The following is a 92,330-nucleotide window of genomic DNA, read 5'->3' on the forward strand; positions in this document are numbered from 1 at the left end:
CCGGGGGGCCGGGGGGCCGGGGGGCCGGGTGGCCGGGTGGCTGGTCGGCTGGGCGCGGCCGGCCGCTGGAATACGGGTGAGGCGTGCAGGCGGGGGCTTGCGGGGGAGAGAGGGAGAGAGGCAGGCGCGGGCAGGGAGGGTGTCAGGCCGCAGCCACGTCCGGCGCCGGTGTGCGGCCCGTTGCGTAGGTGTAGGAGGCGCCTATGACCTTCTTGGCCACGGCCAATTCGGCCTGGTCACGCGGGGCGTAGAGCATCACGACGTTGATGCCGTGGTCGTAGAGCGGGTGCTTCTCGCCCCAGCCGGAGGACAGGAAAGCCGCATGGTGGGCCGGGTCCAGCGCCAGGTGGAGACTGCCGTCGGCGTGCACGTGCGCGAACTCCTCGTCGCCGCGCGGCGGCATCAGCACCGCACCCCGGGCACAGGTCGCGCCGTCGAGGAACAGTGCGCGGGAGCTGGGGGCGGAAACCTTGCTCCGCCCCCAGGCGGTACCGGGCAGCGCGGCGGCCATCCACTGCAACAGCTCGCCCCTGACCTGGGCGGGGCTGGTCTGGCTCAACTGGAGGTGGGGGACCTCGGGGCCCGTTTGCGGCCGGTCGCCTTCACGGGTGGGGAGTGCCGGGAACGTCATGGTGGTGCCTCCTTGGGTGTCACGGGACCGCTCGGCTGCGAGGGGCGGTCGGCGTCTGCGGCTCCGGCGTGACCGGTCCGCTGTGCACACCCCAAGGCTAGTTTCCTGGGTATAGTGGTTTCCAATAGGAAAGTGCCCTGGTCGTGATCTCGGACCAGGAAGGAGAGGAGGAGCCGCGATGGATGCCGTGGAGCAGGCGTGCCCGATCAACCCGGTGATCGACCTGGTGTTCAGCCGCTGGACCACACCGATCCTGTGGGTCCTCGATCACCACGGCCGGCTGCGCTTCAACGAGCTACAGCGGCACCTGCCGACCATCACCCCGAAGGTCCTCACCCAGCGTCTGCGCCAGCTCGAACGCGACGGCCTGGTCATCCGCACGTACCACGCCGAAATCCCCCCGCGGGTCGAGTACGAGATCAGCGACCTGGGCCGCACCCTGACGCCGCTCTTCAGTGCCATCACGGACTGGTCCGCGACAAACCTCCCGGCCGTATCCGCCGCCCGTCGCGCCTACGACGAGGCCCGCGAGGAAGAAGAGGCCTGGGCCCAGGGCTGAGCTCAGGGCTGAGCCCAGGGGTGAGCCCAGGGCTGAGCCCAGAGGTGAGTGGACCCCCGATTCGCCGGCGCACGGACAGACGGCCGCGGCCACCGGCACGCATCCCGGTGGTGATGGAGCAGGAACGGATGCCAGAAGCCCCGCCGGTGATGGCCTGGGGCTTCTGGCATCCGTGGCGGGCGGGCCTTCGCGGCCTTTTGGGGAGTACGGCGAGGACGGCGACAGCAGGGTGAAGCGCAGACCGGTGCCCGCGCCGAGGATGTGCTCGTCGACGCTGCCCGAGCGCGGCGGCACGACCTGGTGCGCCGCTCACGTCGCGCCCCCAGGGGACTGTGCAGGCAGACCCTAGGCCTCGGGTTCCTCCCCCGCGGCGCCCCCGCCCGTCAGCTGGTCCTGTGGACGTAGCACCAGTCTCGCCACCACCCGTTCGGCGAGCGCGGTGACCGTATCCGGCTCCAGTCCGCTCTCCGTGCCCAGCTCCAGAACCCGTAGGCGTACCGACTCCAACTGGTCAGGGGTCAGGGGAGGCATGACCGTGGGGGCCGCGGGCCTGCGCGAGATTCTGCGCAGCAGTGTCCTCGACCGGGTGGCCGCGCCGGTGACAGCGGTGCCGGCGACCTTTCGTGCCGCCTCGTCCAGTACGAGCCACACCACCGGGGTGACCAGAGCGGTGACCTCGTGCAGGCCGAAGCCGAGCGGTTCGCGTGACCGGCGGCGGCCCGACAGGCGGGCTACGGCGCTGTCGTCGTCGGACCGCAACAGCCCTTCGAGCAGCACCATCTCGTCCGGTGCGGTGGCGGCCACGACCACGCGGACGATGTCCCGTACCAGCACACCGGCGTCGTCGTCCGGATGCCTGCCGGACGGCTCTGACTGCGAGTCCATCTGTCCCCCTCAACGAACGGACCGTCACCTACGGATGGTAGGTGTGCGCACCCCTTCGTGAGGGGTGTTCGGCGAGACCTCATGACTGCCGCTGAGCTGTGAGGCGGGCTGATGTGCCGTGAGGCGTGCGCGAGGGGTCCGGAGGCGGCGAGTTGAGGGGGCCGGAGGCGGCGGGCCGGGATCCTGAAGGCAGCGGGCCGGAGGTCTGAAGGCAGCGGACAGGGATGCCCGGAGACAACGAACTGGGGCCCGCACCAAAGGTGCGGGCCCCAGCTGTGTACTACGCGTCAGCGTCAGGCGGGAACGATGTTCTCGGCCTGCGGGCCCTTCTGGCCCTGCGTGACGTCGAAGCTCACCTTCTGGCCTTCCTGGAGCTCGCGGAAGCCCTGGGCGTTGATGTTCGAGTAGTGGGCGAAGACGTCAGCGCCGCCGCCGTCCTGCTCGATGAAGCCGAAGCCCTTTTCCGCGTTGAACCACTTCACGGTGCCAGTAGCCATGTCATATCTCCTTCGGGGCAGTGCCCGGGGACCGCACTGTGCGGACCCCGCGTCGCCGCGATGATTGCCCGTCCGGAAATACCCCGGAAATGCAAAAGCGCTCCCGCCGCGCAAGTCGGCGAGGGCACTTGAAGTCTTTGGGAACCACAACTGCAACTGAGATCGACGGTAGCACGGCCCGGCCGACCGTGCACGAACATTCTCACCGGCGCTTTGGGCTGCAAAAAAATGCCCATGCTGCGCCCTCTATTTCTGTTGTCGCGGAACCAGATATTGTCTGCCGGTGCCCTCCGGTCTGTCCGGGGCGGCCCCCTGACCAGCCGTCGGGCGATTCGCGCCCGTCGCGACGGGCGCCGGCCGCCGGGAGTCCGGCCGGGCGTCCGAAGAAGCATATGTTCGGTGCTCGGCACAGGAATTAGCGCAGCGTGTGCGGAGAGTTTATGGGGTGGAGTGGGGAGGGGTATCACATTTGACGCCCTACTGTCCGCTCCGTGCTACGGTCTGAGATTCGCTGCCGCCTTATCCTGCGCAGCCGAAAAGGACGCCCCTGACCTTCCGGTTCGCCGGGATGTCTTTCTATTCTTCGGTGTTTCTCCGGGCCAGGTGATCATCGCGGCGACGCCGGGCCCGCACAAGGTGGGCCCCGGTCACTACCTCGTGAGGAGAGGGTGAAATGGCTACCGGAATTGTGAAGTGGTTCAGCGCTGCAAAGGGCTTCGGATTCATCGAAGGGGCGCAGGGAGGCGTCGATGTGTACGCCCACTACTCGCACATTGCGGTCCCCGAACTTGTTGCACTGCAAGCAGGTCAGCAGGTGCATTTCGATCTCGCGCAGAGCCCCAAAGGTCCGTACGCGGAGAACATTCATCTCGCCTGATCTCCGAGTGCCCCGGCCTGTCTCCTGGTGTGCTGGCCGAAGCGGGTGCCACGCCGGGTCGATGCCGCCCGGCCGGTACGCGGCAGGTCGTGTCGGCGCGGGGGCGTGACCTGACCGTTACCTGGGTACACGGGCGGTGCGGTCGAGGCTGCATGGCGCGCTTGCGTCGAGCCCCGCCATGGCACATGCGATAGAGGAGTGACACGTCGTGGACTACATCTGGGCCTACCCGGAGGACAGTGGCTACCAGGGCCAGGAGCCCTTGACGGGGTTCACGGTGCAAGCCTCCGACGGAACGATCGGAACCGTGGACCGGCAGGTGGACCAGCCCGGCAGGCAGCATCTGGTCGTCGACACCGGCGTTTGGGTCTTCGGTAAGAGCGTGCTGATTCCGGCCGGAGCCGTGACGCAGATCGACCGGCACGCGAAGAAGGTGACCGTGGGCCGTGCCAAGGACGAGATCAAGGCCGCGCCCCGGTTCGTCGTCGACAGCCAGACCACCGACCCCGCCTATCTGACCGAAGTGGGGGCGTATTACGTCACCCTGGTAGGCGCACCCACCGGCTGACGAGCGGTGCCGGGCGGCTGTTCCCGGGTGTTTGAGCGGTGTCCCCATGGGCACGCGATCTTGCGTCAGGGAAACACACCGATCCATGAGGAGTGCGACCATGACCGCCACCGACAAAAAGGCTGCGAAGGCCGAGCAGATCAAGGGTGCCGCCAAGGAAACCGTGGGCCGTGCCGTGGGCAACGAGCGGATGACCGCCGAAGGCCGCGCCGAGCGCGCCAAGGGCGATATGCGTCAGGCCGCGGCGAAGGGCAAGGACGCTTTCCACCGATGACGGCGGCACGCAGCCCTGCCGGCAGAGGTGGCCCTGCGTTCAGAGAGTGAGGCGGTGGCCCGGAGGATTTGCCCTCCGGGCCACCGCCGCGTCATGTGCGGCGCCGCGTCGGGTATGGCGGCCGTGCTGACTCCGGCATCTGCTCCACTCCGCGGCGGGCGCCGGAAGCCGGTGCGCCCGAACCTTGTATCTGTCGTGGCGAGAGTGGATTTCCTTCGAGGAGGAGTGGGGCGTGACGACGGCCGCGGCGCGGAATCTGAGGGTTGCGGGCCCGGCCGAGGTCCAGGACGCTCCGCCGGAAGGGGACTTGCCCTCGATCGAGGAGGCGCGCCGGGTCGCGTCCAAGGCGCACGCCGGGCTGTCGGCGGAGGGCTGAGGCCGCCCGTCCGGTCGTACGCGTACATGTGCGCGAACCGCAGGCCGGAGTGGCCAGGGGTGCCTGAAGTGGGGGCAGCGCGGTGGGTGCGGGTCCGCCGCGACCGCGCTGTCGCCCCGTCGAGGCCGGTCATGGCCTGGAACTCTCGTGCGTGCGGTCTCAGGAGGCCTCGTGGGGCGTGACGGGATCGGCGGCCTGGCGAAGCTCCTCGTTGATGCGCTGGGCCTCTTCCAGTTGGTCTTCCAGGATGACGATGCGGCAGGCGGCGTCGATGGGCGTGCCGCTGTCGACGAGTTCGCGGACGCGGGACGCCAGGCGTAGTTGGTAGCGGGAGTAGCGGCGGTGGCCGCCCTCGGAGCGCAGTGGGGTGATCAGACGCGCTTCGCCCAGCGCCCGGAGGAATGCCGGGGTGGTGCCGACCATCTCGGCGGCGCGGCCCATGGTGTAGGCGGGGTAGTCGTCATCATCAAGGCTGTTGGCGAGGCTCGCTGGGTATTTGGAAGTCATTGCACCTTTTCTTCACGCACGTCGAGGGTCCCTGGTGCCGTACGGCACCAGGGACCCGAGCGGATCAACACCATCTAACCGGCTGACTGTGCCGGTTTCTTCTTTCCGCGTGATCGCCTGGGAGGGCGGACATGCGGGGATCGCGGATGCGTGACCGGGGACCACCTGCCAATCCGGGGTCTGCGGTACCCGAACCGGTTACTTCACGGTCCGGGCGATCCTGATGGTGGTTGCTCCTCTCCCTTCTCTTCAGCTGATCTTGCATGGCGGCCTTGCGGGCCGCCCGGCGCGGCAGCCAGTCCAGGGACCCTCTGTTCATCCCGGCCCCTGGGCTCCGCTTTCGCGCCGTAACCTGCTGCGGTAGTTCGCCTCTGCCGCAGCTTCCTGACTTCGTCGTTACGCCAGTAATTCTAGCCATGCCGAAGTCCAATGTCTACTACAGCCGCAACAGATTTATCTTTTCTCCGGGCCCATGTAATCTCCATCCATCCACCGGCCGGGGCGTTGCCGGGCCGCAGCGCCCGTGACGGTCCGCCGTAGTCGGCGCAACACCCGACCGTCCGCCGCAATCGGCGCCACATCAGCACCCAGGATGACGGAGCGCGGAGCGACCTGCCCACCCCGGGCGGACTGCTCGTGGGCGTCGCGCCGAACGCCCGCTTCACCACGGCCACCGCCGTCAGGGAGCTCCTGGACAGCTTCGGCGACGGCCTGGACGACGACACCGCCGTCCTCGCGCTCGGCGTACCCGCCGGCCGCCCGACCGGAGAGACGGCATGAAGGTCCTGCGCTGCCGCTGACCGTCGGCCCGGCCGCGTGCGGCCGCGCGCGGCCCGAGGAGTGGGAGCCACCTTGCGGGGCACCCGCGCTGAGGGCGGCGGAGTGCGGCCCCGTTCACGGTGTCTTTCGGTCATGCGCATGACGCCCCGGCGGGAACGGAGCAGGTCTGAGATGAGTGCTGATCAGGCGCGGAATGCGGTCGGTCCCACGTATGGCGAGCAGGAGCCCGGCAAGCAGGGCTCAGGGAATCGGGGACCGGGCAAGCAGAGGTCGGGGAAGCAGGACGGGGAGACCCGCAAGACGGTGTGGGTCGCGCTCGGGGCGAATCTCGGGATTGCGGTGGCCAAGGCCGTCGGGGGCGCGATCGCCGGTTCGCCGGCGCTGCTGTCCGAAGCCGCCCACTCGGTGGCCGACAGCCTCAACGAAGTGTTCCTGCTGGCCTCCCTCAGACGCAGTGAGCGCCCGGCGGATCCGCTCCATCCCTTCGGCTACGGCAAGGAGCGGTTCTTCTGGTCCCTGCTCGCCGCCGTGGGCATCTTCGTGACGGGCGGCTGCTTCTCGTTCCTCCAGGGCATCGAGGCGTTCCGGTCCGAGGAGTCGGAGTCGCTCAGCGGCTATGTCATCGGCCTGGTCGTGCTCGTCGTCGCATTGCTGGCCGAGGGCACGTCGCTGCTGCGGGCGCTGTCCCAGGTGCGCGCGCAGGCGAAGACCCACCACCGCAGCACACTGCACGAGATCAAGGTCAACGACGACCCGACGCTGCGCACGGTCCTGGCCGAGGACAGCACGGCATGTCTGGGCGTGCTGCTTGCCATCTTCGGCATGGCACTCCATATGGCCACCGGGAACGGCGTCTACGAGGCATGGGCCTCGCTGCTGATCGGTGCGCTGCTGGTCTACGTCGCGTACATCCTCGGCAAGAGTGCCCGTGCGCAGCTGATCGGCGAGGCGGCGGCGCCGGAGATGCAGCAGGAGATCCGTGACTTCCTGGACGGCCGGCCGGAGGTCGATGCCGTCACCGCCGCCATGACCATGCGGCTCGGGCCGGACTCCGTGATGCTCGCGGCCCGCGTCGACCTGGTGGCGGGTCTCGACAGCGAAGAGGTCGAAGAGGCGATGGTGCGGACCAAGCAGGAGCTGCGCGAGCGGTGGCCGGAGCTCGACCAGCTGTTCCTCGACGTCACGGATGCGTCCGTCGACGACCGGGTGTGGGCCCGTCGCGCCCGCAAGGACCTGGACGACGTGGTCGAGGAGCGCCGCCAGACGGATGCCGTGTAGCGCGGGCACTGCTCCGGGCGGAGCGATGAGCCGGCGAGTTGGGGGCACACGGTTCAAACGATCTTCGTCGACCTCTGGAGAGTCAGCACAGTCATGGTGACCCCCATACGCCGATCAGGCCCCCCGACCACCCGGAAGGCGTTCAGCCTGCGGAAGCTTTCGGCCTCGTTCGGCGTGGTCGTGATCGGTGTCGTCGGCGTCGGCCTGACCCTGAAGAAGGCCGTCGAGGGAGCGAGCGCCCACCCGGGCTCTTCCGTCATCGTCGGCGTGGTGGTGCCGGCGGCGGTGGTGGTGGTGTTCCTGCGCTGGGGACCGCGAAGGCGCGCCGCCCGCACCGCTCTTGGCGGTCCGGCTCCGATGTCACCCGAGGCGCGTGCCGTGGAATGCCACCGACTTCACCGATCCGGCGGTGGAGTACGCCGACCGGTGCGGCATCTTGTGCTTCGGCCACCCGGCCCTCAGTGACTGGGCGGCCGGTACCGGTCCGGCACCGTGGGAACAGTGATCACGCAGCAGAGTGGCGAGGGCGAGTGCCGTCCCGTCGGTGGTACCGGGTCGGCAGGAAGGGAGAGGGCGTGTGGCCGAGGGTGACGAGCGGCGGGAGCAGCCCGTACAGCAGGGGCGGGTCCACCGGGCGGGCCAGTGGTGGCGGCGGGCGTGGGGGTCGGCGGGCTACGAGCGCGACACACTGCTGTTGATCGGCAAGAGCACGCTGGCCGCCACGGTGGCCTGGGTGATCTCGTACCACCTGCTCCAGGCGCAGTCGCCGGCGTTCGCGCCGTTCTCCGCGGTGCTGATCATGCAGGTGACCGTCTACCAGTCGCTGTTGCAGTCGCTGCGCTATGTGGGGGCCGTGGTGACCGGCGTCGCGGTGCAGGCCGCCCTGGGGTTTCTGGTCGGGCCCGGCCTGCCGGCGTTCGTCCTGGTGGCACTGGTCGCGCTGGTCATCGGGCGGTGGCCGGCCCTCGGGGCGCAGGGCTCCCAGGTCGTCACCGCGGCGTTCTTCGCCTTCTCGACCTACATCTCCGCCACCTCGGACCTGGCGAAGGTCACCGAGCTCGGGCAGATCATCCTGCTGGTCCTCATCGGCTGCGGCGTGGGTGTCATCGTGAACGTCGCGGTGGTGCCCCCCTTGCGCTACCGCAGTGCCGAGCACAGCATCCGGACCCTCGCCCACGCCCTGTGCGACCTGGTCGGTGACATGTATCCGGTGCTGCGCGAGGGCGAACTCGACGAGGAGCGCAGCAGTCACTGGCGGACCCGGGCCGGACAGACCGAAGAGCTGATCTCGCAGGCCAGGTCCGGGCTGCGCACCGCCAGGGAGAGCCTCTACTACAACCCCCGGCGGCTCCTTCGCCGCAACCAGGGGCGCACCACCTTCGAGGGGTACGGCGCGGTGCTGGAGGCGCTGGAACGCGCGCTGTACCAGATGGCGTCGCTCACCCGGAGCATCGACAAGTGGCAGGAGGAGGAGAGCCGCCCCTACCGGACCTTCCTCGGACGCTACGCCGACTTCCTGGAAGCCATCGCCGACATCACACAAGTCCTCGGCACGCTCGACGAGGACGACCTCCACGACCAGGCGCAGCAGCTGTGCCGCCTGGCGGACACCGCTCAGCAACGCTGCCGCCAGGTGACCGAGGAGGCGGAACAGGCCGCACTGCCGCTCGCCGACCCGGCCCTCCCGTACGGGGTCCTGGTCGTCGAGTCCACCCGGCTCATGGAGGAGTTCCAGCACACCTGCGACGTGCTCCAGCGCTACGTCGACCGAGGAGACCAGGGAGACCGGGAAGACCAAGGAGATCAAGGAGACCAAGGACAGGAACGGGACTGACGGGCGGGGAGCGGGACTGCCGGGCGGGGGACAGGACTTGCCGGGCGCGGGACAGAGCTGACGGGCGTCTGCGCCGCGGCGCAGACGCCCGTCGGGCGAAGGGCGGATCAGCTGGTGACAGCCATACCGTCGCGCAGCTGGGACAGGCAGCGGGTGAGCAGGCGGGAGACGTGCATCTGGGAGATGCCCAGGACTTCGCCGATCTGGGACTGTGTCATCTCCTGGCCGAAGCGCAGCTCCAGGATCTGCCGGTCGCGCTCTTCGAGCTGGTCCAGGAGGGGCGCCAGGGCGTGGAGGTCCTCGAAGAGGTCCATGTCCTGGTCGCATTCGCCCAGCAGGTCGGCGAGCGGTGCGTCGTTGCCGTCGTCGTTGAGGGGCGCGTCGATGGAAGAGGCGTTGTAGCCGTTGGCGGCGACCTGGCCCTCGATGACCTCTTCCGTGGTGATGTCCAGATGCGCGGCGAGTTCGCAGACCTTGGGGTCGCGGCCGAGTTCGTTGGCGAGGTGCTCGTTGGCGCGGGCGAGGTCGACGCGCAGTTCCTGGAGACGGCGCGGAACGCGCACGTCCCAGGTGGTGTCGCGGAAGAACCGCTTCATTTCGCCCGTGATGTAGGGGATGGCGAGAGTGGTGAACTCGACCTCACGGGAGAGCTCGTAGCGGTCGATGGCCTTGATCAGGCCGATCGTGCCGACCTGCATGATGTCGTCCATGTCATCGCCGCGGTTGCGGAACCGGCGGGCGGCGTAGCGCACGAGCGAGAGGTTCATCTCGATGAGGGTGTTGCGCGCGTACTGGTACTCGTGCGTGCCCTCTTCCAGAGTTTCGAGCCGCGCGAAGAACAGGCGGGTCAGCTCCCGGGCGTCGCGCGGAGCGAGCGTCTCCGGGGACTCGATCAGGGGGAGGGCCTCCGCCGGCGCCCGGGTCGGAGCCTGAGCGAGGGGCACGTCAGCCGTCGTCCCGCTCTCGTGCCCGGTCCTTGTTGCCGTTGTGCTGTTGACGACCACGTCTGCTCCCATCCGTACTTGTGCCGTGCCCCGTTCGAGGTGCGGATGCCCCGAGCTGTTCGGTACATGCACGTGGATCCGGTGGATCCGGAATGGTCCCGGGGGTGGGGGGGGCGGTCCGGCTGGTGGGGGGGGGGAGCCCGCGCCCTGAGACGGCCGGCGTCCGAGCGTCCGAGCGTTCGGTGCGGGAGGCCCCCGGCCGTTCAACGTGCCGCGGGCAGGGTGACGGTGAAGGTGCTGCCCTCGCCGGGCGCGGTGCGTACGGTCACCGTGCCGCCGTGGGCTTCGGCGATCGACTGGACGATGCTCAGGCCGAGGCCCGCGCCGCCGGCGGCCGGATCGCGGGACTCGTCGCCGCGGTAGAAGCGTTCGAAGATGCGGTGCGCGGTGTCGGGGGCCATGCCGGGGCCTCGGTCGGCGACCGTCAGCTCCACCGTCCCGCCGGGCAGCGGGCGCGCCGCCACGGATATCGGTGTGCCGGGCGGGGTGTGGCGCAGGGCGTTGCTGAGGAGGTTTTGCAGCACCTGCCGGAGCCGGTCCTCGTCGCCGCGGGCGAAGACTTCGCCCTGCACCTCGGCGGTGATCGGTGTGCCGGGGTCGCGGACGCGGGCGTCGGTGACGGCCTCGTCGGCGATCGTGCCGAGATCGACCGGTTCGCCGGCCAGCGGGCGGCCCAGGTCGAGACGGGCGAGCAGCAGCAGCTCCTCGACCGTGGCGTGCATGCGGGCGGCCTCGCCCTCGATGCGCTGCATCGCCCGCTCGATCAGCTCGGGATCCTGGGCCAGACCGTGCAGATGGAGTTGGGCCCAGCCGCGGATCGTGGTCAGTGGTGTGCGCAGCTCGTGCGAGGCGTTGGCCACGAACTGCCGGAGCTGTTCCTCGGACCGCTGCCGCTCGTCGAAGGCCCGGTTGAGGGCGGTGCCGACCTCTCCCACCTCGGAGCAGGGCCGGGCGACCTCGATGCGCTGGTCGACGTCGCCGTCGGCGATCGCCGTCGCGGTGGCGGCCATGTCCCGCAACGGCCGCAGGCCCACGCGCAGTACGCCGCGGCTGAGGAGCACGATGCCGCCGAGCGCGCCCAGGGTGGCGGCGGCATCGGCGCCGATCAGCCAGTACACGACGTCCTCGGCCGGCTGGAGACTCTTGGCGACCACGACCGTGCTGAACGGCTGGGGCGGGGTGCCCGGCGCGCGGCGGACCGTGGCGGGCCGGCCGATGGGGAAGCTCAGGGCGCGGTAGCGCGGTACGGGTGCTCCCCGGGCCGACACGGTGAGGGTGTGCGCGGCGAATCCGTCCGGGACCGGCGTCGGCAGGTCGGGACGGGACCGGGGCTTCCCGTTGAGGTCCCGGCTTGGGGTCCGGGCGACCACCCGGCCGTGGTCGTCGACCAGCGCGATGTAGACGCCGTCGGGAATGAAGGAGTTGAGGCTGGCCTCGTCGACCGGGGTGGTCCGGTGGCGTACCCGGTCCTGAACAATGTCGCGGGTCTTGGTGAGAGTGGTGTCGGCGCCGTCGATGAGGTTGAGGCGCAGCCCGATCAGTGACACCGCGTTGACGGCCACCATGCCCCCGGCCGCCAGCAGGACGACCCCCACCATCAGCCGGGCCCGCAAGGAGCCTCGCCAGGCGCCGGCCATCAACCGTCTCCGGGGAGCCGCAGGCTGTAGCCGAATCCGCGCATCGTGTGGATCAGGGCGGGGTCCTGCGCGTCCACCTTCGCCCGGAGCCGGGACACCAGCTTCTCGACGACGCCCTCTCCGAAGTGGTGCTGCCACACGTGGTCCATGATCTGTTCTTTCGACATCACGTGGTCGGCGTTGATGAGCAGATAACGCAGCAGTTTGTACTCGGTCGGCGACAGCGCGATCAGCCGGTCCCCGCGCCGCACCCGCCTGCTGCGCTCGTCCACGGTCAGATCGGCGAACCGCAGCATCGGGCCGGCCTCCGCCGACCGGCCGGCCCGCCGCAACAAGGCGTGCACCCTGGCCAGCAGCTCGGGCAGGCTGAAGGGCTTGGTGAGGTAGTCGTCCGCGCCCATGGCGAAGCCCGTCACCCGGTCCTCGACGGAGTCGCGCGCCGTCAGGAACAGCACCGGCAGCCGCGCCCCGTTCTCCACCAGCCGCCGGCACACGGTGAAGCCGTCCAGGTCGGGCAGCATGACGTCCAGGACCAGCAGATCCGGGGGCCGCGCCTCGTACGCGCGCAGGGCCCCGGCGCCGCACCCCGCGGTCGCCACCGTGTACCCCGCAAGGCCCAGGGTGGTCTCCAGCAGCTCCGTCATCCGCGGGTCGTCGTCCACGACAAGCAGCCGTTGCCCCTTTCCCCGGGGCAACGGTGCGTCACTCGTCGGCGAGGCGGAGGGCATAGCAGGCACCAATCACGTCATGGAGTCTGCGACGACAACGAGCCGCCCCGGGCACCAGTTCCCCCGGGCGGCGTTCGTTCCCCGGGGCCGTGCGGAGGCGGTCAGGAAACGGTCAGGTTGTCGACCGGGACGGGTCAGCGGGGCCGGTTTCTCTTGAGCCACGACATCGGCCCGAGCACCGTCCGTCGAGAAGCCTGGAGATCCCGTGGACCCTGCCGCACCTCACGAAGCCGGCGGTGCGGACGCCGTCCGGACCGCCGTGCAGAAACGGCTGCGCGGCGCCGTGGTCGACATCGCGCCCGTCTTCGGATTCACCGTGACCTTCGCCCTCACCCATCGCCTCGGCGTCGCCCTCACGCTCGCCTTCGCCGCCGGGGCCGGGGTCTTCGCCTTCCGGCTGATCCGCGGGGAGCCCGTATGGCGCGCACTCGGCGTCCTCGGCCTCGTCTGCGTCCAGGGCGCGCTGGCCGCACGTACCGGACAGGCCACCGCCTTCTTCCTCCCGCACGTGCTGCTGCACTGCGTGATGGCCGTGGTGGCGCCGGTGCTGATCCTGCTCGGATGGCCGCCGATGGGGCTGATGGTGGGGCTGCTCACGGGGGAGCGGACCGGGTGGCGCCGCTGCGCGGTGCGCCGCCGGGCCTTCGCCAAGGGCAGCCTGGTCCTCTTCGCCGGAAACGTCCTGATGCTGGCCGTCCAGCTCCCGCTGTTCCTGTCCGGCCAGGCCGTCGCCCTCGGCTCGGTCGATGTCTTCGGGCCCCTCGTCTTCGCGCTCGGCGCACTGCTGGGGTGGCGCGTCTACCGGCGCTCCGTCGGTGCGCACCGCTGCGACCCGCCCCTGCGCGAAAGCGCCGGTACCGGCGCCGACCCTGCACACCCTCTGGAAAGGACCGTTCGATGACCGACACCCGGCCCACCACCCGGACCCAGCCCGCCGCGAGGCCCCAGCCGATGGTGCGGACCTGCCCGTTCGACCCGCCGCAGGAGTACCGGACGCTGCGCGAAGAGGCCCCGATCGCGCCGGTGGCCTTCCCGGACGGTACGAACGGCTGGCTGGTCACCCGGCATGCGGACGTACGGGCGGTGCTGTCCGACCCGCGGTTCGGCGCGAACCGCCGGCCGGCGCGGGCCGCTGCCGTGCCCGCCGGTACACCGGTGCCGCCGCCTCCGCCGGGGATGTTCATCATGATGGACGCCCCGGAGCACACCCGGATCCGACGGCTGCTCACCGGCCAGTTCACGGTGCGCCGGATGCGGCAGCTGGCCCCCGCGGTGGAACGGATCGTCGCCGAGCACCTGGACGCGATGGCGTCCGCCGAGCAGCCGGTCGACCTCGTCCAGGCCTTCGCGCTGCCCATCCCCTCGCTGGTGATCTGCGAGCTGCTCGGCGTGCCGTACGAGGACCGTGCGGACTTCCAGCGGAATTCGAGCACCATGCTCAGGCTCGACGCGAGCCAGGAGGAGGTCCAGCAGGCCCACCTGGCGATGAACCGGCACATCCACGAACTGGTCCTCGCCAAGCGTGCCCGCCCCACCGACGACATCCTCAGCGGCCTGGTGCAGGAAGGCAGTCTCACCGACGAGGAAATGGCCGGTGTCGGGGCGCTGTTGCTGCTCGCCGGGCACGAGACCACGGCGAACATGATCGCGCTGGGAACCATGTGCCTGTTGGGCAACCCCGGCCAGCTGGCGGCACTGCGCGCGGACGCCTCGCTGTGGGACAACGCCGTCGAGGAGCTCCTGCGCTACTTGACGATCATTCAGTTCGGCCTGCGCCGCGTGGTACGGGAGGACCTGGAACTGGACGGCCACCACATCGAGGCCGGCACCACGGTGCTCGCCTCCCTGACGTCGGGGAACCGCGACGCGGAACAGTTCCCCGGCGACCCCGACCAGTTGGACGTGCACCGGAAGTACAGCCCGCACCTCGCGTTCGGGCACGGCGCCCACCAGTGCATCGGCCAGCAACTGGCCCGGGTGGAGATGAAGGCCGCGCTGTCCGCCCTTATCGACCGGTTCCCCACCCTGCGGCTGGCCGTACCGGCGGACCAGGTGCCGATGCGCGACGACATGCTCATCTACGGCGTCCACGCACTGCCCGTGACCTGGTAGCCGCCGCCCGCACGGCCGGCGGCACGGCTGCCACGCGACACCGCATCACCGGAGAGACAGGAGAAGGAGAATTCCGATGAAGGTCATCATCGACGAGGACAAGTGCGTCGGCGCAGGTCAGTGCGTTCTGGCCGCCGAGGAGGTCTTCGACCAGCGGGAGGATGACGGCATCGTCGTCCTCCTGGACGCCCTCCCGCCGGACGCGCTGCACTCCTCGGTGGAGGACGCCGCGGCCCGCTGCCCGGCGCTGGCCATCGAGGTGCGGAAGTAGTGCCCGCGAGGGACCGGATCGTCGTGGTGGGCGCCTCGGCCGCGGGCCTCACCACGGCAGAGGCCCTGCGGCGCGAGGGCTTCACCGGGACGCTGACCATGGTCGGCGAGGAACTGCGGCCCCCGTACGACCGGCCGCCGCTGTCCAAGCAGGTCCTGGCCGGTGAACGGGAACCGGAGGCGACCGTGCTGCGCCAGGACGCGGACCTCCGGCGCCTGGCGCTGGACCTGCGCCTGGGCTGCCGGGCGACCGGCCTGGACCCGGCGGCGCGCACCGTCACCCTCGCGGACGGGGACCGGCTGCGCTACGACGGCCTGGTCATCGCGACGGGGCTGCGGCCGCGGCGGCTGCCCTTCGGCCACGACCTGGCCGGTGTGCATGTGCTGCGCACCCTCGACGACGCCCTGACGTTGCGCACGCAGTTGCTGAGCGGCCCCCGGGTCGTGGTGATCGGCGCCGGATTCCTCGGCAGCGAGACCGCCGCCACCGCACGGGGGCTCGGCCTGGACGTCACGCTCGTCGATGTCGCGCCCACCCCGCTGGCCGGGCAAGTCGGCACCTGGGCAGGCGGGTTGGTGGCCGGTCTGCACCGGGACCACGGAGTCCGTCTGCGCATGGGACACGGGGTCGGCGGCCTGACCGGCGAGCGCGGCCGGGTCACCGAGGTGGTGCTCGACGACGGGAGCCGGCTCCCCGCCGACGTGGTCGTGGTCGCGATCGGCTCGGTACCGGCCACCGACTGGCTGGCCGGCTCCGGCATCCCGTTGGGCGACGGGGTGCGCTGCGACATCCACTGCCGGGCCGCGCCCGGGATCTACGCGGCAGGGGACGTCGCCAACTGGCCGCACCCGGCCACCGGCGGTCGCGTCCGCCTCGAACAACGCACGAACGCCACCACACAGGCCCTGGTCGTCGCCAAGAACCTCCTCGCCGGCCCCGGGGACGCGACGCCTTACGCACCGGTCCCGTTCGGCTGGACGGATCAGTACGACGCCAAGATCCAGTTTCATGGCTGGTGTCCCCCCGGTGCGCGGGCCGAATGCGTCGACGGCGACCCGGGGGCACGCAAGTTCGTCGCGCTCTACCGGGACCGCGGCCGCGTGGTGGGCGCGCTCGGCTGGAACAGCGCCCGCGCCCTGCGCGAGTACCGCAGCCACATCGGCAGCGAGGCGGCGCCGCTCGCGACGGCGGAGGGCTGAACCGGAGCGCTGAACCGGAGGGGTGGCGGGAGGCTGAACTGGAGGGGTGAAGGGGCCGGTGGGGGAAGGGTTTTGACGGGCGGGGGGAGGCCTACCGGCGTAAGTTCACCGGCATGGTGACTTCGATGACGCATGAGGATTACGAGCGGCGGATGGACCGGGCGGGCCGGGCCGCGGCCGACGCCGGGCTGGCCGGGCTGATCGTGACGCCGGGTCCTGATCTGGTGTGGCTGTGCGGCTACCGGCCGCCCGCGGCCACCGAGCGGCTGACCGCCCTGGTGATCGAGCCGGGGCGGCGCTCGCGGCTGCTGGTGCCCGTACTGGAGTACCCGGATGCGGAGCTCTCTCCGGGGGCTCGGGCGCTGGAGGTGTCGGGGTGGACCGACGGGTCGGAGCCCTATGCGGAGGTCGCCAAGTGGGTGGATCCGCAGGGGCGTTACGGGGTGTCCGACGCGACCTGGGCGCTGCATCTGCTGGGGTTCCAGCGGTCGCTGCCGGGGACCGCGTACGCCGCGCTGACGGAGGTGCTGCCGATGCTGCGCGCCGTCAAGGACGCCCATGAGGTGGAGCGGCTGGCCGCGGCCGGGGCCGCCGCGGATGCGACGTACGAGGAGATCCTGCGGGTGCGCTTCGGCGGGCGGCGGGAATCCGAGGTGGCGGCGGACCTGGCGCGGCTGCTGACCGGGCACGGGCACAGCCAGGTGGACTTCACGGTCGTCGGATCGGGCCCCAACGGCGCCAATCCGCACCACGAGGCCGGGGAGCGGGTCATCGAGGACGGCGACATGGTCGTGCTGGACTTCGGTGGTCTCAAGGACGGGTACGGGTCGGACACCTCGCGGACCGTGCATGTCGGGGAGCCGGGCGCCGAGGAGCGCAAGGTGCACGACATCGTGCGGGAGGCGCAGCAGGCGGCGTTCGAGGCGGTCCGGCCGGGCGTCGCGTGCCAGGACATCGACCGGGTGGCCAGGAAGATCATCAAGGCTGCCGGGTACGGCGAGTACTTCATCCACCGGACCGGGCACGGCATCGGGGTGACCACGCACGAGCCGCCGTATCTGGTGGAGGGCGAGCATCTGCCGTTGGTGCCCGGGATGTGCTTCTCGATCGAGCCGGGGATCTATCTGCCGGGGCGGTTCGGGGTCCGGATCGAGGACATCGTGACGTGTACGGACTCGGGCGGGCGGCGGCTGAACCTGACCGCGCGGGAGATGGCGGTGGTGCGGTAGGGCCGCCGGTCGGGCGGCCGGGCGGACGAGGGCCCGCGGCGTCCGGCACCGGCATCCGCTCCGGAAATCAGGGGTTTCCGCAGGTCGGGGCGCATTGTCAGTGGCGTGGTTCACGATGGGTTGCAGGCGTGGACAGGCACGGCGGACAGGCGCGGACGGCAGGAAGGCAGTGATCGCGTGGCAGGGCGCGGCAAGGAGACGGTGCGGGCGGTGCGGCGGCCGCAGGTGCGGTTGCCGGAGCTGGTGGCGTACGACGGCGGGGAGCTGGAGGACGAGGGGGATTACGACGGGCTGGAGTTCACCGGCGCCGACTGGGCCGGGCAGTCGGCGCGCGGCGCCCGCTTCATGGACTGCGCGCTGCGGCGGTGCACGCTCGACGAGACGGTGCTCGGCCGGGCGCGGATCATCGACAGTGTGCTGAGCGGGGTGCGCGGGGTCGGCACGGATCTCTCCCAGGCGTCACTGCGCGATGTGGAGGTGACGGAGGCCCGGCTCGGCGGGACGCAGTTGCACGGTGCGGTGCTGGAGCGGGTCGTGGTGCGCGGCGGGAAGATCGACTTCCCCAATCTGCGGAAGGCGAAGCTGCGGGATGTCGCCTTCGAGGGGTGTGTGCTGGTCGAGGCGGACTTCGCGGGGGCGGAGCTGGAGCGGGTGACGTTCGACGGCTGCACCCTGGCCCGGGCCGATTTCTCCGAGGCGCGGATGAAGGACGTCGATCTGCGGGGCGCGGCCGCGGTGGACATCGCGCGGGGCATCGACCGGCTGTCGGGCGCGGTGATCAGCGCGTCCCAACTGCTCGACCTGGCCCCGGCGTTCGCGGCGCAGATAGGCGTACGGGTGGAGTGAGGGCGCAGCCGGCGTACGGCGACGGCGCTACCGAGCCGTAGCGGCGAGTCCGCTACCGGGGACCGCGTCACCCGGGTTCGCCGCCAGGGTCCGCCACCGGGCCCGCGCCTCCGTCGCCGCATGCGGCGCGGCCGTGCGCACGCGGCCGGGGCGGCCCGTGGTCAGATGCGGGGGAAGCGGGCCTGGAGGTCCCAGATGGCCGGGTTGTCGTCGAGGCCGTCGTGCATGTCGGTGAGGTCGGCGATCAGGTCGTGCAGAAAGTCGCGGGCCTCGCGGCGCAGCGCGGAGTGGTTGAAGGTGAGCGGGTCCTCGTCGGCCGGCATCCAGTCGGCGTCCACGTCCACCCACCCGAAGCGGCGCTCGAAGAAGATCCGGTCGGCGGATTCGGTGAAGTCCAGCTCGGCGTGGACCGGGCGGGCCGAACGGTTGCCCCGGGGGTCGGTGTCGAGCTGCTCGACGATGTCGCACAGCGCCCAGGCGAAGTCGAGAACCGGCACCCAGCCCCAGGCCGTGGACAGCTCGCGGTCCGTCTTCGTGTCGGCGAGGTAGACATCGCCGCAGAAGAGGTCATGGCGCAGCGTGCGCACGTCCGCGGTCCGGTAGTCCGTCTGCGGCGGATCCGGGAAGCGGCGGGAGAGGGAGTACCCGAGGTCGATCACGTCTTGATGGTGTCACGCCGGTGTGGCGGCGGGTCGCCCGCGTCCGCCCCGCCCGTGCCTGCTCCCGCCATGCCCCGCTACACCGTGGTCAGCACCCGCGGCCCCTCGTCCGTCACCGCCACCGTGTGCTCGAAGTGGGCGGCGCGGGAGGCGTCCGTGGTGCGCAGGGTCCAGCCGTCGCCGTCCTCGTAGTAGGTGTGCTTGCCGCCGGCCAGGAACATCGGCTCGATGGCGATGAGCAGGCCGTGGCGGAGGGGGAAGCCGCGGTGGGGGCGGCCGTCGTTGGGGACCGACGGGTCCTCGTGCATCTGGCGGCCGATGCCGTGTCCGCCGAAGTCGCGCGGGATGCCGTAGCCGGCGGCGCGCCCCACGCTGCCGATCGCATGGGAGATGTCGCCGATCCGGGCGCCGACCACGGCCGCCGCGATGCCCGCCTCCAGCGCCTGCCGGGTGGTGTCCATGAGCCGCTGGTCCTCGGGGCGGGCGGTGCCGACCGTGAAGCTGACGGCCGCGTCGCCGGCCCAGCCGTCCACGAGGGCGCCGCAGTCGATGCTCACGAGGTCGCCGTCGCGCAGCCGCGTGGCGTCCGGGATGCCGTGCACGATCGCGTCATTGACGGAGGTGCAGAGGACTGCGGGGAAGGGGGTGGTGGCGAAGGAGGGCTGGTAGTTGAGGAACGGTGAGCCGGCGCCGGCCTCGCGCAGAGGCGGTATTTATTTACCGGTATTTGTTTACCGGTATTAGTATCACGGGCATGGTGCGAACTCCACTGACCCCTTGGGAACGCGAACGCGGTGAGCGGCTCGGCGCGCTGCTGCGCAGGGCGCGCGGCGAGCGGAGCATGGTCGAGGTCGCGGCGGCGGCGGGACTGTCCGCCGAGACGCTGCGGAAGATCGAGACCGGCCGGGCGCCGACACCGGCGTTCTTCACGGTTGCCGCGCTGGCCGGCACGCTCGGGCTGTCGCTCGACGAGGTGGCGGCGCTGGCCGCGCCCCCCGAAGCGGCCGGGAGCGCGGTGGCCTGAGCGAGGCCGCGGGGCGCCCGTCCGCCCGGTGGCAGTGCCCTCGGAACACGCCGAGGGCCGGCCCCCCAGGGGAACCGGCCCTCCGTTGCGCCGACCTGGCCGCGCGCCAGGATGCAGGCGTGACTCAGACGTTGACGCCGAAGTCCTGCGCGATGCCGACGAGGCCGGACGCGTAGCCCTGGCCCACCGCGCGGAACTTCCACTCCGCGCCGTTGCGGTACAGCTCGCCGAAGACCATGGCGGTCTCGGTGGCCGCGTCCTCGCTGAGGTCGTAGCGGGCGATCTCGGTGCCGCCGGCCTGGTTGAGGATGCGGATGAAGGCGTTCCGCACCTGGCCGAAGTTCTGGCTGCGGTTCTCGGCGTCGTAGATCGAGACCGGGAAGACGATCTTTTCGATGTCCGCCGGCAGCGCCGCCAGGTTGACGTTGATCTGCTCGTCGTCGCCCTCGCCCTGGCCGGTGACGTTGTCACCGGTGTGCACGATGGACTGGTCCGGCGTGGCCTTGTTGTTGAAGAAGACGAAGTGCTGGTCGGAGAAGACCTTGCCGCTCGGGTTGACCGCGATCGCGCTCGCGTCGAGGTCGAAGTCCGTGCCGGTGGTGGTCCGGACGTCCCAGCCGAGGCCGACCGTGACGGCGGTAAGGCCCGGTGCCTCCTTGGTGAGCGAGACGTTGCCGCCCTTGGACAGGCTTACAGCCATGGGATGTCCCTTTCCTTGTCGACTCGTCGAATCGTCGGGCTCCGTACTGCGGACGAAGCTACCGTCACCCACCACAACGCGATGAGGGGACCGCCAGGTTCCAGGAGTCTTTACTCTCTTTGCCGAATCCTGATGCGGACGCCCCGGCGAATGCCCCGAAAAGCGGGTGACGGGGCCCTGTGGCACGCGAGATCATAGGACTCATGTCCGGGCCCTATGTCATCCGCGGTTCGGTCGTCCTTCCAGAGGCCGAGCTCGTATGGCGTTTCTCGCGCTCCTCAGGTCCGGGCGGCCAGCACGTCAACACCAGCGACAGCCAGGTCGAGCTGCGCCTCGACCTCGGCAGGACGCAGGCGCTGCCGCCGGTGTGGAAGGAGCGCGCCCTGGAGCGGCTGGCGGGCCGGCTGGTCGACGGCGTGCTGTCGGTGCGCGCCTCCGAGCACCGCTCGCAGTGGCGCAACCGCGAGACCGCGGCCGTCCGGCTGGCCTCGCTGCTCGCCGAGGCCACCGCGCCCCCGCCCAAGCCGCGCCGCAAGTCGCGGATCCCGCGGGGCATCAATGAGCGGCGGCTGCGCGAGAAGAAGCAGCGCGGCGACACCAAGCGCGGCCGCTCGGGCCGCGACTGGGGCTGACCGCCCCCTCCGGCCGCCCCGCCCGCCGGCGCCTCCCGGCTCTCACGCCAGCTGCCTCCCGGCTCTCATCCCAACTGCCGGTACTTCCCCCGGAAATACGTCAGCGGCCCGTCGTCCTCGTTCGGAATCGACGTGGCCAGTACGCGGGCGATGACGAGCGTGTGATCGCCGGCCACGACCCGCTGCTCGGTGCGGCACTCCATGGTCGCGAGCGCTCCGCCGACGAGCGGGGCACCGGACACTTCGCCCCGTACGAAGGGAATGTCCGCGAAGAGCAGCCGGTCGCTGATGCGCCCCTTCATCGCGAACCGTCCGGCAATCTGCCGCTGATGCCCCGAGAGCACCGACACCGCCCAGAGCGGCTGGAGCTCCAGCAGGTCGTCCATCCGTGAGTCGTTGCGAACGCTCACCATCACGAGCGGCGGATCGAGGGACACGGACAGGAACGCCGTGGCGGTCATGCCGATGTCCTCGCCGTGCGGCCCCTCGTCCGGGTCGTGGGCGGTGATCAGCACCACTCCGGCGGCGAGGCGGGACAGGGCGGCGCGGAATTCTTCGTCACTCACTCCCACAGAATGCGGGATGGGCGTACCGCCCGGCACGGAGGTGAGGGCGACGGTGGGTGCGGAAGAGGCGGCGGGCCCGGAGGCTGCTGTATCGGCAGGGCTTTTCGTGAACACGCCATAAACGCTAACTTCGTCGGCCCCCTGCGCGCATCGGGCCCGGGGACCATCCGCGTCCTAGGTCTGACGACGGAAGTCCGGAACGCTCGGAAATTTGCGTTCAGGAAGTGTAGAAAGAGTGAAGGCGCGCTTCCGTGGTGGCTTTCTGGGAGATCGCCAAACGTCTTTACGGGTTTGTGACTTGAGTCACAGCAGGCGCTAATTGTTGACCCTGTGTACCGGGTGAACAGCTCACTGTGATTCAGTGAGCGTGGAATCGGACGACAAGGAATCGTGGAGTTTGCTGTCGAGGTCTCAGGGAGAGCGAGCGATGGAGACCGAGTCGGAGCCGTACGTCCGTCTTGCGACCCTGCGGCAGCTGCACCAAGTGGTCGCCGAGCTGAACACCGCACGCAGCCTCGCGGAAACCCTTCAGACGGTCGCCGACGGCGCGATCACCGGGCTCGGCTATGAGCTGGCCGCGGTCAATCTCGTCCGCCCCGACGGCGATCTCGTGGTCGCCGCGGTCGCCGGCAGCGCGGGCGCCGAGGCGCTGATGGCCGGACGGGTCGGCTCCCGCACCTCCTGGGACCGCCGGCTGTCCATGGGCGAGCGCTGGGGCGACCTGTGCTTCATCCCGCACACCGAGGGCTGGGTGCTCGATGACGACGACGTACCGCAGTGGCATACGGCCGGACCCGCACCCCGCTTCCCCGACGAGTGGCACCCCATGGACCGCCTCTTCGCGCCCATGTACACCGCGGCGAACGGCGGCGGCGAGCTGCTCGGAGTGATCTCCGTCGACCGGCCGCGCAACGGCCGGCGGCCCGGCCCCTGGGGCCAGGAAGCCCTCCAGATGTACGCCTTCCAGTCCGCCATCGCGATCAGCAACGCCCGGCTGCGGGCCAATATGCAGCGCGCCCTGGTCCGGCTGGAGCGCGAGCAGCAGGCGCTGCGCGCCAGCGAGGAGAGCTTCCGCCAGGCGTTCGAGTACGCGCCGAGCGGTATGGCCGTGGCCGAAATGGGCGGTGACCAGCACGGGCGGCTGCTACGGACCAACGATGCGCTGTGCCGGCTGCTGGGCCGCCCGGCCTCCGGGATGCGCCGCTACTCCTTCTCCGACCTGGTCCACCCCGAGGACATCGGCACGCTGCTGCGCACCTCCGCCGAGGGTGGCCGGGCCGAGCTGCGGCTGGCCCGCCGGGACGGCACCTACGTGTGGGTCTCGCTGCGCAACTCCGTCGTCGCCGACACCACCGACGGCCCCCGCTTCCTGCTCACCCACGTCGAGGACATCGAGGAGCGCAAGCGCCACGAGCTCCAGCTCGCGCACCGCGCCAGCCACGATTCGCTGACCGGGCTGCCCAACAGCGCCGAGCTGCGGACCCGGCTCGGCGCCCGGCTGTGCTCCCGCCCGCCCGGCTCGATGGCGGACGCCTACGCCTCCTCGGGTGTCATCCACACCGATCCCCGGGACGCGCACGGCTTCCGGCCGGACGGGAAGGAGCCCTTCGACGGGCTCGACGGCTTCGAGGGCGGGCTCCCGGCCCCGTTCGACCACCATGTCCATCTCGTCGCCCCCGCGGACGGGCCGGCCGACGACGGCTCGAAGGGGCTCGCGGTCCTCTTCTGCGACCTCGACGGCTTCAAGTCGATCAACGACCGCTTCGGGCACAACACCGGCGACGCGGTGCTGATAGAGGTCGCCCGCCGGCTGACCAGCGGCGTCCGGGACGGCGATACGGTCGCCCGGCTCGGCGGCGACGAATTCGTGGTGCTCGCCGACGGCCTCGGCACCGCCGACGCCGAGGACCTCGCGGTCCGGCTGCGGAACGCGATCATCCCGCCGATCCGCGTGGAGGGCCGGGCGGTCCGGGTGGGCGCCAGCTTCGGCATCGGCTGGGCGAGCTGCGGGATGACGGCCGAGGAAGTGCTGGAGTCGGCCGATCAGCGGATGTACGTCGAGAAGCGCTCCCGCTCGAAGACGAACCGGCGGGCGGCGGGCTGAGCCACGGGCGCTTCGCCGCGACGGCCGGGCCCGGTGCCGCGTATCTCACACCGGGCCCGCTCCGGCCCCCGCACCAGCAGTTCACCGATCCGTAGCGATCTTGTGGCCCTTCGGGCTCGGTATGCGGCGGCCTTCAGGGGGTAGGCTGCGCCGATGCGGCGCGGCGCCGCCGGGGGCCCGAAAGACAGTTCGCGCAGAAGAATGACTGCCGACGCGCGAAGACGCGCACGACGCGCACAGATCGCTTGGGAGTGACACGGAATGACGGCCGGCAACAACGGCGCGGACACGCCGGAGAACGACGACCCGTTCGCCTATCTCTACCGCTCGGAAGGCGGCGAGGGCGGCGCACCGGGCCCGTCGGGCGATGCTCCGGCGGCGCGGCAGCCGGGCGTCCCGCGTACCTCCTACAACCAGGTGCGGGCCGTCGGCCAGCGCCAGTACGGCCAGCAGGCTCCGCAGCAGGTGACGTACGGGCAGCAGAACGCCCACTACGCCGCGCCGGAGACGCTGCCCGGCGGCGACCGCACGCGCTCCGCCCCGGCCCCGGGCAACGGCGGCCAGGAGCCGCGCCGCGGCCGTAACGGCCTGCTGATCGGCGCCGTCGCGGTGGTCGCGGTGGTGTGCATAGGCATCGGCGTCGCGATGCTCACCAACGGCAAGAACGCCAAGGACGACACCGCGGGCAAGCCGGGCCCGACCGCCGGTGACACGGTGTCCCCCGGAGACAAGCCCAAGAAGCCCGCTCCCGGCAAGCTGCCCAAGGAGGACGCGGGCAGCCTGCGGCTGGACGGCGGGGCGACCACGGCCAAGGACGTGCCGGGCGCGCGCTCGGCCGGCGGGACGTATGTGGCGGGGATGAACACCCCTGGCGCGTCCGCCACTTGGACCGTCGATGTGCCCCGGTCCGGCGACTACACGCTCTTCGTCGGCTACGGCGTGCCGGGCAAGGACGCCGATTCCTCGCTGACCATCAACGGCCAGCCGCGCTCGACGAAGCTCAACATGGAGAACTTCGCCGGGGCGAAGGAGGGCGAGTGGGACAAGGGCTGGACCCGTACTTTCGCCTGGATCCAGCTGAACAAGGGCACGAACACGATCAAGATCTCCTGCGAGCAGGGAAACCAGTGCGACTTCAACCTGGACAAGGTCACCCTCAAGGCGGGCCAGGTCAAGCGCTGACGGCAGGGCCGGCGCCGGCCCGGTGAGCAGGAGCGGTGTGCCGCGGGGACGATCCCCGGAGCACACCGCTTTTCGCTGTGCCGGTACGGTGCGGCGTGCCGCCCCTCAGAGGTCCGGCCCGGCCGCCGTTCCCCTTCACGCCGCCGACGGATGATCCGTCACCACTACACGCGGCAGCAGCTCTTCATACGTAGCCGTATCGAACTCGCCCGCCGCCGGGGCCCGTACGGTTGCCGCGGACAGGGCCACCGCGCGGGTCAGACGGTCGGGCCAGGGCAGGTCCTCCACCAGGCCCGAGAGCAGACCGGCCACCGCGGAATCGCCGGCGCCGGTCGGGTTCCCGGCGATCTGCCGCGGCGGGGTGGCCTGCCAGGTGCCGTCGGCGGTCACCGCGAGCATGCCGGCCGGGCCGAGTGAGGCGGCCACCGCGTGGGCGCCGCGGCGGCGCGCGTCGCGGGCGGCGCGCAGCGGCTCGGTGCTGCCGGTGAGGGCGGCGAGTTCCTCGGCGTTGGGCTTGGTGAGGTCGGGGCGGGCGGCCAGGCCGCGGCGCAGCGGTTCGCCGCTGGTGTCGAGGAGGACCGGGACGCCGGCGCTGCGCGCGGCCCGGATGAGCCGGGCATAGACATCGACCGGAACGCCCGGCGGGAGGCTGCCGCACAGTGCCACCGCCCGTGCGTCGGCGAGCAGTTCGCGGTAGGTGCCGAGGAAGGTGTCCCATTCGGCGGGGGAGACGGTCGGGCCGGGCTCGTTGAGCTGGGTGGTGTCTCCGCCGGCCGCGTCGACGACGGCGACGGTGCGGCGGGTGGTGCCGCCGACCGGGACCAGGGCGTCGGTGACCCCGGTCTCCGCGAGCAGCGCGCGCAGCGCCGTGCCGGTGCCGCCGCCCGCGAAGCCGGTGGCGACCGTGCGGTGGCCGAGCGCGGCCAGCACCCGGGCGACGTTCAGGCCCTTGCCGCCGGGCCGTTCGGACACCTCGGTGACCCGGTTCGTGGCGTGCGGGTGGAGCCGGGGAACGCGGTAGGTGATGTCCAGGGCGGCGTTCAGCGTGACCGTAAGGATCATGGTCGCCCCTCCGGGCAGTCATGGCCGGGCGGCCGGGCGTCGGGCAACCGCGGGCGGCGGTGGCATACGGACAAGTGCGCGAGCGATCATGCCATCGCCGGTGGTGGTTGGCCCAGACCCGGACCGGCCGCCGCTGCCCGGGGGCCGGGCGGAGGGGCGGCCGGCCGTACGGCTGCCCGCCGCCGGTGCGGAGCGTCAGACGCCCGGCGGGCGCACCAGCCACTCGCCCCGGCGCATGACTCCCACCAGGTCGTATGCCGCGTCCAGCACCACCAGGTCGGCGTCCTTGCCGGTCTGGAGGGAGCCGGTCCGGTCGTCGATGCCCAGGAGGCGGGCCGGGGTGGCCGAAAGCGCCTGTACGGCCTGATCGACCGTCAGGCCGTCGACGGTGACGGCGCGCTGGAAGGCGCGGTCCAGGGTGAGGGTGGAGCCGGCGATCGAACCGGCCGTGGGGCCTTCGCTGATGCGCGCGACCCCGTCCTTGACCTCGACCTGCATCGGGCCGAGCGGGTACATCCCGTCGTTCATGCCGGCCGCGCCCATGGCGTCGGTGATGAACGCGACCCGTCCGGCACCGGCCTCACGCACCGCCAGCTGGAGCATCGCGGGGTGCAGATGGGTGCCGTCGTTGATGAGCTCGACGCTGATCCGCTCGTCCTCCAGGAGCGCGGCGACCGGGCCGGGCGCGCGGTGGCCCAGCGCGGGCATTGCGTTGAAGAGGTGGGTGGCGACGGTGGCGCCGGCCTCGATGGCCTGGCGGGTGGCGTCGTAGGTGGAGTCGGTGTGGCCGATGGCCGCGATCACCCCGGCGTCGGCGAGCAGCCGTACGGACTCCATGCCACCGGGCAGTTCGGGCGCGACGGTCATCATCGACGTGGTGCCGTGCGAGGCGTCGAGGAGCTTGCGGACGTCGGCCGGGTCCGGGTCGCGCAGCAGCTCCGGCTGATGGGCGCCGCAGCGTTGTGCGGAGATGAACGGGCCCTCGAAGTGGATGCCGGCCAGCTCGCCCTGCTGGACCAGCTCGGCGAGCACCGCGGCCTGCCGGGCGAGGTCGGCCAGTTCGCCGGTGACGGTGGAGGCGACCATCGAGGTGGTGCCGTGCCTGCGGTGGGTCTCGGCCACCTTCAGGCACTCTTCGGGGTCGGCGGACGAGAACGAGCCGCCGCCTCCGCCGTGGACGTGCATATCGACGAAGCCGGGGACGATGAGATGGCCCGAGAGGTCCACGGTGCGCCCGGCCGCCGCCTCGTCCAGGTCGAGGTCACGGCTGTGGACATCGCCGATCCGGCCGTCCTCGATGGCGATCCGGCCGCGCTCGACGACGCCGGACGGCCGGGCGAGGCGGGCGCCGGCCAGGACGGTGCGCCCGGGGTCCGAGGACCGCTGCGCGGACTGTTGCTGTGCCATCAGGCGGTTACCTCCGTGGAGAGAAGATCCCAGGCGAGCAGTCCTGCGCCCAGGCACCCGGCGGCGTCCCCCAGGGCCGCCGGAACGATCGAGGGGAGCCGCTGGAACGTAACGCGGCGGCGGACCGCTTCCCGCAGAGGTGTGAACAGCGTGTCGCCCGCCTCCGCGAGCCCGCCGCCGATGATCAGCGTCTGCGGGTCGAGCAGGGTGAGGCCGGTGACCAGCCCGTCGGCGAGGGCGTCCACGGCGTTCTGCCACACCGCGCGGGCCCGCTCGTCGCCGGACTCCACGGCCTTGGCCGCGTCCGCCGCGCTGGCCTGCGGATCCTTGCAGACCGCCGCCCAGTCACGGCCGACCGCGGCGGCCGAGGCCAGCGTCTCCAGACAGCCGCGCTGACCGCAGCCGCACGCGCGCCCGCCGGGCCGTACGACGATGTGGCCGATCTCTCCCGCGCTGCCGTGCGCACCGGCCTCGATCCGGCCGCCGATGCCGATGGCGCCCGCGATCCCCGTGCCCAGCGGGACGAACAGGAACCGGTCGGCGTCCCGGCCGGCGCCGATCCGGCCCTCGGCCAGCCCGCCGGTACGGACGTCGTGGCCGAGGGCGACCGGTACGCCGCCGAGCCGCTCGGACAGCAGCGCCCGCATCGGTACGTCCTGCCAGCCGAGGTTCGCGGCGTAGACGGCGGTGCCGGACCGTTCGTCGACGATGCCGGGGACGGCGACGCCGGCCGCCGCGGCGGGGGCGCCGAAGCGGTCCGTGCCGACGTCGCGCAGCTCGGCGGCGAAGCCGAGGATGGCCTCGACCACCGCGTCGGGGCCCCGCTCGCGGCCGGTGGGGCGCCGCGCCTCGTACAGCAGAACGGGGGGACCGGCAGGCGTCCCCCCGGAAGGCGCCGCGTCCACCCCTACGAGGGCGGCCTTCATTCCGGTGCCGCCCACATCAAGGGCGATGACGTGTCTCACGGGAACAGTTTTGCGCGATCCGGGCCGAAAGGTCTAGTCCACTCACCGGGCGGATCGTACGGAGGGGGTGGCCCGAAGGGCGGTACCTCCGCGAAACGGGGGGTGGTGTAGACCTTGTAAAGGTCGCAGGGGAGACTCGCTGTTCATGCTGTTCGAAGGGGCACCCCTCGGGCGGCGAGTCATACCTGGCAAGACGGAATTTCAGGACAAAGGGCGGTAACGGCAGTGCAGCGGCGGTACTTGAGCCTGGCGGCGGCAATCGCCACCACCATGACACTGACTCTTACCGGATGCGGCAGCGGCACCGGTAGCGACGACGTCACCCTCAAACTGATCGCGGCGGATTACGGCGACAGCAAGTCCAACGGCTCCCAGCACTACTGGGACGAGCTCGCCCGCGCCTTCGAGAAGAAGAACCCGGGCATCAAGGTCGATGTCGACGTCTACAGCTGGACGGACGTCGACAAGAAGGTCGAGGACCTGGTCGAGGCCGGCAAGGCCCCCGACCTCGCCCAGATCGGCGCCTACGCGGACTACGCCGCCAAGGGCCGGCTCTACAGCGCCGACAAGCTGCTCAACGTGACCACGCAGGCCGACTTCACCCCCTCCCTCGCGGAGGCCGGCGAGTACAACCGCGTCCAGTACGGCATGCCCTTCGGCGCCAGCACCCGGCGGCTCTTCTACAACAAGAAGCTGTTCGCCCAGGCCGGCATCACCTCCCCGCCGCAGACGTGGGACGACATCGCCCACGACGCCCAGCTGCTGAAGGCCCGTGGCGTCAAGATGCCCTTCGCGCTGCCGCTCGGCCCGGAGGAGACCCAGGCCGAGACGATGCAGTGGATGCTCAGCGGTGGCGGCGGCTACACCGACAGCATCGGCAAGTACACGATCGACTCGCCGGAGAACGTCAAGACCTTCGACTGGCTGAAGGAGCGCCTCGTCGGCAAGGGCCTGACCGGCACCGACCCGGCCAAGCTCAACCGGAAGGAAGCCTTCCAGGGCTTCGCCGACGGCGAGGTCGGCATGCTCAACGGCCACCCCACCCTGATGAAGCAGGCCGCAGCCAAGGGCATCGACTACGGCACCGTCGAGCTGCCCGGCACCAACGGCAAGGCCAAGGCCACCATGGGCGTCGCCGACTGGATGATGGCGTTCAAGCAAGGGGGCCACCGCGTCCAGGCCGGCAAGTTCCTCGACTTCGTCTACAGCGACAAGAACGTCGAGAAGTTCTCCGGCGACTACGGCCTGCTGCCGGTCACCACCTCCGCCTCCCAGGCGATGCAGGCCGACGACAAGTACACCAAGCTGCACGGATTCCTGGAGCAGCTCCCCAACGCCGAGTTCTACCCGGCGAACAAGACCTCCTGGCCGCTGATCTCCAAAACGCTCAAGGCGAAGATGGGCGCCGCGGTCGGGCCGCGGGGCAACCCGGCCGGGGTGCTCACCGACATCCAGAACACCGCGGCCATGGCCGACAACACCGGCGAATGACGGTGCGGGTGCGGGTGCGGGCGCGCGGGCAGCTGGGCGGGCCCGCGGCGGCCGGGGCGACGGACCGGGCCTTGTCCGACCGTGCGCTTATCGTGGAAGCGTGATGACAGGCGGTACGGAGCGTACGGGCGGCGGGCCCGAGGCCGGCGAGAGCTCCTCGGGGCTCTCCGCCCGGGACGAGGCGGTGCTCGCCGTCGAGCGCCGCTCCTGGCCGGGCCCCGGTCCCAAGGAGCGCGCCATCCGCGAGCAGCTCGGCATCTCCCCGACCCGCTACTACCAACTCCTCAACGCCCTGCTGGACGATCCCCGGGCGCTCGCCCACGACCCCGTCACGGTCAACCGCCTGCGCCGCGTCCGGGACGCCCGCCGCGCCCGCCGCTGACCCGGGTGCTCCGGCCCGGCGCCCCGGTGCGCCTCCGGCTGCCACCGTGAGGTACCCCCGGCGCCCGCCCCGCGCCGGTAGGGTCGGCGCCATGGGCAGCCCCCCGAACGCCGCGCCGCACTCCCAGCCGACACCCGGACCCGTGCCGACCCCGCGCACCCCGGCCGGCCGCGACGGCCTCGCCGCGCTGCTGGCCCACCCGGAACGCGCCGTCATCGCCCTCGACTTCGACGGCACCCTCGCCGATATCGTCCCCGACCCGGAGAAGGCCCGCGCCCATGACGGCGCCGTCGCCGCCCTCGGCCGCCTGGTGCCGCGGCTGCGTGCCGCGGCGGTGATCACCGGCCGTCCGGCCACCGTCGCGGTCCGCCTCGGCGGCTTCGCGGACGTACCGGGCCTGGGCCATCTCACCGTCCTCGGCCACTACGGCGCCGAGCGCTGGGAAGCGGCCACCGGCACCGTCCACGCGCCCGCCCCGCACCCGGGCGTCGCCGCCATACAGGCCGAACTCCCCGGCGTCCTGGACGCCTCCGGCGTCTGGCACGGCACCTGGGTCGAGACCGCCATCGAGCGCAAGGGCGGCCGTGCCATCGCCGTCCACACCCGCCGCGCCGCCGACCCCCAGGGCGCCTTCGACCGGCTGCGCGGCCCGCTCACCGCACTCGCCGAACGCCATGGCCTGATCGTCGAACCGGGCCGCCTCGTCCTCGAACTCCGCCCGCCGGGCATGGACAAGGGCGTCGCCCTGGCCGACTGGGTCCGCGAGACCGGCGCCACCACCGTCCTCTACGCCGGTGACGACCTCGGCGACCTGGCAGCCTTCGCCGCCGTCGAAAAGCTCCGCTCCGAGGGCCTGGGCGGCGTCCTGGTGTGCAGCGGCAGCAACGAGGTCGCCGAACTCGCCGCCCGCGCCGATCTGGTGGTCGACGGCCCGACCGGAGTCGTCGGACTCCTCGCCGCGCTCGCCGACCGGCTGGCCGGGGGCGAACGGGGCACGTCCTAGCGGACGAGCTGCCGGCCGCCGTCGATGTCGTACGTTCCGCCGGTCCCATGGGGGCCGCCGGGGCCCGCTGATCGCCGGGGGCGCCTCTCTCAGGGCTTCAGCGCCCGCAGCTGCTTCAGGAACCACTGTGCGGGCGGCAGTGCCGTGGCGGCCGCGGCCAGCCGTGCCGTGCGCTCGCTGCGTTCCCCGGTGTCCATCGACAGCGCCTCGTGGAGTGCCCGTGCGGTGCCGCTGACGTCGTACGGATTGACGGTGAGGGCGTCCTGCCCGAGTTCCTCGTGGGCGCCCGCCTCCCGGGAGAGCACCAGTACACAGCCCTGGTCGGAGACCACCGGGATCTCCTTCGCGACCAGGTTCATCCCGTCCCGGATCGGGTTGACCAGCGCCACGTCCGCCAGGCGGTACGCGGCCAGCGAGCGCGCGAAATCGTCCTTGACGTGCAGCTCGACGGGCTGCCAATCCGCCGTCCCGTACTCGGAGTTGATCGCCTCGGCGACCCGCCCGACCTCCGCCGTGTACTCCCGGTAGACGGCCAGGTCCTGGCGTGAGGGGTAGGCGAACGCGACATGCACCACGCGCTCGCGCCACGACGGATGGTCCGCCAGGAGCTCCCGGTAGGCGAGCAGCCCCCGCACGATGTTCTTCGACAGCTCGGTCCGGTCCACCCGGACGACGGTCCTGCGCGCCGTCCCGTCGGGCCCTGTGCCGATCTGCTCCCGCAGGGCGGACAGCCGCTCGGCGACATCCTCCTGCTGCGACCGCTCGCGCAGGAAGTCGGCGTCCGCCCCGAGCCCGTACACGCCGATCCGGGTGTCGCCCGTGCCGCCGACGACCGCGGCGCAGCACGCGGCGAACGCGTCCGCCCAGCGATGGGTGAGGAACCCCAGCCGGTCGGCGCCCAGCATGCCTTCCAGCAGCTGCCGTGCGATGTCGTCCGGCAGCATCCGGAAGTACTCCGGCGGCGCCCACGGCGTGTGCGAGAAGTGCGCGATCCGTACGTCGGGCCGCAGGGTGCGCAGCATCCCCGGCACCAGGGCCAGGTGGTAGTCCTGCACCAGCACTGCCGCACCCTCGGCGGCCTCGTCGGCGAGCGCCTGGGCGAAAGCGCGGTTGTAGCTCTCGTACGACGCCCACTGCGCCCGGAACTCCGCGTCGAAGACCGGTTCCAGCGGTGTCTGGTACAGCATGTGGTGGACGAACCACAGCGCGGAGTTCGCGATGCCGTTGTAGGCGGCGGTGTACACCTCGGCCGGAATGTCCAGCATCCGGACGCGTTGTCCACCGGTGTCGCCCGGGGCCAGGGCACCACCCGTCCGCCGTACGGCCTCCCGGTCACCGTCGCCGAGCGCGGCACACACCCACACCGCATCCGTATCGGACCCGATGGCCGACAGCCCGGACACCAGCCCGCCACCGCCCCGCTTGGCGGTCAGCGTCCCGCTCTCCCCCAGGGCGTACGAGACCGGCCCGCGATTGGACGCCACAAGAACCTCGGCACCCGCGGGCACCGCATTGCCTTCGGAGACCCTCTCGGAGATCATGACGCCAGATTAACCACCCACAGATCCGCGCAAACGTACGGAACTCGCCTACGTCGGATCCCGCCGCGCGCCGCCCGCCGGGACGGGGTGCCGGCGGCGCAAGGGCCGCCGGCACCCCGTCCGGCATCGGCAGGGGATCAGTCGAGCTTGGTGCCCATGTTGTGGGCAAAGTTCTGCCACTTCTCGACGGCGAACCGCTTGTTGAGCGAGTCCGGCACGCTCGGGTGGGTGACGTAGCCCTCGACGTGGAGCTTCAGGTAACCCTTGGAGTCCGTGTAGAAGTTGAAGTAGACCTTCGAGCCCTTGCCGTCGAAGTGGCCCTTCTCCGCGGTGAAGTACCAGGCGTTCTTCATGGAGCCGATGCCGTGGTAGCGCACCGGAGCGTCCTTGCAGGCGAAGAAGGTGGCGCAGGCTTCGAGGTTGAGCCGCTGGTTCTCCTTCGGGAACTTCTTCGGCGCGCCCTTGACGGGGAACGAGCAGTTGAAGCAGTCATGCAGGGACTTCATGGCCTTGGCCGGACTCACCTTGAGCCCCGGGTAGTGCCCGTTGTTGGGCTTGACGGTGAAGCGCTCGTCGTACAGCTTGCGCAGGCCCGCCGCAGCAGCACCGTTCTTGGCGGCTGCGGGCTGGGCGACGGCAGCCTTGGTCATGGGCTGCTGCGCCGAGTGGGCCGACTGCGCCTGGGCGGGAGTGGCTGTGGCCAGCACGCCCACCGCCGCCATGGCGCCGAGGATCCGCCCCGTAGAGATACGCAAAATATTTCCCCCTGTGTCAGTCAAGAGAAGATCAACAACTCCGCCACCCTAGCCGCCGCGGCTACCGGGTAGTAACTGACCCTCTGCTGACGGAAGTACGGGGGATGCTGCCCGCGGTGGCGCGGCCCGCTCCGGGGCGCACACGTGCCGCGCCGCCGGGCCTCGCCGTACGCGCGCTCCTCGCGCACGGGGGCTCCGCCCTTCCCGCCCCGTGATCCATTGCGCAGGTCACGCCGCCCGCCGCGCCGCATACTCCGGGATTTCGGCCATCGGGGGGCGTTCCTCGGTGTCCACCTCCGTCGTGCGCGGGACGAAGCCCTGCTCGCCGCGGTCGAACTGGGTGAGCCGGGGGCGGATCAAGTGGCCGCGGGTCAGGCGCAGTTGTGCGGTCCGGTAGATCGCGGCGGCCATCCGGCCCAGGGCCTGGCCGTCCTGGTGGCGGTGTTTGCGGACGCCGACGTCCACCTGGGCGAGGGCGTCGAGGCCGACGGTGTGGAGCGCGTCGACGAGCAGGCCGAGCTCTACGCCGTAGCCGACCGGGAACGGCAGCCGTTCCAGGAGCGAGCGGCGGGCCGCGTACTCGCCGCCCAGGGGCTGGACGAAGCCGGCCAGCTGCGGCCAGTGGAGATTGAGGAGGGGGCGGGCCACCAGCTCGGTCACCCGGCCGCCCTGCCCGGCCCCGGCACCCTCGGTGCCGGTCTCCAGGGGGCGGTCGTACATCGCCTTCACGAACTGGATGTCCGGATCCGTCAGCAGCGGGCCGATGATCCCGGAGACGAAGACGGAGGAGAAGGCGCGCAGGTCGGCGTCGATGAAGCAGACGATGTCGCCGGTGGTGGCCAGGAGGGAGCGCCACAGCACCTCACCCTTGCCGGGGAGGGCGGGCAGCCGCGGCAGGACGCTGTCGCGGTGGACGACCCGGGCCCCGGCCGCCGCGGCGACCTCGGCGGTGCGGTCGGTGGAGCCGGAGTCCAGCACCACCAGCTCATCGACGAGCGGGACCGTCCCGGTCATCAGCTCGGCGCGGATCACCGACACGATCGCCCCGACGGTGGCCTCCTCGTCGAGCGCGGGCAGCACCACGCTGACCGTGCGGCCCGTCTGGCGCTTGGCCTCCAGCAGCTGCCCCAGCGGACGGTCCGCGGCGGACCAGGAGCGGCTGCTCAGCCAGCCCTCGACCTCTTCCAGCACGTCTACGACTCCTCGGTCGCCGCCGGTGGGCGGCCTCTGTGATCCATCTCGCGGTTCGGACGACTATCTCAACCGTCAGTGCCTTCGGTTACAGTCTTGAACAACGCGGATGACCGTCGCATGTCGGGGTCCGTGCCACAAACGCCTGGGTTTCGGCCCAGCGCCATACCGCTCATCCAGAGGGGCAGAGGGATACGGCCCGTTGAAGCCCCGGCAACCCTCCAGCCGGTCTTGCCGCCAGGACGCTGACGTCCCGCGCGCGCGAGGCTCCCGGCTAGGGAAGGTGCCAAATCCGTCTCGTGGCGAGATTCGTCGCGAGGAAGATGAGGAGAAAGGGCCTCGCCTCCATGGCTGTGCAAGTCACCGAAAACACCCCCACCGTCGCTCTGGGCCCCGCCGCCGCGCTGTCCTGCCGCGAGTGCGGCACGCGCTTCCCGCTCGGCCCGATCTTCGCGTGCCAGGAATGTTTCGGGCCGCTCGAAGTCGCCTACGACCTGCCGAGCGGCGACCCCGAGAGCCTGCGGAAGCAGATCGAGGCCGGTCCGGACAACATCTGGCGCTACGCCCCGCTGCTGCCGGTCCCCGCGGACGTGGCCGACAAGCCCAACCTCAACCCGGGCTTCACCAAGCTCGTCAAGGCCGACCGGCTCGCCGCCGAGCTGGGCGTCACCGGCGGTCTGTATGTGAAGGACGACTCCGGCAACCCGACGCACTCCTTCAAGGACCGCGTCGTGGCGATCGCCGTCGAGGCCGCCCGCGCCTTCGGCTTCACCACGCTCTCCTGCTCCTCCACCGGCAACCTCGCCGGTGCCGTCGGCGCCGCCGCCCGCCGTGCCGGTTTCAAGTCCTGCGTCTTCATCCCGCACGACCTGGAGGCCGGCAAGGTCGTCATGGCCGCGGTCTACGGCGGCGACCTGGTGGGCATCGAGGGCAACTACGACGACGTCAACCGCTTCTGCTCGGAGCTCATCGGCGACCCGCTGGGCGAGGGCTGGGGCTTCGTCAACGTCAATCTGCGCCCGTACTACGGCGAGGGTTCCAAGACCCTCGCGTACGAGATCTGTGAGCAGCTGGGCTGGCAGCTCCCGGACCAGATCGTCATCCCGATCGCGTCCGGCTCGCAGCTCACGAAGATCGACAAGGGGCTCAAGGAGCTGATCGCCCTCGGCCTGGTCGAGGACAAGCCGTACAAGATCTTCGGCGCCCAGGCGGAGGGCTGCTCGCCGGTGTCCACGGCCTTCAAGGCCGGGCAGGACGTCGTACGCCCGCAGAAGCCGAACACCATCGCCAAGTCGCTGGCGATCGGCAACCCGGCCGACGGTCCGTACGTGCTCGACATCGCCCGCCGTACGGGCGGCGCCGTGGAGGACGTCAACGACGAGCAGGTCGTGGACGCGATCAAGCTGCTGGCCAGGACGGAAGGGATCTTCGCGGAGACCGCGGGCGGCGTGACCGTCGGCGTGACCAAGAAGCTCATCGAGGCCGGTGTGCTCGACCCCGCCCTGACCACCGTCGTCCTGAACACCGGTGACGGTCTCAAGACGCTGGACGCGGTCGCCCCGACCACCGGGCCCACGGCGACGATCCGTCCGGATCTGGACGCGTTCCGCGCCGCCGGCCTGACAGGCTGAGGCCGTCGGCCGGTCCGCGGACACGGCCGAGCCACCGCCCCGCACTCGTACTCCGTATTTCCTGGAAGGCTGAACCATGAGCGTCAAGGTCCGCATCCCCACCATCCTCCGCACGTACACCGCCGGCCAGGCCGAGGTCCCCGCCGAGGGCGCGACCCTCTCCGAGGTGATCGCCGACCTGGAGCAGAACCACCAGGGCATCGCGGCCCGTGTGCTGGACGACGCCGGCAAGCTGCGCCGCTTCGTGAATGTGTACGTCAACGACGACGATGTGCGCTTCGAGCAGGGCCTGGAGACGCCGACCCCGGACGGCGCGGGCATCTCGATCATTCCGGCAGTGGCCGGCGGCTGCTGATTTTTAGCCATCTCTTCGCCTGCTTGACCGGAATTGCCCCGTCCGCCAGAAAGCGGACGGGGCAATTCCGTGTTGTGAAAGGGGATACCATTGGGGTGATCCCCCTCCGGATATCACCCGGCGCGTGCCGAACGCATATGTGTTCGTGATCAGTTGTGCCCAAAGTGTGTGCGGTTTTTGTCGCCTAGGTGCGCTATGCCCGGCCCGACTTGCCCTGGAGAACCGGGATTTCACCGCATATTGCCGATTCTCCGGCCCCAGAATTCTCGTCCGATTGACCTGTTGCTCTGGGCATCTGTGCAGATACATTCAGCGGCGGTCGACGCGTTCCGGCGCACACCCCACAAGCCTTTCGCGGGGTGAGGTCTGACCCGGGTCCGCGGAGTGCGGTCCTGTGCAAGGGCCAGTAATAGGGGAGTTAGGCATGGCTCAGGGCACCGTCAAGTGGTTCAACGCGGAGAAGGGGTACGGCTTCATCGCGGTCGACGGTGGTGCGGATGTTTTCGTCCACTACAGCGCGATCCAGATGGACGGCTACCGCACCCTCGAGGAAGGTCAGCGGGTCGAGTTCGAGATCTCGCAGGGCCAGAAGGGGCCGCAGGCGGACATGGTCCGGGTGGCCGGCTGAGGCGCCGACCGACTGCTGCGTAGGGAAGGCCCGTACCCCGTCGGGGGTGCGGGCCTTCTGCTGTCCGCCGTCGGCGGACAGCGGGGCGGGCGGAGGCGGGCGGGTCGCCGTGGGATGCCCGTGTCCACCCGTGTCCACCTGCGCGTACCCGTCAATCGGCCGCCACTTCCGTCGGAGGCTTCTTCGAAGCTGCCTTGCACTCAAGGGGTGCGAGTGCTAATCATTGCGTTAGCACTCTCCCAGTGAGAGTGACAAAGAAGGACCGGGTCGGTGAGGCCCGTAGGCCGCGTGGTGCAAGGAACCACACGGGTCTACAGGTCGTCCGTCGCGGGCGCCAGCGCGGTCCGGAGCAATCCACCCCAGTCCGGGAGGACCACTTCACATGGCCAAGATCATCGCGTTCGACGAGGAGGCACGGCGCGGTCTCGAGCGCGGGATGAACCAGCTCGCCGACGCCGTCAAGGTCACCCTCGGCCCCAAGGGCCGCAACGTCGTCCTCGAGAAGAAGTGGGGCGCCCCCACGATCACCAACGATGGTGTTTCCATCGCCAAGGAGATCGAGCTCGAGGACCCGTACGAGAAGATCGGCGCCGAGCTGGTCAAGGAGGTCGCGAAGAAGACGGACGACGTCGCCGGTGACGGCACGACGACCGCGACCGTCCTGGCCCAGGCTCTGGTCCGCGAGGGCCTGCGCAACGTAGCCGCCGGCGCCAACCCGATGGCCCTCAAGCGCGGTATCGAGCGTGCCGTCGAGGCCGTCTCCGCCGCCCTGCTGGAGCAGGCCAAGGACGTGGAGACCAAGGAGCAGATCGCTTCGACCGCCTCCATCTCCGCCGCTGACACCCAGATCGGCGAGCTGATCGCCGAGGCCATGGACAAGGTCGGCAAGGAAGGCGTCATCACCGTCGAGGAGTCCCAGACCTTCGGTCTGGAGCTGGAACTCACCGAGGGTATGCGCTTCGACAAGGGCTACATCTCGGCGTACTTCGCGACCGACATGGAGCGCATGGAAGCCGCGCTCGACGACCCGTACATCCTGATCGTCAACTCCAAGATCAGCAGCGTGAAGGACCTGCTGCCGCTCCTGGAGAAGGTCATGCAGTCCGGCAAGCCGCTGCTGATCATCGCCGAGGACGTCGAGGGCGAGGCCCTGTCGACCCTGGTCGTCAACAAGATCCGTGGCACCTTCAAGTCCGTCGCCGTCAAGGCCCCGGGCTTCGGTGACCGCCGCAAGGCCATGCTCGGCGACATCGCCATCCTCACCGGTGGCACCGTCATCTCCGAGGAGGTCGGCCTCAAGCTGGAGAACGCCGGTCTCGAGCTGCTCGGCCGCGCCCGCAAGGTCGTCATCACCAAGGACGAGACCACCATCGTCGACGGTGCCGGCGACAGCGAGCAGGTCCAGGGCCGGGTCAACCAGATCCGCGCCGAGATCGAGAACAGCGACTCGGACTACGACCGCGAGAAGCTCCAGGAGCGTCTGGCGAAGCTGGCCGGCGGCGTGGCCGTCATCAAGGCCGGTGCCGCCACCGAGGTCGAGCTCAAGGAGCGCAAGCACCGCATCGAGGACGCCGTTCGCAACGCGAAGGCGGCCGTCGAGGAGGGCATCGTCGCCGGCGGTGGCGTCGCCCTTCTCCAGGCCTCCCAGGTCTTCGAGAAGCTGGAGCTCGACGGCGACGAGGCCACCGGCGCCAACGCGGTGAAGCTGGCCCTGGAAGCCCCGCTCAAGCAGATCTCCGTCAACGGCGGCCTCGAGGGCGGCGTTGTGGTGGAGAAGGTGCGCAACCTGCCCATCGGCCACGGCCTCAACGCCGCGACCGGTGAGTACGTCGACATGATCGCCGAGGGCATCATCGACCCGGCGAAGGTCACGCGCTCCGCGCTCCAGAACGCCGCCTCCATCGCGGCGCTCTTCCTCACCACCGAGGCCGTCATCGCCGACAAGCCGGAGAAGGCCGGCGCGGCGGGCGCTCCGGGCGGCATGCCGGGCGGTGACATGGACTTCTGATCCCCGGATCAGAACGCTGATCCTCCCGGATCACGTCCAGACGTACGTCGGGGCGGCACCCTCCTCCCAGGGGGTGCCGCCCCGGCGGCGTTTCATGGGGGGCGGGTCCGGGCGGTGCCGTTCGCGGGCGGCACCAGCGCCACCCCGCCGGCGGCCAGCACGAGAACGGTGAATGCCACGGCCGGCCTGGCGCGCCAGGGACGGTGTCACCGGATCAGCATGGCGCCGACCCTGCTGGGGTGGCGCCGCGGGGCCGCGGGGCGTTTCACGAGTAGCGGCTCTGGCTCAACTTCCGCGGAGACAGGGCCTGAGCCTTGGACACCGCTGAGCGGTTGGCTCAATGTGACGGGATGAGCGTGCCGTTGGCTCGGTTGGTGGACGGTAGACGTAGGTCGGCTGCCAGGCCCGGGGGTCCCGTGTGAGCTGTATGCCAAAGTGTCCCCTCTGGGGAGACTCGGGTAGGGGGCGGGCGAGTGCGGCTGCGCAAGGGCAGATGGGGTAAGGCGGTCCTGGTGACCGCTGTCGCGATGGTGCTTGTCGGGCCCGGTGCCGACGGGCCCGGCAGAGTGCGCCGGGCCGGTGACAAGCCGGCCTTCACGCTCCGCCGCCATGAGCCGTACACCATCGGCCGGGAGTACCACGCCTCCATCCCGCGCCTCACACCTGCGTTCGGGAACACCGGGCACGTCCCGGCGCCCTTCGGCGTGGTCATGCGCATTACGCTCACCGGCGCTGTCTTCGACGCCATCCCATTTCACCGCAACTGCTACTACGCGAAGGACCGCCGCGAGGTCTTTTGCGAGTTCCCGCACGCCGTGCCCGCTGGAGCCGGGTACGAGACCGCCGAGCCCATGGAGGATGTCTTCGGCCCCGCCGCCGTCATGGGGGCGTACAGATACTCCGTCTGGGCGCTGGGGGATCCGCCCGCGCACACCGAGGACTACAAAGCGCACTACACACGCGGCAAGGGCCCCGCGCTCGGACTCGAACCGGTCCCCGTCAGCACGCTCAAGGGCGGCGGTGAACTGCGCTTCGTCACGGCCGGCTACACCGACAAAGCGGACTGGGCCATCACGGGCACCACGATCCGCGGCCGGATCGGGGAGTACGCCGAGGCGTCCGTCCCGCAGCCCCTTCACTCTGGTCCGGGCCCCCAGCGGGTGCGAGTGGAGGTGCCGAAGGGCACGACCTTCGCCCCGTTCTCGCCGGCGGAGAAGCGCAACTTGGTGTCCGACACGGAATTCTGCGAACGCGATGAGCGCGACGGGAACGTCTACTGCGACGGCGTCAGGGACAACCTCCTGCGGGTGCGAATCGACCGGCGGGTCGAAGGCGCCGAGGGCAGGCTCTCGGTGCCCGAACCCGTCGACGGAGACACCCACCCTGCCAACAACACGGCGCCCCTCAAACTTGAGATCACCGGCACGGCCCCAGCCGGCCATGCCGTCCCGCCCGTCCCCGCCGGTCCCGCTCCCTCATCCGCGTCATCCGCTGCCGCCAGGGACAGCCGTACCCGGGACATCGTGCTCGCCGCGGCCGCTTCACTTGCCGCTCTCGCCCTGGCGACCGCCCTTCTCCTCCACCGTCGACGCAACCGGCGGGCAACAGCACCTCGCCGGCCCGGCAATGGTGAGTGACCTTCACGCCTTCTTCGCCATTCGACTGCAACCCCTTCCACCCTTCGCAGGTCTCCTGTGATTCAACTGCCGCACAGTCACCGGGAGAAACGCCCGTCCCGGTCCGCGGCAGTCCGGACACACCATTCGGTTGTGGATGCCCCGCGCGTCCCGCAGGCAGCAGGAGAGTCCCGCATGCCCCAGCACCTCCGTACGACCCTGGCCACCGCCGCCGCCACCGCGCTGGCGGCCGGGCTGCTGACGGCCGCCACCGGCACCGCCGCGGCCGCGGACCACGCCGCGCCGGCCGCCAACGGCCGCCAGGGCGACTTCAACGGCGACGGCTACCGCGATCTCGCGGTGGCCGCGCCCTCCGCCACCGTCGACGGCAAGAAGGGCGCCGGCGCCGTCACCGTGCTCTACGGTTCGGCGCACGGCGTGGATGCCTCCCGGCGCACCACGCTCACCCAGAACTCCCCGGGCGTCCCCAGGGCCAGCGAGAAGGACGACTACTTCGGCGGCGAGGTCGTCCTCTCCGACCTCAACGGCGACAAGAAGGCCGACCTGACGGTGGGCGCCACCTACGAGGACGGCGGCAACGGCGGGCTCATCACCCTTCCCTCGGACGGCAGCAGCCTCACCGCAACGGGTTCCCGCTACATCGGCCCGTCCGACGTCGGTATCTCGACGGCGGGCGCGCCCGAGTTCGGGAGCGTCATCGCGGGGTGAGGACCGTGTAGCGCGCGGAGGCGGCCCGAGGGCGGCGCAAGCACCAGATCGGGGGCCGCGACTTGAGCAGCCGCGGCCCCCGAGTGGGTGTCAGGCGCCGTGCAAAGAGCCTGACTTGAGGCCCTCGACGAACGCCGTCCAGGTGGGAGCCCCGAACGCGAGCGCCGGACCGTGCGGGTCCTTGGAGTCACGGACGGGCACGATGCCGGGGTGGTCGTCGGAGACTTCGAGGCAGTTGCCGCCGCTGCCGTCGCTGTGGGTGGACTTGCGCCAGGTGGCGACCTCCAGGCAGTTGCCGCCACTGCCGCCGCTGTAGCTGGACTTGTACCAGTAGGCGGTGCTCAGGTCGTACTCACTACTCACGGGAATATGCCTCCGCCGCTGACTCGATCAGGGCCAGTGACGCTTCCGGTGACAATGCGCTGGCTCCCACGAGATCGTAGGCCAGTTCGTACCGCGCCACCGTTGCCGGGTCGTCCAGCAACTGCCCTGTGCCTAGGCCGTCAAGGTACGCGAGCGGGGGCGCGTCAGTGAACGCCATTAATTTCAGTGAGCCTTCCAGAGCGGCATGGGCACCCGCCGCAAACGGCAACACCTGCACGATGACCCGGTGCTTCCGGATCAGCTCGGTCACATGCCACAGCGCCTCCGCCATCACCTCCGGGCCGCCGGTCCTGCGGCGCAGCACCGCCTCGTCCAGGACCACCCACAACAACGGGGTCGTTGGATGGTCGAGAACCCGCGCGCGTTCGAGGCGGGCCGTGACCGTCTCCTCGATCACGTCCTCCGGCGCCGTCGGCTGGTACGCGCGGCAGACCGCCCACGCATACGCTTTGGTCTGCAACAGGCCCGGAATCAGCTGCGGCGCGTACTCCCTGATCGCCTTGGCGACGGCTTCCGCCTCCGCCGCCTCCGCGAAGTGGTCCGGGTACTTCGACTTCTTCGCGGCTTCGCAGTTGCGGACGAAGTAGCCGTCCGTTCTGAGGATCTCGTCCATCTTGACGGCGTATTCCATCTGCATCCGCCGTGTCCCTGCCTCCAGCTGGCCGATGAACGAGCCGCTGACGAAGAGGGGACTGCCGAGTTCCTCCTGGGTGAGGCCCGCCTCTTCACGTTTGTGTCGTAACTCGGCCCCGAGCATGGCGCGGGGTGACGAAGACGGGTCGAGGGGCTTGGGTCCGGGCATCGCAGCAACTCCCTGTTACACACGATCGGTTGTTGGGTCTGCGTCTCTATGCAGGCTAGACCTGTAGCCGCCACGCTGTGTGCACAACGGGAACACTCAGCGTGGAAGGTGATGGAGAGAAATGTTGACGGCGCGTGATCGGGTACGGCAGGCCGAAGTTGTCATGGTGGAACTACAGACCGCACTCCGAGCAGTGGGGGTCACCCTGCCCTCCCTCTGCGTCGACCCGGTGTCGTGCGCGAGCAGCGTCATGGCGCCACTGGTCGAGCTGGGGCGCTGCAATCTGGACACCGCCCAGCGCCTCGCGGACGTACTGGCGGAGTACGCCAAGACCGCCGCTCCCGGGCATGGCACGGAGGAGCGGCAGCCGTGATCCCGGCGCTCGGCAGCTATGCGGTGGACGGGCGGGACGGGCGCGTCGGGCGGGTTGTGGGCCACGAGGGACCGTGTGTGCAGCTCCGGCCGCCCGGCGGCGGCCGGTCGTGGAACTGCCCGCCGTACTTATTACGCGCCGCCCCGCCCTCCGCCGTACTGGCGGCCCGGGTCAGAGAACTGAACTGGCAGAGCCGGATGCCGTGACCGGGGATCGCCGGGCGGCACGGGCGTGGGGCCGGTCCAGCTCTTCCGTCCGGTTGACGAACCCGCGTACGTCAGCCCGGGATGTGGACGCCCTCGGGGTGGGCCGGCGTTCCGGATGTGGCCGGGGCCGGGGGTGTGCCGGCCGCTGGGGTGGTGGTGCCGGGGCTGCGAGGACTGTCGGAGTCGTGGTGGTCGTGGTTCAGTTCCGTCCGCATCTGCCTGCTGAAGCCGAAGAAATAGGTGGCGAGGAAGCCGGTGAGGTAGCCGACGGCCAGGCCCAGGGCGTAGACGACGAGGGTGGTGGTGATGCTCTGGTTGCCCTTGACCAGGGGGAAGAGGGCCCAGCCGGAGGGGCCGATGGCGGTGGAGCCGACGGTGTCGCCGAGTTGGTTGAACAGGCCGACGAAGCCGCCGCCGAACGCGCCGCCGAGGCAGGCGGTGATGAAAGGGCGGCCCAGGGGGAGCGAGACGCCGTAGATCAGGGGTTCGCCGACGCCCAGGAAGCCTGCGGGGAGGGCGGACTTGATGGTCGTACGGATCGAGCGGTTGCGGGGGAGGCGGAGGTAGACGGCGATGGCGGCGCCGACCTGGCCCGCTCCCGCCATGGCGAGGATCGGCAGCAGGACCGTATAGCCCTGCTGCTCGATGAGGGTGGTGTGGATGGGGATGAGGGCCTGGTGGAGGCCGAGCATCACGAGGGGGAGGAAGAGGCCGCCCAGGACGAAGCCGGCGAACGCGCCTCCGTGGGCCAGCAGCCAGCCGGCGAACGAGCCGATGGCGGTGGAGACCTCGCCCGCGACGAACATCAGGCCGAAGATCGTGACCAGGCCCGTGACCAGGACGGTCAGGGTGGGGGTGAGGAGCACGTCCAGTGCCTCGGGGACCCGGAGCCTTCCCCACGCTCTCGCATGCGCCCGGCCGGGGAAGACCCCGTTGCGGCACCACTTCTCCACCCGGACGGCGAGCAGCGCCGCGGCCAGTGCGCCGAGGACGCCGCCCTGGCCCGGGGCGAGCTTCTGGCCGAAGGCCGTGATCTGGGCGATGCCCGGGAAGACGATGATCGCGGCGACCGCGCCGCCCAGGATCGGGGTGCCGCCGAACTCCTTGGCGGTGTTGTAGCCGACGAAGACGGCGATGAGGGACATGAAGCCGGAGGCGATGGCGGCCAGCGCCGGGACGACGGACGGCAGCCAGCCGAGGTTGGTCAGCAGGCCGTTGATCCCGGCGACGATGCCGCAGCCGATCAGGGCCGGGATCAGCGGGACGAAGATATTGGCGATCCGGCGGAGGAACAGCTTCACCGGGGTGGCGTTCCGGGACTTCTGCCGGGCCTTGAGGGCGGCGCCCTGGGCGGCCAGTTCCTCGGCGGTGGCGGCGGGCGGGGCGGCGCCGGGCGGGGCGGTGGCGAGCGAGGCGGCGGCCTCAGGCGTGGGTTCCGGGGCGGAGGGTGGTGTGGCGGCCAGGGGGCCGGCGACCGGCGCTGCGGCCTTCGGTTCCGGGGGCGGTTCCGTGCTGCGGGCCTGTTCGGCCAGGCGCTCGAACTCGGGGGTGACCCGGGCGACCGTCCCGGGGCCCAGCACGATCTGGTACGTGTCGTCCTCGACCACGCCCAGGACGGCCGGCAGTGCCTTGAGGGCTTCGTCCTGGACCAGGGAGCGGTCCTGGATGCCGAGGCGGAGCCGGGTCATGCAGTGGGCGATGGAGGTGAGGTTCCTGGCGCCGCCGACGAGAGGGAGGATCGCGGCGGCGGTGGCGCGGTTCTTGTCTTCGGGCATATGCGGTGCCTTGCTGTGGAGACCAACCAGAGGAGGAGTGGGCGGTGCGGGACGGGCTGAGGCCCGGCCCGGGGCGGTGTGTGTGAGGTGGTGGGGTGGGGTCTTCGAGGGGCGGCAGGACGTAGCGGGTCAGAGCGTCAGAGGGCCTTGGCGGCCTGGAGGGCTTCGCGGAGATGGCCGTCGGCGGCTTCCAGGAGGCGGGCGGCGGTGGGGCCGTCGACTCCGCCGAGGAGGGTGAGGATGGCGTTCTTCACCTCGCCGTTCGTGATGCGGAGCGCCGTCTCGATCTCCAGGTCGGTGGCGCCGGTGGCGAGCGCGACGATGCGGCGCGAGCGGGCCCGCAGCTTTTCGTTGGTGGCGCGGACGTCGACCATCAGATTCCCGTAGGTCTTGCCCAGGCGGATCATGGTGATGGTCGAGAGCATGTTGAGGACCAGCTTCTGGGCGGTGCCCGCCTTGAGCCGGGTGGAGCCGGTCAGGAGTTCGGGGCCGACCACGATCTCGATGCCGTGCTCGGCGGCCTCGGCCAGTGCGGAATCGGCGTTGCAGGACAGGCCGATGGTCAGGGCGCCCAGGTCACGGGCGTATTCGACGGCCCCGATCGCGTACGGCGTGCGGCCGGAGGCGGAGATGCCGACGACGGTGTCCACGTCCGTCAGGCCGATGCCGGTCAGATCCTCGACGGCGAACTTCTTGCTGTCCTCGGCGCCCTCGACGGCGGTGACCATCGCCGAGGGGCCGCCCGCGATCAGCCCGAGCACCTCGGAGGGATCGGTGTTGAAGGTCGGCGGGCATTCGCTGGCGTCCAGCACCCCGAGACGGCCGGCCGTACCGGCGCCCGCGTAGATCAGCCGGCCGCCGCGGGCCATGCGCGCGGCGGTGGCGTCGATGGCGGCGGCGATCTCCGGGAGCCGCAGGGCGACGGCGGCGGGGACGGTGGCGTCCTCGCAGTTCATCGTGCGGGCGATGTCCAGGGTCGGGCGGCGGTCGATGTCGGCGAGCTCGGGCCGGAAGGCCTCGGTGGTGAGGGTGTCCAACTGGGCGCGCAGATGGGCGTAGCCGGCGGTGGAGGTCATGGCGTGACGGCTCTTTTCGGGTCGGGCTCGTGGGGGCCGTTGCTGTTCGGCTGCCTCGCCGCGGGGCGCCGCCGTGCCCGCCCGCGCCGTCCGGGCGGCACGGGCCCGCAGCGGCGGGTCAGCGAGGTCAGCGCTGGTTGTTGCGTGGTGAATGGCGGTGGGCGAGGGCCTCGTAGGAGGCGGAGAGCGCGGGGGCCGCGGTCTCGTACGTACGCTGCGCGACGCCTATGAACAGGCAGTCCACGACCAGCAGCTGGCTGGTCCTGGACGACATCGCGGCGGGGCGCAGCTCGCTCTCGCGGGCCGTGGACGTGGTCAGGATGTAGTCGGCGTACGAGGCGATCTCGCCGTCCGGGCGGCCGGTGATGGCGATCGTCGTGGCGCCGTGGTCGAAGGCCACCCGCAGCGGCTCTATGACATCGGTGGTCCGGCCGGAGTGTGTGATCGCCAGGGCGACGTCACCGGTCCGCATCTGCACCGCGTTCGTCACGGCCAGATGGGGGTCCGCGTGCGCATGCGCGATCAGGCCGATGCGCAGCAGCTTCTGGACGAGGTCCTGGCCGACGAGGTTGGAGGCCCCGATGCCGTACACATCGATGCGGCGGGCACCGGCGAGCGCGGCGACGGCGGCTTCGAGCTGGGTGACGTCCAGCGCCGCGGCCGTGTCGGCCAGGCACTGCTGCTCTTCCTGCGCCAGCTTTGCGACGACATCGACGAGGGAGTCGTCGACCGCTATGTCGGCGGTCACCGCGGGGGCGCCGCCGGCCGCCTGCTGCGCGGCGAGCGCGGCGAGGGCGAGGCGCAGATCGCGGTAGCCCGGGTAGCCGAGCAGCCGGGACGTCCGCACGACGGTGGCTTCGCTGGTGCCCGTGCGCTCCGCGAGGCCGGTGACGGTGAGGGCGGCGCAGCCGGCCGGGTCGCTCGCGACGGTCTCGGCGACCCGCTGCATGGAGCGGGTCATCGTCGGGGCGAGGGTGCGGACCTTGGCGGCCAGTGCGGCGGGGGCGGGTGGGGCCGGGGCCGGTCGGGTCTCGACGGCCACGTCCTTGAAAGTTTCCTTCACGCTACTGCTCACGCTTGAAAAGTAATTTCATCGACGCCCGGCGTCAATACCCTCTGTGAGTGCTGTGGACAAAGTGCATGATCCCCGCCGCCGGCTGTGGACAGCGCCGATCGCCGGTGGAGGGTCGGGGACAATGGGGGCATGGAGCTGGAACAGGCATTGCACGCCGCGCGGGCGCTGGTGCTCGCCGACCTGATGGCGGACAAGGTGGCCGACGCCGACATCGTCTCGCTCGTGGAAGATGCGGTCGTCCACCGCCGGTGGTGGGTGGAGCAATGGCCTGAAGGCGCGGCATTCGTCGCAGGACTGATAGCGCAGGACGTCCAGGACGCCCTGCTGGACCGGTACGGCCGCTGGCCGCTGTGTCCCGTGTGCACGGAGTCGGGCGATCCCCATGCGCTCGATGTCGAACCGGAGTTGGGGCCCGATCCGCATTGGGTCTGCCCCAAGACGGCGGTCGCGGTGGCGCCGGTCGGGCAGCTGCGCGCTCCCATGGAGGGCTGAGGTGGTTGATGGTGCGGCGGGCTGACGTGGCAAACGGGCCGGCGGGCTGACGTGGCGATCTACATCGATCCGCCCACGTGGCCCGGGCACGGCCGGATGTGGTCGCATCTGGTCAGCGACCGTTCCTTCGACGAACTGCACGCCTTCGCGGCCGGGATCGGCGCGCCCCGGCGGGCGTTCGAACGCGACCACTACGACCTGCCGGCCGAGCGGTACGGCGACGCGGTGCGTGCCGGGGCCGTGGAGGTCGGCAGCAAGGAGCTGCTGCGCCGGCTGACGGCCGCGGGCCTGCGCCGGCCCAAGAACCGGCCGGCGCCGCGGGGATGAGGCCGTCGGCGCGGTGGGCGTGAGGCCGTCGGCGTCGCGGGTGTGAGGCCGCCTGCGTCGGCCCGGAAGCCGTCGTCCCGCGGCACCCCGGTATCCCGTCACCCGGCGCCAGCCGTGCCCCCGTCCCCCCGTCCCCTCGTCCCCGTACGGCCCGCTGCGGCGCGTCGTAGCGGCGGCAGGATGGCGGGCCCCCGCACGATGGGCCTGACCGCGCGCCGTACCGAAAGGGGACAGCCATGTCAGCCGGCGAACCGGGCCGGGACCCGGCCACCACGCTCGACCCGGACTACAGCAGTGAGGACGCCACGGCGACCGCATGGCCCGCGGCCATCGGCGGTATGACCGAGGCGGAGATCTTCTGGCTCTCCACGGTCCGGCCCGACGGCCGTCCGCATGTCACCCCGCTGCTCGCCGTCTGGTCGGACGGCGCCCTCCACTTCTGCACCGGTCCCGGCGAACGCAAGGCCAAGAACCTCGAAGCCAACACCCACTGCGTGCTGACGACCTCGACGGCCGGTGGCAACGACCTGCATGCGGGGCTCGATGTGGTCGTCGAGGGCGACGCGGTGCAGGTCAGCGACGAGCCGACGTTGCGCCGGCTGGCCGATCTCTATGAAGAGAAGTACGGCAGCGACTGGCACTTCGACGTCCGCGACGGCGCCTTCCACGGAGAGGGCAACCGGGCCGTGGTCTTCCGGGTCGAGCCGGTCACGGCCTTCGGTTTCGGGCGGGGGGAGACGTACAGCCAGACGCGCTGGAGGTTCGACGGCGGGGAGTGACCGGGGGGAGGAGGGGGCGGCGCCGTGGCATCTTCCGAGGCGCGCCCCCGCCCTGGGCTCAGTGCTGCTGCCCCGTTGCTCCCGTTGCCCCCGTTGCCTCCGCGGCCTTGCGCAAATCCGGTGCGGGGGTGGCGGCGGCCGAGGAGGCGATCAGCCGGGAGCGGCTCGTCGTGCGGTGCAGCCGGAAGGCGAGAGCAGTCGTGCCGACGGCCCCCGCGGCCAGCGCGGCGCCGGTCCAGGCCACGGACGGGTAGCCCCAGCCCGCCCCGATGGTCAGGCCGCCGAGCCAGGGGCCGAGGGTGTTGCCGATGTTGAAGGCGGCGGTGGTGGTGGCGCCGGCCAGCGTCGGCGCGGCGTTCGCCACGTTGAACATCCGGGCGTTGAGCGCCGGGGCCGTGGTGAACGCGGTCACCCCGAGCATCAGGGAGAGCGCGACGGCGGCGAGGGGGCTGTGCGCGGTCAGCGCCAGGACGGTCAGCACGAGCGTGGACGCGATGATGCCGCCGAAGAGCGTCCCGAAGAGGTGTGCGTCGGCGATCCGGCCGCCGATGAACGTACCGATCAGCGCGCCCACGCCGAAGAGCGCCAGCACCGTCGGCACCCAGCTCTCGGCCAGGCCGGCGGTGTCGGTCAGCAGCGGCGAGAGGTACGAGAAGAGCGCGAAGACCGCGGCGCCGTTCAGGGCCGTGGCGGTCAGCGCCAGCCAGACCTGCTTGTCCTTGTAGATGGTCAGCTCGCGGCGCAGCTGCGGGCGGTCGTCGCCGGTGGGCACGGCCGTACGCGGCACCAGTGCGACCACGCCGAGCAGACCGATCGCGGCCAGTCCTGAGACGGCCCAGAAGGCGGCGCGCCAGCCGGCGTGCTGGCCGAGCAGTGCGCCCGCCGGGACGCCCGCGATGTTCGCGATGCTCAGACCGCCGACCATCACTGCCATCGCGCGGGCCCGTGCGGTCACCGGCACCAGCGAGACGGCGACCGCCGCGCCGACCGCCCAGAATCCGGCGCAGGCCAGCGCGCTCACCACGCGGGAGACGAACAGCACGCCGTAGGACGGTGCCAGGGCGCCCGCCACCTGGCCCAGGCCGAAGACGGCGAGCAGCGCGATCAGGGTCGTCCGGCGCGGGAGCCGGAGCGTCGCGGCGGCGAGCACCGGGGCGCCGACCACCATGCCGATGGCGAATGCGGAGACCAGGAGTCCGGCCTGCGGAATCGAGACCTGAAGGTCGCGGGCGAGCGGCTGGAGGATGCCGGAGAGCATGAACTCGGACGTACCGAGAGCGAAGACGGACAGGCCGAGGACGTACACGGCTATGGGCAGGCGGGCGCGGTCGGGCGGTGCTGGCATATCAGCTACTAACAGCGGTAGGACGGCTCACATTCCCGGTGGACGCGGCCCCGGGGCGGCTCCGGGGCGGCCCGGGGGACACGCCCTACGCACCCCGCAGCAGATCCAGCTCGGTGGCGAGGTTGCGGCGGGCGAGGTGTTCCCAGCGGTCGTAGCCGCGGGGGGTGCGGAACAGGCGGGGCAGCGAGAGGAGTTGGGAGAGCACGGCGGAACGGCCGGCGAGGAAGTCGGGGTCGGGGACGAAGGCGTACTCGTCGCGGACCGCGGCGGCGTAGGCGGCGTAGTCGTCGGGGGAACCGGCGAGCACGGCGAGATCGGCGTCACACAGGACCTCGCCGTCGGGGTCGTCGGGCGCCGGGTCGTGGGTGACGGTGAGCCGTACCAGGCGGGCGACCTCGGCCGTGCGGGCGGCGCCGATGCCCAGCTCGGGCAGGGCGCGTTCGGCGAGGGCCGCGCTGCGTTCCTCGTTCTCGGAACGGTCCGGGCGGTAGACGGCGTCGTGGAACCACGCCGCCAACTGGACAGCGGACAAGTCGTCGGCGTGCTCCGCCAGTTCGTCGATGCGGTAGAGGACCGCGGCCAGATGATCGACGGTGTGATAGCGGCGTTGTGGTTCGCGCCAACGGGACAGGAGGTTGTCCGCGTACGGGGCGGGGTCGGTGGTCGTGGGGTTCTTCTTGCCGCGGGCCTCGGCGACGGTCACGGCCCAGCGCTGCCGCAGCTCCGGCGCCGGGTCGGTGCTGTCTGCCGTACGGGACACGGAAGTCATGCCAGCCATTGTGCCCCGGGCCCCGGGAAACCGGGCCGGAGGGCGGTGTCCGGTCAGGTGGTGACGTGGTCAGGTGGGTGGCGTGGTCCGGCGGGGCGTCCGCCCGGTGGCCGGTCGTCGGCGGACGGTCATCCGGGTAGGTGTACGGGTGAGGCGTACGGGCGGAATCCGGTCGCGCCGGTGGTGAGGTGGCCCCGGGAAGGCCGGGTGGCCCTTACTCTGGGATATTGGACTAGACCTGTTGTGGTGGCGGTCCGTCTCGTCACGCCGTCGCCGTCGCCGTCGTCATTGCTTTCGCTATCGCCGTCGTCACCGTCATCAAAGGATTGGGTCATATGAGCAAGCGCGCGCTCCTGGAGGTGATCGCGCTCGGCCCGCAGGACGCGGTCGCCGCTCAGGCCGGCGGGGCCGACCGCCTGGAGCTGGTCACGGACATGGCGGCCGATGGGCTCACCCCGCCCCGGGCCACGTTCGCGGCGATCCGGGCGGCTGTCGACATTCCGCTCCGGGTGATGCTGCGGGCCGCCGACGGCTTCGCGGCCGGGGAGGTGGCGGCGCTGTGCGAGGAGGCCGCGGCGCTGCGGGCGGCGGGCGCCGAGGAGTTCGTCCTCGGTTTTCTGACGCCGGACGGGCGGCCGGATCTCGATGCGGTGGCGGCGCTGACCGAGGTGATCGACGGCTGCCGGTGGACCTTCCACCGGGCCATCGACCGGGCCGCCGACCGGGACGCACTGCGCAAGGAGCTGTCGGCGGCGGCCGGTGCCGCGGGGCTCGACACCTATCTGACGGCCGGTGCCGCGCAGGGCGTCGACGAGGGGCTGACGACGCTGCTGGCCGAGCAGGCGCGTACGGCGGCGGGCGAGCAAGGGTATGCGCCGCGGATCCTGGTCGGCGGCGGGCTCGGGCTCGGCCATCTGCCCGCCCTGCGGGCGGCCGGTCTCGACGCGTTCCACATCGGGGGAGCAGCCCGGCCCGCCGGCTGGTCGGCACCGGTGGATGCGGCGGCGGTGCGGGAGTGGCGCCAGGCGCTGGACCAGCCCGTCGCGCAGCGGGCCTGACCCGCCCCCAACGGGCCCCGGGCGCAGCTGCGCCGCCCCGGGCCACCGCACGCGCACCCGCGCCCTGGGGCCCGCCGCTCGCCCGCTTCCTCAACTCCCTTCGGCATGGCACTGTGTGACGGGTGTCACGGCAGCAGGACCGGGGGAGGGTGACACGGCATGACCGGCATGGGGATGAAGCCGCTCAGTGGCGACGATCCGCAGCGGCTCGGCGTCTACCGGCTGCTGGGGCAGCTCGGCTCGGGCGGCATGGGGCGGATCTATCTGGCGCGGTCCACGGTGGACGGCTCGCTCGCCGCGGTCAAGACGCTGCTCGCCGAGGGCGTCGTCAGCGACACCGACCGGCGGCGGTTCGCCCGCGAGGTGACGCTGGCCCGGCGGATCGACAGCGCCTATACGGCCCGGGTGCGGGACTCCGACCCGGACGCCGAGCGGCCCTGGATGGCCATCGAATACATACCGGCGCCCGCGCTGTCCGAGCTCGTCCGCAGCGCGGGACGGCTGCCTGGCTCGGCGGTGCGCTGGATCGCGGCGGGCACCGCGAAGGCCCTGGTGCTGCTGCACGACGCGGGCATCGTCCACCGGGACGTCAAACCCCAGAACATCCTGCTGCCGCTGGACGGGCCCCGCCTCATCGACTTCGGCATCTCGCACGCCAACGACATCACGCGTACCTCGCTGACACTGGGCACCATCGCCTTCACCTCGCCGGAGCAGGCGCGCGCCGAGCCGTCCACCACGGCGTCCGATGTGTACTCGCTCGGCGCCACGCTCTTCCACCTCGCCGTCGGCCGCCCGCCCTACCCCGACACCGTCGACACCATCCGGCTGCTGACCCTCGTGCAGCGCGGGGAACTCGACCTGACGGGGCTGCCCAAGGAACTCGCCCCGCTGATCCGTCCCTGTCTGGCCTCCGATCCGGGCGAACGGCCCGAACCGGCCGACGTACTGCGGCAGTTCCTGGAGGAACTCGACCGGGCGCCCACGTCGCAGCGCGGCGAACGCTGGCTGCCGCCGCGGTGGACCGCACTGATCGAGGCGTACGAGGCCAGGGGGCGGGCGTTACGCGAGGGCGGGGAGGGGCTCACGGTCGATGAGCGGACGCGGCCCGTGCCGCCGCCGGACCCCACCCGCCTCTACACCGCGGAGCACGCCGCGCAGGAAGAGGCGGCGCGGCGGAAGGAGGAAGAGCGAGCGGCGCACCGGAAGGACGAGGAAGAGCGGGCGGCGCGCCGAAAGCAGGAAGAGCTCGCCGCGTGCCGGAAGCAGGAGGAGCGGGCCCGCGCCGAGTGGGAGCGCGAGGCGCGCGAGGCCCAGGAGCGCAAGGCCCGCGAGGCCCGGGAGCGCAAGGCGGAGGAGAACCGCAGGCGGGCGGCGGCCGGGGCGCGGGCGACCGCGGAGAACGAGAAGAAGCAGCGCCGCGCACGCGAGGAGCGGGAGCGGAAGAAGCGCGCCGAACAGGCGCGGCAGGAGCAGCGAGTGCGGGCCTCCGGGCAGACCGGCGTGGCCTCCTCGTCCCGGTCCTCCTCGTCCTCCTCCCGGACCGCGTCCGCCCCGCAGACCGGAAAGGCCGCCACGTCCCGGCCGTCGTCCGCTGCGCAGCCCACCGCGCAGTCCGCCGACTCCTCGGCCGGCTGCTTCTGGGGGGTGATCGCGGTCATCGCTCTCGTGGTCTTCATCTGGAAGCCCTGGGACGCCGGCGACACGGCCGGCTCGACGAGCAGCGGCACGTCGAGCGGTTCGTCGAGCGGTACGTACACGAGCGGGGGGACCGGTTCGACGCCGACGACCGGTACGTACACGAGCGGTGGGCTGGGTTCCGCGCCGACCCGCGGCACCTCCACGACCGGCGGGACCACCTCGGCGCCCACCACCTCCGCGCCCACGACCGCCGTGTCCCGCACCCCCAGCGCGGCCGACCGCGCCTTCACCTCCGTACGGACCGGCGACTGCCTCGACGCCTACCAGAACGGCTACGGCAGCTGGAGCCGAACGGCACCGCAGCAGGTCGGCTGCGGTGCGGCGGACGCCTATCTGCGGGTGCTGCGGGTGACCCGGTCCGGGGGCGGCTGCCCGTCCGGCGGGGGACGCGGCAGCTGGTGGCACACCGGTGAGGACTACGCGTTCACCAACCTCTGCGTGGAGCGGCAGTTCCGCCGGGGCCAGTGCTTCCTGGCCAAGTCCGGGGCCGGCCGGCCCGGCCCGGCGAACCTCCTCACCGCGTGGAGCTGTGGCGCCGGGCGGGTGCCGTCGGAGTTCAGCTACATCATGCAGGTCACGGCCGTCCTGCCGGCCTCGGCGGGCACGAATGCGTGCCCGGGCGAGCCGGGCCGCTACCGCTACTCGTGGAATGTCTACGACGGCCGGACCATGATCTGCGCCAAGGTCGCCTGACGCCCGCCGGCGGCCGGCCGCTCAGCGGTCGGCCAGCTGTTCCGGCAGCGCCGCCGCATGCACCACCGTCAGGCCGGACACCGGCCGGGTCAGGCAGACGTACAGGCGGCGCAGGCCGGTCCGTTCGTCCGGCTCGCCGTCGACGACCGCGGCCGGCTCGTCCAGGACGACGTAGTCGTACTCCAGGCCCTTGGCGAGCGTGGCCGGCACCAGCGTCAGCCGGGCCTCGGCCGAGGTCTCCTCGCCGGGCGCCAGACAGGACACGCCCGCTGCCTCAAGGGCCGTGCGCAGCGCCGGAATACGGGCCTCCGCGGCGATCAGGCCGACCGAGCCCTCCTTCGTCAGCGCCTCGTCGCAGGCCGTGAGGGTGGCATCGGTCAGGTCCGCCGGCTCGACCGTACGGATCTCGAAGTCACCCGCCGACTCGCGGATGGAGGTGGCCTCCGTGAGATCGGGGGCGATGGCGGGCAGCAGCCGGGACGCGTAGGCGATGACCTCGCGCGGTACACGGAAGCCCTGGGTGAGCTCCTCGACGGCCGAGCCGGGCTTGCCCAGGTGGGTCAGCGCCTCCTCCCAGGTGTTGGTCGCCCAAGGGGTGGTGCCCTGGGCGATGTCGCCGAGCACGGTCGCGGAGCCCGTCGTGCAGCGGCGGCCGACCGCGCGGTACTGCATGGGGGAGAGGTCCTGCGCCTCGTCGAGGACCACATGACCCAGTGACGAGGTGCGCGCCACCAGGTCCATCGCCTCGTCGATCAACACCGCATCCGCGGCGGACCACTTGGCGCTCTTCACGCCGCGGGCCGGCTTGGTCCACAGGATGGTCTTCTGCTCCTCGGGCGTCAGGATCCCCTCGGCCTGCCCGGCCAGGAACTCCGCGTCGCCCAGCAGCCGCAGCACCAGCTTTGCCGGGTCGACCGGCGGCCAGACCGCCTTGACCGCGGCCTTCACCGCGGGGTTGCGGGCCACCGCGTCCTGCACCCGGTCGTCCGGCGCCTCGCCCGCCTGCTCCATCCGGACCAGCACGGCGTGGGCGATCCGCTGCGGCAGCGCCTCGCGGGCCGCGCCGTAGCGGATGTCACGGTCCGTCAACTCCTGTACGAGCTCTTCGAGTTCATAGGCCGGTACGCGCCAGCGGCGGGAGCCGCGGACAACCACACAGGGCTCCTGCGGCATCGCGATGTGCGAACGGACCGCCCGCCGCAGCACCTCCGCCATCCGCGCGTCGCCCTTGACCGTCGCGGCGGCCGCCTCGTCCGTGCCGCGGACGTCCACATGCCCGACCAGGTCGTCGACCGTGGCCTGCTTGACCTCCAGCTCGCCGAGGGCCGGCAGCACCTGTTCGATGTAGTGCAGGAACGAGCGGTTCGGGCCGATGACGAGGGTGCCGGACCGGGCCAGCCGCTCACGGTGCGCGTACAGCAGATACGCGACACGGTGCAGGCCGACCGCCGTCTTTCCGGTGCCCGGCGCCCCCTGCACGCAGACCGAGCCGCCGATGCCGGCCCGCACGATCTCGTCCTGCTCCGGCTGGATGGTGGCAACGATGTCCCGCATGGGGCCGACGCGCGGACGCTCGATCTCGGACTGGAGGAGGCGGCTGGTTTGTTCCGCCTCCGCGGGGTCGGTGAGGTGCTCGTCCTCGTAGGCGGTCAATTCGCCTGCCGTGTAACCGAAACGGCGGCGCAGCCCGAGGTCCATCGGGTCCTTCTTGGAGGCCCGGTAGAACGGCTGGGAGACGGGCGCGCGCCAGTCGATGACCATGGGGTCGCCGTCGGCGTCGTGGACGTGCCGCCGCCCGATGTAGAAGTTCTCTCCCGCGGCACCTTCGGCGAGGTCCATGCCGGGGGCATGGAGATAGTCGAGGCGGCCGAAGAAGAGCGGGGTGTGGGAGAGGTCGGCGAGCGCCTTGATCCGGGCGTCGATCTCGCCCTGGAGGACCTCGGCGTTGACCCAGTTCGCGGTGACGTCGGCGATGTTGAGCGCCTCGGCGTCTTCACGCATGGCCCGCAGGGCGGCCCGGGAGGCGGCCAGGTGGGACTTTTCGCGCTGGAGGGGGTCGGGGCCCGCGGCCGCTTCGGCCGGGGCGGCGGCGCCGGCCGGGGCGGCGGGCTCGCCGGGGTGGGGGCCGGGTGACGACGGGCTTTCGGCGTGCAGCGCCGTCGTCGAGGGATGGTGGGCGTGCGAGGGCACGGCGTTGCCTCCGGTGGCAGGTACTTCGGCGGGCGCGCGCCGAGGTGCGCGGGCGCGGCGGGCCGGTGTCGGTGTGCGGCGCAGGTGATTGCGCCTCGCGGGTCAGCGGCGTGAAGCGAAGGGCCGACCGGTTTCCGACCGGCAGGCGGCACTCCTCGACGGGAGGCAGGCAGACGCGCGATTGTAGTCAGCGGCTCAGCAGGGCGCCAACGGATTTCCGCGCGCCCGCGGCGGCCGTTCCGGGGGCGGACGGCCCTGAGGAGCCGTAGGTGTCCCTTAGGGGGAGGCGTGGGCCTGGAGTCTGACGTCCGGGGCCTCAGGAATGGACCTATGGACCGATGTGCTGCAATCGCGTGAAATTCATCATGGAGGCATGAGCAGCGCAGCGATTCCCCCAGGTTCTGTCCACCCCGTCTCCCTCCACCCGGTCAAGGGCGCCACGGCCCTCGGCGCGGACCCCGGGCGCGGTGCGGCGCCCGCCCACGAGCATCGCTATGTCGTGGGCAATGCGCTCCGCGCCGTCAAGGTCTTCGCCACGGCCGCCTTCAGCGTCGTCGTCATGGGCGAGTACGCGGATGACCCCTCGGACTGATTACTGAGTCCGTGGCCGACTGATGCCACGGACGACCGGCTCCGCGGGAGAAGCCGCCTCCGGGGCGCCATCCGGATGACCGAAAACCGTTACGGACAGTAGGCCCCGTTCCACTAGCGTCACCACAGAGGGTGCGCTCAGGGCAACGGGGAGGGGTCGAAGGGTGTCTGCCGCCGACGGGACGCGGACGGGGAGACCGGTCCGGGGGCAGGGCATCGCCCGTCCTCGCGTGGTGCTCGCAGCGGCGCTGCTCATGGCATCGCTGGCCGGACTGTGGATGCTGTACCAGGTCCAGCCGCTGCCGATGTCCGATATAGCGGTCTACCGCGCCGAAGGCCAGGCGGCCTCGGTCGGCGGTGATCTCTACGGCTTCACGGTCACGAAGTGGGCGCTTCCGGCCACCTACCCGCCGTTCGCCGCCGTGCTCTTCATACCGACCACCTGGCTCTCGCTCGGCACGCTCAAGATCATCGCCGTCCTCGTCAACGCGGCCCTCCTCGCGCTGCTGGTCCACCTCTCCTGCAAGGCCGCCGGCCTCGGCAAGGCCGACCGCACCGCCCCCGTCGTCCTGGCCGTCACCGCGCTCGGCCTCTGGCTGGAGCCCGTCTTCCAGACCTTCGTCTTCGGGCAGGTCAATCTCGCGCTGACCTGCCTGGTCCTGTGGGACCTCTCCCGTCCGGACGGCGCACGCCTCAAGGGGTTCGCCACCGGCATCGCGGCGGGCATCAAGCTCACCCCCGCGATCTTCGCCGTCTATCTCCTCGTCACGGGCCGGGTGAGGGCGGCCTTCACCGTCCTCGGCGGGTTCCTGGCCTCGGCGCTGCTGGGCTGGCTGGTGCTGCCCGCCGCCAGCATCGAGTTCTGGACGCAGCGGATGTTCGAGACCGGCCGGGTCGGCAAGGTCTGGATCGTCGACAACCAGTCCCTCCAGGGGCTGATCGCCCGCGTGCTGCACGACCCCGAGCCCGGCCTCCTCTGGGCGGTGCCCGCGCTGCTGACCGCCGCGGCCGGGCTCTACGCCGCCCGCCGGGTGTATCTGCGGCGCGGCCTGGACAGCTGGGGCGTGCTGTGCACGGCCGCCACGGCGCTGCTGGTCTCGCCGATCAGCTGGTCCCACCACTGGGTCTGGTGTGTGCCCCTGCTGGTCGCGCTCGCCGCCCGCACCCGCGGCCACGCCTGGCGCAGGGCGCTGCCGGCCGCCGTCACCCTCGCCTTCACCGCCCGCACGATGTGGATGATCCCGCACACCGGCGATCTCGACCTGTACTTCTCCTGGTGGCAGCAGCCGTTCGCGGCCCCGTACCCCCTGCTCGGTCTCGCCCTGCTGGCGGCCGTGTTCTGGTGGACACGGCAGCTCCCCGGCGTCTCCGGCGCACCGGGCGGCCGCCTCCCGGCGCCGCGCGTCGAGCAGCAGCTGTCCAGCGGGTCCCGGGCGGGCTGAGCGGGACGGATCGCCAGGTATCCGGGCGGGGCGCCCGCCCGGTACCAGGCCGCCGCCCCGTTCAGCCGGCGTACCGCGAGACCGCCGCCTCAGGCCTCCTCGTCCGCCGCCAGCAGCTCGTCCGCATCCACGATCCGGTACGCATAGCCCTGCTCGGCCAGGAAGCGCTGGCGGTGCGCCGCGAAGTCCTGGTCGATGGTGTCGCGCGCGACGACCGAGTAGAAGCGCGCCTCGTGCCCGTCCGCCTTGGGCCGCAGCACCCGGCCCAGCCGCTGGGCCTCCTCCTGGCGCGAGCCGAAGGTGCCGGACACCTGGATCGCGACCGTGGCCTCCGGAAGGTCGATGGAGAAGTTCGCGACCTTGGAGACGACGAGCACCGAGAGCTCGCCCTGCCGGAAGGCGTCGAAGAGCTTCTCGCGCTGGGCGTTGGTCGTCTCGCCCTTGATCACCGGCGCGTCCAGATGCTCGCCCAGCTCGTCCAGCTGGTCGATGTACTGCCCGATGACCAGCGTCTGCTCGCCCTGGTGGCGGCGGACCAGCGCCTCGGTCACGTACTGCTTGCTGGCGGTGGTCGCACAGAAGCGGTACTTCTCCTCCGTCTCGGCCGTCGCATACGCCAGCCGCTCGGATTCGGTCAGGTTGACCCGTACCTCGACACAGTCCGCGGGGGCGATGTACCCCTGCGCCTCGATCTCCTTCCAGGGGGCGTCGAAGCGCTTCGGCCCGATGAGCGAGAAGACATCCGACTCCCGGCCGTCCTCGCGCACCAGCGTCGCGGTGAGCCCCAGCCGCCGCCGCGCCTGAAGATCGGCGGTGAACTTGAAGACCGGTGCGGGCAGCAGATGCACCTCGTCATAGATGACCAGGCCCCAGTCCCGGGAGTCGAACAGCTCCAGGTGCGGGTAGACGCCCTTCCGCTTGGTCGTCAGCACCTGGTACGTGGCGATGGTGACCGGCCGGATCTCCTTCTTCGTCCCGCTGTACTCACCGATCTCCTCCTCGGTCAGCGAGGTCCGCTTCACCAGCTCGTGCTTCCACTGCCGGGCCGAGACCGTGTTCGTCACCAGGATCAGCGTGGTCGCCTTGGCCTGCGCCATCGCGCCCGCCCCGACCAGCGTCTTGCCCGCGCCGCACGGCAGCACGACCACACCCGAGCCGCCGTGCCAGAAGCCCTCGACCGCCTGCTGCTGATACGGCCGCAGCGCCCAGCCGTTCTCGTCCAGCTCGATCGGGTGCGCCTCACCGTCGACATAGCCGGCCAGGTCCTCGGCCGGCCAGCCCAGCTTGAGCAGCGTCTGCTTGATCTGCCCGCGCTCCGACGGGTGCACCACGACGGAATCCGGGTCCAGCCGCGCCCCGACCAGCGGCTGCACCTTCTTCGACCGGAGGATCTCCTCCAGCACGGGGCGGTCGGTGGTGGTCAGCACCAGCCCGTGCGTGGGGTGCTTGGTGAGCGTGAGGCGCCCGTAGCGCGACATCGTCTCGGCGATGTCGACGAGCAGCGCATGCGGCACCGGGTACCGCGAGAACTGCACCAGCGCGTCGACGACCTGCTCGGCGTCGTGCCCGGCCGCCCGCGCGTTCCAGAGCCCGAGCGGGGTCACCCGGTACGTATGGATGTGCTCCGGCGCCCGCTCCAGCTCGGCAAAGGGCGCGATGGCCCGCCGGCAGGCGTCCGCCAGCTCATGGTCCACCTCCAGCAGCAGCGTCTTGTCGCTCTGGACGATGAGGGGTCCGTTCACGCGCCTCGCCTTTCGCTTCCCGGCCGTCGACCGCTGGGACCGGCCACAGACCTCGACCGTTGATCACGACCGCAGACATCGACCGCAGATACGGCCAAACGTCCAGTGTGCCGCATCGCCGCGGCGGTCGTCAGCGATGGACGGCGGGCCCCGCGCGCGAAGGAAAGCACGGCAGGCGCCGAGGCCCGCTCAGACCGAATCGTCCGCCAGTTCCGCCACGCCCGTGATCCGGTGCAGCGGGTACGTCCGGACCTCGTCGGAGGTGTGGTCGTAGGCCGTCACGAAGCCGCCCTCGACGCGTACGGGGGCGATGACGCGCTGGCTGGCCGCACCGTCGGCGTTGACATAGCCGATCCACAGGGCGGAGTGGGTCAGGACCGCGGCCTGCATGGTGGCGAGGGTCTCGGCGGAGGTGGTGCGGGGGAGGGCGCCGGAGGCCGGAGCGGGGGCGTGGACGGGCTTGCGTTCCGCGGTGGCGGCGAGGTCGCCGGCGCGGATGGCGCGCACCGCTGCGGTCAGCAGGGTGGGGTCGGGGGACGGCGGGCCGTCGGGGACCGGGACGGGGGCGGTGCGCGGCGGGGTGCGGTGGGTGTCGGCGCGGGCGATCAGTACGTCACCGGCGGCGGACTCGGCGGCCGGGGCGTAGCCCATCGCCCGCAGGCCGTCGAGGAGCTGGTCGGGGGCGGTCTGGGCGGCGAGCACCGTCGGGGCGATCCGGCGCAGCCGCAGGGTGGCGGCGCGGCGGTCGGCGAGGATCTCGGAGAGCAGCGCGTCGTCGTCGCAGCGGACGTAGGCGGTGGCCGCGCCGACCCGCAGCCGGCCGTGCTTACGGGCCACATCGTCGATGAGGTAGGCGAGCGGCTGGGGGACCGGGGTGCGGGAGTGGGTGGTGAGGAACTCCTGCAACTCGGAGGCGGAGCGGCCGGCGTCCAGGGCACGGCGTACGGAGGCAGGGGTGAAGCGGTAGACCGTCGCGCCGCCCTTGGACTCGATGTCGGCGAGGACGCCGAGCGCGTCGGCGAGCGGGCGGTGCAGCGGGCCGGGGGCGACGGCGGTCAGGTCCGCCTGGAGGAGGACATGGTCGACGGGTTCGGGGAGGAGGGGAGAGAGGACGGCGGCGGCGCGGGTCGCGGCGGCGTGGGTGTCCGCGGGGGTGGGGTCGGCGGTGGTGTGCGACGTGGCGTCGATCAGCACGCGCCCGTGGGTGGCGAGGGCGCCACGGCCGGTCACGCCGAGCAACTCGGCCTCGGTCAGGGTCCATTGGGCGAGGCGGGAGCGGAGGTCGTCGACGGGGTCGGGCGCGGACCCGGCGGGGCCGGCCGGGCCGGTGGCGCCGTCGGCGGCGGCCGCCGCCGACGGAGTCCGGCCCGCGGCCGGTGCCGGAGCCTGGCCCGCGGCCGCGCCGCTCCGCAGCGGACGCTCCCACCGCAGCCGCGAGCGGACCGCCAGGGCCGGTACGGACGTGCCGGGCGGCAGGGTGGCGAGGAGGGAGAGGGCGCGGCGGCGGACCTCGGGGGCCGGGGACCGGTCGAGGTGCGGGCCGAGGGCGGCCAGCGCGCGGCCCTTGGCGTCGGCGGTGCCGACGACACCCGGGGTGCGGGTCGCGGCGAGCCAGCCGGCCGCCAGCACGGCCCAGCGCTCGTGGTCGGGCAGTTGCAGCCACTCCTCGGCGGCCGGGGTGGCCCCGAACCGCTCGTCGGCCTCGCCGTCGGAGGCGATCAGCCCGGCCGCGTAGGCGAGTTCGAGCCAGAAGGCCGCGAGCTGCTCGGTGGTGTCCAGGGCGGCGGCGGTCCGCTTGAGGTCGCGGACGCTCATACCGCCGGCGCGCAGCACGGCCGGTCCGCCCAGGTCCCACTCCTTGAGCAGCTCCTCGACGGTCGCCAGCGCGGTGAACGCCTGGCTCGCGGCGGCGTTGTCCACAAGCTGTGGATCGCGTTCCGTGGCGGGCGCGAGGGCGGGCGGAACCGGCTCGGCGGTGTGATGGGCGCGCCCGCCGCGCAGATGGAGCGCCGCTTCCCGCGGCAGCACGACATTGCGGGCACCCGCGGCGATCAGCAGGCCCCGGTCCAGCAGCCACTGGAGATGCGGGGCCGGACGGTCGGTGACCCCGCCGTAGGGCGGGCCCCACAGCAGCTTGTCGAGGACGGCGACGGATTCGGCGGGCGCGGTGTCGAGCAGCGCCGCCATCCGGGAACGGTCGGAGAACAGCCCGGTGAGCGCGGCGGCCGCGGTGACCGGGTCGTGGGTGGTGGGCAGCCCGGCCGCGGCGATGATCTCCTGAAGCCGCCCCGGCGACATCCCCGCCATGGCCTCGGCGACGGTCGGGCCCAGGCCGGTCGGCGACGGATGCGTGGCGCTGGGGCTGAGCAGCTCACGGGCCGTACGCACCAGCCGCAGCCGGTCGTCCGGGCCCCACACCAGCGCCTGCGCACGCAGCTCCGCGACCGCCCGGGGCAGCTCGGCGGCGACCGCAGGGTCCCCGGCGTCCCCGGCCATCAGCGCGCCCAGCGTGTCGTAGGGGCACGGGTCGGGCGCCACCGCCAGTGCCTCGGCGGTCTGGAGCGCGAAACGGTCGAGGCGCTCCACCGCGCGCACGACCGACGCCCGCGTCCCGGCCCGGGTGGCGAGCTGGGTGACATCGCCGGGAACCGGATTGAGCAGGTCGGGACGGGCCCGCAGCAGCCCGACGAGCCCGCTGTCGGTGCGGGTCCTGAGCTCCTCGGCGAGGGTGCGGGGTGTACCGGTCATTCGTCCTACGTTAGCGGGGCGGGGCCGGACGGGGGACCGTGTGGCGGCCCACTGTGCGCGCAGCGTCGCCACGGCACCCGGACGCCACCCCGTTCCGTCCCCCGCGGCCTCCGGCCCGTCGGCGGGCCGAAGCGGTACCGTCGGGGCAGCAACCAGCGGACGCCGCAGGGGATTTCGTGGGGATCGAGAGCGATCAGCTCGTCTATGACTATCTGAGCCGGGTGGGCGACCTGGCCCAGCAGCGGGGACTGCCCGCCGCCACGCGGATGCGGCTGGTCACCGGGCTGCGGGCCGAGATAGACGGCCAGCAAGCCGATTCGGTGTCCGGCGTGAAGCGGATTCTGGCGCGGCTGGGGACGCCGGAGGCGGTGGTCACGGCCGCGGGGCGCGCGGACGACCGGGTGCCCGGGGCGTCCCGCGGCGGCCCGTCGGCGCGGCCGGAGCCGACGGGCCGCCGCGCCTCGGCAGCGGGGCCCGCCGTTCCGGCCGGCCGGCCGCCCGCGGAGCCTTCGCGGCCCGCGGAGCCGCCCCGGCCGTGGACCGCCGCACGCGAGAAGCTCACCGGTCTGGCCTGGCGCAGCGGGCTGACGGGTAAACCGTCCGCGAACGGCAAGGACTCTCCGCCCGGCAAGAACTCCCCGTACGGCAACGACTCCGGGCCCGGCACGGTGCCCGCCCCGCGCGACGGGGCGAGGGCCCCCGCGCCGTCCGTTGGCCTGCCCCCGCATCTGGCCGGTGCGGACGAACTGGGCGACGACGACGCGCCCGACTGGTGGCGGGTGGAGCCGGCGCCGTTCGGGCCGGGGGAGACCGTGCCGGGGTTCGTCGGCGGCATCGAGATCCCGGAGATATGGGACCGGCCGAAGAGCGAGCGCCCGCTGTCGTTGCAGAAGGACGGCGCGGACGGGGACGAAGCGCCGGGCACGGACGCGGACGGCGCGGCGCCGGCGGAACGGACGCTGCCGGGGCTGGTGCGGCGGGTGCTCCGCCGGCGGCGCGGCGTGGCTGCCGAGGCGGCACCTGTGGCCGGAGCCCCGGACGAGGTGGTGGCGCCCGCGCGGGCGCCGCTCAGCCCGGTCCTGACGCTGGCCGTGCTCCTGCTGGTCGCCGGCGCGGCGCTGGGGTCGTGGCTCGCGCCGGCGGGTGGCTGGGGGCTCGCCTACGTATCGCGGCGCCTGAGCCGGACCGAGGCCAAGTTCGCGGCGCTCGGCGTGCCGGGGATCGTCGTCGGCGGCATGGTGGTGTGGCTGTGGGGCCGGTTCGACGGGCGGTGGGGCGAGCCCATCGCCCAGGGACAGCTCGGGCAGGAGATGGCCGAGGGGCTGCCGGGGATCGTGCGGGTGGCGGCGGTCGCCTCGGCGTTGTTCCTGGTGTGGCGGATGCGGCGGGTCCCGCGCTGAGGCCGGGCCCCGCGCTGAGGGCGGGCCCCGGCCCGGCACACCGTCGCAGGCACAATGGCAGGTATGGCTGCACACTCTCCTACGGTCGGCTTTGATCTCGACATGACGCTGATCGACTCCCGTCCGGGCATCAAGGCCGCGTATCAGGAGCTGTCGGCCAGGACCGGCACCGTCATCGACGCCGACCTCGCGGTGAGCCGGCTGGGGCCCCCGCTGGCGGAGGAGATCCGCCACTGGTTCCCCGAGGAGCAGGCGGCGCAGGCCGCCGACCTCTTCCGCGAGCTGTATCCGGAGTACGCGGTCGCGGCGTCGCCCGCCCTGCCCGGCGCCCGGGAGGCCCTCGACGCGGTGCATGCGGCGGGCGGCCGGGTGATCGTGGTGAGCGCCAAGTACGAGCCCAACGCCAAGCTGCACCTGGAGCACCTCGGCCTCGACGTGGACGCCCTCGTCGGTTCCCTGTGGGCGGCGGGCAAGGCGGAGGCGCTGCGCAAGCACGAGGCGCAGGTCTACGTCGGCGACCACATCGGTGACATCGTCGGGGCGCACACCGCCGGCGCACTGTCCGTTGCGGTCGCCACCGGCCCCTGCGACGCCACGGAACTGCGCAACACCGGCGCCGACGTGGTGCTCGGCGACCTGACGGAGTTCCCGTCCTGGCTGGGGCGCTATGTGGCGGAGGGTGCGGACGGGGGCGACGCAGCCGCCGCCCGACGGCGCTGAGCGGTGGCGGAACGGATCACTCCGGCCGCGGCGATCAGAAAACCGAGGCCCATCAGCATGCACACCCAGTAGAAGACGGACGGCAGCGGTTCGGTCCCGAGGAACAGCGGCGCCACCGTGGCGAGAGTGGCCGCTGCGCCAACTAGGAACATGATCGCGCCGATTCGGACCAGCAGATCCCCGGCCAGGGGAGTTTCGTCAGACACCTGACCAGGGTAAGTCGGGGCTTGAAGCACTGAGGATCCACCCGGCGGCGTCTTGTCACCGGCCTTGGGACCATTAGCCTTGGGTGTGGCGGGTCCTGCGGCCCGCTGCACTGCTCTCCAGCCCCTCTCCCGCTCCCGGTTCCGCACGGGCGGGGGAGCCCCACCCCGCAGTTTCCGCAGAAGACCCGGCTCCAGAATTCAACGTTTCTTTCCAACGAGTACGAGGACGAGGACAGACGTGCCTACCGGCAAGGTCAAGTGGTTCAACAGTGAGAAGGGCTTCGGCTTTCTCTCCCGCGATGACGGCGGTGACGTCTTCGTACACTCGTCGGTGCTGCCCGACGGCGTAGCCGCACTCAAGCCTGGCCAGCGCGTCGAATTCGGCGTCGTCGCCGGCCAGCGCGGCGACCAGGCGCTGACCGTGACACTCCTCGACCCCGCACCCTCGGTGGCCGCGGCGCAGCGCCGCAAGCCCGACGAACTCGCCTCGATCGTCCAGGACCTGACCACGCTCCTGGAGAACGTCACCCAGCAACTGGAGCGCGGCCGTTACCCGGACAAGGTGCACGGCGCGAAGATCGCCGGCATGCTGCGCGCCGTAGCCGACCAACTGGACGTCTGAGCAAGCAGGCGCAAGGGCAGCCGCCCCAGGCGTCACACGCGGCACAGCTCACACGCTGCTCAGCTCACACGCTGCATACCTCACACGCTGCATACCTCACACGAAGTGCAACGCATCGCGGCCGAGGGGCGGAACCAGCCCCTCGGCCGCGGCGCGGGTGAGCAGTCCGCGCACCGCGGCATAGCCGTCCTCGCCGAGGTCGGCGGTGAACTCGTTGACGTACAGCCCGATGTGCTGGTCGGCGACCTTGGGGTCCATCTCCTGGGCGTGCTCCAGGACGTACGGCCGGGAGGCCTCGGGGTCGTCCCAGGCCATCAGCACGGAGCTGCGGACCGCCGCCGCGAGCTCGCGCAACGCCCGCTCGCCCAGCGACCGCTTGGCGATGATCGCGCCGAGCGGGATCGGCAGACCGGTGGTGAGCTCCCAGTGCTCGCCCATGTCGGCCAGGCAGACCAGGCCGTAGTTCTGGTACGTGAAGCGCGCCTCGTGAATGACCAGGCCGGCATCGACCTTGCCGTCCCGCACGGCCGGCATGATCTCGTGGAACGGCAGCACCACGATCTCCCCGACACCGCCCGGCACCTCGGCCGCCGCCCACAGCCGGAACAGCAGATACGCGGTGGACCGCTCACTGGGCACCGCGACCGTCTTGCCCGCCAGATCCGCGGCCGGGCCCTGCTCCCGGGTCAGCACCAGCGGCCCGCAGCCGCGCCCCAGCGCCCCGCCGCAGGGCAGCAGCGCATAGTCGTCGAGCACCCACGGCAGCACCGCGTACGACACCTTCAGCACATCGAACTCACCGCGCTCGGCCATGCCGTTGGTGAGGTCGATATCGGCAAAGGTGACCGCCAGCTCCGGCGCGTCCGGGACGCGGCCGTGCGCCAGCGCGTCAAAGACGAAGGTGTCGTTCGGGCACGGCGAGTACGCGATGTTCAGCGGCCGGGTCACGGGGTCCTCCTCAGGGACGTGGGGGTCCCCCGCGTGAGCGAAGCCGAGCGGGGGGAGGTTCCGGAGCCGGTCCGGCAGCGGCCGACAGGGCTCCGGGAAGCGTACGGAAGGCACCGGTCAGGGCGGTGAGTGCAGGGCCGATGCGCCAGGCGGCGCGGTCGCGCGGGCCGACGGCGTTGGAGATCGTACGGACCTCCAGCACCGGCACACCGTGCGCGGCGGCCGCCTCGGCGACCCCGAAGCCCTCCATCGCCTCGGCCAGCACACCCGGGTGACGCTCCGCCAGCTCGGCGGCACGGGCCGCGCTGCCGGTGACCGTGGAGACGGTCACGACGGTGCCGGCCGCCGCACCCGCCGCCGCGGCGACGGCCTGCACCAGCGCCGGGTCGGGGAGGTGCGCCACCGTCCCGAAGCCGAGTTCGGTGACCGGGGTGAAGCCGTCGGGTGTCTCGGCGCCCAGGTCGGCCGCGACGATCGCGTCCGCGACCACCACGGAGCCCAGGGACGCGCCGGATGGCGATCCTTCAGATCGAGTACCCGGGCCCGGGGAGAAACCGCCGCCGATACCGGCCGAGACGACCAGGTCGTACGGCGCTCCGGCGAGCGTGGCGGCGGTCAGCGCGGTGGCCGTCCCGGCGGCCGCGGCGGCCGGGCCGACGCCGGCGGCGAGTACATCGCACGCCACCGGCACACCTGCCGCGCGCCGCAGCGTGTACCCGCCGGGCAGCGCCACCTCGTCGCAGGGCCCCGCCGCGGCAGCCACCGCGTCGCGCTCGGCGGCCACCGCCGTGACGACCAGGACCCTCATCGGACGGCCCTCCCGCCTCAGATGTCTCAGTCCTTCTGCTTCAGGGTGAAGTGCCACAGGGTCTTGGGACCGTTGCCGCCGCTCAGCTCGGCGACCTGGAGGGTGACGTCCTTGGAGTAGGAGGTCTGGCCGGTCTGCGGGTTCTGCTGCATGAAGAGGGTGTCCGCGTCGAAGCTGCGGTACGTCTGCTTGCTGGGCTCACGCATGACGGGGCCGGCCCCGATGACGATCCAGCCGGACTTGGCGACCTCCGGGTCGACGCCGACGCGCACCTTCTCACCGGGGTGGACGGTGATCGTCTTGCCGCCCTTCTTGGTGATGCAGGCGGTGACGTCCTTCTTGGAGAGGACCTTGCCATCGCCGTCGCAGCCGGGGGTGGCCTCGGCCTGCACCGTCGTCGAACCGACGGTCACGGTCGCGAGCGATGTCGGTTTCTCGCAGGCGGAGAGGGTGATGAGACCCAGGGACACGGCACCGATGGCGGCAGCGGCACGGCGGCCCTTGCCCCAGGAGATCAACGCAGCGGTCATACGGGCAGGCTATCTGGCGCGCCGACTCACGCCACGCCCGGGTACGGCGTGCCGCGTTGCCCGTCGACGCTCAGGCCACCCGGGGGCTCGGCGTACCGCCCCGCCGGGCCGCGCTGAGCAGTCCGCGTACGGCCAGCACCACGCCCAGCGCCACCAGTCCCGCGGCCACCGCCATCCCCACCGTGCCGACCAACGGCAGCGAGATCCCGATCGCGCCGCCCACCACCCACGACATCTGGAGCGCCGTCTCGGACCGGGCGAACGCGGAGGTGCGCACCTCCTCCGGCACATCGCGCTGGATCATCGCGTCCAGCGACAGCTTCGCCAGTGCCTGGCACAGCCCCGCGACGGCCGCCGCCGCGGGCACCACGACCACGGCCACCACCGGGTAGAAGACCGCCGCGAGCACCGTCGCGCACAGCGCCAGCCCCAGCATCGCCGCGATGATCGGCTCAGGCCCGCGGGCCTTCAGCCAGGCGCCCACCGCCGTCCCCAGCGCATTGCCGGTCCCGGCCGCCACCACCACCAGCCCCAGCGAGGCCGCCTCGCCCAGCCCGCCCAGCGGATGCTCGCGCAGCAGGAAGGCCAGGAAGAACGTCAGGAAGCCGGAGAGCGCCCGCAGACAGGCATTGGCCTGAAGGCCGTGCAGCACCGACGGGCCGACCGTACGCAGCCCCGGCTTCCGCCCGGCGCCCGCCGAGCGCGTGGAGGCCTCCCGGGACGCCAGCCGGGCCCGGCGCTCACCCTTCGCCGAGTCGACCTTGTGCGGCAGCGAGAACGACAGGACCGTACCGGCGGCGAACACCACACACGCCCCGTACAGCGGCCAGCTCGGTCCGAGCATGTGCAGCCCGGCACCCATCGGCGCCGCGACCCCGGTCGCCAGCAGCCCCGCGAGCGTCACCCGCGAATTGGCCTTGACCAGCGAAATCCGCGGTGGCAGCAGCCGCGGCACCACCGCGCTGCGGACCACCCCGTACGCCTTCGACGCCACCAGCACACCCAGCGCCGCCGGATACAGCTGTAGCCCGCCGGTCGCCACCGCGCCCGACATCGTCAGCGCCAGCAGTGCCCGCGCCAGCATCGCGCCCGCCATCGCCGCCCGGCGGCCGTGCGGCACCCGGTCCAGCAGCGGCCCGATCACCGGCGCGAGCAGGGCGAACGGCGCCATCGTCACCGCCAGATACAGCGCCACCCGGCCCCGCGCCTCATCCGTCGGCACCGAGAAGAACACCGTCGAGGCCAGCGCGATGGTGATCATCACGTCACCGGCGGAGTTCACCGCATGCAGCTCGATCAGCTTGCCCAGGCCCGACTCGCCCGCACCGTGCGCATGCGTGGCGCGCCGCACGCCCCGCGCCGCACCGGTGAACGGTCTGCGCAGCGCACGGCCGACCGCCCGGCCCGCCCGGCGGGCCCGGCGGGCCCGGTTGTCCCCATACCCGCCTCGCGTCGAGGCGCGCGACACCTGCGATGACTTCCGTGCGGTCCTGGACACCTTCGACACCTTCGACGCCCTTGCGGCAGCCACCCGGTCATAGTGCCCCAACTCGCCCAGGAGAGGGCACTTTCTTCACGCTGGCGCGCGAGGTGTACCCGCGCGCAGTCGCTGCCGCTGACATTTGCCCTCCCACCGAGGGGTCGTACACCGTTGAAGGGGTAGCGTGTGTAGCGCGCCACCGGCGGTCGTTCTTGGCCGCGTGCCTCCTCGCGATCCCGCAGAATGGGACGTAAGAGGTGCGCTCGACCGAAACGACCGGGCGCGGACGTCGACGCGGTCCCCTGGTCCGCTCCGCCCGCCCCGGTACCGCCGGTCGTCCGGACAGGACAAGGACAGCTACGGCTGGCGCACTCGTGAGACGGCGTAGAAGAGAGAATCGATTCTTGTGAGTGCTGCGATGCGAAGCCGTACCCCGGACCGCCTGTGCGCCGAGGCGGTCGACCTTGCCCGGGAGGCGGCGGAGGAAGCCGCGCTGCCCGGCACGGTCGGCGAGCACATCGATGCGGTGGCCGACGGAGACCGCGTCGTCACCCACCTCTTCGCCTGCAACGAAACCGGCTACCGCGGCTGGCGCTGGGCCGTGACGGTCGCCAGGGCCTCCCGCGCCAAGCTCGTCACGCTCGACGAGACGGTCCTGCTGCCCGGCCCCGACGCGCTGCTCGCACCGGAGTGGGTGCCCTGGAGCGAGCGGCTGCGCCCCGGCGACATGGGCCCCGGCGACCTGCTGCCCACCGAGGCCGACGACCTGCGCCTGGAGCCCGGCTTCACCGGTGAGGACGCCCCGCCGCCGAACTCCCCGGTCGCCGAGGGCATGGCCGCCGACGTGGCCGATTCCGAGGAGGCGGACGTCGTCCCGGGCTCGCCCGCGATCCAGCCCGCCCCCGAGCGCGGCAGCATCGCGGCGGTCGCCGAGGAGCTGGGCATGCGCCGCGCCCGGGTCCTGTCCCGCTACGGCCTGCACACCGCCGCCGACCGCTGGGAAGAGGCCTACGGGGCCAAGACCCCCATGGCCCTGGCGGCCCCCGCCACCTGCGTGTCCTGCGGCTTCCTCACCCCGCTCCCCGGCTCCCTGGGCCAGGCCTTCGGCGTCTGCGCCAATGAGTTCGCCCCGGCGGACGGGCGCGTGGTGTCCCTCGCATACGGGTGCGGTGCGCACTCCGAGGCCGCCGTCATGCCGAAGCCGCCGCGGCCGGCCGCGCCGGTGGTCGACGAGACGGTGGTCGAGCCGTTGTCGCTGCGTCCGGAGCGGGATGGAGGGTCGGTCGAGGAGGCCGGGCCGGCCGAGGAGCTCGGCCACAGCTAGGCGCGCCGGCGCGCTGGGCCCCGGCCCCACGTGCTTTTCTGCGGCGCCGTTTCGCGTCTCGTCTTTCGCCTCCGGCGGGGGGTGGGGTGGGTGGTGTTCGGGCGGGGCCGCGTGTCGCCTCCGGCGGGGGTGGTGGGTGTTCGGGCGGGGGCCGCTCGCTGTGCGTGGTGGTGCCGGTGGCGGGCCTCCGGGTCCTGTGTTGTGGACTGCTTCGCTTTACGTCCACAACACAGGACCCTCCGGCCCGCCACCTCCCGCCCGGTGGGGCGGCCGCCGCCCGGTGGGGGATGTTCTGAAAGAACCGGAAGCTCGGCCGCGTCGTGGCGTAGCTGAGGCTTGTGGCCTTTGGTTTTCTCCTGCTGTTCCACCGGGGTGGGGCCCACCCCGGAGGCCCCGGACCCGGCACCCACCACATACCGGGGCCCCACCCCGAACACCCCCTTCCGCCGAAGGCGGGGAAATCGACCGCCGAAGGCGGGAAACAGGCACGGCGGGGCACCCGCAGACGTGGGGCGATACCGTCGGCCCACCGACACACGCTTAGGGAGACGGACAGTGACAGCTACGTCGTGGGTGCGAGGCGCAGCCGGAGACCCGTTCGGGACGGCCCGACTGCGGCGTGGCGTGCTGGATGCCTGGGCCACCTCGCCGGCCCGGTTCCGGGAGGATGCCAACGCCGAGGAGGACCTCGCGCTCGGCGGCTACCGCGACCGGCTCGCCGTGGAGCTGGCGCAGAACGCGGCGGACGCGGCGGCTCGGGCCGGCGTCACCGGCAGGCTGCGGCTGACCCTGCATGCGGCCAATGGCGACGCGCCCGCCGTACTCGTCGCCTCCAACACCGGCGCCCCGCTGGACGCCACTGGCGTCGAGTCGCTGTCGACGCTGCGTGCCTCCGCGAAGCGTGAGGCCAGCGTGTCGGCCGGTGCGGTCGGCCGGTTCGGTGTGGGCTTCGCCGCGGTGCTGTCCGTGAGCGACGAGCCGGCGCTGGTGGGCCGTACCGGCGGGGTGCGCTGGTCGCTGGCCGAGGCACGGGGGATGTCGGAGGAGGTCGCGGCGCACAGCCCCGGCCTGGGCGGCGAGTTGCGCCGGCGCGACGGGCATGTGCCGCTGCTGCGGCTGCCGCTGCCCGCGGAGGGCACGGCGCCCGAGGGCTATGACACCGCCGTCGTGCTGCCGCTGCGGGACATCGCGGCGCAGGATCTCGCCGAGCGGCTGCTGCACGGGATCGACGCGGCGCTGCTGCTGACCCTGCCGGGGCTGTCCGAGGTCGTGGTCGAGACCCCGGAACACGTACGGGAATTGCGGCGGAGCCAGGACGGCCCCTACGTACGGATCGAGGACAGCGAGCGCGGTGCCACCCGGTGGCGGGTGGCGAGCGACGGTGGTCCGCTGGACCCGGCGCTGCTGGCGGACCGGCCCGTCGAGGAGCGGTTGCGGCCGGCCTGGTCGGTGACCTGGGCGGTGCCGGTGGACGACGAGGGCGCACCGGCGCGTCCGGGGACGGCGGCGGTGGTCCATGCGCCGACGCCGACGGACGAGCCGCTGGGGCTGCCCGCACTGCTGATCGCCTCGTTCCCGCTGGAGCCGACCCGCCGGCATGTCGCACCGGGCCCGCTGACCGACTTCCTGGTGGACCGGGCGGCCGCGACCTACGCGGGGCTGCTGGGCGACTGGCAGCCGGTGTCGGTCGGCACCCTCGACCTGGTGCCGGGGCCGCTGGGCAAGGGCGGTCTGGACGGTGAGCTGCGCCGGCAGGTGCTGGAACTGCTGCCGCGGGTGCGTTTCCTGCCGAGCGCGGGCGCGCCCGGAGGCCGGCCGGCCGAGCCCGAGGTGCCGGCGGCGGGCGAGTGGGACGAGGACGACAGCGGTGTGGACCGCTTCGTGCTGCGTCCGGTGGATGCCGAGCTGGTGGAGGGCGCGGGCGCGGCGACAGTCGGGGTGCTGGCCGAGCTCTTCCCGAGCCTGCTGCCGGCCGGTCTCGAACGCCGGCCCGAGCTGCGGGCGTTGGGCGTGGCCCGGGTGCCGCTCGGGGAGATGGTCGACCGGCTGGCCGGCGTCGAACGGTCGCCCGGCTGGTGGTGGCGGCTCTATGACGCGCTGGCCGGCACCGACCCGGACCGGCTCAGCGGGCTGCCGGTGCCGCTGGCGGGCACGGCGGGCCAGGGGCCCGGCGGGGGCGGTGGCGTACGGACCACGATCGGGCCACGGCAGGTGCTGCTGCCGTTGCCCGGCGGCGTCGACGAGGACGCCGAGGCCCGGCACCGTACGCTCGCCCGGCTCGGACTGAAGGTCGCCCACCCCGACGCGGTGCACCCGCTGCTGGAGAAGCTGGGCGCCACCCCGGCCCAGCCTCGCGCCGTACTGACCACGCCCCAGGTACGCGCGGCCGTGGCGAACTCCCTGGACGCGGACGAGGACGCCTACGACGTCTTCGCCGACGAGACCGACGGCGGGGCGGGGGCTCCGCTGGGCGCCGAGGAACTGGCGGAGACGGTGCTCGGCCTGGTCCGGGACGCCAACCTCGCGCCGGGGGACGAGCCCTGGCTCGGAGCGCTCGCGCTGCCCGACGAGGACGGCGAGCTGGCGCCCGCGGGCGAGCTGGTGTACCCGGGCAGCGCCTTCGAGCGGGTCATCCGGGAGGGTGAACTCGCGGCCTGCGAAGCGGAGTTGGCCGAGCGCTGGGGCGAGCAGCCGCTGACGTCCGTGGGCGTCATGGCCGACTTCGCGCTCGTCCGGGCCACCGATGTCGTCCTCGACCCGGACGAAATGGAGCCGCGGGACGGGGACTTCGCCGAACCCGACGACGTCGGCCTGCTGGACGCGGTGGACGTCTGGTGCGAGGACATCCTCGACGCGCTGCCGGACACCCCCGTACCGCCGGTGGTGACCGAACTGGTGGCGGTACGCGACCTCGACCTGGTCGACGACGACGCCTGGCCCGAGGTGCTGGCCATGCTCTCCCGCCCGCCCCTGCGCGACGCCCTGACCGCACCGGTGCGGGTGCTGCTCCCCGACGGCACCACCGAATCCGTCCGCCCGTACACCGCCTGGTGGCTGCGCGGGCACCCGGTGCTCGACGGCCGCCGTCCCGCCGGTCTGCGCTCGGCGGGCGGCGATCCGCTGCTGGCCGGGCTGTACGAGTCCGCGGACGCGGGCGAGGTCGATGCGCAGGTGCTGCGGGCGCTCGGCGTCCGCACGTCCGTCGCCGCGCTCCTGGACGAGCCGGGCGGCGCGGCGGAGCTGCTGACCCGCCTCGCCGACCCCGAGCTGCCCGTCGGCGCCGCACAACTGCACGCGATCTACAGCTTGCTGGCGGACCTCGACCCCGATCAGGTGACCCTTCCCGACGAGCTGCGGACCGTGCTCGACCGAGGGGTCCGGGTCGTCGACGCGGCGGAGACGGTGGTCGCCGACGCCCCGGACCTGGTGCCGCTGGCCGCCGGCCTCGCCCTGCTGCCGGTGCGCCCCGCCCGCGCCGCCGAGCTGGCGGAACTGCTCCAGGTACGGCGCCTGAGCGAGGTGCTCAACGCCGAGGTCCGCTCCGAGGGCGTACGCCACGAGGTGCCGGACGCCGTACGGGCACTGCTCGGCGCCGCCACCCCCGAGGCGTACCTGGAGCACGAGGAACTCCTCGTCGGCGACGGCCCCGACGACACCGCGGAACTGGACTGGCGCCGCACACCGGACGGCACGCTCCACGCCGCCACCCTGGAGGGCGTGGCAGCAGCCCTGGCCTGGGCAGCAGGCCAGTGGCCCCGCCGCTTCGAGGTCGCCGCCCTCCTGGAGGACCCGGAACGGGGCGAGGAGCTGGCGCGGGCGCGGTGGTTCGACTGACGGAGGACGGCCATGGGTCCGGGCCCTGCCGCGTTGCGGCGGGGGCCGGTGCCCGCCGGTCGAGCCGCGGAGCGGCATGACCGGTTCTCAGGGCGTGTACGCGGAGTGCTGGACGGCGGAGGCCCAGAGCAGATCCCGCACGCGGACGCATGCGGCGACCGTCTCGGGATCATCGGTCACTTCGGACCCGAGGACCCTCCCCGTGTCGTCGAAGTGCCCCACGGCCAGGAGCTTGTCATCGAAGAGCCACCAGTCATTGCCCTCTACAGGCAAGACCAGATCCTCGTGCAGCTTGTGGCGCGGTAGCCAGCGGATGGACTCGCCGGCCTCTACGTTGACGTGGGCCGTCGCGTACTCCCACTGGATGTAGGAGCTATGGGGCTCGGTGACGACCCGCACTCGGCGCACGGTCTTCCCGGAGCCGGTGACGCGCTTCATGAGCTGTGTCCACGGCACCATGAACGAGTTGGCGACGCTCCCTCGGAGCCAACTCTCGTACGGGCCCTCTTCTGCTGGGACTGAGTAGTCGTCCCTCAGTTCCAGGTGGAAGGCGTCGTGCGCGAAGCTCTCAAAGAGCTGGTTGCGCTCGGCGCTGGAGATCAGCTCCACGTGGTTCCTCCAGTAGGGCGATGATCGTGGACCATGAGCCGTGGTGTCCTGCGCGGTGACTCAGCCTGCGAACTCTCCGCTCTTGACGGCGGTGAGGAAGGATGACCAGTCCTCCGCACGGAAGGCCAGCGCGGGACCGGTCGGGTTCTTGGAGTCGCGTACCGGGACAGCGCCGGGCATTCCATCGGCGACCTCGATGCACGCGGCGCCCTCGCCGTTGCTGTAGCTGGACTTGCGCCAGCCGACCAGACCAGATGCGTCAGGAATCTTCTTCATCTTCGTAGTCTCTCAGGTAACTGCGGATCAAATCGAGAGATCCGCTCTCCGGTAATGCCATAGAGCGAGCAATATCAAAGCGCTGGGTGAGCTGGAGGACGCGTCGCGGCGACTCTACCGATTCACCTGAAGCGAAGCTCTCGGCGTATCCGGTCGTCGTGCCGTTCCTGAGGGTGAGCAGGGTCAAACTCCCCGCCAGCAGCGGATGTTCTCCCTCCCTGAAGGGCAGAATCTGAATCGACGTGTGCGGTAACCGAGCCATCGTGAGGATGTGGTGAATCTGCCCAGTCATGCACTTTGCACCCCCAACTGGGCGCCTTAGTCCGGCTTCGTCCATGATTGCCCAGTAGAAGGGTGGTTCTGCCTTGTCGAATACGCGCTTGCGGCGCATTCGTGCTGCGGCCAGTTCGTTTACTCGTTCTTCGTGCTCGCCGGGCAGTGATTTCCGAATCAGGGCATGGGCGTAATCGTCGGTTTGCAGGAGTCCGGGAATCAGGCTGCTCTCGAATACCTGAATGCGAGCGGCCTTGGCTTCTCCATGAAGTACCGCACGCCCGTAGTCCGGAATCGACAAATCCTGCGCCATGGACAGTAACTCGACGAAGAGTCCGTCCGTGGCGAAGTGCGCGTCCAGGGCCTCGGCCAGCGCTTCCGAGGGCAACTGCTCCCCGCGCTCCACCCGGCTGAGGTACGTATGCGGGTAACCGACCTTGTCGGCGAGGGCTCGTTGGGAAAGGCCCGCGGTCTCCCGCAGGCGGCGTAAGCGCCGGCCCAGTACCGAGCGCGGAGTGGCCCTGTCGTCGTCCTCGTTGTTCAGCTCCATTGCTCGAACACACCTTCAACTCGCTGTCCACGGGCGGACTTTGGTGACACGTACGGCGTGCACTCAGCGTATTCCGTCAGCAATGCTGAGTGAGGACGAAAAGCCCCCGCGACCGCTGCCACGGTCCGGGGGTGTGGCCATCAGCCCTGTGGAGGTCGACGACATGAATCACGCTATCGGGGATCTTTCCGGCGTGACGGAGGAACACCACGGCCCCGTACGGCTGCTGCCCTGGTCGGGTCCCGACGGCAAGCCCTGTTATCTCGTGGGGGAGGGCGGCGGGTACGTCTCCCGGGTCGCTGACGAGATCGAGGGCGTCCAGCTCGGCATGGCGGACGGCATTCTCGGTCACGCGGAGGACATGCTCGGCGGCCGTCAGGTCACCAGTCGCGAGCTGAGGTTCCTCGCCCGGGGGTTGGCCGATGCGCTGCGGGATGTGCGGCGCGTCGCGGAGAGCCGGGGGGCTCGGTTGGCCGCGTCGGGGGCGTGAACGCGACGTGCACCGCGGGGGCGTGAACGCGACGCGCACCGCGGGGGTCAGTTCGAGCGGAATCTCTTGACGAGGCTCCAGATGACGACGATGGCGGAGAGGGCGAGGAGGGGCCACACCCACCAGTCGAGGGTGCCGTCGCCGGTGCCGCCGTAGTGGCCGGTGTGGTGGTGGTAGTGACGGTGCGAGCTCGCCAGCACCCGGTACGCCAGGTCCCCGTGGGATGTCATGGGGCAGGAGCGTAGTACGGCAACAGTGCCCGGGGTATCGGCCGGGCAGGTTCTCTTCGGCCGCTCAGTGCCGCCGTGGAGCGGGGGAGCGGGGGAGCGCGGGTGTCTCCTCAGCCCGGTGGCGCACGATGCGCGCCGCGGCCGGCGCTCACCTGGAGTGCAGCCGCCGCTTCACGAATACCCAGGCGACCCCGAGCACGACGCCGACCGGGATCATCCACCACGCGCCGGCGAACGAGACGCCGGAGGAGTGGGAGTCGTAGTGGCCGCCGTAGTGGCTGGAGCGGTGATGCGAGCGGGCCAGCAGCTCGAATGCGCGGGCTCCCGAGTGGAATGTCATGGGCACGGACTCTAGGGGAGGCGGGGTGGGCGTCGCGATGCCGGGGCGTAGGTGGTGGACGGGAGGCGGACGTCAGGCCGGGAACCGCCGTCCCACCCATCGCCAGGTGACCTCCAGCAGCACCGCCGCCACCACCGCGATGGCGACGGCCGCCCACGGCATCGTCGTTCCGACCAGGCGCAGGTCGAAGAACGTCTGTAGCCAGGGGGTGGCGAGGACCGCGAGGAAGGCGAGGCCCATCGCCAGGACCAGGGCGATCCGCCACCAGGTGTAGGGGCGGGCGATGATCGCCAGGACCCACATCGCGGCGAGGAAGAGCGTCAGGGTGGCCGCGCTGGTCTCGGCGGGCAGGGCGCCCGGGCCGGTGTAGTAGCCGCGGGCAAGCAGGTAGGTGGTGAAGGCGGCGAGGCCCGTGATCAGGCCGGACGGCACGGCGTAGCGCATCACCCGGCGGACGAAGTGCGGTTCGGCGCGCTCCTTGTTGGGGGCCAGGGCGAGGAAGAACGCGGGGATGCCGATGGTCAGGGTGGAGAGCAGGGTCAGGTGCCGCGGCAGGTACGGGTAGGGGATCTGGCAGCAGGCCACCAGGATCGCCAGCAGGACGGAGTAGACGGTCTTGGTGAGGAAGAGGGTGGCGACACGGGTGATGTTGCCGATGACCCGGCGGCCCTCGGCGACGACCGAGGGGAGTGTGGCGAAGCTGTTGTTGAGCAGGACGATCTGGGCGACGGCGCGGGTCGCCTCGGAGCCGGAGCCCATGGCGACGCCGATGTCGGCGTCCTTGAGGGCGAGTACGTCATTGACGCCGTCACCGGTCATCGCGACGGTGTGGCCACGGGACTGGAGGGCCGCGACCATCTCCCGCTTCTGCTGCGGGGTGACCCGGCCGAAGACCGCGGCCTCTTCGGACATCGCCGCCATCGCGTCCCGGTCGCCGGGCAGTTCGCGCGCGTCCACCGGGTCGTCCGCGCCCGGCAGCCCCAGCTTGCCGGCCACCGCGCCGACCGACACCGCGTTGTCGCCGGAGATCACCTTGGCCCGGACGCCCTGTTCCGCGAAGTAGCGCAGGGTGTCGGGGGCATCCGGGCGCAGCCGCTGCTCCAGGACGACCAGCGCGGTGGGCCGCAGGCTCCGTATGACCTCGGGGTCGTCCAGCTCCCGTGCGGCGCGGGCCAGCAGCAGGACGCGCAGGCCCTGGGCGTTGAGGCCGTCGATCTCGGAGAGGCGGTGGTCGCCGGGCGGCAGCAGGACGTCCGGGGCGCCGAGCAGCCAGGTGGTGCTCTCGCCGTCCGGGCCGTTGAGGGCGGCGCCGCTGTATTTGCGGGCGGAGGAGAACGGCAGCGCCCGGGTGCAGCGCCAGGCGTCGTCCGCCGGATACGCGTCGATGATCGCCTGGAGGGAGGCATTGGGCCGCGGATCGCACCCGCCGAGCGCGCCCAGCACCTCCTTGACGTACGCCTCGTCGCCGTCGAGGGCGCGCAGACCGTTGACGTCCATCCCGCCCTCGGTGAGGGTGCCGGTCTTGTCCAGGCACACCACATCGACGCGGGCCAGCCCCTCGATGGCGGGCAGCTCCTGGACCAGGCACTGCCGGCGGCCGAGCCGGATGACACCGATCGCGAAGGCGACGGAGGTGAGCAGCACCAGGCCCTCGGGGATCATCGGCACGATGCCGGCGACCATCCGGCGGATCGCCTCGTCGCCCGGCAGCCCGAGGGTGAGCAGATGGCTGAGGATGAGGCCGATCGCGGTCGGGATCATCATCCAGGTCACGTACTTGAGGATCCGGCTGATGCCGCTCCGCAGCTCGGAGTGGACCAGGGTGAAGCGGCTGGCCTCCTCGGCGAGCTGGGCCGCGTACGCCTGCCGGCCGACCTTGGTCGCGGTGAAGGCGCCGCTGCCCGCGACGACGAAGCTGCCGGACATCATCCGGTCACCGGGCTTCTTGAGGACCGGATCGGCCTCGCCGGTCAGCAGCGACTCGTCGACCTCCAGGCCGTCGCTCTCCAGCACCTCGCCATCGACGATGATCTTGTCGCCGGGCCCGAGTTCGAGGACATCACCGAGGACCACGTCGGAGGCGGGGATCTCGGCGGCGGCCCCGTCGCGCCGGACCAGGGGCCGCGACTCGCCGATGACCGCCAGCGCGTCCAGCGTCTTCTTGGCGCGCAGCTCCTGGACGATGCCGATGCCGGTGTTGGCGACGATGACGAAGCCGAACAGGCCGTCCTGGATCGGGCCGACGATCAGGATGATCACGAAGAGCACGCCGATGATGGCGTTGAAGCGGGTGAGGACGTTGGCGCGGACGATCTCCGTGGCCGAGCGGGAGGACCGTACGGGGACGTCGTTGACCTCGCCACGGGTGACGCGCTCCGCGACCTCGGCGGCGGTCAGCCCGGGGTTGACCGGTTCCTGAGCGGTCCGTCCGGCCGGCTCGCCGCCCGGTCCGGAGTGCTCGGCTTCGGCCCTCGCCCGCTCCGTCATGCCCCCGACGTTACGGGCGGAATGCGCACTTCACCCGCTGGGTGGGCGGGTGGTGGGCGGTATGCCTCAGAGCTGGTCGGCGGGCTGGTCGCTCGCCGCGGCGCGCTTGATCGCGGCTTCCCGGGCCCGTACGTACCAGATGCCCACCAGCCCGAGGCCGCCGCCGGCCAGGCAGGTCCACACCCACCAGGTGTGGCCGTGATCGGCGAACCAGCCGTAGAAGGGGAGCTGACCGAGGAAGAGCACGAACCAGATGACGGTGCCGCCGATGATCGTGCCGACGACGGGGCCCTCGAGAGGCGCCGGGGCCTCGCGCAGTTCGGACTTCTTCCACATAGGGGTCAGCTTACGGGGAGGGTGTGCGGGAGCTGCGGGCGGCGGTGGGCAGGGGGACAGGCAAGCGGCCGTCGGGGGCCGGAGAGGGCGGGGCGGGCGGTGTGGGCCGTACGCCACAAGGGTCTACGCGCGGAGATAGCGATCAACGCATTGTTTATTCATACTGAACCTTTCTGGATACGGCTGGTTTGGCTCGTCTTTTCATCCAACCTGATCCAGTTGTTTCTGTTTATGTTCGTGTTCCGGGCCCTCGGGCCCCCGCGCCTGCCCAGGCCTGTCCGACTGAGGTCCCCGCATGCCCCCCTCGGCCACCCCGCCGGTCGACACCCTCAAGAACCCGGGTCCGAAGCCTCCCAAGAACGGTTTCGACCGCTTCTTCAAGATCTCCGAGCGGGGGTCGACAGTCGGCCGCGAACTCCGCGGCGGTCTGGCGACCTTCTTCGCGATGGCCTACATCATCGTGCTGAACCCGATCATCCTCGGTGCCGGTGTCGATAAATTCGGCCACCACCTCGACAACGCCCAGCTGGTCACCGCCACCGCACTGATGGCCGGTCTGAGCACGGTGCTGATGGGCCTCATCGGCAATGTCCCGATCGCGATCGCCGCGGGCCTGGGCATCAACGCCGTGGTCTCCCTGCAACTCGCGCCCAAGATGAGCTGGCCGGACGCGATGGGCATGGTCGTGCTCGCCGGTCTGGTGCTGATGCTCCTGGTCGCCTCGGGTCTGCGGCAGCGGGTGATGGACGCGATCCCCAACGGGCTGCGGCGGGCCATCGCCATCGGCATCGGCCTGTTCATCTCGCTGATCGGCCTGGTCGACGCCGGCTTCGTGACGCGTAACCCGGACGCCGCGCACACCACCGTCCCGATGAGCCTGGGCCAGGGCGGACAGCTCAAGGGCTGGCCGGTGCTGGTCTTCGTGCTCGGCCTGGTGCTGATGTTCGTGCTGATCGTGCGGAAGGTCAGAGGCGCGATCCTGATCGGCATGGTCACCATGGCCGTGGTCGCCATCGGCATCAACGCCCTCGTCCAGATCCCGGACGCGTCCTGGGGCCTGGCGGTGCCGAACGTCCCGGACAAGATCGTCGACACCCCGGACTTCGGTCTGATCGGTCAGATCAGTCTCTTCGGCGGCTTCAAGGAAGTCGGCGTGCTGACCGGCTGCCTGTTCGTCTTCACCGTGCTGCTCTCCGGCTTCTTCGACGCGATGGGCACCATCATCGGCGTCGGCGAGGAGGCCGGGCTGCTGAACAACGAGACCGGCCAGCTGCCGAACATGGGCCGGATCCTCATGGTCGACGGCATCGCGGTCGCGGGCGGCGGCTTCGGCTCCGCCTCCGCCAACACCTGCTTCGTGGAATCCACGGCGGGTGTCGGCGAGGGTGCCCGTACCGGTCTCGCCAACCTGATGACCGGTGGCCTCTTCCTGCTCGCGCTGATCTTCACGCCGCTGGCGACCGTCGTCCCCTCGCAGGCCGCGACGCCCGCGCTGGTGGTCGTCGGCTTCCTGATCATGGCCTCGAACGTGCGGGACATCGACTGGGGCGACCCCACCATCGGCATCCCCGCGTTCCTGACGATGGTCTCGATGCCGTTCACCTACAGCATCACCAACGGCATCGGGATCGGCGTCCTGGCCTTCATCCTGCTGCGCTCGGCGACCGGCAGGGTCAAGGAGATCCCCTGGCTGCTGAACGCGGTCGGCTTCTGCTTCCTGGTCTACTTCCTGCTCGACCCGATCGAGCAGGCGCTCGGGGTCAAGTAACGGGCCAGCGCACCCCCAGCTTCTCCGTCTCGTCGAGAGACGACTGGAAGCGCTCGTCGAAGTCCTCGCGGATGAGCGTCCGGACCACATAGTCCTGGACGCTCATTCCGCGTTTTGCGGCGTGCTGCCGAATGCGCTCCAGCAGCTCCCCGTCCACGCGCAGGCTGAGCACTTGCGATCCCATACGGACACGGTCGCGTCCGTGCGCGGTCAGGCGCGTCACTTTCGACGGCGTCCTCACTCGTATGGGTGAACCCCGACGGGCGACACCCCTTGGCTTTCCTTAGAAAGGGTAATGAGTTATGCTAAAGACCATGCCGGAACTGTCCCGCCCCCTGCCTGACGGCCGGGAGGTGCCCCCAGACGACGCAGCAGCGGTGAACGCTCTGCGGTCCGCCGTGATGCGCCTGTCGCGCCGCCTCAAGCACCAGCGGGTCGACGAATCGCTGAGCCCCACCGAGATGTCGGTGCTCGGCACCCTCGCCCGGTGCGGCCATGCCACCCCCGGCGAGCTGGCCCGCAAGGAGCATGTGCAGCCGCCGTCGATGACGCGCATCGTGGCCATGCTGGAGGCCAAGGGGCTGGTCCGGCTCGAACCGCACCCCGACGACCGCCGCCAGAAGGTCGTCACGCAGACCGAACAGGCCGAGGCGATGCTCGAGGAGAGCCGCCGCAAGCGCAACGCCTGGCTCGCCGAGCTGGCCTCCGGGCTGGACGAGGACGAGTGGGCGAAGGTGCGGGCCGCCGCGCCCGTGCTGGAGAAACTCGCACAGTTGTAGAACCCGAGGCCGAGGAGGCGAACCCACTTTGAGTACGGGATCCGGAGCACACTCCGCCCCCGCACCGAACTCCCAAGAAGACACGGTTTCCGACGACGCGACCGCGACCACTCCGGGCACCGCCCCGGGTGTCGCCGCAGGCTCCGCCGCCACACCGCGCAAGGGCACGTTCAGCTCCCTACGCATACGCAACTACCGCCTCTTCGCCACCGGCCAGGTGGTGTCCAACACGGGCACCTGGATGCAGCGCATCGCCCAGGACTGGCTGGTGCTCAGCCTCACCGGCTCCTCCGGCGCGGTCGGCATCACCACCGCGCTCCAGTTCCTGCCGATGCTGCTCTTCGGGCTCTACGGCGGCGTCATCGCCGACCGCTTCGGCAAACGCAAGCTGCTCCTGTTCACCCAGTCCGCCATGGGCCTGACCGGCCTCGCCCTCGCCGTGCTCACGCTGAGCGGCCATGTGCAGGTCTGGCACGTCTACCTGGTCGCTTTCGTCCTCGGCCTGGTCACCGTCCTCGACAACCCGTCCCGGCAGGCCTTCGTCTCCGAAATGGTCGGCCAGGACGAGCTGCGCAACGCCGTCAGCCTCAACTCCGCCAACTTCCAGTCCGCACGGCTGATCGGGCCCGCCGTCGCCGGTGTCCTGATCACCGCCTTCGGCAGCGGCTGGGCCTTCCTGCTCAACGGACTCTCCTTCATCGCCCCGGTCGCCGGCCTGCTGATGATGCGGACCGCCGAGCTCCACAAGGTCGACCGGGTCCCGCGCAGCAAGGGCCAGCTGCGGGAGGGACTGCGGTACGTGTCCGGGCGCCCCGACCTGATCTGGCCCATCGTGCTGGTCGGCTTCATCGGGACCTTCGGCTTCAACTTCCCGATCTGGCTGACCGCGTTCGTCTACCACGTCTACCACCAGGGCGCGGGCACGTACTCCCTGTTCAACGGGCTGATGGCAGCCGGTTCGCTGATCGGCGCGCTGCTTGCGGCCCGCCGCGCCACCTCCCGGCTGCGGCTGCTGGTGGGCGCGGCGATCCTCTTCGGCGCCCTGGAGATCGCGGCCGCGCTCGCCCCGTCGTTCTGGATCTTCGCGGCGCTGCTCGCCCCGATCGGCATGGTCGGCCTGACGATCAACGTCACCGCCAATTCGAGCATCCAGATGGCCACCGATCCGCTCATGCGCGGCCGGGTGATGAGCCTGTTCATGATGGTCTTCGTGGGCGGCACCCCGCTCGGCGCGCCGGTTGTCGGCTGGATCACGGACGCCTTCGGCGCCCGGATCGGCTTCCTGGCCGGCGGCGTGGTCTCCATGGTCTCCGCGGCCGTCATCGGTCTGATCCTCGCCAGGGTGGGCGGTCTGCGCCTCAAGATCGACCTGCGCCGCGGCCATCAGCACGTCGCCTTCGTGCCCCGGGTCCCCGAAACGGCTCCGTCCGTGGAGAAGGACCTGGCGCCGGCGGCGTAGGCGTAACAGGGCGGGCTCCGGCGGCGTAGGCGCAAGGGGGCGGGCTCCGGCGGCGCGGACATGGGCGTGGCGATGCGAACGCCGGGGTCCGCCTGGCCCCATGAACCCTGCGCCACACTGACCGCATGAGACTCTTCGCCGCCGTCCTGCCCCCCGCTCCCGCGCTCGAGGAACTGGCCGCCGAGGTGGCGCAGTTGAAGAAGCTCCCGGCCGCCGACCGGCTGCGGTGGACCGGCCGGGACAGCTGGCACTACACCCTTGCCTTCTACGGCGAAGTGCCCGACGAGCTCGTCCCCGAACTGCACGAACGCCTGGCCCGCGCCGCCCGGCGCCGCGACCCCTACGCGCTGCGGATCGCCGGCGGCGGCCGGTTCTCGGACCGGGTGGTGTGGGCCGGGGCGGACGGCGACCGCCCCGCCATGCGCATGCTCGCCGACGCGGCCTCGGCAGCGGGCCGCCGGACCGGCATCTCCATGGACGAGCAGCACCGCCCGTACACCCCGCACCTCACCCTCGCCAGGAACCGCGTCCCCGACCTGGACCTCCGCCCGTATGCGAGCGCCCTCAAGGACTTCGCCGGTGTCTCCTGGACGGTCGATGCGCTCTCGCTGGTGTGCAGCCATCCCCCGGTCGCCGGGGAGGCGGGCAAGCAGCCCCGGTACGAAACGGTGGGGTCCTGGCCGCTGGGGCACTGAGGGCGGCGGCCCGTGGCCGTGTGCCCCCGCGCCGTGTGCCCCCGGGCCGCGGGCCGTGTGCATCCGGGCCCCGGGCCCCGTACCCCGGGCCGCTGAAGCGTTCGGGTCCGCCCCGGTTACGCTCAGAGGGTGGACCCCAAAACCCGTAACCGGATCATGTCCGGCCTGCTCGCCGTACTGCTCGTCGTCGTGGTCGTGGCGGCGGCGCTGCGCTGAGAGCTGCCGCGGCCGGTGCCAGTGCCGGGCGCCCCGAAGCCGGCCGCCGGGCGCCCGGTCCGCTCACCAGGCGAAGGCCTCCGGGCTCGGGCCGGGGCCGGGCCGTCATCCACGCCGAGCCGCTCCGGGGGATGACCGTCGCGCAACTCATGTCCGCCGAAGGCCATAACGGGATGTGGCAGCACCCCGTCGGACGGGTTCAGATTCTGATCCCGATGGACTTCAAGCAGCGTGTACGCAACATGGCGCCGGTCCACCCCCGCGAAGAAGGGGAGGCGCATGTCCCGCCGTCCTTTTCCGGACTAGGCATGTGAGGGCTCTCGCGACGCGGCCCTGGCCGAGCTCGGCAGACAAAGCAGTTGTCCTCCGCGCGGTTTCCATGAACGATCCGGGTGTGACCACGTTGTTTCTATCAGTCGGCCTGCCGGGGGCCGGAAAGACCACAAGGGCTCGGCAGCTGGCCAAGGAGCACAACGCGCTTCGGCTGACGCCTGATGAGTGGATGATTCCTCTGTTCGGTGAGCCGGAAGCGGACGGGAAGCGCGATGTCCTGGAAGGACGGCTGCTCTCGCTTGCCCTGGAGGCGCTGAGGCTTGGTACGAACGTGGTCCTGGATTTCGGATGCTGGTCGCGCGACGAGAGGTCCGCGATCCGCTGGTTGGTGGAGTCTGTAGGCGCGTCCTGCATCCTCGTGTACGTGCCGGTGGACCATGAGACCCAATGCGCTCGGATCGCCCATCGCCAGTCGACCACTTCGGATCAGACCTTCCCGATGAGCGAGGCGGACCTCTTGCACTGGAGGACACTGTTCCAGGAGCCCAACGCCGCGGAACTCGGCGGGCATGAAATCGGCAGTCCGCCTCCTGGTTGGCCGGGCTGGCCCGAGTGGGCCGCCGATCGGTGGCCGTCTTTCACGTGACTGTCCGGCCCCACCCTGGTCCGGCCCCGCCCGGGAGCCTGGTCGACTGGCTACTCCCATGCTGAGATGCCTCCGCGCTCGCCGGCAGCCACTGCTCGGCCTGAGCGCCCTTTCGGACCACGCGCACGAGCTGGTCGCCCCAGTCCACATCGACTCCCTTCATGCCGAGGAGTTCTGAGGCCCGGGCGCCGTTGCTGATGGCGAGCGCGACGATCGCCCGGTCTCGGTTGGAGCGCAGCGCGGCGAACAACTGGTTCCACCGCTCGTCCGACATTTGCCGGGGCCGGCGCCGCGGAACCCTCGGGTTGTAGCGAAGCCGCCCCTCGCCCCGATACGGATCGAGAGGGTTGTGGTGGGCGTGAGGCCGTCGGCGCTCGGAGCGTGCCAGCGGCACCGGATTGACCAGGGGGCCGCCGCCCGCCTCGGGGGCATACCCCCTTCCCTCATCGCCAAGGCTGGCCCGTGACGCGGCCGGCGAATGGCTGTGCGCCCGCGCGAGCGGCTGGCCGGCTGCGCTACCAGCGGGCCCGCGAGATCACGGCGAGGCACAGGCAGCCGGCATACGTCGGTCACCGCCGCGACCGACAGGGCACATTGCGTGATCAGAGGCGAGCGTCCGGACGTCTTGCATGGAGTGGACTCGAAGGGGTTCGCTGGGCGTCCATGGAATACACGCAGCTGGGACGTACCGGGCTCAAGGTCAGTCGCATCGTGCTCGGCACGATGAACTTCGGGCCTCAGACGGATGAAGCCACCAGCCACACCATCATGGATGCGGCGCTCGATGCGGGGCTGAATTTCGTTGACACTGCAAATGTGTACGGGTGGGGCGAGAACAAGGGGTGCACCGAGGAGATCGTCGGTACCTGGTTCGCCAAGGGCGGCGGGCGTCGTGACAAGACGGTCCTGGCCACCAAGGTCTACGGGAACATGGGCGCCGACGGACCGGCCTGGCCCAACCATGACCGGCTCAGTGCCGTGAACATCCGCCGCGCCGCGGACGCTTCCCTCAAGCGGCTCCAGAGCGACTACATCGACGTCTACCAGTTCCATCACATCGACCGGTCGACGCCGTTCGAGGAGATCTGGCAGGCGGTCGACGTCCTGATCCAACAAGGGAAGATCCTGTACGCCGGTTCCTCGAACTTCCCCGGCTACAAGATCGCCCAGGCCAACGAGATTGCGAAGACACACGGCCGGGTCGGGCTCGTCAGCGAGCAGTGCCTCTACAACCTCGCCGAGCGCCGCGCCGAGATGGAGGTCATCCCGGCCGCGCAGGACTACGGGCTCGGGGTCATCCCCTGGTCGCCGCTGCACGGCGGGCTGCTGGGCGGGGTCATCAAGAAGGAGGCCACAGAGGGGCGTCGGGCGAGCGGACGGGCCGCCGACGCCCTCAAGGACGCCCGCACGCGCGAGCAGATCCAGGCGTACGAGATCCTGCTCGACAAGCACGGCATCGAACCGGGCGAGGCCGCCCTGGCCTGGCTGCTCACCCGTCCCGGCGTGACAGGACCGATCGTCGGCCCGCGTACGCAGGAGCAGCTTGACTCGGCGCTGCGCGCCCTTGACCTGGACCTGGGCGCGGAGCTTCTTGCGGCTCTCGACGAGATCTTCCCGGGGCCGGGACCATCCCCCGAAGCGTTCGCATGGTGAAGTAACAATCTGCATGTGGACCGCTGCCTCCTGCTCTGCGTGCAGGGCGAGTTGGGGGTGGCGGTCGGCGCTCTCCGTGTGCCGCATGCGCGCTGGCGGCACGCTGCGATGCAGTCCGGCGTCAAAATTGCTGGTTGGCGGTGTCGAAGAAGTTGATGCCCGCATGGTGCGCGGCGTCCATGATGGTGTGGCTTTCGGCCTCATCCGTCTGAGGCCCGAAGTTCATCGTTCCGAGGACGAGTCGGCTGACCTTGAGTCCGGTGCGTCCGAGCTGCATGTACTTCATGGTGGTCCAGCCAACGCCTTCGAGCGCCCTCGAAGCAAGGACCCCGCGGGATGGCGCAGTTCGGCTCGTCGTGGTTCCCGGCGAGGGGCGTGCGCTCGGCGGGGTGGGGGCTCGTCCTGCGGAGCGCGCCCCGCCGACCGTCAGGCGGTGGAGGCTCCTGCCGCGGAGGCGTCGGCCGTGCGTCGGCGTCCGGCCGTGGCGAAGAGCAGCAGCGCGGCCGGTGCGCAGCAGGCCGCCGCCACCGGCAGCGCGCCGGGTCCGTACGAGGCGAGCAGCCGGCCGCCGAGCGCCCCGCCCAGGGAAGCGCCGACGTACACCGCGCTACTGGTGAGCGCGAGTGCCTGTGGCCCGTGTTCGGGGCCGGCCAGCGCCAGCACCCGGGTCTGTACGGCGGGTGACACCGCCCAGGCCGCTGCCGCCCAGATGACCAGCAGCGGGACGACGAGCGCGAGCGCAGCGGGCCGTAGCGCCCCGCAGAGGGCGAGCCCGGCGGTCGCCGCGGCGAAGACCACCGCGGCCGTCGTGAAGGCGGCCTCGGCGCCCCAGCGGTCCACCAGCGTGCCGCCCACCCGTGCGCCCGCGATGCCCGCGACGCCGGTGAGTACCAGCAGCAGGCCGAGCGTGGCGGGGGTGACGCCGGAGAGGTCGTGCAGAAAGGGGGCGAGGTAGGTCTGGAGCAACAGGTTGCCCAGTACGGCGACGGCCGCGGCGAGCAGCGTGGATTCCTGGCGGCGCCATCTGGAGCCCGGGAACCTCGGCGCGACCCGGCTCATCCATGAGATCGAGGGGCTGGCGGCGGCCGGCCGGCTCGGCGGCCGGGTCCCGAAGTTCCTCGCGGACCGCGCCGAATTCGTCGCCGGGGCCCTCGTCGCCCGCGGTCTCGCCCCCGACGCGGCGCGGGTGCACGCCACCTTCCTCAACAGCGCCTACGCGGGCCTCCAGACCGACTTCCTGGTCACCGGCGACCGCGCGCGCACGGAAGCGGCGCTGGCGGATCTGTGCGCCCTGGCCGACTCATGGACGCAGTCCTAGGGGGTGCCTCCCCTAGGGGCACCCTCCGCGGCACACGCCCCGGAACCGTCAGCGGGACGACAGCACCCCGGACGGCGCCCCGTACGGCGCCCCCACCCCCCACGCCTGGTGCATCGCCCCGGCGAACGCCCCCGCCAGCAGCCGCTCCCCCCACTCCGACGGATGCGTTCCGTCATACGTGGCGCGGTCGGTCTCCCAGCCGTCCGGCTCGGAGGCGAGCAGCAACGGCGAGCCGGGGGTGGAGAGATCGGCAACGGCCTTGGCCAGCAGCTCGTTGAAGCGCGCGCATTCCGCGCCGAACGCGGTGTCCACCGCCGCCCGGACATTGGGTATCACCGGCATCAGCACGGCCCGTATGTGCGGCGCCGCCTCCCGCGCCTGTGCCACGAACTCCCGCACGTTCCCGGCGGTCTGCTCGGCGTTCGTGTAGAAGCCGAGGTCGATCAGGCCGAGCGAGACGAGCAGGGTGTCGGCGTCGTGGCGGCGCACCATGTCACCGATCAGCGGCGCCATGTGCAGCCAGCCCTCGCCCCAGCCGGCGAGATGGCGGCGGGCCTCGTCGGGGAAGCCGGGATCGGCGTAGGCGGACGAGGTGGGGGCGCCCTCGGCGGGGTCATGGAGCGTGTGGCGCGGTCCGACGATGCGGTACGGGCCGTCGAACGTCGCGTTCAGGTGCTGCCACATCCGGTAGCGCCACGTGAAATCGCCGGTGCTCCCAATGGTCATCGAGTCACCGACGAACATGATCCTCATCCGGCCATGATGTCCGAGAACCCCTACTGCTCGGTACGTGACGCTGGACACGCCCCGGCCCGCAGTGCGGTGACGGGGGCGTTGCTGTGGTGCGGGCGAAGGTGACGAGGCGGCGGACGCCCCCGCGCCGCGTCCCGGGATGGCAGTCTGTGCCCATGCGTTCGCTTCTGTGCGCGGCCGGTGCCGCGGGAATCCTGTGGTCGGCGGCCGTGGTGCCCGCCGCCGCCGACGAGCCCGACGGCTTCACCATCAGCGATCCCCGGATCACCGAGTCCAGCGGTCTGGCCGCCAGCCGGAAGCACCCCGGCATCTACTGGACCCACAACGACAGCGACGACGGCCCGTACGTCTACGCCGTCGACGGCAGGTCCGGCCGTACGGTCGCCAGGATCACGCTGCGCGGCATCGGCACACCGCGCGATGTCGAGGCGATCTCGATCGGCCCGGACGGCAATGTCTACGCCGGCGACATCGGCGACAACCTCGGCGGCACGTGGAACCACGTCTGGATCTACCGCTTCCCGGAGCCGAAGAAGCTGCGCGACGCCACCGTCACGGCGACCCAGTTCGACGTGAAGTACGCGGACGGGCCGCGGGACGCCGAGGCGCTGATGGTGCACCCCAGGACCGGCCGGGTCTATATCGCCAGCAAGAAGCAGAACGGCGGTGGCGCCCTCTACGAGGGCCCGCAGCGGCTCACCACCGCCGGTGCCAACGTCTTCCGCAAGGTCGCGCCGATCGATCTGTGGGCGACCGACGGTGCGTTCTCCCCCGACGGCACCCGTCTGGTGATGCGCAGCTACTTCGGCGCCCGGATCTACCGCTGGCAGGACGGCCGCCCGAAGGACCTCGGCAGCGTGGGCGTACCGGTCCAACAGCAGGGCGAATCGGTCTCCTTCGCCCCCGACGGCCGCACCCTGATGTACGGCTCGGAGGGCAGCGACAGCGAGGTCAAACCGGTCGGCCTGAGCGACGAGCAGCTTCCGGACACGGCGAAGGACGACCCGGCGAACGGCGACGGCGCCAACGGCCAGGGCGAAAAGGGGAGTTCGGGGACGGATCTGGACCCCAGCTTCATCAAGGGGGCGATGGTCCTCGCCGTTGCCACGGCGCTGATCGTCGGGCTGCGGAGGCTGTTGCGGCGGCGGTAGGGCGCGTCCGCCGGCCGCTGGGGCCTGTCCGGCGGCGCTGGGGCCTGTCCGGCGGGTCAGGGTCGTGAGGGCCGCGGGAGGCCGACCGGCCGCCGACCGGGAGGCTAGGCCCCGAGCCCCGTACCCTCCGCCGGCCGCTTCCCGTCCGCGTCGCCCTCGGTCAGCCGCAGCTCGTAGTGCAGCGTCCGCTCCTTCCTCAGCCGGTGCACCAGCGGCACGAACAGGCCGTGGATCAGGGGGTATTTCCGGGTCAGTGAGCGCTCGGCCCGCCGGTACTCCCTGGTCTGCGGGTCCAGCAGCCGCACCCGTGCCTGCACGGTGGGCCCGGTGGGGCTGCCCCGCCAGGTGGAGGCGCAGATCTCCACGTCGGGGAAGTTCCGCATCCGCTTGGCCTTCCAGGCGCTGCTGTACGTACGGAGGTAGGCGTGGTCGCCGTCGACGGCGATGTTCATCGGCGTGCCCACGCCCGTGCCGTCCCGCTTGTATGTGGTCAGCAAAATCGCCCCTTGCCGCTCGAAGGGGGCGAGGCCGGGGCTCGGGGGATTCGTCATGGCTCCCATACAGGCATATCCGGCCTGTTTCGTCACATCATGGTGCGTCCGTTCGGGCGGTACGGGGGGCGAGGGGGCGAGGGTGGTGCGGGCGGTGCGAGTGGTGGTGAACGTTCCGGAACCGGTCGGCAGGTGGCGAAGCAACGCACAGGCCCCGGCGGTTGTCCGCCGGGGCCTGGGGTGGTGCGGGGTGCCGTCAGACGGTCACAGCTTGCCGATGACGTAGTCGACGCAGGCGGTGAGGGCCTCGATGTCCGTCGGGTCGATGGCCGGGAACATCGCGATGCGCAGCTGGTTGCGGCCGAGCTTGCGGT

91 protein-coding genes, 3 pseudogenes and 1 riboswitch are annotated in these 92,330 nt (G+C 71.5%); of the genes and pseudogenes, 50 read left to right on the forward strand and 44 right to left on the reverse strand.

All coding sequences use genetic code 11. From position 1 onward, the window contains the following. Positions 1–142: 142 nt before the first annotated feature. On the reverse strand, positions 143–631 hold the full coding sequence (locus tag IF67_RS0130490; protein ID WP_030991126.1) for a luciferase family protein: 489 nt from the start codon (positions 629–631) through the stop codon (positions 143–145). 178 nt (positions 632–809) lie between these two features. On the opposite strand from IF67_RS0130490, the gene IF67_RS0130495 reads away from it, so the two are divergent. Further along, complete coding sequence (locus IF67_RS0130495; RefSeq protein WP_030991127.1) at positions 810–1,190, forward strand: winged helix-turn-helix transcriptional regulator; 381 nt, start codon at positions 810–812, stop codon at positions 1,188–1,190. Between the two features lie 345 nt (positions 1,191–1,535). On the opposite strand, the gene IF67_RS44420 is transcribed toward IF67_RS0130495, so the two are convergent. Together IF67_RS44420 and IF67_RS0130505 are read right to left on the reverse strand one after the other, a co-directional pair. After that, positions 1,536–2,075 (reverse strand): hypothetical protein, encoded by a 540-nt coding sequence (locus IF67_RS44420; RefSeq protein ID WP_063754405.1) that lies wholly within the window; start codon positions 2,073–2,075, stop codon positions 1,536–1,538. Positions 2,076–2,368: 293 nt separating this feature from the next. Further along, on the reverse strand, positions 2,369–2,572 hold the full coding sequence (locus tag IF67_RS0130505) for a cold-shock protein (protein ID WP_030991131.1): 204 nt from the start codon (positions 2,570–2,572) through the stop codon (positions 2,369–2,371). Positions 2,573–3,245: 673 nt separating this feature from the next. Between IF67_RS0130505 and IF67_RS0130510 the strand changes: the two genes are divergently transcribed. The 4 genes from IF67_RS0130510 to IF67_RS0130525 all read left to right on the forward strand — a co-directional run bounded on the left by IF67_RS0130510 (position 3,246) and on the right by IF67_RS0130525 (position 4,667). Continuing rightward, complete coding sequence (locus IF67_RS0130510; RefSeq protein WP_030991133.1) at positions 3,246–3,449, forward strand: cold-shock protein; 204 nt, start codon at positions 3,246–3,248, stop codon at positions 3,447–3,449. A gap of 208 nt (positions 3,450–3,657) precedes the next feature. Continuing rightward, positions 3,658–4,017 (forward strand): hypothetical protein, encoded by a 360-nt coding sequence (locus IF67_RS0130515; RefSeq protein ID WP_030991135.1) that lies wholly within the window; start codon positions 3,658–3,660, stop codon positions 4,015–4,017. 100 nt (positions 4,018–4,117) lie between these two features. Then, positions 4,118–4,291: a CsbD family protein gene (locus tag IF67_RS0130520; RefSeq protein ID WP_030991137.1), complete on the forward strand. Its 174-nt coding sequence runs from the start codon at positions 4,118–4,120 to the stop codon at positions 4,289–4,291. Between the two features lie 232 nt (positions 4,292–4,523). Next, positions 4,524–4,667 (forward strand): hypothetical protein, encoded by a 144-nt coding sequence (locus IF67_RS0130525; RefSeq protein ID WP_158713185.1) that lies wholly within the window; start codon positions 4,524–4,526, stop codon positions 4,665–4,667. A 159-nt stretch (positions 4,668–4,826) separates the two neighbouring features. On the opposite strand, the gene IF67_RS0130530 is transcribed toward IF67_RS0130525, so the two are convergent. After that, positions 4,827–5,174, reverse strand: coding sequence for a MerR family transcriptional regulator (locus IF67_RS0130530; RefSeq protein WP_030991140.1), 348 nt, complete (start codon positions 5,172–5,174; stop codon positions 4,827–4,829). 594 nt (positions 5,175–5,768) lie between these two features. Between IF67_RS0130530 and IF67_RS43955 the strand changes: the two are divergent. The 3 genes and pseudogenes from IF67_RS43955 to IF67_RS0130555 form a co-directional block, all read left to right on the forward strand. Further along, positions 5,769–5,954, forward strand: a pseudogene (locus IF67_RS43955) (hypothetical protein); the annotation flags it as partial. Positions 5,955–6,125: 171 nt separating this feature from the next. Then, positions 6,126–7,232 carry a cation diffusion facilitator family transporter gene (locus IF67_RS39620; protein WP_078889724.1) on the forward strand — a complete coding sequence of 369 codons (1,107 nt, stop codon included), beginning with the start codon at positions 6,126–6,128 and terminating at the stop codon, positions 7,230–7,232. Between the two features lie 577 nt (positions 7,233–7,809). Beyond that, positions 7,810–9,066: an FUSC family protein gene (locus IF67_RS0130555; protein WP_051818750.1), complete on the forward strand. Its 1,257-nt coding sequence runs from the start codon at positions 7,810–7,812 to the stop codon at positions 9,064–9,066. Positions 9,067–9,173: 107 nt separating this feature from the next. On the opposite strand, the gene IF67_RS0130560 is transcribed toward IF67_RS0130555, so the two are convergent. From IF67_RS0130560 to IF67_RS0130570, 3 genes are all read right to left on the reverse strand, one after another. Next, positions 9,174–10,082 (reverse strand): RNA polymerase sigma factor SigF, encoded by a 909-nt coding sequence (locus tag IF67_RS0130560; RefSeq protein WP_078889725.1) that lies wholly within the window; start codon positions 10,080–10,082, stop codon positions 9,174–9,176. Between the two features lie 191 nt (positions 10,083–10,273). Then, positions 10,274–11,707: a sensor histidine kinase gene (locus IF67_RS0130565; protein ID WP_030991149.1), complete on the reverse strand. Its 1,434-nt coding sequence runs from the start codon at positions 11,705–11,707 to the stop codon at positions 10,274–10,276. Beyond that, complete coding sequence (locus IF67_RS0130570) at positions 11,707–12,369, reverse strand: response regulator transcription factor (protein WP_078889726.1); 663 nt, start codon at positions 12,367–12,369, stop codon at positions 11,707–11,709. The genes IF67_RS0130565 and IF67_RS0130570 overlap by 1 nt, the downstream gene beginning before the upstream one ends. Positions 12,370–12,640: 271 nt before the next feature. Between IF67_RS0130570 and IF67_RS39625 the strand changes: the two genes are divergently transcribed. The 6 genes from IF67_RS39625 to IF67_RS0130600 all read left to right on the forward strand — a co-directional run bounded on the left by IF67_RS39625 (position 12,641) and on the right by IF67_RS0130600 (position 18,092). Beyond that, positions 12,641–13,336: a DUF3159 domain-containing protein gene (locus IF67_RS39625; RefSeq protein WP_051818755.1), complete on the forward strand. Its 696-nt coding sequence runs from the start codon at positions 12,641–12,643 to the stop codon at positions 13,334–13,336. After that, positions 13,333–14,547, forward strand: a complete 1,215-nt coding sequence (locus IF67_RS0130580; protein ID WP_030991155.1) for a cytochrome P450 — start codon at positions 13,333–13,335, stop codon at positions 14,545–14,547. Before IF67_RS39625 ends, IF67_RS0130580 begins: the two co-directional genes overlap by 4 nt. A gap of 76 nt (positions 14,548–14,623) precedes the next feature. Continuing rightward, positions 14,624–14,818: a ferredoxin gene (locus tag IF67_RS0130585; RefSeq protein WP_030991157.1), complete on the forward strand. Its 195-nt coding sequence runs from the start codon at positions 14,624–14,626 to the stop codon at positions 14,816–14,818. Then, the gene (locus IF67_RS0130590) at positions 14,818–16,017 is read left to right on the forward strand and encodes an NAD(P)/FAD-dependent oxidoreductase (RefSeq protein WP_030991158.1); all 1,200 of its coding nucleotides are present in this window, start codon (positions 14,818–14,820) and stop codon (positions 16,015–16,017) included. Before IF67_RS0130585 ends, IF67_RS0130590 begins: the two co-directional genes overlap by 1 nt. Before the next feature lie 125 nt (positions 16,018–16,142). Then, positions 16,143–17,246: an aminopeptidase P family protein gene (locus IF67_RS0130595; RefSeq protein ID WP_037840073.1), complete on the forward strand. Its 1,104-nt coding sequence runs from the start codon at positions 16,143–16,145 to the stop codon at positions 17,244–17,246. A gap of 201 nt (positions 17,247–17,447) precedes the next feature. After that, complete coding sequence (locus tag IF67_RS0130600) at positions 17,448–18,092, forward strand: pentapeptide repeat-containing protein (protein ID WP_030991162.1); 645 nt, start codon at positions 17,448–17,450, stop codon at positions 18,090–18,092. A gap of 161 nt (positions 18,093–18,253) precedes the next feature. On the opposite strand, the gene IF67_RS0130605 is transcribed toward IF67_RS0130600, so the two are convergent. Then, the gene (locus IF67_RS0130605; RefSeq protein WP_030991163.1) at positions 18,254–18,751 is read right to left on the reverse strand and encodes a hypothetical protein; all 498 of its coding nucleotides are present in this window, start codon (positions 18,749–18,751) and stop codon (positions 18,254–18,256) included. Positions 18,752–18,828: 77 nt separating this feature from the next. Then, positions 18,829–19,455, reverse strand: a pseudogene (gene map, locus IF67_RS0130610) (type I methionyl aminopeptidase); the annotation flags it as partial. 50 nt (positions 19,456–19,505) lie between these two features. Here map and IF67_RS0130615 point away from each other — a divergent pair. Beyond that, complete coding sequence (locus tag IF67_RS0130615) at positions 19,506–19,775, forward strand: helix-turn-helix domain-containing protein (RefSeq protein WP_030991166.1); 270 nt, start codon at positions 19,506–19,508, stop codon at positions 19,773–19,775. A gap of 124 nt (positions 19,776–19,899) precedes the next feature. Here IF67_RS0130615 and IF67_RS0130620 read toward each other — a convergent pair whose 3' ends face one another. After that, the gene (locus tag IF67_RS0130620) at positions 19,900–20,475 is read right to left on the reverse strand and encodes a TerD family protein (RefSeq protein ID WP_030991168.1); all 576 of its coding nucleotides are present in this window, start codon (positions 20,473–20,475) and stop codon (positions 19,900–19,902) included. Positions 20,476–20,678: 203 nt separating this feature from the next. Here IF67_RS0130620 and arfB point away from each other — a divergent pair, with 203 nt between their 5' ends. Next, positions 20,679–21,107, forward strand: a complete 429-nt coding sequence (gene arfB, locus IF67_RS0130625; RefSeq protein ID WP_030086939.1) for an alternative ribosome rescue aminoacyl-tRNA hydrolase ArfB — start codon at positions 20,679–20,681, stop codon at positions 21,105–21,107. Positions 21,108–21,172: 65 nt separating this feature from the next. On the opposite strand, the gene IF67_RS0130630 is transcribed toward arfB, so the two are convergent. Beyond that, positions 21,173–21,787: a flavin reductase family protein gene (locus tag IF67_RS0130630; protein ID WP_199812804.1), complete on the reverse strand. Its 615-nt coding sequence runs from the start codon at positions 21,785–21,787 to the stop codon at positions 21,173–21,175. Positions 21,788–22,100: 313 nt separating this feature from the next. Between IF67_RS0130630 and cdgB the strand changes: the two genes are divergently transcribed. Continuing rightward, positions 22,101–23,777 carry a diguanylate cyclase CdgB gene (gene cdgB / locus IF67_RS0130635; RefSeq protein WP_030991172.1) on the forward strand — a complete coding sequence of 559 codons (1,677 nt, stop codon included), beginning with the start codon at positions 22,101–22,103 and terminating at the stop codon, positions 23,775–23,777. Positions 23,778–24,038: 261 nt separating this feature from the next. Beyond that, entirely contained in the window at positions 24,039–24,959 is a 921-nt protein-coding gene (locus IF67_RS0130640) for a carbohydrate-binding protein (RefSeq protein ID WP_030991173.1), read from the forward strand. 135 nt (positions 24,960–25,094) lie between these two features. Here IF67_RS0130640 and pfkB read toward each other — a convergent pair whose 3' ends face one another. The 3 genes from pfkB to IF67_RS0130655 all read right to left on the reverse strand — a co-directional run bounded on the left by pfkB (position 25,095) and on the right by IF67_RS0130655 (position 28,354). Next, positions 25,095–26,021, reverse strand: coding sequence for a 1-phosphofructokinase (gene pfkB, locus IF67_RS0130645; RefSeq protein WP_030991174.1), 927 nt, complete (start codon positions 26,019–26,021; stop codon positions 25,095–25,097). A 195-nt stretch (positions 26,022–26,216) separates the two neighbouring features. Beyond that, entirely contained in the window at positions 26,217–27,428 is a 1,212-nt protein-coding gene (nagA, locus tag IF67_RS0130650) for an N-acetylglucosamine-6-phosphate deacetylase (RefSeq protein ID WP_030991175.1), read from the reverse strand. Then, positions 27,428–28,354 carry an ROK family protein gene (locus tag IF67_RS0130655; protein WP_051818771.1) on the reverse strand — a complete coding sequence of 309 codons (927 nt, stop codon included), beginning with the start codon at positions 28,352–28,354 and terminating at the stop codon, positions 27,428–27,430. The genes nagA and IF67_RS0130655 overlap by 1 nt, the downstream gene beginning before the upstream one ends. A gap of 309 nt (positions 28,355–28,663) precedes the next feature. On the opposite strand from IF67_RS0130655, the gene IF67_RS0130660 reads away from it, so the two are divergent. The 3 genes from IF67_RS0130660 to otsB all read left to right on the forward strand — a co-directional run bounded on the left by IF67_RS0130660 (position 28,664) and on the right by otsB (position 31,269). After that, the gene (locus tag IF67_RS0130660; protein ID WP_078889733.1) at positions 28,664–29,884 is read left to right on the forward strand and encodes an ABC transporter substrate-binding protein; all 1,221 of its coding nucleotides are present in this window, start codon (positions 28,664–28,666) and stop codon (positions 29,882–29,884) included. A gap of 103 nt (positions 29,885–29,987) precedes the next feature. After that, positions 29,988–30,266, forward strand: a complete 279-nt coding sequence (locus IF67_RS0130670; RefSeq protein ID WP_030991179.1) for a DUF3263 domain-containing protein — start codon at positions 29,988–29,990, stop codon at positions 30,264–30,266. 91 nt (positions 30,267–30,357) lie between these two features. Continuing rightward, entirely contained in the window at positions 30,358–31,269 is a 912-nt protein-coding gene (gene otsB / locus IF67_RS0130675; protein ID WP_030991181.1) for a trehalose-phosphatase, read from the forward strand. An 89-nt stretch (positions 31,270–31,358) separates the two neighbouring features. Here the strand turns inward: otsB and IF67_RS0130680 are convergent, their stop codons facing one another. The 3 genes from IF67_RS0130680 to IF67_RS0130695 form a co-directional block, all read right to left on the reverse strand. Beyond that, entirely contained in the window at positions 31,359–32,810 is a 1,452-nt protein-coding gene (locus IF67_RS0130680; RefSeq protein WP_051818756.1) for an alpha,alpha-trehalose-phosphate synthase (UDP-forming), read from the reverse strand. 137 nt (positions 32,811–32,947) lie between these two features. Then, complete coding sequence (locus IF67_RS0130685) at positions 32,948–33,565, reverse strand: hypothetical protein (RefSeq protein WP_158713187.1); 618 nt, start codon at positions 33,563–33,565, stop codon at positions 32,948–32,950. A 228-nt stretch (positions 33,566–33,793) separates the two neighbouring features. Beyond that, entirely contained in the window at positions 33,794–34,756 is a 963-nt protein-coding gene (locus tag IF67_RS0130695; protein ID WP_030991187.1) for a glucosyl-3-phosphoglycerate synthase, read from the reverse strand. 169 nt (positions 34,757–34,925) lie between these two features. Then, positions 34,926–35,086: riboswitch (SAM riboswitch) on the forward strand. Between the two features lie 17 nt (positions 35,087–35,103). Between IF67_RS0130695 and thrC the strand changes: the two genes are divergently transcribed. From thrC to IF67_RS0130725, 6 genes are all read left to right on the forward strand, one after another. Next, entirely contained in the window at positions 35,104–36,387 is a 1,284-nt protein-coding gene (gene thrC / locus IF67_RS0130700; protein ID WP_030991189.1) for a threonine synthase, read from the forward strand. A 76-nt stretch (positions 36,388–36,463) separates the two neighbouring features. Then, positions 36,464–36,742, forward strand: a complete 279-nt coding sequence (locus IF67_RS0130705; protein WP_030086966.1) for a MoaD/ThiS family protein — start codon at positions 36,464–36,466, stop codon at positions 36,740–36,742. Positions 36,743–37,166: 424 nt separating this feature from the next. Further along, positions 37,167–37,370 carry a cold-shock protein gene (locus IF67_RS0130710; protein ID WP_003986833.1) on the forward strand — a complete coding sequence of 68 codons (204 nt, stop codon included), beginning with the start codon at positions 37,167–37,169 and terminating at the stop codon, positions 37,368–37,370. A 382-nt stretch (positions 37,371–37,752) separates the two neighbouring features. Beyond that, positions 37,753–39,378, forward strand: coding sequence for a chaperonin GroEL (groL, locus tag IF67_RS0130715; protein ID WP_030991191.1), 1,626 nt, complete (start codon positions 37,753–37,755; stop codon positions 39,376–39,378). 512 nt (positions 39,379–39,890) lie between these two features. Further along, on the forward strand, positions 39,891–41,015 hold the full coding sequence (locus IF67_RS0130720) for a hypothetical protein (protein ID WP_158713188.1): 1,125 nt from the start codon (positions 39,891–39,893) through the stop codon (positions 41,013–41,015). Between the two features lie 174 nt (positions 41,016–41,189). Continuing rightward, positions 41,190–41,723 (forward strand): FG-GAP repeat protein, encoded by a 534-nt coding sequence (locus tag IF67_RS0130725; protein WP_030991196.1) that lies wholly within the window; start codon positions 41,190–41,192, stop codon positions 41,721–41,723. A gap of 90 nt (positions 41,724–41,813) precedes the next feature. On the opposite strand, the gene IF67_RS0130730 is transcribed toward IF67_RS0130725, so the two are convergent. Further along, positions 41,814–42,092 carry a DUF397 domain-containing protein gene (locus tag IF67_RS0130730; RefSeq protein ID WP_030991198.1) on the reverse strand — a complete coding sequence of 93 codons (279 nt, stop codon included), beginning with the start codon at positions 42,090–42,092 and terminating at the stop codon, positions 41,814–41,816. Continuing rightward, entirely contained in the window at positions 42,079–42,909 is an 831-nt protein-coding gene (locus IF67_RS0130735; RefSeq protein WP_030991200.1) for a helix-turn-helix domain-containing protein, read from the reverse strand. Before IF67_RS0130735 ends, IF67_RS0130730 begins: the two co-directional genes overlap by 14 nt. Before the next feature lie 121 nt (positions 42,910–43,030). Here IF67_RS0130735 and IF67_RS0130740 point away from each other — a divergent pair, with 121 nt between their 5' ends. Beyond that, the gene (locus IF67_RS0130740) at positions 43,031–43,282 is read left to right on the forward strand and encodes a hypothetical protein (protein ID WP_051818758.1); all 252 of its coding nucleotides are present in this window, start codon (positions 43,031–43,033) and stop codon (positions 43,280–43,282) included. Beyond that, entirely contained in the window at positions 43,282–43,488 is a 207-nt protein-coding gene (locus IF67_RS45295; protein WP_078889734.1) for a hypothetical protein, read from the forward strand. Before IF67_RS0130740 ends, IF67_RS45295 begins: the two co-directional genes overlap by 1 nt. A gap of 71 nt (positions 43,489–43,559) precedes the next feature. On the opposite strand, the gene IF67_RS0130745 is transcribed toward IF67_RS45295, so the two are convergent. The 3 genes from IF67_RS0130745 to IF67_RS0130755 all read right to left on the reverse strand — a co-directional run bounded on the left by IF67_RS0130745 (position 43,560) and on the right by IF67_RS0130755 (position 47,414). Beyond that, positions 43,560–45,263 (reverse strand): PTS transporter subunit EIIC, encoded by a 1,704-nt coding sequence (locus tag IF67_RS0130745; protein WP_030991202.1) that lies wholly within the window; start codon positions 45,261–45,263, stop codon positions 43,560–43,562. A 137-nt stretch (positions 45,264–45,400) separates the two neighbouring features. After that, the gene (gene murQ, locus IF67_RS0130750) at positions 45,401–46,339 is read right to left on the reverse strand and encodes an N-acetylmuramic acid 6-phosphate etherase (RefSeq protein WP_030991204.1); all 939 of its coding nucleotides are present in this window, start codon (positions 46,337–46,339) and stop codon (positions 45,401–45,403) included. Positions 46,340–46,466: 127 nt separating this feature from the next. Beyond that, positions 46,467–47,414 (reverse strand): SIS domain-containing protein, encoded by a 948-nt coding sequence (locus IF67_RS0130755; protein ID WP_078889728.1) that lies wholly within the window; start codon positions 47,412–47,414, stop codon positions 46,467–46,469. 129 nt (positions 47,415–47,543) lie between these two features. Between IF67_RS0130755 and IF67_RS0130760 the strand changes: the two genes are divergently transcribed. The 3 genes from IF67_RS0130760 (at position 47,544) to IF67_RS0130770 (ending at position 49,012) form a co-directional block, all read left to right on the forward strand. Continuing rightward, positions 47,544–47,906, forward strand: coding sequence for a hypothetical protein (locus IF67_RS0130760; protein ID WP_030991207.1), 363 nt, complete (start codon positions 47,544–47,546; stop codon positions 47,904–47,906). A 51-nt stretch (positions 47,907–47,957) separates the two neighbouring features. After that, the gene (locus IF67_RS0130765; protein ID WP_030991209.1) at positions 47,958–48,233 is read left to right on the forward strand and encodes a DUF4031 domain-containing protein; all 276 of its coding nucleotides are present in this window, start codon (positions 47,958–47,960) and stop codon (positions 48,231–48,233) included. A 236-nt stretch (positions 48,234–48,469) separates the two neighbouring features. After that, positions 48,470–49,012 (forward strand): pyridoxamine 5'-phosphate oxidase family protein, encoded by a 543-nt coding sequence (locus tag IF67_RS0130770; RefSeq protein WP_030991211.1) that lies wholly within the window; start codon positions 48,470–48,472, stop codon positions 49,010–49,012. A gap of 58 nt (positions 49,013–49,070) precedes the next feature. Here the strand turns inward: IF67_RS0130770 and IF67_RS0130775 are convergent, their stop codons facing one another. Continuing rightward, on the reverse strand, positions 49,071–50,357 hold the full coding sequence (locus IF67_RS0130775) for a Cmx/CmrA family chloramphenicol efflux MFS transporter (RefSeq protein WP_030991213.1): 1,287 nt from the start codon (positions 50,355–50,357) through the stop codon (positions 49,071–49,073). Positions 50,358–50,442: 85 nt separating this feature from the next. Beyond that, complete coding sequence (locus tag IF67_RS0130780; protein ID WP_030991214.1) at positions 50,443–51,126, reverse strand: hypothetical protein; 684 nt, start codon at positions 51,124–51,126, stop codon at positions 50,443–50,445. A 335-nt stretch (positions 51,127–51,461) separates the two neighbouring features. Between IF67_RS0130780 and IF67_RS0130785 the strand changes: the two genes are divergently transcribed. Then, a complete protein-coding gene (locus tag IF67_RS0130785) occupies positions 51,462–52,184 on the forward strand; it encodes a copper homeostasis protein CutC (protein WP_030991216.1) in 723 nt (240 codons plus the stop codon). A 159-nt stretch (positions 52,185–52,343) separates the two neighbouring features. Next, complete coding sequence (locus IF67_RS40495) at positions 52,344–54,578, forward strand: protein kinase domain-containing protein (RefSeq protein ID WP_051818760.1); 2,235 nt, start codon at positions 52,344–52,346, stop codon at positions 54,576–54,578. A gap of 21 nt (positions 54,579–54,599) precedes the next feature. Here the strand turns inward: IF67_RS40495 and IF67_RS0130795 are convergent, their stop codons facing one another. Next, positions 54,600–56,768: an AAA family ATPase gene (locus tag IF67_RS0130795; RefSeq protein WP_030991220.1), complete on the reverse strand. Its 2,169-nt coding sequence runs from the start codon at positions 56,766–56,768 to the stop codon at positions 54,600–54,602. 373 nt (positions 56,769–57,141) lie between these two features. Here IF67_RS0130795 and IF67_RS0130800 point away from each other — a divergent pair, with 373 nt between their 5' ends. Both IF67_RS0130800 and IF67_RS0130805 read left to right on the forward strand, forming a co-directional pair. Beyond that, positions 57,142–57,360, forward strand: a complete 219-nt coding sequence (locus IF67_RS0130800) for a hypothetical protein (RefSeq protein ID WP_030088574.1) — start codon at positions 57,142–57,144, stop codon at positions 57,358–57,360. 163 nt (positions 57,361–57,523) lie between these two features. Beyond that, positions 57,524–58,801, forward strand: a complete 1,278-nt coding sequence (locus IF67_RS0130805) for a glycosyltransferase 87 family protein (RefSeq protein ID WP_030991222.1) — start codon at positions 57,524–57,526, stop codon at positions 58,799–58,801. An 89-nt stretch (positions 58,802–58,890) separates the two neighbouring features. Here IF67_RS0130805 and IF67_RS0130810 read toward each other — a convergent pair whose 3' ends face one another. Further along, entirely contained in the window at positions 58,891–60,543 is a 1,653-nt protein-coding gene (locus tag IF67_RS0130810) for a DNA repair helicase XPB (protein WP_030991223.1), read from the reverse strand. A 189-nt stretch (positions 60,544–60,732) separates the two neighbouring features. Then, positions 60,733–63,291 (reverse strand): helicase C-terminal domain-containing protein, encoded by a 2,559-nt coding sequence (locus IF67_RS0130815; protein ID WP_030991224.1) that lies wholly within the window; start codon positions 63,289–63,291, stop codon positions 60,733–60,735. Between the two features lie 176 nt (positions 63,292–63,467). Between IF67_RS0130815 and IF67_RS0130820 the strand changes: the two genes are divergently transcribed. Together IF67_RS0130820 and IF67_RS0130825 are read left to right on the forward strand one after the other, a co-directional pair. After that, entirely contained in the window at positions 63,468–64,691 is a 1,224-nt protein-coding gene (locus tag IF67_RS0130820; protein ID WP_030991226.1) for a hypothetical protein, read from the forward strand. A gap of 63 nt (positions 64,692–64,754) precedes the next feature. Further along, positions 64,755–65,411 (forward strand): HAD family hydrolase, encoded by a 657-nt coding sequence (locus tag IF67_RS0130825; protein WP_037840065.1) that lies wholly within the window; start codon positions 64,755–64,757, stop codon positions 65,409–65,411. On the opposite strand, the gene IF67_RS42170 is transcribed toward IF67_RS0130825, so the two are convergent. Next, a complete protein-coding gene (locus IF67_RS42170) occupies positions 65,357–65,617 on the reverse strand; it encodes a hypothetical protein (protein ID WP_078889736.1) in 261 nt (86 codons plus the stop codon). The two genes, IF67_RS0130825 and IF67_RS42170, sit on opposite strands and share 55 nt — an antisense overlap. A gap of 238 nt (positions 65,618–65,855) precedes the next feature. On the opposite strand from IF67_RS42170, the gene IF67_RS46050 reads away from it, so the two are divergent. Beyond that, positions 65,856–66,239 carry a cold-shock protein gene (locus IF67_RS46050; RefSeq protein WP_018089689.1) on the forward strand — a complete coding sequence of 128 codons (384 nt, stop codon included), beginning with the start codon at positions 65,856–65,858 and terminating at the stop codon, positions 66,237–66,239. Positions 66,240–66,335: 96 nt separating this feature from the next. On the opposite strand, the gene IF67_RS0130835 is transcribed toward IF67_RS46050, so the two are convergent. From IF67_RS0130835 to IF67_RS0130850, 4 genes are all read right to left on the reverse strand, one after another. Continuing rightward, positions 66,336–67,187: a 1,4-dihydroxy-6-naphthoate synthase gene (locus IF67_RS0130835; protein ID WP_030991230.1), complete on the reverse strand. Its 852-nt coding sequence runs from the start codon at positions 67,185–67,187 to the stop codon at positions 66,336–66,338. 10 nt (positions 67,188–67,197) lie between these two features. After that, positions 67,198–67,995 (reverse strand): futalosine hydrolase, encoded by a 798-nt coding sequence (locus IF67_RS0130840; RefSeq protein ID WP_051818762.1) that lies wholly within the window; start codon positions 67,993–67,995, stop codon positions 67,198–67,200. 26 nt (positions 67,996–68,021) lie between these two features. Further along, positions 68,022–68,525 (reverse strand): hypothetical protein, encoded by a 504-nt coding sequence (locus IF67_RS0130845; RefSeq protein ID WP_030991234.1) that lies wholly within the window; start codon positions 68,523–68,525, stop codon positions 68,022–68,024. Positions 68,526–68,595: 70 nt separating this feature from the next. Further along, a complete protein-coding gene (locus tag IF67_RS0130850; protein ID WP_051818765.1) occupies positions 68,596–69,993 on the reverse strand; it encodes an MFS transporter in 1,398 nt (465 codons plus the stop codon). Positions 69,994–70,423: 430 nt separating this feature from the next. Between IF67_RS0130850 and IF67_RS0130855 the strand changes: the two genes are divergently transcribed. Together IF67_RS0130855 and IF67_RS0130860 are read left to right on the forward strand one after the other, a co-directional pair. Continuing rightward, positions 70,424–71,329, forward strand: a complete 906-nt coding sequence (locus IF67_RS0130855) for a DUF3027 domain-containing protein (protein ID WP_030991239.1) — start codon at positions 70,424–70,426, stop codon at positions 71,327–71,329. 624 nt (positions 71,330–71,953) lie between these two features. Further along, positions 71,954–75,163: a sacsin N-terminal ATP-binding-like domain-containing protein gene (locus IF67_RS0130860; RefSeq protein ID WP_420708729.1), complete on the forward strand. Its 3,210-nt coding sequence runs from the start codon at positions 71,954–71,956 to the stop codon at positions 75,161–75,163. Positions 75,164–75,250: 87 nt separating this feature from the next. On the opposite strand, the gene IF67_RS0130865 is transcribed toward IF67_RS0130860, so the two are convergent. Genes IF67_RS0130865 through IF67_RS0130875 form a run of 3 tightly spaced genes read right to left on the reverse strand, consistent with a single transcriptional unit; the run spans position 75,251 to position 76,871 of the window. Then, positions 75,251–75,772: a DUF6879 family protein gene (locus IF67_RS0130865; RefSeq protein ID WP_030991244.1), complete on the reverse strand. Its 522-nt coding sequence runs from the start codon at positions 75,770–75,772 to the stop codon at positions 75,251–75,253. A 60-nt stretch (positions 75,773–75,832) separates the two neighbouring features. Then, entirely contained in the window at positions 75,833–76,048 is a 216-nt protein-coding gene (locus IF67_RS0130870) for a DUF397 domain-containing protein (RefSeq protein WP_030991246.1), read from the reverse strand. Further along, positions 76,032–76,871 carry a helix-turn-helix domain-containing protein gene (locus IF67_RS0130875; RefSeq protein ID WP_030991247.1) on the reverse strand — a complete coding sequence of 280 codons (840 nt, stop codon included), beginning with the start codon at positions 76,869–76,871 and terminating at the stop codon, positions 76,032–76,034. Before IF67_RS0130875 ends, IF67_RS0130870 begins: the two co-directional genes overlap by 17 nt. 163 nt (positions 76,872–77,034) lie before the next feature. Between IF67_RS0130875 and IF67_RS0130880 the strand changes: the two genes are divergently transcribed. Beyond that, a complete protein-coding gene (locus tag IF67_RS0130880; protein WP_051818773.1) occupies positions 77,035–77,361 on the forward strand; it encodes a hypothetical protein in 327 nt (108 codons plus the stop codon). 47 nt (positions 77,362–77,408) lie between these two features. Here the strand turns inward: IF67_RS0130880 and IF67_RS0130885 are convergent, their stop codons facing one another. From IF67_RS0130885 to IF67_RS0130900, 4 genes are all read right to left on the reverse strand, one after another. Then, positions 77,409–77,591, reverse strand: coding sequence for a hypothetical protein (locus IF67_RS0130885; RefSeq protein WP_030991249.1), 183 nt, complete (start codon positions 77,589–77,591; stop codon positions 77,409–77,411). Positions 77,592–77,739: 148 nt separating this feature from the next. Next, on the reverse strand, positions 77,740–77,931 hold the full coding sequence (locus IF67_RS0130890; RefSeq protein ID WP_030991250.1) for a hypothetical protein: 192 nt from the start codon (positions 77,929–77,931) through the stop codon (positions 77,740–77,742). A 72-nt stretch (positions 77,932–78,003) separates the two neighbouring features. Further along, positions 78,004–80,418 (reverse strand): cation-translocating P-type ATPase, encoded by a 2,415-nt coding sequence (locus IF67_RS0130895; protein ID WP_030991251.1) that lies wholly within the window; start codon positions 80,416–80,418, stop codon positions 78,004–78,006. A 66-nt stretch (positions 80,419–80,484) separates the two neighbouring features. Further along, positions 80,485–80,754, reverse strand: coding sequence for a DUF2530 domain-containing protein (locus IF67_RS0130900; protein ID WP_030991253.1), 270 nt, complete (start codon positions 80,752–80,754; stop codon positions 80,485–80,487). Positions 80,755–81,049: 295 nt separating this feature from the next. On the opposite strand from IF67_RS0130900, the gene IF67_RS0130905 reads away from it, so the two are divergent. Next, the gene (locus IF67_RS0130905) at positions 81,050–82,522 is read left to right on the forward strand and encodes an NCS2 family permease (protein WP_030991254.1); all 1,473 of its coding nucleotides are present in this window, start codon (positions 81,050–81,052) and stop codon (positions 82,520–82,522) included. Here the strand turns inward: IF67_RS0130905 and IF67_RS0130910 are convergent. Beyond that, positions 82,515–82,706, reverse strand: coding sequence for a ribbon-helix-helix protein, CopG family (locus tag IF67_RS0130910; protein ID WP_030991256.1), 192 nt, complete (start codon positions 82,704–82,706; stop codon positions 82,515–82,517). The two genes, IF67_RS0130905 and IF67_RS0130910, sit on opposite strands and share 8 nt — an antisense overlap. A gap of 130 nt (positions 82,707–82,836) precedes the next feature. Here IF67_RS0130910 and IF67_RS0130915 point away from each other — a divergent pair, with 130 nt between their 5' ends. From IF67_RS0130915 to IF67_RS0130945, 5 genes are all read left to right on the forward strand, one after another. Continuing rightward, positions 82,837–83,301 (forward strand): MarR family winged helix-turn-helix transcriptional regulator, encoded by a 465-nt coding sequence (locus IF67_RS0130915; RefSeq protein WP_030086370.1) that lies wholly within the window; start codon positions 82,837–82,839, stop codon positions 83,299–83,301. A gap of 28 nt (positions 83,302–83,329) precedes the next feature. Next, positions 83,330–84,760, forward strand: a complete 1,431-nt coding sequence (locus IF67_RS0130920; protein ID WP_030991258.1) for an MFS transporter — start codon at positions 83,330–83,332, stop codon at positions 84,758–84,760. A gap of 125 nt (positions 84,761–84,885) precedes the next feature. Continuing rightward, on the forward strand, positions 84,886–85,455 hold the full coding sequence (gene thpR, locus IF67_RS0130925; RefSeq protein ID WP_030991260.1) for an RNA 2',3'-cyclic phosphodiesterase: 570 nt from the start codon (positions 84,886–84,888) through the stop codon (positions 85,453–85,455). Positions 85,456–86,065: 610 nt separating this feature from the next. Continuing rightward, the gene (locus tag IF67_RS0130935) at positions 86,066–86,590 is read left to right on the forward strand and encodes an AAA family ATPase (protein ID WP_030991262.1); all 525 of its coding nucleotides are present in this window, start codon (positions 86,066–86,068) and stop codon (positions 86,588–86,590) included. Positions 86,591–87,253: 663 nt separating this feature from the next. Then, the gene (locus IF67_RS0130945) at positions 87,254–88,243 is read left to right on the forward strand and encodes an aldo/keto reductase (protein ID WP_030991265.1); all 990 of its coding nucleotides are present in this window, start codon (positions 87,254–87,256) and stop codon (positions 88,241–88,243) included. 133 nt (positions 88,244–88,376) lie between these two features. Here the strand turns inward: IF67_RS0130945 and IF67_RS43280 are convergent. Beyond that, positions 88,377–88,529, reverse strand: a pseudogene (locus IF67_RS43280) (aldo/keto reductase); the annotation flags it as partial. A 140-nt stretch (positions 88,530–88,669) separates the two neighbouring features. Continuing rightward, entirely contained in the window at positions 88,670–89,302 is a 633-nt protein-coding gene (locus IF67_RS0130955) for an MFS transporter (RefSeq protein WP_078889730.1), read from the reverse strand. Here IF67_RS0130955 and IF67_RS0130960 point away from each other — a divergent pair. Further along, complete coding sequence (locus IF67_RS0130960; RefSeq protein ID WP_234341439.1) at positions 89,214–89,561, forward strand: hypothetical protein; 348 nt, start codon at positions 89,214–89,216, stop codon at positions 89,559–89,561. The two genes, IF67_RS0130955 and IF67_RS0130960, sit on opposite strands and share 89 nt — an antisense overlap. A 48-nt stretch (positions 89,562–89,609) precedes the next feature. Here the strand turns inward: IF67_RS0130960 and IF67_RS0130965 are convergent, their stop codons facing one another. Continuing rightward, positions 89,610–90,314, reverse strand: a complete 705-nt coding sequence (locus IF67_RS0130965) for a GDSL-type esterase/lipase family protein (RefSeq protein ID WP_030991269.1) — start codon at positions 90,312–90,314, stop codon at positions 89,610–89,612. A 155-nt stretch (positions 90,315–90,469) separates the two neighbouring features. Here IF67_RS0130965 and IF67_RS0130970 point away from each other — a divergent pair, with 155 nt between their 5' ends. Then, on the forward strand, positions 90,470–91,465 hold the full coding sequence (locus tag IF67_RS0130970; protein ID WP_030991270.1) for a membrane protein: 996 nt from the start codon (positions 90,470–90,472) through the stop codon (positions 91,463–91,465). Between the two features lie 104 nt (positions 91,466–91,569). Here IF67_RS0130970 and IF67_RS0130975 read toward each other — a convergent pair whose 3' ends face one another. Next, entirely contained in the window at positions 91,570–92,016 is a 447-nt protein-coding gene (locus IF67_RS0130975) for a PPOX class F420-dependent oxidoreductase (protein ID WP_030991272.1), read from the reverse strand. Positions 92,017–92,330 lie beyond the last annotated feature (314 nt).

Source organism: Streptomyces sp. NRRL S-1813 (assembly GCF_000719605.1).
Classification (GTDB): domain Bacteria; phylum Actinomycetota; class Actinomycetes; order Streptomycetales; family Streptomycetaceae; genus Streptomyces; species Streptomyces decoyicus.

Excerpts from the sequence above, each read along its gene's own strand:
- IF67_RS0130840 (WP_051818762.1), bottom strand. The coding sequence starts at position 67,995 with ATGAGGGTCCTGGTCGTCACGGCGGTGGCCGCCGAGCGCGACGCGGTG.
- IF67_RS0130565 (WP_030991149.1), bottom strand. The coding sequence starts at position 11,707 with ATGGCCGGCGCCTGGCGAGGCTCCTTGCGGGCCCGGCTGATGGTGGGG.
- IF67_RS0130945 (WP_030991265.1), top strand. The coding sequence starts at position 87,254 with ATGGAATACACGCAGCTGGGACGTACCGGGCTCAAGGTCAGTCGCATC.
- IF67_RS0130870 (WP_030991246.1), bottom strand. The coding sequence starts at position 76,048 with ATGAAGAAGATTCCTGACGCATCTGGTCTGGTCGGCTGGCGCAAGTCC.
- IF67_RS0130875 (WP_030991247.1), bottom strand. The coding sequence starts at position 76,871 with ATGGAGCTGAACAACGAGGACGACGACAGGGCCACTCCGCGCTCGGTA.
- IF67_RS0130855 (WP_030991239.1), top strand. The coding sequence starts at position 70,424 with ATGCGAAGCCGTACCCCGGACCGCCTGTGCGCCGAGGCGGTCGACCTT.
- IF67_RS0130660 (WP_078889733.1), top strand. The coding sequence starts at position 28,664 with ATGACACTGACTCTTACCGGATGCGGCAGCGGCACCGGTAGCGACGAC.
- IF67_RS0130530 (WP_030991140.1), bottom strand. The coding sequence starts at position 5,174 with ATGACTTCCAAATACCCAGCGAGCCTCGCCAACAGCCTTGATGATGAC.
- IF67_RS0130510 (WP_030991133.1), top strand. The coding sequence starts at position 3,246 with ATGGCTACCGGAATTGTGAAGTGGTTCAGCGCTGCAAAGGGCTTCGGA.
- IF67_RS0130640 (WP_030991173.1), top strand. The coding sequence starts at position 24,039 with ATGACGGCCGGCAACAACGGCGCGGACACGCCGGAGAACGACGACCCG.
- IF67_RS0130780 (WP_030991214.1), bottom strand. The coding sequence starts at position 51,126 with ATGACTTCCGTGTCCCGTACGGCAGACAGCACCGACCCGGCGCCGGAG.
- IF67_RS0130845 (WP_030991234.1), bottom strand. The coding sequence starts at position 68,525 with ATGACCGCTGCGTTGATCTCCTGGGGCAAGGGCCGCCGTGCCGCTGCC.
- IF67_RS0130705 (WP_030086966.1), top strand. The coding sequence starts at position 36,464 with ATGAGCGTCAAGGTCCGCATCCCCACCATCCTCCGCACGTACACCGCC.
- IF67_RS39620 (WP_078889724.1), top strand. The coding sequence starts at position 6,126 with ATGAGTGCTGATCAGGCGCGGAATGCGGTCGGTCCCACGTATGGCGAG.
- IF67_RS0130585 (WP_030991157.1), top strand. The coding sequence starts at position 14,624 with ATGAAGGTCATCATCGACGAGGACAAGTGCGTCGGCGCAGGTCAGTGC.
- IF67_RS0130620 (WP_030991168.1), bottom strand. The coding sequence starts at position 20,475 with ATGGCTGTAAGCCTGTCCAAGGGCGGCAACGTCTCGCTCACCAAGGAG.
- nagA (WP_030991175.1), bottom strand. The coding sequence starts at position 27,428 with ATGGCACAGCAACAGTCCGCGCAGCGGTCCTCGGACCCCGGGCGCACC.
- IF67_RS0130955 (WP_078889730.1), bottom strand. The coding sequence starts at position 89,302 with ATGAGCCGGGTCGCGCCGAGGTTCCCGGGCTCCAGATGGCGCCGCCAG.
- IF67_RS0130895 (WP_030991251.1), bottom strand. The coding sequence starts at position 80,418 with ATGACGGAGCGGGCGAGGGCCGAAGCCGAGCACTCCGGACCGGGCGGC.
- IF67_RS0130900 (WP_030991253.1), bottom strand. The coding sequence starts at position 80,754 with ATGTGGAAGAAGTCCGAACTGCGCGAGGCCCCGGCGCCTCTCGAGGGC.
- pfkB (WP_030991174.1), bottom strand. The coding sequence starts at position 26,021 with ATGATCCTTACGGTCACGCTGAACGCCGCCCTGGACATCACCTACCGC.
- IF67_RS0130965 (WP_030991269.1), bottom strand. The coding sequence starts at position 90,314 with ATGAGGATCATGTTCGTCGGTGACTCGATGACCATTGGGAGCACCGGC.
- IF67_RS0130490 (WP_030991126.1), bottom strand. The coding sequence starts at position 631 with ATGACGTTCCCGGCACTCCCCACCCGTGAAGGCGACCGGCCGCAAACG.
- IF67_RS0130740 (WP_051818758.1), top strand. The coding sequence starts at position 43,031 with ATGTTGACGGCGCGTGATCGGGTACGGCAGGCCGAAGTTGTCATGGTG.
- IF67_RS0130885 (WP_030991249.1), bottom strand. The coding sequence starts at position 77,591 with ATGACATCCCACGGGGACCTGGCGTACCGGGTGCTGGCGAGCTCGCAC.
- IF67_RS44420 (WP_063754405.1), bottom strand. The coding sequence starts at position 2,075 with ATGGACTCGCAGTCAGAGCCGTCCGGCAGGCATCCGGACGACGACGCC.
- arfB (WP_030086939.1), top strand. The coding sequence starts at position 20,679 with ATGTCCGGGCCCTATGTCATCCGCGGTTCGGTCGTCCTTCCAGAGGCC.
- IF67_RS0130800 (WP_030088574.1), top strand. The coding sequence starts at position 57,142 with ATGAGCAGCGCAGCGATTCCCCCAGGTTCTGTCCACCCCGTCTCCCTC.
- IF67_RS0130775 (WP_030991213.1), bottom strand. The coding sequence starts at position 50,357 with ATGCCAGCACCGCCCGACCGCGCCCGCCTGCCCATAGCCGTGTACGTC.
- IF67_RS0130880 (WP_051818773.1), top strand. The coding sequence starts at position 77,035 with ATGAATCACGCTATCGGGGATCTTTCCGGCGTGACGGAGGAACACCAC.
- IF67_RS0130760 (WP_030991207.1), top strand. The coding sequence starts at position 47,544 with ATGGAGCTGGAACAGGCATTGCACGCCGCGCGGGCGCTGGTGCTCGCC.
- IF67_RS0130710 (WP_003986833.1), top strand. The coding sequence starts at position 37,167 with ATGGCTCAGGGCACCGTCAAGTGGTTCAACGCGGAGAAGGGGTACGGC.
- IF67_RS0130785 (WP_030991216.1), top strand. The coding sequence starts at position 51,462 with ATGAGCAAGCGCGCGCTCCTGGAGGTGATCGCGCTCGGCCCGCAGGAC.
- thpR (WP_030991260.1), top strand. The coding sequence starts at position 84,886 with ATGAGACTCTTCGCCGCCGTCCTGCCCCCCGCTCCCGCGCTCGAGGAA.
- IF67_RS0130495 (WP_030991127.1), top strand. The coding sequence starts at position 810 with ATGGATGCCGTGGAGCAGGCGTGCCCGATCAACCCGGTGATCGACCTG.
- IF67_RS0130725 (WP_030991196.1), top strand. The coding sequence starts at position 41,190 with ATGCCCCAGCACCTCCGTACGACCCTGGCCACCGCCGCCGCCACCGCG.
- IF67_RS0130905 (WP_030991254.1), top strand. The coding sequence starts at position 81,050 with ATGCCCCCCTCGGCCACCCCGCCGGTCGACACCCTCAAGAACCCGGGT.
- IF67_RS0130615 (WP_030991166.1), top strand. The coding sequence starts at position 19,506 with ATGGTGCGAACTCCACTGACCCCTTGGGAACGCGAACGCGGTGAGCGG.
- IF67_RS0130770 (WP_030991211.1), top strand. The coding sequence starts at position 48,470 with ATGTCAGCCGGCGAACCGGGCCGGGACCCGGCCACCACGCTCGACCCG.
- IF67_RS0130735 (WP_030991200.1), bottom strand. The coding sequence starts at position 42,909 with ATGCCCGGACCCAAGCCCCTCGACCCGTCTTCGTCACCCCGCGCCATG.
- otsB (WP_030991181.1), top strand. The coding sequence starts at position 30,358 with ATGGGCAGCCCCCCGAACGCCGCGCCGCACTCCCAGCCGACACCCGGA.
- IF67_RS0130745 (WP_030991202.1), bottom strand. The coding sequence starts at position 45,263 with ATGCCCGAAGACAAGAACCGCGCCACCGCCGCCGCGATCCTCCCTCTC.
- IF67_RS0130505 (WP_030991131.1), bottom strand. The coding sequence starts at position 2,572 with ATGGCTACTGGCACCGTGAAGTGGTTCAACGCGGAAAAGGGCTTCGGC.
- IF67_RS0130680 (WP_051818756.1), bottom strand. The coding sequence starts at position 32,810 with ATGATCTCCGAGAGGGTCTCCGAAGGCAATGCGGTGCCCGCGGGTGCC.
- IF67_RS0130975 (WP_030991272.1), bottom strand. The coding sequence starts at position 92,016 with ATGACGAATCCCCCGAGCCCCGGCCTCGCCCCCTTCGAGCGGCAAGGG.
- groL (WP_030991191.1), top strand. The coding sequence starts at position 37,753 with ATGGCCAAGATCATCGCGTTCGACGAGGAGGCACGGCGCGGTCTCGAG.
- IF67_RS0130670 (WP_030991179.1), top strand. The coding sequence starts at position 29,988 with ATGACAGGCGGTACGGAGCGTACGGGCGGCGGGCCCGAGGCCGGCGAG.
- IF67_RS0130655 (WP_051818771.1), bottom strand. The coding sequence starts at position 28,354 with ATGAAGGCCGCCCTCGTAGGGGTGGACGCGGCGCCTTCCGGGGGGACG.
- IF67_RS0130520 (WP_030991137.1), top strand. The coding sequence starts at position 4,118 with ATGACCGCCACCGACAAAAAGGCTGCGAAGGCCGAGCAGATCAAGGGT.
- IF67_RS0130970 (WP_030991270.1), top strand. The coding sequence starts at position 90,470 with ATGCGTTCGCTTCTGTGCGCGGCCGGTGCCGCGGGAATCCTGTGGTCG.
- IF67_RS40495 (WP_051818760.1), top strand. The coding sequence starts at position 52,344 with ATGACCGGCATGGGGATGAAGCCGCTCAGTGGCGACGATCCGCAGCGG.
- IF67_RS0130560 (WP_078889725.1), bottom strand. The coding sequence starts at position 10,082 with ATGGGAGCAGACGTGGTCGTCAACAGCACAACGGCAACAAGGACCGGG.
- IF67_RS0130915 (WP_030086370.1), top strand. The coding sequence starts at position 82,837 with ATGCCGGAACTGTCCCGCCCCCTGCCTGACGGCCGGGAGGTGCCCCCA.
- cdgB (WP_030991172.1), top strand. The coding sequence starts at position 22,101 with ATGGAGACCGAGTCGGAGCCGTACGTCCGTCTTGCGACCCTGCGGCAG.
- IF67_RS0130595 (WP_037840073.1), top strand. The coding sequence starts at position 16,143 with ATGACGCATGAGGATTACGAGCGGCGGATGGACCGGGCGGGCCGGGCC.
- IF67_RS0130580 (WP_030991155.1), top strand. The coding sequence starts at position 13,333 with ATGACCGACACCCGGCCCACCACCCGGACCCAGCCCGCCGCGAGGCCC.
- thrC (WP_030991189.1), top strand. The coding sequence starts at position 35,104 with ATGGCTGTGCAAGTCACCGAAAACACCCCCACCGTCGCTCTGGGCCCC.
- murQ (WP_030991204.1), bottom strand. The coding sequence starts at position 46,339 with ATGACCTCCACCGCCGGCTACGCCCATCTGCGCGCCCAGTTGGACACC.
- IF67_RS0130890 (WP_030991250.1), bottom strand. The coding sequence starts at position 77,931 with ATGACATTCCACTCGGGAGCCCGCGCATTCGAGCTGCTGGCCCGCTCG.
- IF67_RS0130825 (WP_037840065.1), top strand. The coding sequence starts at position 64,755 with ATGGCTGCACACTCTCCTACGGTCGGCTTTGATCTCGACATGACGCTG.
- IF67_RS0130815 (WP_030991224.1), bottom strand. The coding sequence starts at position 63,291 with ATGACCGGTACACCCCGCACCCTCGCCGAGGAGCTCAGGACCCGCACC.
- IF67_RS0130910 (WP_030991256.1), bottom strand. The coding sequence starts at position 82,706 with ATGGGATCGCAAGTGCTCAGCCTGCGCGTGGACGGGGAGCTGCTGGAG.